The sequence below is a fragment of the Niallia sp. WK069_GA_01 genome, assembly GCF_983173855.1.
Genome location: NZ_OZ470138.1, coordinates 288,357 through 403,699 on the forward strand (window position 1 = coordinate 288,357; position 115,343 = coordinate 403,699).

General features: G+C 35.8%; 90 protein-coding genes, 6 pseudogenes, 2 riboswitches and 1 other annotated feature (2 of these 99 cut by a window edge). Of the genes and pseudogenes, 57 read left to right on the plus strand and 39 right to left on the minus strand.

Annotated features, from left to right (window positions below; translation table 11 throughout):
* Positions 1–2,728, plus strand: partial view of a CHASE3 domain-containing protein gene (locus AC5LWL_RS01440; RefSeq protein WP_493432683.1) — the 3' portion only. It extends 44 nt beyond the left edge of the window; 2,728 of the gene's 2,772 nt are visible here — the last part of the coding sequence; its start codon lies beyond the left edge, outside the window; it ends in the stop codon at positions 2,726–2,728.
* Positions 2,729–2,733: 5 nt separating this feature from the next.
* The gene (locus tag AC5LWL_RS01445; protein WP_493432684.1) at positions 2,734–3,591 is read left to right on the plus strand and encodes a CheR family methyltransferase; all 858 of its coding nucleotides are present in this window, start codon (positions 2,734–2,736) and stop codon (positions 3,589–3,591) included.
* Positions 3,592–4,305: 714 nt separating this feature from the next.
* Here the strand turns inward: AC5LWL_RS01445 and AC5LWL_RS01450 are convergent.
* Positions 4,306–5,460: a SpoIIE family protein phosphatase gene (locus AC5LWL_RS01450; RefSeq protein WP_493432685.1), complete on the minus strand. Its 1,155-nt coding sequence runs from the start codon at positions 5,458–5,460 to the stop codon at positions 4,306–4,308.
* Positions 5,461–6,031: 571 nt separating this feature from the next.
* On the opposite strand from AC5LWL_RS01450, the gene AC5LWL_RS01455 reads away from it, so the two are divergent.
* Together AC5LWL_RS01455 and ypfJ are read left to right on the plus strand one after the other, a co-directional pair.
* The gene (locus AC5LWL_RS01455; RefSeq protein WP_493432686.1) at positions 6,032–6,706 is read left to right on the plus strand and encodes a YczE/YyaS/YitT family protein; all 675 of its coding nucleotides are present in this window, start codon (positions 6,032–6,034) and stop codon (positions 6,704–6,706) included.
* Between the two features lie 271 nt (positions 6,707–6,977).
* Entirely contained in the window at positions 6,978–7,823 is an 846-nt protein-coding gene (gene ypfJ, locus AC5LWL_RS01460) for a KPN_02809 family neutral zinc metallopeptidase (RefSeq protein ID WP_493432687.1), read from the plus strand.
* Positions 7,824–8,090: 267 nt separating this feature from the next.
* Here ypfJ and AC5LWL_RS01465 read toward each other — a convergent pair whose 3' ends face one another.
* The 5 genes from AC5LWL_RS01465 to AC5LWL_RS01485 form a co-directional block, all read right to left on the minus strand.
* On the minus strand, positions 8,091–8,318 hold the full coding sequence (locus AC5LWL_RS01465; protein ID WP_493432688.1) for a ferredoxin: 228 nt from the start codon (positions 8,316–8,318) through the stop codon (positions 8,091–8,093).
* Between the two features lie 252 nt (positions 8,319–8,570).
* Positions 8,571–9,431: a PH domain-containing protein gene (locus AC5LWL_RS01470; RefSeq protein ID WP_493432689.1), complete on the minus strand. Its 861-nt coding sequence runs from the start codon at positions 9,429–9,431 to the stop codon at positions 8,571–8,573.
* A 210-nt stretch (positions 9,432–9,641) separates the two neighbouring features.
* Positions 9,642–10,625 carry a GMP reductase gene (guaC, locus tag AC5LWL_RS01475; protein ID WP_493432690.1) on the minus strand — a complete coding sequence of 328 codons (984 nt, stop codon included), beginning with the start codon at positions 10,623–10,625 and terminating at the stop codon, positions 9,642–9,644.
* A 347-nt stretch (positions 10,626–10,972) separates the two neighbouring features.
* Positions 10,973–11,635 (minus strand): class D sortase, LPxTATN-specific, encoded by a 663-nt coding sequence (gene srtD, locus AC5LWL_RS01480; RefSeq protein ID WP_493432691.1) that lies wholly within the window; start codon positions 11,633–11,635, stop codon positions 10,973–10,975.
* A gap of 3 nt (positions 11,636–11,638) precedes the next feature.
* Positions 11,639–12,811 carry a processed acidic surface protein gene (locus AC5LWL_RS01485; protein WP_493432692.1) on the minus strand — a complete coding sequence of 391 codons (1,173 nt, stop codon included), beginning with the start codon at positions 12,809–12,811 and terminating at the stop codon, positions 11,639–11,641.
* A 228-nt stretch (positions 12,812–13,039) separates the two neighbouring features.
* Positions 13,040–13,305 (plus strand) — a binding site (T-box leader).
* A gap of 79 nt (positions 13,306–13,384) precedes the next feature.
* Between AC5LWL_RS01485 and AC5LWL_RS01490 the strand changes: the two genes are divergently transcribed.
* The 4 genes and pseudogenes from AC5LWL_RS01490 (at position 13,385) to AC5LWL_RS01505 (ending at position 17,366) form a co-directional block, all read left to right on the plus strand.
* Positions 13,385–14,242, plus strand: a complete 858-nt coding sequence (locus AC5LWL_RS01490) for an SAM hydrolase/SAM-dependent halogenase family protein (protein ID WP_493432693.1) — start codon at positions 13,385–13,387, stop codon at positions 14,240–14,242.
* Positions 14,243–14,257: 15 nt separating this feature from the next.
* Positions 14,258–14,818, plus strand: coding sequence for an ECF-type riboflavin transporter substrate-binding protein (locus AC5LWL_RS01495; protein WP_493432694.1), 561 nt, complete (start codon positions 14,258–14,260; stop codon positions 14,816–14,818).
* A 15-nt stretch (positions 14,819–14,833) separates the two neighbouring features.
* Positions 14,834–16,539 (plus strand): annotated as a pseudogene (locus AC5LWL_RS01500) (ABC transporter ATP-binding protein).
* Entirely contained in the window at positions 16,536–17,366 is an 831-nt protein-coding gene (locus AC5LWL_RS01505) for an energy-coupling factor transporter transmembrane component T family protein (protein WP_493432695.1), read from the plus strand. The pseudogene AC5LWL_RS01500 and the gene AC5LWL_RS01505 overlap by 4 nt, the downstream one beginning before the upstream one ends.
* A gap of 1,124 nt (positions 17,367–18,490) precedes the next feature.
* Here AC5LWL_RS01505 and AC5LWL_RS01510 read toward each other — a convergent pair.
* The 3 genes from AC5LWL_RS01510 to AC5LWL_RS01520 form a co-directional block, all read right to left on the minus strand.
* Positions 18,491–19,156 (minus strand): SIMPL domain-containing protein, encoded by a 666-nt coding sequence (locus AC5LWL_RS01510; protein ID WP_493432696.1) that lies wholly within the window; start codon positions 19,154–19,156, stop codon positions 18,491–18,493.
* Between the two features lie 169 nt (positions 19,157–19,325).
* Positions 19,326–21,332, minus strand: coding sequence for a catalase (locus AC5LWL_RS01515; RefSeq protein ID WP_493432697.1), 2,007 nt, complete (start codon positions 21,330–21,332; stop codon positions 19,326–19,328).
* Positions 21,333–21,764: 432 nt separating this feature from the next.
* Positions 21,765–23,192 (minus strand): NAD(P)-binding domain-containing protein, encoded by a 1,428-nt coding sequence (locus tag AC5LWL_RS01520; protein ID WP_493432698.1) that lies wholly within the window; start codon positions 23,190–23,192, stop codon positions 21,765–21,767.
* Positions 23,193–24,021: 829 nt separating this feature from the next.
* Here AC5LWL_RS01520 and AC5LWL_RS01525 point away from each other — a divergent pair.
* From AC5LWL_RS01525 to AC5LWL_RS01550, 6 genes and pseudogenes are all read left to right on the plus strand, one after another.
* Positions 24,022–24,923 (plus strand): annotated as a pseudogene (locus AC5LWL_RS01525) (EamA family transporter).
* Positions 24,924–25,243: 320 nt separating this feature from the next.
* On the plus strand, positions 25,244–25,390 hold the full coding sequence (locus AC5LWL_RS01530; protein WP_493432699.1) for a hypothetical protein: 147 nt from the start codon (positions 25,244–25,246) through the stop codon (positions 25,388–25,390).
* Between the two features lie 131 nt (positions 25,391–25,521).
* Complete coding sequence (locus AC5LWL_RS01535; protein ID WP_493432700.1) at positions 25,522–25,956, plus strand: hypothetical protein; 435 nt, start codon at positions 25,522–25,524, stop codon at positions 25,954–25,956.
* Complete coding sequence (locus AC5LWL_RS01540) at positions 25,944–26,231, plus strand: YxcD family protein (protein WP_493432701.1); 288 nt, start codon at positions 25,944–25,946, stop codon at positions 26,229–26,231. Before AC5LWL_RS01535 ends, AC5LWL_RS01540 begins: the two co-directional genes overlap by 13 nt.
* 321 nt (positions 26,232–26,552) lie before the next feature.
* Positions 26,553–26,645, plus strand: a pseudogene (locus AC5LWL_RS01545) (IS200/IS605 family transposase); the annotation flags it as partial.
* 297 nt (positions 26,646–26,942) lie between these two features.
* A complete protein-coding gene (locus AC5LWL_RS01550; protein WP_493432702.1) occupies positions 26,943–28,283 on the plus strand; it encodes a transposase family protein in 1,341 nt (446 codons plus the stop codon).
* Between the two features lie 555 nt (positions 28,284–28,838).
* Here the strand turns inward: AC5LWL_RS01550 and hmpA are convergent.
* Entirely contained in the window at positions 28,839–30,059 is a 1,221-nt protein-coding gene (gene hmpA, locus AC5LWL_RS01555) for an NO-inducible flavohemoprotein (RefSeq protein ID WP_493432703.1), read from the minus strand.
* 179 nt (positions 30,060–30,238) lie between these two features.
* On the opposite strand from hmpA, the gene AC5LWL_RS01560 reads away from it, so the two are divergent.
* Positions 30,239–30,676, plus strand: a complete 438-nt coding sequence (locus AC5LWL_RS01560; RefSeq protein WP_493432704.1) for an RrF2 family transcriptional regulator — start codon at positions 30,239–30,241, stop codon at positions 30,674–30,676.
* Between the two features lie 163 nt (positions 30,677–30,839).
* On the opposite strand, the gene AC5LWL_RS01565 is transcribed toward AC5LWL_RS01560, so the two are convergent.
* Entirely contained in the window at positions 30,840–31,877 is a 1,038-nt protein-coding gene (locus AC5LWL_RS01565) for a PTS sugar transporter subunit IIC (RefSeq protein ID WP_493432705.1), read from the minus strand.
* 316 nt (positions 31,878–32,193) lie between these two features.
* Between AC5LWL_RS01565 and AC5LWL_RS01570 the strand changes: the two genes are divergently transcribed.
* Both AC5LWL_RS01570 and AC5LWL_RS01575 read left to right on the plus strand, forming a co-directional pair.
* Positions 32,194–32,598: a VOC family protein gene (locus tag AC5LWL_RS01570; protein WP_493432706.1), complete on the plus strand. Its 405-nt coding sequence runs from the start codon at positions 32,194–32,196 to the stop codon at positions 32,596–32,598.
* A 1,020-nt stretch (positions 32,599–33,618) separates the two neighbouring features.
* Positions 33,619–34,830, plus strand: coding sequence for an ATP-binding protein (locus AC5LWL_RS01575; protein ID WP_493432707.1), 1,212 nt, complete (start codon positions 33,619–33,621; stop codon positions 34,828–34,830).
* Between the two features lie 47 nt (positions 34,831–34,877).
* Here AC5LWL_RS01575 and AC5LWL_RS01580 read toward each other — a convergent pair whose 3' ends face one another.
* From AC5LWL_RS01580 to AC5LWL_RS01590, 3 genes are all read right to left on the minus strand, one after another.
* Entirely contained in the window at positions 34,878–36,341 is a 1,464-nt protein-coding gene (locus AC5LWL_RS01580) for a sugar porter family MFS transporter (RefSeq protein WP_493436511.1), read from the minus strand.
* Between the two features lie 713 nt (positions 36,342–37,054).
* Entirely contained in the window at positions 37,055–37,903 is an 849-nt protein-coding gene (locus tag AC5LWL_RS01585) for an ABC transporter ATP-binding protein (protein ID WP_493432708.1), read from the minus strand.
* 777 nt (positions 37,904–38,680) lie between these two features.
* Positions 38,681–39,523 carry a hypothetical protein gene (locus tag AC5LWL_RS01590; RefSeq protein WP_493432709.1) on the minus strand — a complete coding sequence of 281 codons (843 nt, stop codon included), beginning with the start codon at positions 39,521–39,523 and terminating at the stop codon, positions 38,681–38,683.
* Positions 39,524–40,254: 731 nt separating this feature from the next.
* Here AC5LWL_RS01590 and AC5LWL_RS01595 point away from each other — a divergent pair.
* The 5 genes from AC5LWL_RS01595 (at position 40,255) to AC5LWL_RS01615 (ending at position 44,948) form a co-directional block, all read left to right on the plus strand.
* Entirely contained in the window at positions 40,255–41,424 is a 1,170-nt protein-coding gene (locus AC5LWL_RS01595; RefSeq protein WP_493432710.1) for an ABC transporter substrate-binding protein, read from the plus strand.
* 217 nt (positions 41,425–41,641) lie between these two features.
* Positions 41,642–42,517 carry a branched-chain amino acid ABC transporter permease gene (locus AC5LWL_RS01600; protein ID WP_493432711.1) on the plus strand — a complete coding sequence of 292 codons (876 nt, stop codon included), beginning with the start codon at positions 41,642–41,644 and terminating at the stop codon, positions 42,515–42,517.
* Positions 42,518–42,529: 12 nt separating this feature from the next.
* The gene (locus tag AC5LWL_RS01605; protein ID WP_493432712.1) at positions 42,530–43,471 is read left to right on the plus strand and encodes a branched-chain amino acid ABC transporter permease; all 942 of its coding nucleotides are present in this window, start codon (positions 42,530–42,532) and stop codon (positions 43,469–43,471) included.
* Complete coding sequence (locus tag AC5LWL_RS01610; protein ID WP_493432713.1) at positions 43,458–44,240, plus strand: ABC transporter ATP-binding protein; 783 nt, start codon at positions 43,458–43,460, stop codon at positions 44,238–44,240. Before AC5LWL_RS01605 ends, AC5LWL_RS01610 begins: the two co-directional genes overlap by 14 nt.
* The gene (locus AC5LWL_RS01615) at positions 44,241–44,948 is read left to right on the plus strand and encodes an ABC transporter ATP-binding protein (RefSeq protein WP_493432714.1); all 708 of its coding nucleotides are present in this window, start codon (positions 44,241–44,243) and stop codon (positions 44,946–44,948) included.
* Between the two features lie 198 nt (positions 44,949–45,146).
* Here the strand turns inward: AC5LWL_RS01615 and AC5LWL_RS01620 are convergent, their stop codons facing one another.
* The gene (locus AC5LWL_RS01620) at positions 45,147–46,361 is read right to left on the minus strand and encodes an NAD(P)/FAD-dependent oxidoreductase (protein ID WP_493432715.1); all 1,215 of its coding nucleotides are present in this window, start codon (positions 46,359–46,361) and stop codon (positions 45,147–45,149) included.
* A 160-nt stretch (positions 46,362–46,521) separates the two neighbouring features.
* Here AC5LWL_RS01620 and AC5LWL_RS01625 point away from each other — a divergent pair, with 160 nt between their 5' ends.
* The 4 genes from AC5LWL_RS01625 to AC5LWL_RS01640 all read left to right on the plus strand — a co-directional run bounded on the left by AC5LWL_RS01625 (position 46,522) and on the right by AC5LWL_RS01640 (position 48,921).
* Entirely contained in the window at positions 46,522–46,740 is a 219-nt protein-coding gene (locus AC5LWL_RS01625) for a hypothetical protein (protein WP_493432716.1), read from the plus strand.
* A 10-nt stretch (positions 46,741–46,750) separates the two neighbouring features.
* Positions 46,751–47,065, plus strand: a complete 315-nt coding sequence (locus tag AC5LWL_RS01630) for a spore coat protein (protein WP_493432717.1) — start codon at positions 46,751–46,753, stop codon at positions 47,063–47,065.
* Positions 47,066–47,274: 209 nt separating this feature from the next.
* Positions 47,275–47,598 (plus strand): MGMT family protein, encoded by a 324-nt coding sequence (locus AC5LWL_RS01635; RefSeq protein ID WP_493432718.1) that lies wholly within the window; start codon positions 47,275–47,277, stop codon positions 47,596–47,598.
* Positions 47,599–47,634: 36 nt separating this feature from the next.
* Positions 47,635–48,921 carry a Zn-dependent hydrolase gene (locus tag AC5LWL_RS01640; RefSeq protein ID WP_493432719.1) on the plus strand — a complete coding sequence of 429 codons (1,287 nt, stop codon included), beginning with the start codon at positions 47,635–47,637 and terminating at the stop codon, positions 48,919–48,921.
* 252 nt (positions 48,922–49,173) lie between these two features.
* Here the strand turns inward: AC5LWL_RS01640 and AC5LWL_RS01645 are convergent, their stop codons facing one another.
* On the minus strand, positions 49,174–50,121 hold the full coding sequence (locus AC5LWL_RS01645; RefSeq protein WP_493432720.1) for an L-lactate dehydrogenase: 948 nt from the start codon (positions 50,119–50,121) through the stop codon (positions 49,174–49,176).
* Between the two features lie 29 nt (positions 50,122–50,150).
* Entirely contained in the window at positions 50,151–51,767 is a 1,617-nt protein-coding gene (locus tag AC5LWL_RS01650; RefSeq protein WP_493432721.1) for a lactate permease LctP family transporter, read from the minus strand.
* A gap of 364 nt (positions 51,768–52,131) precedes the next feature.
* Positions 52,132–52,229: riboswitch (TPP riboswitch) on the plus strand.
* A gap of 161 nt (positions 52,230–52,390) precedes the next feature.
* Between AC5LWL_RS01650 and tenA the strand changes: the two genes are divergently transcribed.
* From tenA to AC5LWL_RS01675, 5 genes are all read left to right on the plus strand, one after another.
* The gene (gene tenA / locus AC5LWL_RS01655) at positions 52,391–53,086 is read left to right on the plus strand and encodes a thiaminase II (RefSeq protein ID WP_493432722.1); all 696 of its coding nucleotides are present in this window, start codon (positions 52,391–52,393) and stop codon (positions 53,084–53,086) included.
* A complete protein-coding gene (locus AC5LWL_RS01660) occupies positions 53,083–53,679 on the plus strand; it encodes an ECF transporter S component (protein ID WP_493432723.1) in 597 nt (198 codons plus the stop codon). Before tenA ends, AC5LWL_RS01660 begins: the two co-directional genes overlap by 4 nt.
* Complete coding sequence (locus tag AC5LWL_RS01665) at positions 53,657–55,276, plus strand: ABC transporter ATP-binding protein (protein WP_493432724.1); 1,620 nt, start codon at positions 53,657–53,659, stop codon at positions 55,274–55,276. Before AC5LWL_RS01660 ends, AC5LWL_RS01665 begins: the two co-directional genes overlap by 23 nt.
* Positions 55,242–55,982, plus strand: a complete 741-nt coding sequence (locus AC5LWL_RS01670) for an energy-coupling factor transporter transmembrane component T family protein (RefSeq protein ID WP_493432725.1) — start codon at positions 55,242–55,244, stop codon at positions 55,980–55,982. Before AC5LWL_RS01665 ends, AC5LWL_RS01670 begins: the two co-directional genes overlap by 35 nt.
* 169 nt (positions 55,983–56,151) lie before the next feature.
* Positions 56,152–57,489, plus strand: coding sequence for an MATE family efflux transporter (locus tag AC5LWL_RS01675; protein ID WP_493432726.1), 1,338 nt, complete (start codon positions 56,152–56,154; stop codon positions 57,487–57,489).
* A gap of 127 nt (positions 57,490–57,616) precedes the next feature.
* Here the strand turns inward: AC5LWL_RS01675 and AC5LWL_RS01680 are convergent, their stop codons facing one another.
* The 8 genes and pseudogenes from AC5LWL_RS01680 to AC5LWL_RS01715 form a co-directional block, all read right to left on the minus strand.
* On the minus strand, positions 57,617–58,627 hold the full coding sequence (locus AC5LWL_RS01680) for a LacI family DNA-binding transcriptional regulator (protein ID WP_493432727.1): 1,011 nt from the start codon (positions 58,625–58,627) through the stop codon (positions 57,617–57,619).
* Positions 58,628–58,990: 363 nt separating this feature from the next.
* Positions 58,991–59,992: a FecCD family ABC transporter permease gene (locus AC5LWL_RS01685; RefSeq protein WP_493432728.1), complete on the minus strand. Its 1,002-nt coding sequence runs from the start codon at positions 59,990–59,992 to the stop codon at positions 58,991–58,993.
* The gene (locus AC5LWL_RS01690) at positions 59,992–60,996 is read right to left on the minus strand and encodes a FecCD family ABC transporter permease (RefSeq protein WP_493432729.1); all 1,005 of its coding nucleotides are present in this window, start codon (positions 60,994–60,996) and stop codon (positions 59,992–59,994) included. The genes AC5LWL_RS01685 and AC5LWL_RS01690 overlap by 1 nt, the downstream gene beginning before the upstream one ends.
* Before the next feature lie 39 nt (positions 60,997–61,035).
* Entirely contained in the window at positions 61,036–61,989 is a 954-nt protein-coding gene (locus AC5LWL_RS01695; protein ID WP_493432730.1) for an ABC transporter substrate-binding protein, read from the minus strand.
* Positions 61,990–62,567: 578 nt separating this feature from the next.
* Positions 62,568–63,158: pseudogene (locus AC5LWL_RS01700) on the minus strand (transposase); the annotation flags it as partial.
* A 208-nt stretch (positions 63,159–63,366) separates the two neighbouring features.
* Positions 63,367–64,509, minus strand: a complete 1,143-nt coding sequence (locus AC5LWL_RS01705) for an IS110 family RNA-guided transposase (protein ID WP_493432573.1) — start codon at positions 64,507–64,509, stop codon at positions 63,367–63,369.
* A 277-nt stretch (positions 64,510–64,786) separates the two neighbouring features.
* Positions 64,787–65,665, minus strand: a pseudogene (locus AC5LWL_RS01710) (transposase); the annotation flags it as partial.
* 806 nt (positions 65,666–66,471) lie between these two features.
* Positions 66,472–67,836, minus strand: coding sequence for an MATE family efflux transporter (locus AC5LWL_RS01715; RefSeq protein ID WP_493432731.1), 1,365 nt, complete (start codon positions 67,834–67,836; stop codon positions 66,472–66,474).
* A 582-nt stretch (positions 67,837–68,418) separates the two neighbouring features.
* Here AC5LWL_RS01715 and AC5LWL_RS01720 point away from each other — a divergent pair.
* Together AC5LWL_RS01720 and AC5LWL_RS01725 are read left to right on the plus strand one after the other, a co-directional pair.
* Entirely contained in the window at positions 68,419–69,618 is a 1,200-nt protein-coding gene (locus AC5LWL_RS01720; RefSeq protein WP_493432732.1) for an MFS transporter, read from the plus strand.
* A 596-nt stretch (positions 69,619–70,214) separates the two neighbouring features.
* A complete protein-coding gene (locus AC5LWL_RS01725) occupies positions 70,215–71,231 on the plus strand; it encodes a PTS sugar transporter subunit IIC (RefSeq protein ID WP_493432733.1) in 1,017 nt (338 codons plus the stop codon).
* Between the two features lie 345 nt (positions 71,232–71,576).
* Here the strand turns inward: AC5LWL_RS01725 and AC5LWL_RS01730 are convergent, their stop codons facing one another.
* Positions 71,577–72,545 (minus strand): bile acid:sodium symporter family protein, encoded by a 969-nt coding sequence (locus tag AC5LWL_RS01730; protein WP_493432734.1) that lies wholly within the window; start codon positions 72,543–72,545, stop codon positions 71,577–71,579.
* 399 nt (positions 72,546–72,944) lie between these two features.
* Between AC5LWL_RS01730 and AC5LWL_RS01735 the strand changes: the two genes are divergently transcribed.
* The 9 genes from AC5LWL_RS01735 to thiW all read left to right on the plus strand — a co-directional run bounded on the left by AC5LWL_RS01735 (position 72,945) and on the right by thiW (position 82,672).
* On the plus strand, positions 72,945–74,537 hold the full coding sequence (locus tag AC5LWL_RS01735; protein ID WP_493432735.1) for an alpha-glucoside-specific PTS transporter subunit IIBC: 1,593 nt from the start codon (positions 72,945–72,947) through the stop codon (positions 74,535–74,537).
* 481 nt (positions 74,538–75,018) lie between these two features.
* Positions 75,019–76,377, plus strand: coding sequence for a 6-phospho-alpha-glucosidase (locus AC5LWL_RS01740; RefSeq protein ID WP_493432736.1), 1,359 nt, complete (start codon positions 75,019–75,021; stop codon positions 76,375–76,377).
* A 257-nt stretch (positions 76,378–76,634) separates the two neighbouring features.
* Positions 76,635–77,396: a MurR/RpiR family transcriptional regulator gene (locus AC5LWL_RS01745; protein ID WP_493432737.1), complete on the plus strand. Its 762-nt coding sequence runs from the start codon at positions 76,635–76,637 to the stop codon at positions 77,394–77,396.
* A 14-nt stretch (positions 77,397–77,410) separates the two neighbouring features.
* Entirely contained in the window at positions 77,411–77,899 is a 489-nt protein-coding gene (locus tag AC5LWL_RS01750) for a hypothetical protein (protein WP_493432738.1), read from the plus strand.
* Positions 77,900–77,928: 29 nt separating this feature from the next.
* Positions 77,929–78,435, plus strand: coding sequence for a PTS sugar transporter subunit IIA (locus AC5LWL_RS01755; RefSeq protein ID WP_493432739.1), 507 nt, complete (start codon positions 77,929–77,931; stop codon positions 78,433–78,435).
* Between the two features lie 593 nt (positions 78,436–79,028).
* Positions 79,029–79,781, plus strand: coding sequence for an ABC transporter ATP-binding protein (locus AC5LWL_RS01760; RefSeq protein WP_493432740.1), 753 nt, complete (start codon positions 79,029–79,031; stop codon positions 79,779–79,781).
* A gap of 61 nt (positions 79,782–79,842) precedes the next feature.
* Complete coding sequence (locus AC5LWL_RS01765) at positions 79,843–80,661, plus strand: ABC transporter permease (RefSeq protein ID WP_493432741.1); 819 nt, start codon at positions 79,843–79,845, stop codon at positions 80,659–80,661.
* A 177-nt stretch (positions 80,662–80,838) separates the two neighbouring features.
* The gene (locus AC5LWL_RS01770) at positions 80,839–81,864 is read left to right on the plus strand and encodes an ABC transporter substrate-binding protein (protein ID WP_493432742.1); all 1,026 of its coding nucleotides are present in this window, start codon (positions 80,839–80,841) and stop codon (positions 81,862–81,864) included.
* Between the two features lie 62 nt (positions 81,865–81,926).
* A riboswitch (TPP riboswitch) is annotated at positions 81,927–82,035 on the plus strand.
* A gap of 145 nt (positions 82,036–82,180) precedes the next feature.
* A complete protein-coding gene (thiW, locus tag AC5LWL_RS01775) occupies positions 82,181–82,672 on the plus strand; it encodes an energy coupling factor transporter S component ThiW (protein ID WP_493432743.1) in 492 nt (163 codons plus the stop codon).
* A 58-nt stretch (positions 82,673–82,730) separates the two neighbouring features.
* Here thiW and AC5LWL_RS01780 read toward each other — a convergent pair whose 3' ends face one another.
* Positions 82,731–83,054, minus strand: a complete 324-nt coding sequence (locus tag AC5LWL_RS01780; protein WP_493432744.1) for an ABC transporter permease — start codon at positions 83,052–83,054, stop codon at positions 82,731–82,733.
* A 530-nt stretch (positions 83,055–83,584) separates the two neighbouring features.
* Here AC5LWL_RS01780 and AC5LWL_RS01785 point away from each other — a divergent pair.
* The 5 genes from AC5LWL_RS01785 to AC5LWL_RS01805 all read left to right on the plus strand — a co-directional run bounded on the left by AC5LWL_RS01785 (position 83,585) and on the right by AC5LWL_RS01805 (position 90,214).
* On the plus strand, positions 83,585–84,826 hold the full coding sequence (locus AC5LWL_RS01785; RefSeq protein WP_493432745.1) for a PucR family transcriptional regulator: 1,242 nt from the start codon (positions 83,585–83,587) through the stop codon (positions 84,824–84,826).
* Between the two features lie 133 nt (positions 84,827–84,959).
* Positions 84,960–86,096 (plus strand): alanine dehydrogenase, encoded by a 1,137-nt coding sequence (gene ald / locus AC5LWL_RS01790; protein ID WP_493432746.1) that lies wholly within the window; start codon positions 84,960–84,962, stop codon positions 86,094–86,096.
* 234 nt (positions 86,097–86,330) lie between these two features.
* The gene (locus AC5LWL_RS01795) at positions 86,331–87,272 is read left to right on the plus strand and encodes an ABC transporter ATP-binding protein (protein ID WP_493432747.1); all 942 of its coding nucleotides are present in this window, start codon (positions 86,331–86,333) and stop codon (positions 87,270–87,272) included.
* Entirely contained in the window at positions 87,269–88,207 is a 939-nt protein-coding gene (locus tag AC5LWL_RS01800; RefSeq protein ID WP_493432748.1) for an ABC transporter permease, read from the plus strand. The genes AC5LWL_RS01795 and AC5LWL_RS01800 overlap by 4 nt, the downstream gene beginning before the upstream one ends.
* 894 nt (positions 88,208–89,101) lie before the next feature.
* Positions 89,102–90,214 carry an IS110 family RNA-guided transposase gene (locus AC5LWL_RS01805; RefSeq protein WP_493432749.1) on the plus strand — a complete coding sequence of 371 codons (1,113 nt, stop codon included), beginning with the start codon at positions 89,102–89,104 and terminating at the stop codon, positions 90,212–90,214.
* A 1,152-nt stretch (positions 90,215–91,366) separates the two neighbouring features.
* On the opposite strand, the gene AC5LWL_RS01810 is transcribed toward AC5LWL_RS01805, so the two are convergent.
* Positions 91,367–91,504 carry a hypothetical protein gene (locus AC5LWL_RS01810; RefSeq protein ID WP_445506317.1) on the minus strand — a complete coding sequence of 46 codons (138 nt, stop codon included), beginning with the start codon at positions 91,502–91,504 and terminating at the stop codon, positions 91,367–91,369.
* A gap of 242 nt (positions 91,505–91,746) precedes the next feature.
* Here AC5LWL_RS01810 and AC5LWL_RS01815 point away from each other — a divergent pair, with 242 nt between their 5' ends.
* From AC5LWL_RS01815 to AC5LWL_RS01830, 4 genes are all read left to right on the plus strand, one after another.
* Complete coding sequence (locus AC5LWL_RS01815) at positions 91,747–92,073, plus strand: MerR family transcriptional regulator (protein WP_493432750.1); 327 nt, start codon at positions 91,747–91,749, stop codon at positions 92,071–92,073.
* A gap of 358 nt (positions 92,074–92,431) precedes the next feature.
* Entirely contained in the window at positions 92,432–93,196 is a 765-nt protein-coding gene (locus AC5LWL_RS01820) for a threonine/serine exporter family protein (RefSeq protein ID WP_493432751.1), read from the plus strand.
* Between the two features lie 57 nt (positions 93,197–93,253).
* Complete coding sequence (locus AC5LWL_RS01825) at positions 93,254–93,703, plus strand: threonine/serine exporter family protein (RefSeq protein WP_493436512.1); 450 nt, start codon at positions 93,254–93,256, stop codon at positions 93,701–93,703.
* 525 nt (positions 93,704–94,228) lie between these two features.
* The gene (locus AC5LWL_RS01830; protein ID WP_493432752.1) at positions 94,229–95,128 is read left to right on the plus strand and encodes an NAD(P)/FAD-dependent oxidoreductase; all 900 of its coding nucleotides are present in this window, start codon (positions 94,229–94,231) and stop codon (positions 95,126–95,128) included.
* On the opposite strand, the gene AC5LWL_RS01835 is transcribed toward AC5LWL_RS01830, so the two are convergent.
* Complete coding sequence (locus AC5LWL_RS01835) at positions 95,129–95,851, minus strand: class I SAM-dependent methyltransferase (RefSeq protein ID WP_493432753.1); 723 nt, start codon at positions 95,849–95,851, stop codon at positions 95,129–95,131.
* A gap of 205 nt (positions 95,852–96,056) precedes the next feature.
* Between AC5LWL_RS01835 and ybaK the strand changes: the two genes are divergently transcribed.
* Both ybaK and AC5LWL_RS01845 read left to right on the plus strand, forming a co-directional pair.
* Positions 96,057–96,533, plus strand: coding sequence for a Cys-tRNA(Pro) deacylase (gene ybaK, locus AC5LWL_RS01840; protein WP_493432754.1), 477 nt, complete (start codon positions 96,057–96,059; stop codon positions 96,531–96,533).
* A gap of 190 nt (positions 96,534–96,723) precedes the next feature.
* Positions 96,724–97,623: an SDR family oxidoreductase gene (locus tag AC5LWL_RS01845; RefSeq protein ID WP_493432755.1), complete on the plus strand. Its 900-nt coding sequence runs from the start codon at positions 96,724–96,726 to the stop codon at positions 97,621–97,623.
* A 218-nt stretch (positions 97,624–97,841) separates the two neighbouring features.
* Here AC5LWL_RS01845 and cydC read toward each other — a convergent pair whose 3' ends face one another.
* From cydC to AC5LWL_RS01870, 5 genes are all read right to left on the minus strand, one after another.
* Complete coding sequence (gene cydC / locus AC5LWL_RS01850; RefSeq protein ID WP_493432756.1) at positions 97,842–99,572, minus strand: thiol reductant ABC exporter subunit CydC; 1,731 nt, start codon at positions 99,570–99,572, stop codon at positions 97,842–97,844.
* 15 nt (positions 99,573–99,587) lie between these two features.
* Entirely contained in the window at positions 99,588–101,279 is a 1,692-nt protein-coding gene (cydD, locus tag AC5LWL_RS01855) for a thiol reductant ABC exporter subunit CydD (RefSeq protein ID WP_493432757.1), read from the minus strand.
* Positions 101,279–102,295, minus strand: a complete 1,017-nt coding sequence (gene cydB / locus AC5LWL_RS01860; protein WP_493432758.1) for a cytochrome d ubiquinol oxidase subunit II — start codon at positions 102,293–102,295, stop codon at positions 101,279–101,281. Before cydB ends, cydD begins: the two co-directional genes overlap by 1 nt.
* Positions 102,288–103,691 (minus strand): cytochrome ubiquinol oxidase subunit I, encoded by a 1,404-nt coding sequence (locus AC5LWL_RS01865; RefSeq protein WP_493432759.1) that lies wholly within the window; start codon positions 103,689–103,691, stop codon positions 102,288–102,290. The genes cydB and AC5LWL_RS01865 overlap by 8 nt, the downstream gene beginning before the upstream one ends.
* Positions 103,692–104,897: 1,206 nt before the next feature.
* Positions 104,898–106,040, minus strand: a complete 1,143-nt coding sequence (locus AC5LWL_RS01870; protein WP_493432573.1) for an IS110 family RNA-guided transposase — start codon at positions 106,038–106,040, stop codon at positions 104,898–104,900.
* Positions 106,041–106,672: 632 nt separating this feature from the next.
* Here AC5LWL_RS01870 and AC5LWL_RS01875 point away from each other — a divergent pair.
* Together AC5LWL_RS01875 and AC5LWL_RS01880 are read left to right on the plus strand one after the other, a co-directional pair.
* Positions 106,673–108,013: a transposase family protein gene (locus AC5LWL_RS01875; RefSeq protein WP_493432582.1), complete on the plus strand. Its 1,341-nt coding sequence runs from the start codon at positions 106,673–106,675 to the stop codon at positions 108,011–108,013.
* Between the two features lie 191 nt (positions 108,014–108,204).
* Positions 108,205–109,044: pseudogene (locus AC5LWL_RS01880) on the plus strand (HAD family hydrolase); the annotation flags it as partial.
* A 250-nt stretch (positions 109,045–109,294) separates the two neighbouring features.
* Here AC5LWL_RS01880 and AC5LWL_RS01885 read toward each other — a convergent pair.
* The 3 genes from AC5LWL_RS01885 to AC5LWL_RS01895 form a co-directional block, all read right to left on the minus strand.
* The gene (locus AC5LWL_RS01885) at positions 109,295–109,948 is read right to left on the minus strand and encodes a TetR/AcrR family transcriptional regulator (protein ID WP_493432760.1); all 654 of its coding nucleotides are present in this window, start codon (positions 109,946–109,948) and stop codon (positions 109,295–109,297) included.
* Between the two features lie 855 nt (positions 109,949–110,803).
* The gene (locus tag AC5LWL_RS01890; protein ID WP_493432761.1) at positions 110,804–111,826 is read right to left on the minus strand and encodes an ABC transporter permease; all 1,023 of its coding nucleotides are present in this window, start codon (positions 111,824–111,826) and stop codon (positions 110,804–110,806) included.
* Positions 111,816–112,550, minus strand: coding sequence for an ABC transporter ATP-binding protein (locus AC5LWL_RS01895; protein WP_493432762.1), 735 nt, complete (start codon positions 112,548–112,550; stop codon positions 111,816–111,818). Before AC5LWL_RS01895 ends, AC5LWL_RS01890 begins: the two co-directional genes overlap by 11 nt.
* 189 nt (positions 112,551–112,739) lie before the next feature.
* On the opposite strand from AC5LWL_RS01895, the gene AC5LWL_RS01900 reads away from it, so the two are divergent.
* Together AC5LWL_RS01900 and AC5LWL_RS01905 are read left to right on the plus strand one after the other, a co-directional pair.
* Complete coding sequence (locus tag AC5LWL_RS01900; RefSeq protein ID WP_493432763.1) at positions 112,740–113,183, plus strand: SRPBCC family protein; 444 nt, start codon at positions 112,740–112,742, stop codon at positions 113,181–113,183.
* Positions 113,184–113,331: 148 nt separating this feature from the next.
* Entirely contained in the window at positions 113,332–114,240 is a 909-nt protein-coding gene (locus AC5LWL_RS01905) for a MerR family transcriptional regulator (protein ID WP_493432764.1), read from the plus strand.
* A 106-nt stretch (positions 114,241–114,346) separates the two neighbouring features.
* On the opposite strand, the gene bshB2 is transcribed toward AC5LWL_RS01905, so the two are convergent.
* Both bshB2 and AC5LWL_RS01915 read right to left on the minus strand, forming a co-directional pair.
* Positions 114,347–115,021: a bacillithiol biosynthesis deacetylase BshB2 gene (gene bshB2 / locus AC5LWL_RS01910; protein ID WP_493432765.1), complete on the minus strand. Its 675-nt coding sequence runs from the start codon at positions 115,019–115,021 to the stop codon at positions 114,347–114,349.
* Positions 115,022–115,045: 24 nt separating this feature from the next.
* Positions 115,046–115,343, minus strand: the 3' portion of a protein-coding gene (locus AC5LWL_RS01915; protein ID WP_493432766.1) for a YojF family protein. It continues 50 nt past the right edge of the window; only the last 298 of its 348 coding nucleotides appear in the window; the start codon falls outside the window, past its right edge — the gene reads right to left on this strand; the stop codon is at positions 115,046–115,048.

Genomic DNA, 115,343 nt, shown 5'->3' on the forward strand with positions numbered 1-115,343 from the left:
TGGTTACATTATTATAATTATTTGCTTACTAGCGTCTGTCATCATTTTAAATAATCAAATTAAGTCTTTGCAACAGGAAAGAAATTTTATTATTAATCATGATTCTGAAATACATGACCTCACCAGTCGTATTGAAAAATATATGCTGGACATGGAAACAGGGCAGCGTGGTTTTATTATTACAGGAGACTCTAGCTACCTAGAACCATATTATAAGGCAGAGGAAAATTGGAAGTTGGCTTATGAGCAGATTTATCAGTTATTAGAGAATAAGCCAGACCAACAGAAAAATTTAAATACAATAAAAGAAACGATGGAACACTGGATAGCAACTGCTGGAGAACCAACTATTCAATATAAAAAAGACAATAAAATGGATGAAATTCAAGAATTCTTTAAAACGGATATTGGTCATAAGGATATAGAAGCAATGCGAAAACAGTTCGATTCCTTTCGTTCCATTGAGAAAGAATCCACCCGAGAAAAAGCAGAGGGGTTGGATAATAAAAATAGTTATCTAACAATTGCTTTGTTTGGAATACTTGTATTAGTAGCAATTATTTCCAGTATGATTGCCAATCAGATTTCGCGATCCATTGTTAGAACAATTACAGAGGTTACGCAGGCAATTAAAAAAATGGCTGCTTCTGAAGGGGTAATTAAAGAACGGATTCAGGTTAAAACAAATGACGAGATAAATGCTCTTGCCAATGCAACGAATGAACTGTTAGATAACATCGAAAAGCGAGAATGGATTCAATCGAATATTGCGGAAATTTTCACAAAAAATCAAGGGATTTCCTCTATTAAGAGATTGGCTGATGTATTCCTTTCAGAGATTTCTAAGATGACTCAGACGTCTTTTGGAGCTTTTTATATAAGAAAAGAAAATAATAAAAAGTTTGATTTTGTTAAAAAAGCATCTTTTGCAGATTCTGGAAATGATGTAGGAAGAGCAAGCTTTGAATTGGGACAAGGATTAATTGGACAATGTGCTGTGGAAAAACGAATAATTACGTATAAGGAAATTCCAAGTGATTATCGTGTAATTGCTACAGGGCTTGGAGAAGTGCAGCCACAGAGTATTTTAATTATCCCTGTATTATTTGAAGAAGAGGTTATTGCTGTTATTGAGCTAGCGACGATGACAGATTTCACCGAATTACAAGTAGAATTGATAAAGCAAATTACTGAAACATTTGGATTAACAATTAATAGTATTTTAGGACGTATGGAAATTGTACGTTTATTAAATGAATCAAGAGCGATGACAGAAGAATTACAGGTACAATCCGAAGAGCTTCAAACACAATCGGAAGAGTTGCAATCGCAATCGGAAGAGTTGCAAATGCAGAAAGAGGAATTGCTCACAATTAATGAACAGTTGGAAGATAGAACAAGAGAGGCTGAGGCTAAGTCGAAGGATCTTGAAAAGGCAAAAAAAGAGCTGGAAATGAATGCGGAACAACTTTTACTTCATTCTAATTATAAGTCAGAGTTTTTGGCAAATATGTCGCATGAGTTGCGGACGCCTCTTAACAGTATATTAATTTTATCAGAAATGTTGGCTGAGAGTGAAAATAATCGTTTAACGTCGGAAGAATCGGAATTTGCAAAGGTTATAAACTCATCAGGAAAGGATTTACTATCCTTAATTAATGATATTTTGGATCTATCTAAAGTAGAAGCTGGGAAGATGGACGTTCACTTCAGTGAAGTGAACATAGGAGAACTCCCTTTGCAAATGGAAAGAAACTTCGCTCCAATTGCCAAGAAAAGAAATTTAGACTTTACGATTACAAAAGCAGACAATGTGAGTGATATTTTTTATACGGATGAGAAAAGACTACAGCAAGTTCTAAGAAATTTATTATCTAATGCTTTTAAATTCACAGAAAATGGGTCTGTTTCGTTAAATATAAAACAAGTGGAAAAGGAAGAATTAACAAAAACGATGCAAAATATCAGCTCACAATGGCTGGAAGTTTCGGTAGTAGATACTGGCATCGGTATTTCAAAAGATAAGCATAAGCTTATTTTTGAAACATTTCAGCAGGCAGACGGTGCAACCGTTCGTAAATATGGAGGAACTGGTCTCGGTTTGTCTATCAGTAAAGAATTTGTAAAACTGCTTGGCGGATGGATATTCCTTCAAAGCAAGGAGGGGAAGGGAAGTGTGTTTACATTCCTTATTCCTAGTCTTCCACATGGGGTTTCGGAGAGAAATCATATTAAGCGAGCATATGAAGAAGCAGCAGTTACGGATATACAGGTGAAGAGCGAAGAAGAGGATAATGAGGAGCAACATATTGGAATAGACCATCCTTTACAAGAAAAAGATGTTTTTCAAGGGAAAAATATATTAATTGTTGATGATGACTATCGAAATATATTTGCATTAAAAACAACCCTTGATAAAAAAGGGATGAATGTGTTTGTAGCACAAAATGGACAAGAATGCTTAGATATTATGAGCATAAATAAAGATATTGATTTGATTCTAATGGATATCATGATGCCTCATATGAATGGGTATGAAACAATGAGAAGAATACGAACGCATATGATGCTTACGGATTTACCGATTGTTGCTTTAACAGCCAAAGCAATGAAAAATGATCGAGAAAAGTGTCTTGAAGCAGGGGCTTCTGATTATATTAGTAAACCATTGGATTTAGACCAATTATATTCTGTTCTGCGAGTATGGTTAGTAAAGCAGGGAGGTTAAAGGTCATGGAACACCCATCCTTCAATTTGGAGCAAGAACTAGAGGGAAATCCACATACAAACATAGAAATTGATTTATTGTTAGAGGGTATCTATCGCTTATCGGGCTTTGATTTTCGTCAATATAATAAATCTTCTATTTCTCGGCGAGTTTATTATCGAATGAAAATGGATAGCATCCCCACAATTTCTAGAATGATTGAAAAAATTATTCATGAAGAAACCTTTTTAGAACAGATTCTGAATGATTTCTCTATTAACGTAACAGAAATGTTTCGTAATCCGAGTTTCTTTAAGGCATTTAGGGAAGAGGTCATCCCACAATTACGGGATTATCAGGAAATTCGTATTTGGCATGCCGGATGTGCAACAGGTGAAGAAGTATTTTCAATGGCTATACTGTTAGAAGAAGAAGGATTAATCGATAAAACAGTGATTTATGCAACCGATATGAATGAACATGTTTTACAAAAAGCAAATCAAGGCGCATTCCCTCTAAATAAAATGCAGGCATATACTAAAAATTATATGCTTGCTGGGGGGACAAATGCTTTTTCAGAATACTATAAGACAGACGATCATTACGCTTATTTTCATTCTTCTCTTTTGAAAAATATTATTTTTGCACAGCATAATTTAGTAACAGATCAGTCATTTAATGAATTTCACGTCATTATATGTAGAAATGTACTCATTTATTTTTCTCCTGCATTGCAAAGTCAGGTCCATCAGTTATTTTACGAAAGCTTAAGTCAAAAGGGCTTTCTTGGTTTAGGGGATAAGGAAACACTTCGTTTTGTAGACGTAATGTCCCGCTATAAAGAATTAATAGGAAAAGAACGAATCTATCAGAAGGTTTATTAAATAGTAGATTGTTTTTGCTGCATTTTGTGCAAAAAACGAAGCTGGGACATAAGTATTCCAGCCGAAGATAAACCCGAACCATGATACGAAAATGTAAAAAATATTTCGTATTATTGTTTGGGTTTTTTACTCATGTAAAAAAGAAGGTTTGTGGTAATCACCCGCAGCCTGCATACACTTCGTTTTCCGTGGGGCTCGCGCTAATTCTACTGGAGTCTACGTGTATGCAGGCTGCTCCATTGTCCAATCTTTTTCCTTTTTTTCTTGGTAAAAGAATTAGGTTTTAGAAAATAGCCTTTAAAACGAAGTGAAATGGAGCGGAAGATACTCGACTCCTGCGGGAAGTGGAGGAAAGGCTGAGACCCCGCAAGTAGCAGCTCAAGCGTAGCCCAGTGGAAAGCGAGTGTCTGTAGCGCAATGGAACAACCTAGTTTTTATACTTAACTAGATTAAATAACCAGTATAGGGAAGTAACCATTTACGTGCTAAATTAGAGAATGTTCGTCTTTATCTATTATCTATTTTGTATGTCTCAGTCTCTGTTTTTCAAACGGTAAAAACGCATAAAACTTTGAAGTGTGGAGAGTGTCTAGCTTCGCCGGTCAGCGCCTAGCCTCAGTGAGTATAACCTCCTGACTCTAAAAGTAAAAAACACTTTTTGAGTCAGGAGAACATTTTTCTTCGGGAGTAAACAAGGAGCCATCGCTTTTCTTACTAAACGTTTACATTTTCTGATTGAGCTTGAATCATTAAGACACACATATCATCTGGCTGTTCCTTTTGCTGTTCCTTTGTCAAAAGAACGTCGATCAGAGAATGAGTATGATTTAGTCTTTGGGAGGCTATAGTACGGATATGTTTATCTGATTCTAAATCGCAGGGTCCCATAGCTTCTTGAACCCCGTCGGTATATAAAATTATTTGCACATCGTGATTAAATGTTTTTACCATTTTTTCTATTTTTATCTCTTCAAAAAAGCCGACTGCACAGCTTCCGTGATCTAATGGAACTAGTTCCTCCCCATCAATCAGCATATATCCAGGAGGATGACCTGCATTTACATATTCAACAGTATTATTTTTTGTATCAACCACTAAATAAATGGTAGTGAAATAATAAGGGAGATCTTCTTTTTCATTTTTTAGCAATGTCATATAGCGATTTAATTCTTGAATTACAAGCTCAGGTTCAACGAGCTGTTTAATGGCTTCGCGCAAAACGGATGAAATAAACATACAAACAAGTGAAGCAGAAATTCCATGTCCCATCATATCAAGAAGCATAATTGCATAGCGGTGATCATTAATTTTATGCCAATAATACATATCTCCTGCTAAATTAAAGGAGGGAAGGTATGAAACGTCGATTTGGATATTATTTTCTTTTAAAGGGGTGCTTAATAAGCTTCTTTGAACATGAGTAGCAAGATCCAGCTCGTATTGTATTTTCTTCTCATGCTGGGTATGCCAATCTAATTCAGCTTTTAGACGTAAAGCAACACGAATTCGGGCTAGAAGTTCCACCTTATTAAGTGGTTTTGTAATATAGTCTACCCCTCCTATATCCAATGCTTCTGCCAGTTTATTTTTATCCTCAAGTGCTGTAACAAAAATAATTTGAATATCTTTTAATCTTTTATTTTGTTTAATTCTTTTACAAGCCTCAATGCCATCTATTTCAGGCATCATGATATCTAACAGGATTAAATCAATCGATTCACCTATTGGATTCTGAGCATCTAGCTGTAAATAATCAAATAGTTCATAAGCAGATGTGAGTGAAACACAGTTATCATAACCTGCACTTTTTAATATTTTTTCCATTACGAATAGATTGACTGAATTGTCATCTACCATAAGAATAGTCATGATTATTCCCTTATTCTGTCTGAATATCAACGGTTCATAAACTAGTATCTAGTTAAAATAAAACGCTCAAGACCATTTATTGAAATATATTTCCGATTCTTTTATTATACAAAAAAAATATGAATAGTAGTATTTTATTATCTTTACAAAATCTTGCATCATGGCACATGAAAATAGGCAGTTTGATTAAGTTCGTTGATATATTGAAGCTGGGAGCAGCCAGCATACATGAAGACTCCCGCGGGAATGCGAGACCCCGCAGCGCAGCGAAGTGTATTCTACCTGAGAAACCCTCTTTTCAGAGTAGCCTAATATTTTTTACCAATTTTGCGTTTGCATAAAGGTAAAAGAGTCTATTTAATTATATAGAGGTTGTTCAAAAAGTCCGGTAAAAATGACACATCGAATTTCTTCGTTGTCTTCCTTTTCCGCTTCTCACGTATCCATACCATACGTTCTGATGCTCAAAGTTACGACGCCTCGAACTTCTCGGTCCTTTTTATCCTCCTTTTTGAACACGCACATATAGGTGTAAATAATTAAAAAAGCATCGAAAGGAGGTTAACTGTAGATGAAAATCAGTATAAGAATTATCTTGTTGATTTTTTCTATTGTTCTGAATGCTCTTGGAAATGCACTTACCATTAAAGCAGCTTTAGGCTCAGCTCCGTGGACTGCCGCAAGTTTAAATGTTTCAATGGGCCTTGGAATTTCAGTTGGAACCGCAACTATTATGATCGGCAGTATTGTACTTGTCATCGATGATTTGCTTCGACGAAAATTTAATAAAATAAAGAATCTATTTAATTTTCTTTATTTGGTTTCTTTTGGATATATTATTGATTTATGGTTATTCTCCATGAAACATGTCGAATTTAATCATTTTTCATTTCGCTTGTTCTTATGTATAGTTGGTATTTTAATGATTGGTGCGGCAGTTTCCATCTATTTAAGAGTCGACCTTGTTTTTCATCCATGTGATGATCTTTTGAATATTTTAAGACATAAATATTTAAATGGGAATGTCATCTATGCAGAGATTATAAGTCTTGGCATCCCGCTTTGCATAAGCGGTGCTTTTGGAATAGTTCAGAACAGAATTTATGGAATCAATATTGGTACAATTATTAGTTTTATGTTTCTTGGTTTCTTCATCCATTTTTTTGATCGTACGATTCAATTAAATAATCGACAAATTGTTCAATTCGAACCGTATTGGGGAAAAAAGAAACATAACGAGTCATAATATGGATAATGAATTTCAATATGGAATATAAAAGGATGATTATTTTCTATTATGAAATAAAGAGTGTCCCACTAAGTTGTATTTGGGACACTCTTCTCGTTTTGGAATCAAAGTTCATGTTTAAGATATCTTCCTTTTGAAAGTGCAATGGTACTGTTAATGGACAGAAGCATTACCTTTTTTCAAGGCTAACATCTGCCGATAAGGGGTATAAAGATTAGTATATTGCTGCATGGTACATAAATAAAAGGAATAAAAAGGAGGATTTGCGATGAAATGGAGAGGCAGGCAAGGAAGTTCAAATGTAGAAGATCGAAGAGGAATGGGAAGGGCCGGAAAAGGGATTGTTGGAGGAGGACTTGGCCTAGTAATTGTCCTAATTGTTACATTGTTTGGCGGTAATCCAAGCGAATTATTGAATAACTTGCAAATGACAGATTCAGACAGCAACACATCTTATCAAGAAACAGAACAAGAGAAAGAGCTATCTCAATTTGTATCTGTTGTTCTTGCTGACACGGAAAAAGTATGGAAGGAAGAATTTCGGAAAGACGGATTAACCTATAAAGAGCCAACCTTGGTTTTATACTCAGGAAGCGTTAATTCTGCCTGTGGAACAGCTGGATCGTCAGTTGGTCCATTTTATTGTCCTGGAGATCAAAAGCTTTACATTGATCTTAGCTTTTATCAAGAGCTTCAAGATAAGTTTCAGGCCCCTGGAGATTTTGCAATGGCATATGTGATTGCACATGAGGTTGGCCATCACGTGCAGACGCTTCTTGGTACATCGGATAAAATTATGCCACTGCGCTCGAAATTAAGTGAGGAAGAATTTAATAAATATCTTGTTCGTTTTGAACTGCAAGCAGATTATTTTGCTGGAGTGTGGGCAAATCATGCACAAGGAATGGACTTGCTTGAAGAAGGAGATTTAGAAGAGGCCTTAACAGCAGCGACAGCAGTAGGTGATGATACTCTGCAGAAGAAAGCGAGGGGATATGTAATGCCTGAAAGCTTTACGCATGGAACTTCGGAACAGAGAAAACGTTGGTTTTACAAAGGATTCCAATCAGGGAAAATAGAAGATGGTGATACTTTTAGTAGTAAAAATTTATAAAACTTGTCCATATTAGCATGCAAAACGACTAGAAAAATGCGAACAGTCCTTGTCCTTGAATACTTGATAATATGTTGTTTGACTGTTTTTCCATCTATCGATCTTTGTACGATACTCGATATATGCATAAATTCTCCTGATTAAAAGGGATTCTGGAAAAGAGAGTATGTGCTGAGAAAGAGGCTTAGCACATACTCTTTATATGCAATAGATAAGTAAGTAAAGTCCAATATTCCTTATAAATGTTTTGTTTAGAGTCAAAGAAGGTTATAAAAAAGGCTTATCTTCTATTTTGATTGATTGGGCAGGACAGCTGTCTTTTGCCTCCATTAATTCATCATGCATCTCTTTTTCTACTTTTACCGTACCTGTATTGTTATCAAGGATAACTTCAGCAAGTCCGTCCTCATCAAAATCAAAGATATCTGGAGCGATGCATCCACAGGCTGCACATGCGATACAAGTATCTTTTTCAACCATTGTAAATTTATCCATTATAACTTCTCCTTTCAAATTAAGGGGTATAGTATAATAGTAAACCTTATTTAAATGGTTTTAATTTAGTAGTTGTGACTTTTTTTTGACAATTTTAAAGAATGTTATAAAAATATAAAAAATTCTGTTTTTTGTTTGAGTAAGCATAAAATGTTAAATTTGATGAGTGTCTAGCTTTAGTCATATACTGGCTGATTAAAAAAGGAACTTTTAGTTGTATGACTGTGAGACTAGGATCTCTTGCTTTTCTTTTTATACGAACAAAAAATATTTTTTTGCACTTTGTGGATAAATTCTTTCCGTTTGATGCCATTTCCAGAACATATCATTTGTTTTTTTGCCAATTATGCCATGTAAAATCATTCCACGTTCCATTAAATGAAGTGGCAAACCTTTTAAATGATATATTTGGTTAGTATCTATTTCGGTTAGTCCAACTGTATCAAAAATAATACTAGTTACTACGAATAATCCGTCTATTGAGTGTGTAAATTTAAAAAATTCTTTATCCATTTCTATAAAATCATCTTCACAATCCCAATTTTTTTGGTGGATATTTGGGTAGTTGGTTAAAATGAGGTGATTGAGAAGGTATTCACAGCTGTTAATTTCATCGAATTCTTTGTTAAATTTGCTTATTATTTCAGCGGAATTCGTATTAGCACGATGATCGAGCCATTGAGTGAATTTTTGCAATTCGGATATGAATTTTTTTGTTTCTTTTATATTTGGAGTTATTTTTATAGACAGAGGAAAATAAAGAAGAATCAACTTTTCCCAAAAAGCTTCTTTGCATTCTTCCCAAGAGGAAGGAGTTTTTTCTTTTAAATAATCGGTCATATAACGGGAGAAAATACGTAGAAATTCATTACAGGTTGAATCTGAAAAATGATCTTGTTTATAATCAATTAAATCATCACCATAAAATTCATAAAGGGCACTGAAGCGCATGTTGAAATGAGAGCTAATTTGAATTTTTTTAAGGAGCTTTTTACGATCTTGTGGACTTTCAATCGGGCGAAGCCTTATTATCTTGGTTGGAGAGATACTTTTTTCACTGCTAATTTCTTTTGAATGTCTACTGCTGCTTAAAAAATAAGGAGAATTCTTCATAATAAATCAACCAGCTTTCTATTGAATTTTGAAAAAAGGAAGGATGGCGATAAGGAGGTTCTAGGAGTATTTATTGGTAGTATAATGGTTATATGGGATTTTGTCACTTATTAATAACAGAAAATACGGAATATTTATAAAAAAATAACATGAGCAGATGATCGATTAAGTATCTTTGCTCATGTTTAAAGAATGAATATATTAGCGATATTAATAAATTTTATCTCCGTTAAAAATGGAATTCTTCACTATAACATAATCAACGTTTCGGATAGATTCTAGCTTATTTCCTCCAGCGTAAGAAATAGAGGATTGGAGATCTTGCTCCATTTCTGTCAGTGTATCTTGAAGAGAACCCTTGTGCTCGACAAACATTTTTTTGCCTTCCACATTTTTCTTTTCCCCTTTTTGGAATTCTGAGGCGGAACCAAAATATTCTTTATAAAGCTTTCCGTCTTTATCAAAAGTTTCCCCTGGAGATTCTTCATGACCAGCAAATAGGGAGCCGATCATCACCATGGAAGCTCCGAAACGAACGGATTTAGCGATGTCACCATGTGTACGAATACCGCCGTCTGCAATAATTGGTTTACTGGCTGCTTTTGCACACCAGCGTAATGCAGCTAGCTGCCAGCCACCAGTTCCAAATCCAGTTTTTATCTTTGTAATACATACTTTTCCTGGTCCAATGCCAACCTTTGTTGCGTCCGCACCAGCGTATTCTAATTCTCTTACTGCTTCTGGTGTGCCTATATTACCAGCAATCACAAAACTAGCAGGCAAGTATTTTTTTATATGCTTAATCATTTCAATTACTGCATTGGAATGACCATGTGCAATATCAATTGTAATATAATCTGGAATAAGATTCTCTGCAGCTAATTGTTCGATAAATCCATATTCCTCGTCTTTAACGCCAACACTAATGGAGGCAATGAAACCTCTTGCTTGCATATCTCTTGTAAAGGAAATTCTTTTTTCTGGTTGAAAACGGTGCATAATATAAAAGTAACCGTTTTCTGCTAAGTACAGGGCGATTTTTTCATCTATAATGGTTTGCATATTTGCAGGTACTACAGGAAGCTTAAATGTATGTTTGCCTAATGTTACAGTTGTATCACATTCAGAACGACTATTTACGATGCATTTTGCTGGAATTAATTGAATATCTTCGTAATCAAATACATTTTCCATGGTTTACACTCCTAAACACGAATATTTAAAGATGTTTATATAAAAATGTTCGACCCTTTGGTAATGTACATCATTTTTATCAGTATGTCAAAGATTTTGTTATTTATGTAAAGAAATAACGATTGGTTCGTGAATTTGTATCTTAAAGGGATTTTTTTATCGTTATACAGATAAAAAGTATCTAAATAGAGGGGGAATCGGCACTAGTATTTCTTTTTATATATTAGGATTGAACTTGAAGATCGTTGACCATTCTATTTCTTTTAAAAATGGTTAGATACTAAAAAAGCCTTGTCCAGTTTTGTAATATGGACAAGGTTTTAAAATACTATTAAACGTATAATTCATTATTTTCTCGTTAAATCAGAAGAAACCAAATCTGCCACAAGTATGTATCGTCTTGGGGCATCTCCAATATAGTGGAATGGATAGCAGGTTGAAACAGTTAAAGTTGCTTTTGGTTTTGGTACAATAACGGTTCGATCATCCTTATCGACAATCCTCACCTTTTTTACTTTATACGTAAAGGCGCCAGCAGATGTTTTAACTGTTAAAAGATCGCCTTTCCCAATTTCTCCAAGTTTTCGAAATACGGTGTCTCGATGACCGGAAAGCACGGTATTATCCTTTTCCCCCGGTAAAACACTTCCTGCAAAATGTCCTACACCTTTTGCTAATTCCTCTTCATCAGTACCATGAAAAATAGGAAGGGTAGCTTTCAGCTTAGGAATGATCAGCTCTCCAATATTCTCCCCTGTTTTTGGAGGCTTATCATACAGGGATTGCACTTCTTCCTTTTTTGGTTTTACTTCTTCTATGTTTTTATTGAATTGTTTCGATGCATCCACTTCTTGTACCTGTTCTGTTTTAAACAAAAAGTAGCCTTTTAAATACGTATAAGCATTTGTGCCAGTAAACCATAAACCAAACAAAACAATAGAAGCAGATAAGAAAAGAAGAAGAAAACGTCTTTTCGTTTTACTTCTTCCCCTTTTTTTAGTTGCTCTCATTTGTTACATTCCTTTAACAAGAATACGTCTAAATAAAAAGAGTCCAACGGCAACAAAGGCTAGTCCAATAATCGTATTTTGTAAATAATCCGAAGCAGTATTTGGAAGTTTTCCACCTTTTACTGTCGTCATAAGCGTTTTCGCTTTTGCAGGAGTATTGGTTATTACTTGCTCTACTTCTTTTATGTCTTTTCCTGTTTCTTTAATCATTTCAGAACCAAACATATCGGCAGTTAACAAAATATCTGCTAGAAATTCGCCTTCGTTATTGTAAATTTCAATTAATAAACTTGTTCCTTTTTTTAGATCCATTGTCATTAATGCATCAGGAGTGACTGGTGTTTTTTTGCCGTCCTGTATAAGGTAATACTTTGGTGTTATTTGAAGGGTGTGGAGCATGCTATTGGAAATAGATAAAAGCTCAGCAATTTGTTCAGCAGAAAGATCATCAGCGGAATCGAATGATCCAAATGCCATCATTCGTTCACTAAGAGCCATCATTTGGTCTGCAAAAACAGGATTTTCACGATCAAGCTTTTCAAAATGAGCAAATAGTTTCTCCAGCTCTTCATCTGTTAATTGTAAGGCATTTAACAAATTGTCCATTTCCTCGTCTAATTTATCACCGCCGCTTTGATAGTAATCTACGGTAAGTTCAAGATCCTCGATATATTCATAGTTTCCAATGGAATCATCATATTCTTGTAGAAACTTTTCCAGCTCCTCTTTAGACTTGTATCCATATTTATTTAGAAGAGTTTGCAAATTAAGATCATCAATCGGCGTTCCTTCTGCTCCGTTTAAATAAAAATCGATATAATCATATAATTCTTCGCTAAAAAGAATAGAGCTGCCTTCTAACACATCTTGTCCTTTTTCAATATCTCCATTTTCTGTAAGAAGAGCATTTAATTCTTCCCGAGTTAAATCAAAATCCTGGAGTACAGGAAGTATCGTTTCTTCGGTAAGTGGAGTTCCTAGTTCATCAATAGAGTCAAAATCATCTAATTCCCAGTCTTTGCTTTTAAGATAATTAATATATTCTTGTTTATCCCAGCTAATGTTTTTTAGAAATCCATCTAAATCTTTGTCAGTAGATTCGATTGCAAAAGTTGTAATAGGTAAAAAACTAAATCCAATCATAATAGCAGAAAAAAGATATAGTAAGCGTTTCATTGTTTCCCCCTAAGCTTTATATAGTGTAGTGTATATTCCTAATTTATTATAAGTGGAAAAAATAGAATTAGAAACAAAAATATTTTCCTAAAAAAATATTTTTTTAGTAGATAATGGTAGATGAAAGAGCAAAATAATATTTTATAAGTTTGAATATTTTTAGTATTGACATAACACTTACTAACATGGCATGATTAATGCACAGATTTACCAGAATGAAACAATAATAAAATGACGAAGAAAAGAAGAGTACACTCGAAATGAAGCTTAACAGAGAGCCTGGGCAGGTGGGAGCAGGTAGTGGATAGTAGAGTTGGAAGATGGTCTTGGAGTCGAGCGGTTGAAGTAAATGGTTCTCCATTTTTTAAATTGCTACGGAAGCACCCGTTATTTGTGCAACAGTATAACGAGAGAAATCTCAAGTACTGGTAGAGGTATAGGTAGTGATATCTATACAAAAAAAGGTGGTAACGCGTTTATAATACGCCCTTTTACAAGTCTGATAGCAGGATTTGTAAGAGGGCGTTTTTTATTTATTAAAAAGCATAGTTTTTATTTTGAAGGAGTGTAAAGATGAGTAATTATTTAGTATTGCAAACAGATTTTGGACTTTCAGATGGTGCAGTAAGCGCAATGCATGGAGTTGCATATACCGTAAGCAAGGAGATTGTTGTTCAAGATTTAACCCACGATATTCCGCCATATGATATTTGGGCAGCATCTTATCGTTTGCTGCAGACAGTTTCGTATTGGCCAAAGGGAACGGTGTTTGTTTCTGTTGTTGACCCAGGGGTTGGCAGTGACCGACGCAGCATTGTCTGTAAAACGAAGTCAGGCCATTTTATTATCACACCAGACAATGGAACATTAACACATATTTCTCATTTCCAAGGGATAGAGGAAGTAAGGGTAATCAATGAAGTGGTGAGCCGTTTGCCTCATTCAGAAGAGAGTCATACTTTTCATGGACGTGACATATATGCTTATAACGGAGCTAGATTAGCCTGTGGGGAAGTAGGATTTGCTGAACTGGGGGATATTGTTTCATGTGAAACAGTGGAAAAGCTGGAAATTGAAAATGCAGAAACGAACAATGGAATTATCTCTGGTAATATTGATGTCCTAGATATAAGGTTTGGATCACTTTGGACGAATATTCCTCTTCGTTTAGTAAAAGAAAATCACATTGAACATGGAGATTTTTTACAAGTATCTATCTATCACGGCACAAAGAAGGTATATCAAAATATTGTGAAATTTTCCAAGTCTTTTGCGGATGTAAATATAGGGGAACCATTAGTTTATGTTAACTCGTTAGTAAATATCGGAGTGGCAGTTAACCAAGATTCCTTTTCACGGTTATACCATATTGGCACAGGAATCGATTGGAAAATCGAAATTAGAAAAGCTGCAAAAATTATTTTTGAATAGAAGGAGAGAAGTGAGATGAGAGAAGATCATTTTTCAGTCAAAACGGTGGTGGCAGTTGGGATTGGGGCAGCGGTATTTTTTATTCTAGCTAGGTTTGTATCCATTCCAGTTGGTTTTATTCCAAATGTAACGATTCAAACATCTTATGCATTTTTAGCATTAGCCGCTATTCTGTTTGGACCAATAGCTGGAGCGTTAATTGCTTTTATTGGCCATACATTAACGGATTTAACTGCATATGGAAATCCATGGTGGAGCTGGATTATTTGTTCGGCTATTTTAGGCTTGTTAATTGGTATCATTGGCAAAAGAATTACGTTAACAGCGAGCACATGGAATAAAAAAGGGATGCTATATTTTACTATTTTTCAACTAATAGCACAGTTCATTGTTTGGGGACTTGTCGCTCCAATATTAGATGTACTTATATATAGTGAACCGGCTTCGAAAGTGTTTACACAAGGAATTGTTTCAGCAATAAGCAATAGCGTAACAGTAGCTATATTAGGTAATCTTCTTATTAGCGCATATGCAAAAACAAGAACGGAAAAAGGTTCATTAAAAATAGACGTGTAAAAGGGATTTGTTAGAATGAAAAAACCAATTATTACATTTGAACAGTTTTCTTTTCAATACGACAGTCAGTCAGAGCCTTCCTTGAAAAATGTTCAAGTTACGATATATGAAGGAGAAAAAGTATTAATAGTAGGGCCAAGCGGTTCTGGTAAATCAACTTTTGGCAAATGCATAAATGGATTAATACCTTATGCCCATAATGGAGAAGTGACTGGTCAGCTGCTAATTGGTGATCAATCAAGTACAGCTTCCTCTATATTCAGTCGATCCCTTACGGTAGGAACTGTTTTGCAGGATACGGATGGACAGTTTGTCGGCTTATCTGTAGGAGAAGATATTGCCTTTTCTTTAGAAAATGAAGAGGTTGACCAAAAGGAAATGAAGAAGACAGTTCTGAATTGGGCTGAAAAAGTAGATGTCGATTCCCTTCTAAAGCATCGTCCACAGTTATTGTCAGGAGGGCAAAAACAGCGGGTTGCGATGGCGGGTGTGATGGTGGATCCAGTCCCAATTTTGTTATTTGACGAGCCGCTTGCAAGCTTAGATCCGCAAGCAGGAGAAGAGGCGATTCAACTAATAAAGGAAATTCAGAAGCAAACAAAAAAACTGTGTTGATGATTGAGCATCGCTTAGAGGATGTGTTGGCGCTTGATTTCGATCGACTACTTGTTTTTTCAGAGGGAGAATTAATCGCAGACGAAACGCCAGATGAATTATTAAAATCTAATGTATTAGAGAGAATCGGTATTCGCGAGCCTCTTTATATACAGGCATTAAGAAAAGCAGGCATGAAGCTAGATAGATTATCTTCTATATCCTCTATCCAAAGGTTAGAGCTGCCACATGAAATACAAGCAGCATGGCAGCAGCTTATACAAGAAGAAAAAGAAGAACTACCATTAAAAGACAAATTACCGTTGCTAACGGCTAAAAATATTACCTATCATTATCCAGGCAGTAATACAGCTGCTCTTTATCAAGTAAACTGTTCAATAAACGAAGGAGAAATGGTCAGCATTGTTGGAAAAAATGGTGCTGGTAAATCGACATTTGTTAAATTGATTTGTGGCTTTATAAAAGAGAATAGTGGAGAGTTATTGTATAAAGGAAAATCATTATCCAGGCTGTCTATTAAGAAAAGAGCAGAAAAAATTGGATTTGTGATGCAAAATCCGAATCAAATGATTTCAAAAACAATGATTCAAGATGAAATATCACTTGGTTTGCGGCTCAGAAAATTACCGGAGGAAGAGATCACGAGAAGGGTGGAGGAAGCATTGAAAATATGCGGACTATATCCTTATCGCAATTGGCCGATCTCCGCCTTAAGCTTTGGGCAGAAAAAGAGGGTAACGATTGCAGCTATTCTCGTATTACAGCCGGAAATGATTATATTAGATGAACCAACAGCTGGACAGGATTATCATCATTATAAAGAAATGATGGATTTTTTAAAGAAACTAAATGAACAAGGCATTACGATTGTAATGATTACCCATGATATGCATCTTATGCTAGAGTATACGACCCGATCTCTTGTCTTTACAGATGCTAAACTTCTTGCAGATTTAGATCCTGTAGCGCTGCTTACAGATGGAGATCTAATGAAGCAGGCTGCTTTAAAGGAAACATCACTCGTTACAATGGCAAATAAGCTTTTACTAGACAGCAAAAAATTTATTTTGGCATATATACAGGAAAAGGAAAGGGTAGAGAAATGAAGACGATTGGATATATCCATCATGACACGTTTATACATAAAGTGAATGGTGCAACAAAGCTGCTTGCGTTTATTTTTTTATCATTAGTGACGATGATTACATATGATACTCGGCTATTGTTGACGATTGGCATATGTTCTATCCTTTTGTTTCCTCTATCCAAAATCAAATGGGAGAATATTTCCTTTGTTGTTCTCTTTATTGCTTTGTTTTCTTTGTTAAATTTAATAGCTGTTTATTTATTTGCACCGGAATATGGGGTGGAATTGTATCAGTCAAGAACCGTCATTTGGGAAGGAATAGGGAGATACAGCTTAACAAAAGAGCAATTATTTTATGAATTTAATTTAGTTTTAAAATACTGCGCTTCTATTCCAATAGCCTTATTATTTCTCTTTACAACGAATCCAAGTGAATTTGCAGCAAGCCTTTACCGGATTGGAGTACCATATAAAATTGCTTATGCTGTGGCATTAGCGCTTCGCTACATTCCTGATATCCAAGAGGAATACCGCACTATTTCTTATGCACAGCAGGCTAGAGGCTTCGAAATATCTGGGAAAAATAATCTTTGGAAAAAAATAAAAGGTACAGCACTTATTTTATTTCCTCTTATCTTTTTAAGTTTAGAGCGCATTGACGTGATTACAAATGCTATGCTGCTTCGTCGGTTTGGTAAAAATAAAAAAAGAAGCTGGTACAGTGAAAAGCCGTTTACTTACAGGGATATATTGGTGTTTTTCTTTATCCTTATTTTTATCAGCTTACTTATTATTTGTTTTTACATAAATAATGGGAGATTTTATAATCCTTTTTTATCATCATGAGGGAGAACAGACATTTGAAAGGAAGCTGGGATATAAGTATTCCAGCCGAAGATAAAATCGAACCATGATACGAAGATGTAAGAATATTTCGTATCATGGTTTGATTTTTTTATTGATGTAAAAAATAAGGTTTGTGGTAATCACCCGCACCCTGAATACACTTCGCTTTCCGTGGGGCTCGGCTTTAGCCGCTTCGGCCCTTGGCCAGCAGGGTCTCAGCTGTCTCGCTAATCCCACAGGAGTCTACGTGTATTCAGTCTGCTCCATTTTCCAATCTATTTCCTTTTTTTCTTGGTAAAAGAATTAGGTTTTAGAAAATAGCCTTTAAAAGCGAGTGTCTGTAGCGCAATGGAACAACATAGTTTTTATATTTAACTCAAATTTCGCAGTTATAAATTCTTCTTCATGTATTGACTTAACTTGGTTTAGAGCAATTAGAAAAGGGTGATTGATTAATCTTTTGTGGTGTTTTTTGCAAACATTATTCCTTATAAATAGGGGCTTGCTTTCCGTAGGGCGTGCGATGAGTGTCCTCGGCGAGTGCGCCTGCTTAGGTCTCATCTAACCCGCAAATCCCATAGGAGTCTTCCACCTTCCATACCAATCAAGCCGCTTGGTCCACTAGTTGCTGTCGTTGAACTGGTGAAAACATCCACCTTATAGAATAGACTAAAAACGGCATATTTTGGTAGAACAACGTTTAATAGTAACATTAAAAAAACAACGCTACTATGGTTTAGCAATCATATCTTGTTATGAAATTCGAAGACAAAAACTTATTCTAAAACAGGTGGCTTGTAACGGAGGGTGCGAAGACTCCTGCGGGAAATGTGAGGAGGCTCAAGCATAACCCCGCGGAAAGCAACCTCCACACTAAAAAACAAGCTTCCCATTTTGTTGTTCTTAAACCGAGTAATATCAAGACTTGCAAACGAATTTGAAGGTGCAAAGTTTGAGTTAACTAGATTAAAAAACATAAATAACTAGTATAGGGAAGTAATCATTTACGTGCCAAATTAGAGAATGTTCGTCTTCACCTATTATCTATTTAGTTATGTCACAGCCTCTTTTTTTCTAAAAGGTTTTTCTTCAGAGCGGATCAAGGCGCCCCGCCCCTGCGCTTTTTATGAATAATAAAGAAACTCTACTTCTACTTTTGCTTCAATTGATATTTGTCCTGGTTCAATTGTAGTAGATACTCCGCCAACAAACTCTGATTTTGCTAGGGTGGTATAGGGAAGGGGAGTTGGTTCTGTTGTTTGTTCAATGATGTTGACTGGAATTGGGTCGAGCGTGACTGGAAATGATTTTACCATCAGCTTGGCTTTAGTGACAGCATCTTCAAGTGCGGCTTTTAGTGCTTGTTTATAATAAAAATCTTTATTTAGAACAGTGAATTGGATAGAAGAAACTCTGTTTGCTCCATTTTGCACAGCGGTATCAATTACTTCACCCGTTTGCTCCAGTTTTTCAACGGTAATGGAAAGCATATGGGTTACCTGATACCCTTTAAATTGCTGTTTGTTATCCACGTAATCATATTGCGGAAAAATAGTAAAATCAGCTGTTTGAATGTTTTCCTGGGAAATGCCAATCCCCATGATGGCCTGGATTACTTGTTGAATTATTTTTGCATTTTCTTGTTGCGCTTGCTCAAGCTCTAATGCTTCGGTGACTGTCCCTAATTGAAGCTTTGCAACAGTTGGTTCTAAGGATAGAATGCTGGCGCCGAACAAGGTCATTTTTCGCTTTAGGCGATTATTCATCTCTCTAACAGGAGGGTAATACATATTTTTTCCTCGCTTCCATAAAAAATCACTACTACTTATTTCATGATGAATCTCAAGCATTTATGTCTATTTTATAAAGAAAAGGACAGAACAGTATGCAGTAGAGAAGAAAAAGTTAGGAAAATAACGAAAAAACCTGAAATCTTCATTGAAATCAGGTTTTTTAAAATTACTGTGCTCTATCCCAGAAACGTCCTTCGGCGATGCCATCAACAAAATCTGAAATTGTTTTATCGGAGAAGTTATAAACACCAGGTTCATTTAATTTAACGCGGCTTTGATTCAAGGACTTAGGATCAGCAATAGAAACAGCCAGCGGTTTAAAGTGTTTATACGTCATTTCAATAAACTCTAATGCTGGTGTTGCAATGGAAGCTTCACTGCTGACTAATACGGCTGCATCAAACAAACTGGAATCTGCTGTATCAAATGTGTTCGTTACTTTAAGCTTATTATTTAAAGAGTGGACCTTTTTATCAACAATACTATAATTAACTTTATGCTGTGCGAGAGTTTTTATCCACTTTGTTAATTGGTCTGCATCTGCTTTTCCATTTATAAGAATCGCAACATTTTTTGTATCTGGTTTTCTAACCGTTTTTGCCATGCTGAGCGCAGGGGATTTTTTATCCGTCTTCACTTCATGGTTTTCTTTCGGCAATAACGCGCCAATATTATCAGCAACTTCTTCTGCAATTTGGCGGTCAATATGGTTTAATACGCTAATAGCATTGTTTTTTACATCAGCTGATTTACATTTGCCAAGTTCAAAGCTAAGCGCATCTTTCAGATGTTTCTGCTCATAGGAAGCAAGGCTGTTGTAAAATAATTTTGCCTGTGAATAGAAATCTAAGAAGCTTTCACTTCGACCTCGTACTTTGCGGCCATCGATTTTTTCTTGGTAGTGTTCGTATCCGCCTTTTTCTGCTGGAACGGGCTCTGGCTGATTATTATTTAAGTTATTATTATGGTAGCTTGTTTGTCCATGATGAATGGTTGTTTGGTGCATGCCATCCCGTTGATTATTGTGAAAAGGACATACTGGCTTATTAATCGGAATTTGATGGAAATTAGGACCACCTAAGCGAGAAAGCTGTGTATCTGTGTAAGAAAATAATCTTCCCTGCAGCAGAGGATCGTTGGAAAAGTCGATGCCAGGAACAACATGACCAGGATGGAATGCAACTTGTTCTGTCTCTGCAAAAAAGTTATCAACATTCCGGTTTAATGTCATCTTGCCGACAATCTTCACAGGAACCTCTTCTTCCGGCCACAGCTTTGTAGGATCTAATATATCAAAATCAAATCGGAATTCCTCTTCTTCCGGAATTACCTGTATACCGAATTCCCACTCAGGGTAATCCCCTTTTTCAATGGCCTCATATAAATCTTGACGATGGAAATCAGGATTTTTACCTGCTGTTTTTTGTGCTTCATCCCAAACTTGAGAGTGCATGCCAAGAACTGGCTTCCAATGGAATTTTACAAAATGAGCTTTGCCTTCCGCATTGATTAATCGGAACGTATGCACGCCAAATCCTTCCATCATCCGTAAGCTTCTTGGTATGGCACGGTCACTCATCGCCCACATAACCATATGGGCTGATTCAGGATTTTGCCCGACAAAGTCCCAGAAAGTATCGTGTGCACTGGCACCTTGTGGTATTTCATTATGTGGTTCTGGTTTGACAGCATGGACAAAATCAGGGAACTTAATCGCATCTTGAATGAAGAAAACAGGGATATTATTTCCTACTAAATCATAGTTCCCTTCGTCTGTATAAAACTTCGTTGCAAAGCCGCGCACATCGCGGACTGTATCACTTGATCCTCTTGATCCTTGTACGGTAGAGAACCGAACAAACACAGGCGTTATTTTTGATGTATCGTTCAGAAAGTCAGCTTTTGTATATTTTTCTAATGATTCATATAGCTGGAATTCCCCATGTGCTCCTACACCGCGGGCATGAACAATCCGCTCTGGAATGCGCTCATGATCAAAATGGGTCATTTTTTCACGAAAATGAAAGTCCTCCATTAAGGTTGGACCTCTAAGACCTGCTTTTAAAGAAAATTCATCTTCTGCCATTTTCAGTCCTTGATTAGTCGTTAAGCCAGCTTTTTCTTCATTATCGATTGTATACTTTTTCAATTGTTCTGTCTTTTTGTTTGTCATTCAAGAACCTCCCTATTTTGAAGTATGTATTAATTAATAACTATTCTTTCCTTTTGTTACCCTTTTTATTGGAAAAAAAACTATTTTTTATTAAGTTTTTGAAGAAAGTTAAGTTGAATAGAAGGAAGGAAGAAAATAGAGGTGCTACAGTGGCTATAATGGTTATCTATATTTTTAACAGAAAAAAAGACAAGGCGGATAGACTTGTCTTTTTTCAAAAGTATAAAATTTTTCAACTTAGATTAGTGTCTAGCTTCGCCGTACAGGATGTACAAGTGCCGGCGAAGACATAAGGACGTGGCGTATTTAGCCGGCCAGCGTCTAACCCCAGTGAGTATTGCCTCTTGCCTCTTAAAATAAAGAACACTTTTAGAGGCAAGAGAATATTTTTCTTCGGGGCTGAGCAAGGCGTCTGCGCTTTTCTTACTATAATCAAGATGTGACTTCTTTTTTTGGCCATTCTCCAATAAACTCGGGAACATCATATTCCAAGAAGTCTTTAAGATTTTTGTCTCGGTCATCTAAGAATAGCTCATCTGCAACAGCAGAAACGATTCGTGGGATGCCGTAGCGCATGCCCGATAAGGCAGACGCAGCTAGACCGCAGCTGATTAAAGCGGAATAGTTAAAGGCAAATAAGCCATGCAGCAGTTTTTTTCCTTCTTCCTCTCGACTAACAAAAGCAAATCCGGTACTTAAATACGGATGAGCGTCAAGAATTGGGCTTGCAATTTCCTCTGGAGCTTGATAACGATCTGACCAGCGGGAAATATGATTTTCTACAAGCTTTAGCTCTGGACGTAATCCAGGATCGGTCAGTAAACCTGTGCTAATAATAAGGAAATCAAAGGTGAATTTTCCTTGTGGAGTGGTTACAACTGCTCCATCTATAGTAGCTTCTACATCTAGCCATGGCGCACCTAAATGCAGATTAAATCCTGGCCAAGAGGTTGCCCGATTAAATGTATCGTTTGTTGGAGGCTGATTATGTTGAAAGAAATGGGAAATCACAGCATACTTATCCGCATCAGAGAGAGCTGGAAAACGTTCGATTAATCCAGAAACCTCCATTTGACGAATAGGGTTAATCCTTGGCATTTCTTTACGGCGAACAAATACATGTGCTTCTGCTACACCTTCCGATAGGGCAAAGTTAGCATTATCATACGCTGAAGCTCCACCGCCTAAAACAGCAACTTTTTTCCCTTTCAGCTTATTAAAATCGATCGTTTCAGAGGTATGCGCATAAAGACTAGCAGGCAATTTTTCAGATATCATTGGTGGAACATGCCATTCCCCACCACCTTGAATACCAGTTGCTAAAATTACCTTGCGCGCAAGTATGGTATCAGCTGGAGCACCGTTTCCTTTAATATGTAAACGATGGATTCCCTCTTCTGTCAGTTCAATTTCATGTAGTTTTACTTCATTTATGACTGGGAGCTGAAGCACCTTACGATACCAGCGCAAATAATTCATCCAATCTCCTCGAGGAATTTTGTCTACCTCTTCCCATCCTTCTGGTCCAACTTGTGCTTCCCACCATGAACGGAATGTTAAAGAAGGAACACCAAGATCAATGGAGGTTAAATGTTTAGGTGTGCGCAATGTTACCATACGTGCATAAGTTTCCCATGGTCCTTCTAAGCCTTCTATATTTTCATCTAACACAAGAATATTGGATACTCGCTCTCGTAAAAGACCAAAGGCGATGCCTAGGCCGCTTTGCCCGCCGCCAATAATAACGACATCATACACATGGCCATCTGGATGATGAAGAGGGCGCACCCAATCTGGACCTCCAAAGTTAAGATAAGCTAGATCGGTTTTTACTTTTTCATTTAATGCCTCTAAGCTCATGTTATTCCTTCCTTCCTATTAATATTATTATTAAAAAATCTTTAATAGTAAAAGTATTCTATAAAGAAAAAAAGTAAGTTAATAGACTAATGTAAGCTTTTATAACATAACTATCCTTGCACATATATTATCATGTTTAGAATATTATTGTATGTGTAATATATCTAAATTTTCACTCAATAATTAGTTATAAGGACCAGATGTAAAAATTTAATGACAAAAAATAAGATGGAAATGAAATGGTTGTATCAAGGAGATTCTTCCGATTTTCATTGGCTTTGCAAAGAAAATACTGATAAAATGAAAAGGAAGTATCAATAAATCGCAAACTCACTTTTGAAATGTAGATGAACACCAGGTAAAAGAAAATAATTCTTCTACTAAAAGTAAAGAACACTTTTGGAGTCAAGAGAACATTTTTCTTCGGGTCTTTTCAAGGTGCTTCCGCTTTTCTATTGTCTAGCTCCAGCACCTAGGCCCTGTGAAAGATAACCTCTTGCCTCTAAAAGTAAAGAACACTTTTGGAGGCAAGAGAACATTTTTCTTCGGGCCTTTCAAGGTGCTTCCGCTTTTCTATTGTCTAGCTCCAGCACCTAGGCCCTGTGAAAGATAACCTCTTGCCTCTAAAAGTAAAGAACACTTTTGGAGGCAAGAGAACATTTTTCTTCGGGCCTTTCAAGGTGCTTCCGCTTTTCTTTGTGAGTGGTGAAATTTTGTAGAGTAGTTGCTCTGTTTCGTTCACCCATTGTCCTTTTTAGGATGATGGGTTTTTTTGCGTAAAAATTTAAGGAAAGGATACTTCGATTTTGAATTAAATGGAGGCGTTAGCATGCAAAAATTTAAATATTCTCTTATCGTTTTAGCTGGAGGTATTTGTTATGGATTGCTTTCAACCGTTATAAAAATTGGTATTAACAATGGATTTTCCATTGAGGAATTAATAGGAGGACAATATATATTTGGCTGGTTAGGCTTATTCTTACTGGTTCTTGTTTTTTCTCCTTATAGGGCGTCGAAAAAAAATGGATTTCCCTTTTAATCATAGCAATACCAATGAGTATAACGACTATATCATATGGATTTGCAGTCAGAGAATTGTCAGCATCAATAGCGATTGTATTTATGTTTCAATTTACTTGGATGGGGGTTATGATCGAATCCATTATAAATAAGAAGTTTCCTAGTAAAGAAAAACTTCTGTCTATTGGGGTATTATTTGTAGGCACATTGTTTGCAGCAGGCGTTGTAGATGGAAATGCTCATCATTATTCGCTGCTTGGGATGGTACTTGGGCTAGTAGCAGCATGTTCATTTGCTTTCTTCGTATTTTTGAATAGTCGTGTCGCAATAGAGGTTCCGGTATATACGAAAAGTTTTATTATGACAACAGGTGCTATGCTTATAACATGCTTTCTATTTCCCCCAGCCTTTATTGTCAATGGGGCGATGCAAAGTGGACTTTGGATTTATGCTTTATTCCTTGGTGTATTCGGTGTTATTCTGCCAATTATTTTCTTTTCTGTCGGATCCCCAAAAATTGGTGCAGGCCTTAGTACCATTTTAAGCAGTATTGAGCTTCCAACAGTAGCAATTGCTTCTATTATCTTTGTACATGAATCGGTAACCCTATTACAGTGGTTAGGAATTATCTTCATTTTAATTGGAATACTTATACCGAACCTATTGGCAGCAAAAAAACAAGCTGGCCATATAGTGAAACAGCTGGCATAAGAACCGCAATAAAACGTATTTTTTGAAAAATAAAAAGTAGAATCATACTAAGAAAAGCGCGGGGCGCCTTGAACAGATCTGATGCTAGACAGACTTCACATTTTAAAAATTTTATGCTTTCTTATCTTTTAAAAAAGGCAGTATGCTGGATTCTTTTATAACCTAACTTTTTATATTGCAAACAGACGTAAGCAAAATGGTTTTCATAAAAATCTCCGCAACCATAGCAAGGTAAGGTAATTGTTGACGTTTTCGTGTAATTATAATAAAATAAGTTTATAAAGTTATTTAAATACTCCAAAGGGGAGTAGCTTACAGTTATGTCGTCAATACGTGATTTTTTAATCACCGGCCTAACTGGCAACAATTATGTTGTTTGCGAGACCTTTGCCAAATTAGGTGAAGGGATAAATATGTCTATTACAGACCTTTGCCAATTAATTGGTAAAGGTCTTTTGTTGTTTTAAAACAAAACAACTAAAAGAAATCAAGAAGGTGCTTGATTTGCCTAAAGGAGGAGAAAGATCATTTAATAGGCTGAGCGAACCAATAAATGAAATGTAATATAATAATAAACATACTGGAGGCTTACTTTATCATGAAAAAAATATTTGCAGCATTATTAACCGTAACACTTTTATTCTCACCTGTAGGAAATGCGTTATTTCATAATCAAACAACTACCGTTGAAGCAAAATCATATAAGTCTGGCAAGAAGAGCTTTAATTCATCTAATTCAAAATCGAATACAAACTCTTTCTTCCAAAAGAAGAAAACAAATAATACGAACTCTGCCCAAACAAACAAGAGTAAGAAAGGCTTCTTTTCTGGCGGATTAATGCGAGGTTTGATGGTTGGAGGACTGGCGGGTTTACTATTTGGTAGTTTATTTGCCAATATGGGAGTATTAGGTTCGCTGTTAGGGTTTATGATTAATATCATTGCAATTATGCTGGTAATTGGTATCATTCGCAAAATCTTCTCTTATATTAAAAACAAAAGAAAAGAGGAAGCAAATTCTTGGAGAAACTAATCATTCCTGAGCAAGATATTATTAATGCGGTATGTGTATATATTTCCCGGAAAAAGAAAGTAGAGACACAAGAAGTAGAAGTGGAATTAATGTATGATGATGATTATGGATTTTCAGCAGAGGCATATGTTCATGGGCGCAAGCAAGTACTAATTACACAGAATATAATAGAAGCTTTACGATTGTGGATGGATGAATATATTAATATTGATCCGTATATCGGAATAAAGCTTGTGTTGGATGAAGAAGAGGGCATTATTGCTGTAACGAGTTAAAATAAAAACCAGGCTGCTGGAAAAAGGTTTGCTCTCTTCGTCACTCCCTGTTTTTTTGAGGTGCTCATTCCCGATAACAAGGACCAACGACTAAAGTAAAAGCAACTAAGTATGCCAAGTCCAGTGCCAACACCGATTAACTTGCATCATGCGATCCTGAAATTTTACAAGCATACTTTTTTGGTACTCTGACAGGCTGTTCCAAACTGAATAGCCTGTTTTTGTTGAAAACCACTAACTATGAACTGCACCCCAATTGTTAGACACAATCTATCAATTGGAGGTGCAGTTTTTCTATGGCTAAATTTACGACAGAAGTTAAATAAAAAGCAAATACAAGAATATATTAAGAATCAGCTAAAAGAAGACTATAGGGGTGACCAGTTAACATTGTTCGAAGATTATGACCCTTGAAATATAAAAAGAAATAAAGAAATTCTTTAGAGTTAGTGAGTGAATGTGGTGCAAGAGGGAGACCTTATCTTATCAGCGGGCCTTTAAGACCTAGGCTGGTAAGAGAGGCTCTCAGCCGCAGAGCAAACCACCAGTTCTGGTGGTTTTAATTATAATTTGTTGTCAAGTTTATCCTATTTCTAAGCAGCTCTGAAGAGTAAAAGTTTTTCGAGATAATTCCAACCTAACACTCGCCAAATATAGGATAATTAGGATATACAAAACCCTATTATATTGATATTTGGGAGGAGTTTTTTTATGATAACTAGAAAAGACAAACGTGATAAAGAAAAAGGGATAAACTTTTTATTCGAGTTTCTAAAAACGCAGAAACACTTTTTTAAAGATTTTAGTAAGTTGCTTAAAAAAGTAAAGGATCCAAGACACCAGGGTTATACCATTTATGACCCAGAAGTCCTTTTGATGATGGTTATTTTAAAAAACACCTGTAATCTAAAAAGCATGCGTGAAAGGACGAATGAATTCAACAAGGACGAGTGCATCGAAAATATAGGAAAAATTTTAGGGATTGAACATTTGGAAGAATTACCCCACTATGATACAATCAATAATTTTCTTTCTCGGTTGAAACCAGCAGAACTTGAACATATCCGAACGTACATGATCAAAGAATTATTGAAAAAGAGGTGCTTTGATTCTTATCGGATGGAGGGGAAATATTGGGGCGTTATCATTGATGGTACAGGCATTTTCACGTTTAATGTAAAGCATTGTGACCACTGCTTGAGACGAAATTACAAGGAAAAGGATAAGGAAACGGGTGAAGAAAAAACAAAGACCATCTATATGCATCACGTCCTAGAAGCTAAATTGGTTGTTGGAGATATGGTGCTGAGTGTTGACTCAGCGTTTATTGAAAATGAATCGGAAGACGTGGAGAAACAAGATTGTGAACTAAATGCTTTTTATCGATTGGCTACAAGACTTAAAGACACATTCAAACGGCTGCCCATCTGTATCATTGCCGATAGTCTTTATGCGTGTGAAAAGGTCTTTAACCAATGCAAGAAATATAAGTGGAACTATTTATTTCGATTCAAGGAAGATCGCATCAAAAGTATTGCCAGTGAGTTTCAGGTATTAAAAAATATGGAAGACAATGTCTTGAATATAAATGAAGATAGCCAACAAGGAAGAATTACTTGGGTGAACGGAATTGTTTATAGGGAACATCAACAAAGTGTGCTGGAATACGAAATGGAAACGAAAAAGGGAAAACAAAAGTTTCTTTTCCTTACCAACATAAAAATCACAAAAAAGAATGCCAAAAGGCTCGTTAACACTGGACGAAGCCGTTGGAAAATAGAAAACGAGGGATTTAACAGACAAAAAAACCTACGCTATCACATTCAACACGCAAGCAGTAAAAATTACAATGCCATGAAAAATCATTATTTATTGGCCCAGATTACAGAAATCATAATGGTGCTTCATGAGCAAGGGTCGAAAGCATTGAAGCGCGTCAAAAAAACGGTAAAAGAAATATCCTCGCGACTGTTAGAAGCCTTTCGCGGGCAAACACTAACAAACGAGGATATAGTACAACTGGGAAAACCAATGCAAATTAGATTTACCTAGTGTCATAATTATAACAAAAGGATGTGGTGTTGGGAAAGAGAAAAGTAGTTATCCACAATTTCACAATGGAAATGACGAAATTGGCTTGTCTTTTTTGGTAAAAAGGACGAAAATGACAATGGTAAATTTTTACATGTGAATAAGTTACTTTAACATCTTTCACATTTTTTTATCAAAGTTTACTCCTCGGAGCTGTATTTCTAAGGGTATCACTGTAGTCATCGCAATGAAGGTGATTCATAAATTAATCAACAACCAGAAGGTAACTTTACATGAAGATTCCTTTATCCACTCTGCCAAGGGAAGCCATTACACCAGTCCAAGATATCAAAAGTTATTAAAAAATATGGTCTAGCCCAATCTATGTCTAGAAGAGGGGTTGTTTTTAATCTAAGCGTTGAGGTAGACTATCGATATCAGTAGAACTTAAAAAGATGACCCCTGAACAGTATAGGGATCACTTCTAGTTGATTGAATCTTTTTTTTCATGTCTCTTTGACATAGGTGCGAGTTTAAAGCAGGACAGCTTAAAAAGTAATTAGAGTTTGTATGGGTTTAATTTTCTAATTGAACAGATGGACCAAAAAACTCGTAATGAATCGCAGAGTCATCAATATCCATTTTCTTTAAATGTAAGATAACGTTTCTTAAGAAGGGTACAGGTCCACATAAATAATAATCGGCATTTTTTTCTTGAATAGTATTATGCAGCCAGTCATGATCAATCAATCCTTGTTTTTTAAAATGGATATCCAGTTTATCTTCATCGGAAGGATTGTCGTAAATAAAAGCTAAACGAAGATTCGGCATTTTTTTTGATAGCATGTTTAATTCTTCTTTAAAAGCCTGTACATTTCCACTTTTTGAAGCATGGATAAACTCCACTAGTTGTTCAGGATGTGTATCAGCAATATTAGTAAGCATGCTCATAAATGGGGTGATTCCCACACCGCCTGATAGGAATACGATTGGTCTATCTGTTTTACTGCTGTCTAAAGTAAATTCTCCAGCGGGTATGGTAACTTCCAATACATCTCCTTGTTTAACATGATCATGGAGATAATTAGACACGATTCCATTTGGTGTGTTATCTTCTGCTTCTCTTTTTACAGAGATACGGAAGTATTTTTTATTAGGAGCAGCAGACAAACTGTATTGACGGTTAAATAAATATTCTTCACCTGGGATAGCTAGGCGAATGGTGATATATTGACCAGGTTTGAAAATAGGAAGATCCGTTTCATCCTCTGCTGTGAAATAAAAGGACGTAATACATTCGCTTTCTTTTACTTTATTCGTTACTTTAAAGTTTTTATAATCAGCCCAACCCCCTTCTTGAACAGCTGCTTCTGCATACATTTCTTTTTCGATATTAATAAAGACTTCTGCGATAGCACCGTAGGTTTCTGCCCAAGCATTAATAATGTCATCTGTAGCAGCCTCTCCAAGGACTTCTTTAATGGCTTTAAGTAAAAATTCTCCAACAATTGGATAATGTTCAGCTTTTACTGCTAAACTGCGATGTTTGTGGGCTATTTGTTTTACGAGAGGTATAATAGTTTCTAGGTTATCAATATACTTTGCTGCAGCAAGGATAGTATTTGCTAATGCTGTTTGTTGTCTCCCTTGTTTTTGATTGCTGTGATTAAAGATATTTAATAATTCAGGATGTGCAGTAAACATATTTTTGTAAAAAACAGTAGTGATTTTAGTACCGTGTACTTCTAATACGGGAACGGTAGATTTAATGATTTCGATTGTTTTCTTAGATAGCATAATTAACCCCTCTTTTTAAAGTAGTATTTTTAATATATCATCATACTAGTATGGATAATGCGAAAAAGCAATATTTTAAATACATCTTTTAGGTTTTTCTATGAATGATTTAACAAAATGTTCACATTTACACTATGAAAAACATAATAACTTATTTGGATGGAATGGAGGTAGAAAAGTTGAGATTAACTAGTTATACAGATTATTCGTTGCGAGTATTAATTTACTTGGCAACTGATAATGAGAAGAGGCTAGTAAATATAAAAGAAATCGCGGAAACATATAATATTTCTAAAAACCATCTTATGAAGGTTATTTATAATTTAGGAAAAATGGAATATATTGAAACAATACGAGGGAGAAATGGGGGAATGCGTTTAGCGATGGATCCTTCTGCCATTAATATAGGGGAAGTGGTTCGCAGGACAGAAGAAGATTTTTATCTTGTGGAATGTTTTGAACACCAAGATAAATGTATTATTACACCAGTCTGCTCGTTAAAGCATTTATTCAGTGAAGCATTAGAGCAATTTTTAAAGGTTCTTGATCAATATACACTTGAAGATATCGTGCAAAATCAAATATTGCTTAAGCAATATTTTTCTGCAAAATCATAAGGCTGGCTTTCTTCCTAATAAACAAGTGACTAACTGTTCTGGATTTTTAAAGTAGAATTGTTCCATAAGAAACAAAAGAGATAAGAATGATAAAAGAATACAGACAGGCGGTCATGCCATAAGTTATTACAAATTTATGGCATGGCCGCCTTTTATATATTGATCAATCAAAATGTAATTTATAATCATCTGATTTTATGATCTTGAATTTTTTCGTAAATACATAAATAAGTACAACATTTAAGAGGAAAGGAAGAATAAAGAATGTGCTTATCATAATCAGAATATTTTCTGTTGTCCAGCCACCTTCAGCTAAATGCATATAGTTTAATGGTCCTACTAAACCGGATAAACCAAAACCAGCGCTGTATGGTGTACCTTGAATATTAAAAAGTCCTGCTAATGCTCCTAAAAATCCTGCTGTAATTAGCATAGGAATAATAATTTTTGGCTTCATAAAGAAGTTTCGCATTTGAATTTTTGGAGAACCAAGTACATGAGCTAACGCAGTCCCAAGTGCATTAGCTTTGTAGCTGGCAATAGCTAATCCAATGCCTGCTGCTACGATGCCTAAGTTAGCGGCTCCTGAACCTATTCCAGATAGTGAGATGACTGTAGCGACACCGACAGTCGAAATAGGAGAAAGGATAATGATGCAAAAAACGATTGAAATCAACATCCCCATTACTATTGGCTGTAAGGAAGTAATGTTAGCAATGCCAACACCGATTAAACCGGTAGAAGACTTTACAAATGGTAGGATTAAGTAGCCGATCATACCAGGAATCAGGATGCTTAAAGTTGGCAGGAGAAGAATCGAATATTCCTTTAAACGATCTCCAATAAATTGCACAAATACCACTGCCAATGCTGCTGTTAGTCCTGTATTGACAACAATGCCAATTCCATTTAATGCAAATAAACCTTCTGTTGTTTTCTGAATAGCACCACTTCCGACCATTGCGGCAATGCCAACACTAGCTGTTTGAATAGAGGTTAATTTAAAGGTAATGCCAACCATTACGCCAATCATAACCGGTAATAAACTCATTATAATAGTCGTCAGATCTAATATATGCTGCAATGCTGGAAAGGAGGGAATCAATAGTTTTAATAGTTCACCTAATAATGCATTTGGTATTAATGAAACTACAATTCCGATACTCATCCCAGTTAATAATTTATTAAAAAATTCCTTCACGGTAGTAATCCCCAATCGCTTTGATTTTGGAATTAATTATAGAAAATATTCAGATAAGCGTCAATAACTTTTTTTAGCACTTCAACGCGAAAACGTGAAAAAGTAAATAGGAAGATGGGAAAGTATTATATAAGAATAATACATAGGAAGAATTAATTAGTAGCTATTCTATTAAAATGAGCAGTTTTAGCTAACGATATATAGTATGATAGCAATAAATCTACTCTTTTTTGTAATCTTCATAAAGAAGAGCTGTTGCAGTTTTTGTTTTCTAATAGAATGACAATAGATTTGTATAAAAGAAGGAGGCATTATCATGACAAACTTTAAACAACGAATCACACCGTTTTTAACCTTTTGTGGAAACGCGGAGGAAGCAATGAATTATTACATTTCTGTTTTTCCAAACTCTAAATTATTATCGCTTTCGCATATTTCAAAGGAAAACAGAGGGGAAGAAGGGAAGGTTCTTAATGGATTATTTGAGTTGATGGGGCAGCAATTTATGGTAATGGATATGGAAAAGAAGTATTGTCCAGAGTTCACTTGGGCTTCGTCTCTATTAATTGATTGTAAAGATCAAACAGAATTTAATTCTCTTTTTTTAGAATTATCTAAACATGGAACCGTAATGATGGGGCCAGAACCTATACTTCACTTCCGACAAGTGGCGTGGGTAACGGATAAGTTTAATATTACATGGCAGATAGTATGGGAATAAATTTATACTTTAAAACTCAAACTTCGCATCATCAAATTCGTTTGCAAGTCCTTGATATTACTCGGTTTAGAACAATAAAATGAGAGGCTTGTTTTTTATTGTGGGGGTTGCTTTCCACTACGGGTTGCTTCGCTTTCCGCGGGGTGGAAGCTGAGCCTCCTCGGCATTGCCTTGCGGGGTCTCAGCCTTCCCACATTTCCCGCAGGAGTCTTCGCACCCTTCGTTACAAGCAACCTGTTTTAGAATAAGTTCTTGTCTTCGAATTTCATTACAAGGTAAGACTACTAAATACTAGTAGCCTTGATTTTTTATGTTATTGTTCAACGACAGCAACTAATTGATCAAACGGCTTGATTGGAGTGTAAGGTGCGAGACTCCTGTGGGATTAGCGGGTTAGATGAGACCCCGCAGGCAAAGTGCCGAGGAGGCTCATCGCACGCCCCACGGAAAGCGAGCATCCTGAAACGAGAATCTTGCCCCTATTTAATAAGGAATAATATTTGCAAAAAACACCTAAAAAGACGAATCAATCATCCTTTTCTCATTGCTCTAAACCAAGTTATGCTAATACATGAAGAGGAATTATAACTGCGAAGTTTGAGTTTATAACTATTAAAGTGCAGAAAGGTAATAAACGTACAGCATAAGATACTTTTAATAGCGTTATCATCAAAGATTTACGTACTCTAATCCTGTTTAAGGATGTAAACTCTCTCCTTCAAATGAAGTTAAAGTAAATATTATAATGAAGTAAAACCTTCCATCTGATTCCCAAAAGTTTTTTGCAAGGAATTTATTTTTACAGGCACTAGGATCGAAAGTTCATGTTCTTTCCATCATTTTGTTTATTATTGTACCGATAAATGGTTATATTTCCTCGGTAAAAGAGAAATAAACAATCAAAGAATGGTATACTAATGATAATTGGAAAAAAATATAATAAAAGAAAAAAGATACTAACTGTTTTCCGATTATTACAATGGATGGAAAATACATATTATAAAAAAAGGTGTTTTAATAATGAAGCAATATGACGATATAGATCAGAAATTCTATTACCGTTTCATGATAATAATTATTATTCTTATGGTAGCAGGAATTATGGCTAGCTTTTCCAAAGTGGAACATTTAAGTATAGGACACTTTTTACATATTGTATTAGTGGTGATTCTTTCGATATTACTACTTATTTATCCTAGAAGTGAAACTTCCATGGTAAGAAAACTGATTATGATAATTGGATCTTCTTATTTTTATGGTTTGTTTTATCTATATCCAGAGACATGGTCCAGTTTTATTTTTATTTGTTTCATACCGGCTCTTTCTATCCTGTTTTTTGATGCAGAATTATTCTATTTTTCGTTAGTTCTTAATGTTCTTTTGTACATAATTATGTACAGTTATATCCTTGTTTTGGAAAATAACTCAATATATACGTATATGGAAATAAACATTGTTGGTAATATAATAAATTTTGTTGGAAGCCAGGCTATTTTATATTTTATCTTTCAGCTAACTTTTGCAAGAGTAAAAAAACAGCAACTATATTACGAGCAATTACAGCAATCAGAGCGATTAAAAACCACCGGCCAGCTTGCAGCAGCAGTTGCCCATGAAATAAGGAATCCTTTAACGGTAGTAAAAGGGTTTTTACAATTATATGAAAAAGATGAAGCGTTGAACGAGCAGACGAAAAGGAATTTCACCTTAATGTGTGAGGAATTAGAGGTAGCAGAACAAGTTATATCTCAATTTCTTATGGTGGCAAAACCAGATAAGGATAAAAAAACAGAACAAGCAGATGTGACTGCTGCACTTAAGAGTGTCACTGATTTAATTACCTCATATGGTCTGCTAAGAGATAATAATATTAATGTCAACACAACAGAAAACTGTTTTATCATCATCAATTTAATAGAATTTAAGCAGTTGATGATTAACTTGATAAAAAATGCAATAGAGGCATCCAACGATGGACAGTCTGTTGAAATAGAGATAGAAAAACATAAAAAAACAGTTGAAATTAGAGTGATTGATCAAGGGATAGGAATGGGGGAAGAAGAGATTCGCTCATTGGGAACACCCTTTTATTCATTAAAAAGTAAAGGAACAGGTCTAGGCATGATGATCTGTTTTAATATTGTAGAAAAATACAATGGGAATATTCACTTTATAAGCAAAAAAGGAGAGGGGACAACAGTTATCATTACTTTTCCATTAGAAGTATCCTAACTTCTTAATGGACAAAAAACTCCCATTGGAGCTGGGAGTTTTTTTCTTTATTCTTTTATAGGGGCATCCCCTATTTTTGATTTGTTAACATTGCTTCTTTTCGTATTATAATTTTGGAAATATTGTTCTAATTGTTCAAGCGTTTGTCCTTTAGTTTCTGGTAAATATTTTTTAATAAATCCTATTGAGAATAAGCCTAAAACAAAAAATAAGAAGAACGTGAATGATAACCCTATTTTTTCGAGTAGTATAGGGAAAATCAACCCAACAAGAAAATTCATAATCCATAAACAAAAAACGGTGATTCCCATGCCAATTCCTCTTATTTTTAAGGGGAATATTTCAGAAAGCATTAACCATGTTACTGGAGAAACAGCACCTTGTTGAAACGACAAGAATGTTACTGTTAGTAATAGCATGATATAAGGAAGAACAGATGTACCATGTAATGTAATGGAAAGGATGCCAATCAGTAGGAGAGAGGTTGTGGTTCCGATGAGACCGGTAATTAACATAGGTCTTCTTCCTACTTTACCTAGTAATATAATACCGACAATTGTAGCGATTACAGAAATAGCTCCGTTGGCAATATTGGCAATAAGTGCGCCCTCTGTAGTAAACCCAGAAGTTTGAAGGATATGTGTTCCATAGTACATAATGGAGTTAACCCCTGTTGCTTGTTGTACAATAGCAATGCCAATGCCAATAAAAACAATCCTTCGAACCCACGGTTCTTTAAGATCCTTAAAGCTGGCTTTCTCTAATTGTGATTTTACTGTAATAGCTTTTTTAATTTGTTTTAGTTCTTCCTTTGCCCTTTTTTCTTTACGAATATATTTTAAAACCCGAAAGGCATCTTTAAATCTACCCTGTGTAGCATACCATCTTGGACTTTCAGGTACGATCAGCATTCCGAGCCATAAAGCAATTGCTGGAATCGTTGCAATGACTAACATATATCTCCAAACATGACTTGCGCCGTCCATTGTGTGGGCAATGGTTGCATTGGTAATATAAGCAAGCAGCTGTCCTGTTACAATCATTAACTCATTCTGTGTAACCATCTGTCCTCGAAGTTCTGTAGGTGACATTTCTGCCAAAAAGGTAGGTACAGCTACAGAAGCCCCTCCAACTGCTAAACCGAGCAAGAAACGGAAACCGACCATAATGGGTACATTCGGTGCAAAGCTGCATCCTAGAGTAGCGACAAGAAAAATTATTGCAAGATAAAGAATGATTTTTCTTCGACCTATTGTATCAGAAAGTCGCCCGCTAAACATGGCCCCAAAAGCTGCTCCGAATAAGAGTGAACTTGTGACAAGTCCTTCAGTAAAGGCATTAAGATTAAGTTCAGATGGTCTAGCCATAAAAGGCAAAGCTCCATTAATTACTCCAGTATCAAATCCAAAGAGAAGTCCTCCAAAGGTGGAAATTATGGCAATTTTTTTTAGGTTCCGCTTTTGATTAGGGGAGTCCCCTGGATCAATGCTGCTTTCTAACGGTTGATTCATTTTATTCATTACTCCTCCTCAAATAAAAGTGGCTCTTTTTTTACATTCCATGATCACAATCAGTAGCGTATTTTTTCAATTGGCTCCACTCAAGGAATTTTTACTAACCCAATTCAATTGAACATTTCAAAATCCTACTTCTTTTAAAAGATCGTACCTAAAAAGAAGGAAGAAGAAATTATATATATTTTGAATAATTGGCAACATGGAGTGAATATAGAACAATGGTAAATAATTTGTGAAAGCAAATGGCAACATCAATTGACTCGAATCCTGCCAGCTCCATTAGATAAACGTCTTCATTTATCCTAAAAGTTTAAGACTTACTTTATGATACTTACTCTTCGCTTTTAAAAAGCCTTCTCGTTTTAAAAGCTTTCTGAGATATTCACCTTAACTTTTGCCATTTGTTCTTTTAATTCCCTTTTTAATTGAATTAAAACCAGTTCTTTTTATGAACTTAATCAAAAAAACAAGTAATGTTCCAATTGCAGATTCAAAAACTTTATATTGAAATAATTTTTTTGTATGAATCTAGCCAAAAAAGGCAGCATTAAATGAAATTCATCAAATAATGCTGCCTTTAAACAATAGTCAGAAAGAAAAAGTGTTTGAAAGTTTGGGTTGAAATTCCAGTGTTAGAATTTTTAACGGATGGAATTTTTATATGTTTTATTGTGTTTTTAGTTTTTTATGGTTTGGTCCTTTAAGTACTAATAACTAACGCTAAGGTTAGAGTAACTGTGATTAAGAGCTTTTTCGTATTTGGGGTTTTCTTTCTTAATTAGATGGTAAGTAAGACACATTGGTTTTTTTGTTCGTGGATCTCTGCCAATCTCAGCATCAATTTGAAATACTTCCTCAAGTACCTCATGGGTAATAATCTCTTCGCAATGGCCGGCTTTTACAACTTTCCCATCTTTCAGTGCTACGATATAATCAGCAAATCGAGCTGCTTGATTAAGATCATGTAATACCATGATAATCGTTCTTTCCTGCTCAATATTCAGCTTTTGCAATAACTCCAACACTTCTAATTGGTGAGCCATGTCTAAATAAGTGGTAGGCTCATCAAGAAAAATAATATCTGTCTCTTGTGCAAGTGCCATCGCAATCCAAACTCGTTGTCTTTGACCGCCAGATAAAGCGTCAACAGGACGATATTTAAATTCTTTTGTATTTGTTACTTCTAATGCCCAGTCAATTGCTTCCACATCTTTAGGTGTTAATTTCCCAAATCCTTTTTGATGTGGGAATCTTCCATATGAAACGAGTTCTCCAACTGTTAATCCTGATACTGTTTCTGGAGTTTGAGGAAGAATAGCCATCTTCTTTGCCAAAATTTTGGTGTTAACTTTTGAGATGTTTTCTCCATCTAAAACAACGGAGCCAGATTGATGGGATATAATTCGAGTAATTGCCTTTAATAAGGTGGACTTACCACAACCATTTGAACCAATAATAGTGGTGATTTTTTTATCTGGTATCTCTACGCAGAGATCTTTTACAATCAACTGCTCTCCATAACCAATGCTAATATCTTCCGTATATAGTCGAACCATTATATCCCTCCTTCTTATTAAGGTATTTTGTTGAGAATGATAATCATTTATAGATACTTTCATGATAGTATTCTTTGATTTATCTGTCAATATCACAAAGAGGAAAAACTATAAAAAGAAGAGTAAATATTAACCTAATCATCTTAAACTTTGCAAGTATAAATTCCTCTTCATGTATTGCCGTAACTTGGTTTAGAGCAATTAGAAAAGGGTGATTAATTAGTCTTTTAAGGTGGCTTTCTACTATTATTTCTTATAAATAGTGACTTGCTTTCCGTGGGGCGTGCGAGAAGCTGCGCCTGCTTAGGTCTCATCTAACCCGCTAATTCTTTACGCACCCTCCACTTCAATCAAGCCGTTTAATCAATTAGTTGCTGTCGCTGAAAGGGTAAAAACATCCACCTTATAGAAATAGACACAAGCGGCACATTTTCGTAGAACAACGTTGAATTTTGTGAAGTGGTAGTAGTATTAATGTTTTGATAAGAAGTAGGCGATTTATTATATTGAAATATCAAAATATTAGTAGTGAAGTGTAGCAAGTAACTTTAATAAATGCAAAAAGAATAGATTCTGATAAGGTAAAAACTAAGATGATATAAATCCACAGAATGCACTAGAAATATGTATGGCTTTAATGGGACAGCCTGAATACACGAAGAAGGAAATAGGTGGTGAACCACGCATGAGCGAGGCTCACCACCTATTTCCTCTTGTTAAATAACCTATCCGATTGAAAAGGAAAAGCGCTCTTATATTCTCTTCATTTCTGATGTTCTATTCTACAGAAACAGCCATCATTAAGGCGTTGTTTGGAACTTCTTCTGTTTCTAATTGATAAACAGTTTCTCCATTCTGCCAATAGATAGAAACCTCCACTTTGTCGCCACCTTGTTTATAGTTAACTTTTACTCTTCCTTTGTCATGAGGAACAGGCAAGCTATGTTTTTCTAAATATGCTACCATTTTTTTTGCGATGCCAACTTGATCTAAATTATCTACTGAGAGTGATTCAATTTGCAAAATCCATCTTCCTTCTTGCCAAGCTAAATATTTATGGCCGGCTGCTCCTTCCGTTATACCTTTTATGCCATGTCCGAGATCAACGGCCATTTCATCTGGTATTTGATCGACATTTGTAGTGGTTGAGAAAAGATCTTTTTGTTTATCGGCGCTATCATTAGTATATTTTTTCGCTGAAAAGGAAGCGAATAAAGGAATTTCTTTATTTGTATCAAGCGAAGAATCATTTACAGCTGTTTTTTTATCTGTTTGATAAAAATTAACGCTATAGGAGTCTAGTGTATTTTCTGCTATTTTCGCTGCTAAATAACCATTTTTTGAAATAGGAAAAATGGTAGGGAGGAGTGCTCCTTCCATTTTTAGTTGGTTTTTAATAGACGCAGTCGTATCCTTTGATGATGAAGAGCTACTATTTTTAGCAGGTTGACTTGCATTGCTTGTTGTTTCATCTTCCTTAGTGGCTCCAACATGCTCCTCTTTGTTTTGGTTTGTATTATATTGACTATCTTTATTATTCTGCAAATTAGTATGGTTATTTTGACAGCTTGTTAAGACAATGGTTCCACCTATTAATGCTGCTAGTATCGTATACTTCAATGCTTTACACCCCTTTAATGATCGTATTATTATTTTTTACCCTATTTTATCCAAATAAATCTAAATAATAATATTGCAACTTCTTAATAGTTTGTTAGTATTCTTTACATATATATATAAGGTCTTTGAAAGGAAGAAAATAGATCGTCTCATAAAAAACTATAAAAACCTACATGTGTAATGCTGAAAACCTCTAACTAAAAAAGCATATATAATAGGAAGAAACTCGGTAATAATTAAAAAAATACTTTTTATATAAATAAAAATCTACAATCAATTTTTGCTAACAATATGGAAGAAAAGTTAACGTAAAATCCATTTCATTCGCTATAAAAATGCTTAATTTGAAATAAATAGAAATATATGTACTTAATATGTTAGTTCTTATAACTGAATTTTTGTTCATCTTGTTAATGGCTATTCAAACGCGTTATTATAGAGTTCACATAAAATTCATATTTGTTAAAAAACTAGGCTTTGAACAAATATGAAGTTTGTTTATTACAATGATCTCTTTAAAATAGCTAATTTTACAGCATCATTGATGTTGGAGTAAGTGGTTAGGTTTTCTTAACAATTTTCAGACTAGTTGAAAATTGTACTAGACAAATATGAAATTTTTGTTTTACAATAGCAAATGTACTTTTAGATAACTAATTACTTATTTTGAATGTTTGTTATTTTCAGAATACTTAAAAAGATAATTACAGAAGAAAAGAAGGGGAACTCATATGAAGAAACAACTAAAAGTTTTATTAATGGCTTCTACATTAGCAGCAGGTATTTTATCTGGTTGTGGTGCAGGAGGATCTAACAAGTCGTCTGAGGATGAAATTAAAATCGGAGTAAACTTAGAATTATCTGGAGCGGTTGCTTCTTATGGACAATCATTAGAAGACGGGATTGATCTTGCGATAGATGAAATTAATGCAGATGGCGGGATTGACGGGAAAAAAATCAAGCCAATTAAAGTCGATAATAAATCAGATTTAACAGAAGCAACTAACGGAGCACTGAAATTAATTACTCAAGATAAAGTATCAGCTATTATCGGTGCAGCGACAAGTGGAGATACAGTTGCCCAAGCGCAAATTGCAAGTGACAATAAAACAGTTTTATTGGCTCCAGCTGCTACAGCACCAAATGTTACGGTAAACAATGGAAAAGTAAATGATTATGTTTTCCGTACTTGTTTTATTGATCCTTTCCAAGGTATTGTTGCTTCAAACTTTGCAACAAAAGAATTAAACATTAAAAATGCGGCTATTTTTGCTGATAGCTCTAGTGATTATGCAAAAGGATTAGCGGCTTCCTTTAAAGAAACGTTTACTGCAAACGGCGGTAAGATTGTGTCAGAAGAAGCATATGTAGCAAAAGATACAGATTTTACTTCAACATTAACGCGTATTAAAGGGAAAAAGCCAGATTTTATCTTTATCCCAGGATACTATGAAGAAGTGGGACTAATTGTAAAACAAGCTCGTGATTTAGGAATTACTGCCCCATTAATGGGTGGAGATGGTTGGGCATCACCAAAACTTGTAGAGCTTGCTGGAAAAGATGCTTTAAACAATACATTTATTATCAACCATTATTCAACTGTAGATCCTGATCCGAAAATTCAGAAGTTTATCAGTTCATTTAAAGAAAAAAATAAAGATAAAGAGCCAGATGCTTTTAATGCATTAGGATATGATTCTGTTTATTTATTAAAAGATGCAATCCAACGAGCTGGAAGCACAGACTCTGTGAAAATACAAAAAGCTTTAGCTGAAACAAAAGATTTATCTTTAATCACTGGAACAATATCAATCGATAAAGATCATAATCCAGTAAAATCAGCAACTATTTTAGAATATAAAGATGGAAACCAATCCTTTAAAACAAAAGTAAATCCTTAAAAACAAAGACGGAGAGATGGGGGGGGGATTATCCTCCCTATTTTCTGTTTATATCGCGAAAAAGGGATAAAATTCCTAAATTGGATACGGTTGATGAGGGTTTTTGGCAGAGTAGCTTATATATTTGTATGAACCATCAGTGGTACTGATGGGAGTTTTTCTTTTTATATAAAGAAATAGTATCAATAATTTAGTTAATAGGGGAGTGAAAAACAAAATGGAATGGGTACAGCAACTAGTAAATGGGATATCTTTAGGTAGTATCTATGCTTTAATAGCATTAGGATACACAATGGTTTACGGAATTATAAAATTAATAAATTTTGCTCATGGCGATGTATTTATGGTTGGTGCATTTATTGGTTTTTTTGCCATAACTGGATGGGGGCTTGGATTCTTCCCTGCTTTGCTTGTAGCAATGGCGGCATCAGCAATATTTGGTGTTCTGATTGAGCGCATTGCATATAAAAGGCTACGTAATGCAACAAGAATTGCGGCACTTATTACGGCGATTGGTGTTTCTTTGCTTATCGAATATGGAGTTATTTATTTCCGCGGAGCACAGCTGGAAACATACCCAAGTGTATTGCCGACTACAAAATTTGATATTTTTGGCGCGCAAATTAGCAGTAAATCATTAATAATCTTAGGTGTATCTGTATTTTTAATGATTATTTTGCAATTTATTGTCCATAAAACCAAAACAGGAAAAGCAATGAGAGCTGTTTCTCAAGATATGGATGCAGCTAAATTAATGGGAATTAATGTGGACCGTACTATTTCAGCAACATTTGCGATTGGTTCTGCATTAGCTGGTGCAGCTGGTGTTATTTTTGGTGCATACTATACAAAAATTGAGCCATTGATGGGTGTTATACCAGGATTAAAAGCATTCGTTGCGGCAGTATTAGGCGGTATTGGAATTATTCCTGGAGCCATGGTAGGCGGGCTGTTATTAGGAGTAGTAGAAACAATTGTAAGTGCTTTAGGTTATTCTTTATGGAGAGATGCTGCTGCATTTATTATTTTAATCTTAATTCTTATATTTAGACCATCTGGCATATTTGGCAAAAATACAAAAGAGAAAGTGTAGGTGAAGAGAAAAATGAAAAAGTCTAAAAGTTTTTGGGTATTTTTATTGTTCTCTGCGCTTTTTTATGGTGTTATTCAATTTTTCATGAATACAGGAATTATTGATCCGTTATACAGCAATATGATCATTTTAATGTCTATTAATATTATGCTTGCAGTAAGTCTGCATCTAGTTATTGGAATAACGGGACAATTTTCAATTGGACATGCAGGTTTTCTTGCAGTTGGAGCGTATGTATCTGCGATCATTACCATGAAATTCGCATTGCCATTTCCAGTAGCCATTCTTGCAGGAGGAATTGTAGCAGCATTAGCTGGGCTTCTAGTAGGAATTCCAACACTGCGTTTGCGTGGAGACTATCTAGCTATTGCCACGTTAGGGTTTGCAGAAATCATTCGGATATTCTTTTTAAATATTGATTACGTAGGTGGAGCAGCAGGTATGCAGGTTTCTCGCCTGACCACTTGGACGACTACTTTTATTTGTTTATATATTACCATTCTAGTTATTGTAAACTTTACGAATTCCCGTCATGGCCGTGCAGCCATTTCAATTAGGGAAAATGAGATAGCTTCCGATGCTATGGGGATTAATACTACTTACTACAAAGTACTTGCATTTGCATTAGGGTCATTTTTTGCTGGTGTCGCAGGAGCACTGCAAGCACATAATTTTTATATTATTCAACCGACGAATTTCGGATTCTTAAAATCATTTGATATTCTTATTTATGTTGTTTTAGGTGGGTTAGGAAGTATTTCAGGGGCTGTTATTGCTGCCGTGTTTTTAACCATTATTTCTACTTTCCTACAGGACTACCCAGAAACAAGAATGATTATCTATAGTTTAGTGTTAGTAATTGTTATGCTCTATCGTCCAAAAGGATTAATGGGAACACTAGAGATTACCGATCTATTTAAACGAAAAGGAGGTAGTTCTAATGACAAAAAATAATCCATTACTTCATGTTAAAGGTGCTGGTATTCAATTCGGCGGGTTAAAGGCAGTATCCAATATAAACATGGAGCTTCATGAAGGAGAATTAATTGGATTAATTGGTCCCAATGGTGCAGGAAAAACGACTACCTTCAATCTGCTTACAGGTGTTTATCTACCAACAGAGGGAGATATTTCTTTCGGAGGGAAGCGTTTAAATGGGTTAAAGCCTTATCAGGTAACAAGAAGAGGGATAAGCAGAACATTTCAGAATATCCGTTTATTTAATGAACTGTCGGTATTAGATAATGTTAAAGTTGCTTATCATTCGCTAGCAAAACATTCTGTAATAAGCAGTATTCTTCGTCTTCCATCCCATTTTGCTGGAGAAAAAGAAATGGAAGAGAAATCATTAGAGTTTTTAAAGGTTTTTCAACTGGATAAATATAAGGATGAGAAAGCAAAAAACTTACCTTATGGGCAGCAGCGACGTTTGGAAATTGCCAGAGCATTGGCAGCCGGTCCGAAACTGCTTTTATTGGATGAGCCAGCAGCTGGTATGAACCCTCAGGAAACGCATGAACTGATGGAATTAATTGCTTTTATCCGCAAACAGTTTAACTTGACGATTCTTTTGATTGAACATGATATGCCTCTCGTAATGGGAATATGTGAACGTATATATGTATTAGATCACGGCCAGTTAATTGCGGAAGGAACGCCTGAAGTAATCCGCAATCATCCAAAGGTTATTGAGGCTTATCTAGGAGAGGAGGTTGCAGAATAAATGTTAAAAGTAGATGATATTAATGTATACTATGGCAATATCCAAGCATTAAAAGGGGTAACATTAGAAGTAAAGGAAGGCGAGATTGTTACGCTTATTGGCGCTAATGGTGCCGGAAAGAGTACGCTTCTAAAGACATTGTCGGGTTTATTAAAACCAAAGTCAGGCACTATTCACTATTTAGGAAAATCTATTGCAGGCAAGCAAGCACAAACGATTGTGAAAGCAGGGATTTCCCATGTACCAGAAGGCCGCAGAGTTTTCACGAACATGACAGTGGAAGAAAACTTGGAATTAGGAGCCTACTTAAGGAAAGACAAAACAGAGATACGCCAAGACTTGAATCGAGTATATGAAATATTTCCTAGGCTATTAGAGAGGAAAAAGCAGGCTTCTGGGACCCTTTCTGGAGGAGAACAGCAGATGTTAGCAATGGGACGAGCAATCATGGCTCGACCAAAGCTGTTGTTATTAGATGAGCCATCAATGGGCCTCGCACCGTTATTTGTGAAAACAATCTTTCAAGTAATTGAAGAAATCAATAAAAATGGCACAACTGTTTTACTGGTAGAACAAAATGCCAATATGGCTTTATCGATTGCTGATAGAGCATACGTAATTGAAACAGGTCGTGTAGTTTTATCTGGAACAGCAGAAGAATTGCAGGCAAGTGAAGAATTAAAGTTGGCTTATTTAGGCGGACATTAATAAGGAAAAGCGCAAACGCCTTGAACAGCTCTGAAGCTAGACAGACTTCACATTTTAAAAATTTTATACTTTGTTATCGTTTAAAAGGCTGTCACATTATTATTGTGACAGCTTTTTTAAACGATAGACAGTTCTTCTCTTTGGAAACAAACGTTTTATACAGAATACAATTATTGATTTCCATGTATGTTTTTTCTTTTACTGTTTTTCATTGCGTTTATTGCTATAAATAGAAAGTGCAGGATGAGAACCTTTTGTAATGACTTCACGCAGTATTTTGGCTAATGCCATGCTGTAAACAAGACCGTTATCGCCATATGCCATTAGAAAATAACAGTTTGGAAACTCCTCGTATTCACCAATCATTGGAAGTCCATCATGTGTCCCTCCATAAAATGCACCTAAATAATATTCCGGAAATATATTTAAGGAGGGGAAAAGTTTTTGACATTCTTCTATTAATTTATTTTTGCGATGGATAATTTTTGATTCGCGGTCTTCTGGATTGGTTGTATCATCATCGAGACCGCCGATAATGATCCGGTTATCAGCTGTTGTCCGCATATAAATATAAGGACGTGCTGTTTCCCAAATTAATGTTCGTTTATGCCAATGAGAAAAATCCTCTAGCTGGTTCGTAACAACTGCATAAGAACTTAATAATATACCATTTTTTTCTTTATAAAATTCAAGATTCTCATAACCTGCTGCGAAGATAACTTTTTTTGCTTTAATGGAATTGCCGTTTTCAGTATAAAAAGTAGCACTGTCCTTCGTTAATTTCCTCCCGTTTATTCTCGTATTTTCAAAAATCCTTGTTCCTTTTTTAAAGGCATGATCAAGCAGAGCATGATTGAATTTAAAAGGGTTAATTTCACCATCATTATATGTATAAAGAGCCATATATTTGCCGAATCCATACTTTTCTTTTATTTCCTTTTCATTTAAAAGTGTTGCTTGGAATTGATGTTTATTTAAGTAATAATATTCTTTTTCTAGTTTTTTTATATCTTCTTGATAGCTAGCAAAATAGAGGCTGTCTCTGCGGATAAAATCGGATGGGATATCCAGATTTTCAGCTGCTGTTTCGATATCGTTTATCGCAGCTTCACAAAGTTTGCTATGGGTAATAGCCATTTCTTCACCGAAGCTATTTACAAGCTCAAATAGCATTTTATCACCGAGATATTGAATAAGAGCTGTATTGGTTAATGTACTGCCTTGACCGACTTGACGTTTATCAACTACCACAACATCAAGGCCTGTATCGCTTAAATAATGGGCACATTGCGCACCAGAACTTCCTGCACCGATAATTAATACATCACAACTAATATCCTCTGCCAATGCTGAATAAGAGGGATGATTTGTGAATGTTGTCGGCCAATAAAACTTTCCTGTTTGTAGATCCATAACAAATCCTCCAATATACAAAATATAACACTATTTTCTTCAGCTAAAGTATGTCCTACTTCTTCTCTTCTTAGTACAGCATTCCAAATTATTACCAATACTTTTACTTGGATGGAAATTTATATTTCGAACAAACTAGAATGGAAAAGGAGGGAGTAAAATGGTGCAACCGTTAACTGGAAAAGAGCTTGAGTATATGGCAGATTGTATGTCAAATGAGGATTTATTACTTAAACAGGCAATTGTGGCTCTTACACATGTACAAAACCCTGCAGTTCAGCAATTATTTACACAAGTGACCAAGCAACACCAGCAGCATTATCAGCAGCTTTTAACGACCATGCAGCAGCATGCGTCAATCGCCCCTAAAATGCAATAAGGAGAGGATTATGATGAATATCCAAACACCAACTATTGGAGAACAAGATATTGTGTATTCCTTTTTAGCAGATTTAAAACGTTCTGCAAGGGAATATACAACAGCAGTCACAGAATCTAACTGCCCAGAAGTACGTCAAGTTTTTGAGCAGCTTCTTCAAAATACATTAAAATTACAGGCACAGACATATGAGTTAATGTCACAGCAAGGGTGGTATAATACATCATCTCCTGTACTAAGCGCGGAAATAAACAAACAAATTAATACGTATACGCAAACGCAAACACAGACAAATCAAATGCTTCAGCAAAATGTAGGCATTTAAATAATTTCAAAACAAAAAACAGCAAAACGCTCCTGATTTTATTATTATAAAATAGTAAAATTAGGGGAGGTTGCTGTTTTTTTGTTCTTTTCTTTTGGTTAATAGATTTTTACATAAAATTAAAAATAGTGGGTTGGAACTTTGACAACTCCATGGAAGAAAGTTATTTTAAAAAGAAAAGAAAATTTCAATAAGTCAGGAAACGAAAAATGAAACCATTTACTTCTAATGTAATAAAAATTCTTCGATCTATTCCAGCAGGTAAAGTAATGACATATGGACAAGTTGCAAAAATCGCAGGGAGCAGTCGTGGAGCAAGACAAGTTGTCCGTGTTTTACATTCAATGAGTGATAAATATCAACTTCCTTGGCAGCGGGTAGTCAATGCAAGCGGCAAGATTTCTATACAAAATGAAGAAGCAAAAATGCTGCAAAAGCAATTACTAGAAGAGGAAGGAATGGTTTTTGAAGAAAATGATCAAATTTCTTTAAAGAAATATATATATGACCCTGTAGAGCTTATGGAGGAATGACAAGCGCTAATGATTCTATCTTAATGGAGGAATAACATGTTTTCTAAAGAACGATTAATAAAAGAGATAGATTTCTGCAAACCGTTTGAAGGAATATGCCCAATGGAACTGGCAGATAAATTAACAGCTTTAGCGGAAATAGGGAAGACAAATCAAGGTGGAATTACACGTTTTCCTTATACGGAGGAAGAGGAAAGGGCTAAACTTCTTTTTAAAAGCTGGATGGAGGACATAGGGCTACAAGTGAGGGAAGATGCAATTGGCAATCTGTTTGGCAGATTAGAAGGGGAGGATAAGACTCTTCCCGTTGTATTAACAGGCTCTCATTTAGACAGTGTACCAAATGGAGGAGCATTTGATGGTCCACTTGGTGTTTTAAGCAGTTTATTTGCGATTAAATCAATTAAAAACAGCGGTCAAAAGATAACAAGGTCTATTGAACTTGTTGTGTTTGTGGATGAAGAGGGATCTCGTTTTAAAAATGGCTTATTTGGAAGTCGTGTGATGATGGGGGAAGTGGAAGAAGGGGATCTTGCCAGTTTTCAAGATGAGCAGGGAAAGATACTATATGATGTAATGAAAAATAATAAGTATTATCCTAACAAGATAAAAGAAGCGCATCGTGCTCCCGAAGATATTTATGCTTTTTTAGAAGTACATATTGAGCAAGGAAAAAAATTAGAAAAAGGACATAAAAATATTGGTGTCGTAAGTGGAATATCAGGTCCTGCTGTCATCTCCATTACATTTGTGGGGGAAACTAATCATGCAGGAAACACGCCAATGGAGTTCAGGAAAGATACAGTAGCTGCAGCAGCAGCTTTTATTCTAGAAGTGGAAAAAGCACCAAGGAAGTTTAGTGAAACGGCGGTTGCAACCATTGGAAAAATAAATGTTTATCCAAATGGCACTAATGTTATCGCTGGAAAAACGGAAATAGTATTGGATGCGCGCGATGTAGATGAAGAGGCAAGAGAGAAGATGCTGAAGTATTTGCGGGATACAGCAGAAGAAATTGCTAAAAGTAGGGAGATTTCTGTAGATTTTCAAGAAATGTTGAAAATAGATCCTGTAATTATTTCTGATAAAATGCAGTCGATTATTAGTTCTGCTGCAGATAGAAGCGGGTTAACATCCGTGTCTCTTCCGAGTGGAGCTGCTCACGATGCAATGACATTAGGAAGATATGTATCTTCTGGCATGATTTTTGTTCCTAGTTTAAATGGTAAAAGTCATTCTCCTGAAGAGTGGACGAGCTTGCCTGACTGTGTAAATGGAGTGCAGGTGTTGAAGGAATCGTTAATTATTTTGGCAAATGAATAGGATGCTCTGAAAAGAGGGAGGCGCTCTCAATTAGTCCGCAGTGTAGGCTGCTCAGCGCGAGCCCCACGGAAAGCGAAGTGTATTCAGGCTGCGGGGGATTACCACAAACCTTCTTTTTTACATAAATAAAAAACCCAAACCATGATACGAAATATTTTTCACATCTTCGTATCATAGTTCGGGTTTATCTTTGGCTGGAATACTTTTATGTCCCAGCTTCTTTATAACATCCTTTTAAGTGCAAGGAGTTTCTTATAGTACTGGTGCCATTGTTTCTTTTAGTACTTTTACAGAATGATCGAATTTTTCTTTTTCTTCTTTGTTTAAATCAATTTGAACTACTTCGCGAATTCCGTCACGGTTTATAACAGCTGGAACGCCGATATATACATCTTTATGTCCGTATTGTCCTTCTAGGTAAGCAGATACTGGTAAAATAGAATTTTCGTTATTTAAGATTGCTTTTGTGATACGAACAAGTGACATACCGATTCCGTAATAAGTAGCACCTTTTCTTTCGATGATATGGTATGCAGCATCACGAACATTTACAAAAATTTCATCTAAGTCTTCTTGTTTATAGTTAGGGTTTTTGCTTAATAATGTTTCAATGCTTTCTAAACCGATTGTAGAACGGCTCCATACTGGTAATTCTGTATCACCATGTTCGCCAATGATAGCAGCATGTACGTTTCTAGTATCCACATTAAAGTATTCACCAAGCATATAACGGAAACGAGCACTATCTAAAGTAGTTCCAGAACCGATTACTCTTTCTTTCGGTAAACCAGATTCTTTCCAAGTTACATAAGTAAGAATATCTACTGGGTTTGTAGCGATTAAGAAAATGCCATCAAAACCACTGTCCATAACACTTTTAATGATTTGTTTGAAGATTGCCGTGTTTTTTGCCACTAGATCTAAACGAGTTTCACCTGGTTTTTGTGGTAATCCAGCAGTAATAACTACTAAATCAGCAAGTCCGCAATCTTCGTATTTTCCATTCCATACTTTTACTGGTGATGGAGCGAATGGCATACCATGGTTAAGGTCCATTGCTTCCCCTTCTGCTCTTTTTTCATTTACGTCAATTAGAACTAATTCTTCTGCTACACCTTGGTTAATGAAAGAATAAGCAAAGCTACAACCAACTGCTCCTGTACCAATTAATACAACACGATTAATATTTTGTTTTGTCATAATAAATCTCTCCTTTTAATAATTCTATTTTAGAATAATAACCAACTTACTAATCCAACAATTACAAGTAAACAAACGCTATATTTAATAGTTACTTTAAATAGCTCACTTTCTTTTCCTGCTAAGCCAACTGCAGCTGCAGCTACAGCGATTGATTGTGGTGAAATCATTTTAGCCATTGTACCACCTATCACATTAATAGCTACCATTGTTTCAGGTGCTGCTCCAATTTGAGTAGCTGTAACAGATTGAAGTGGAGCGAATAAGGAACCACTGTTTACAACGGAACCAGTTAAGAATACGCCTAACCAACCTAGAACTGGTGAAAATAACGGGAATATAGCACCAGTTGAAGCAAATGCTAAACCAAGTGTAGATGACATGCCTGAGTAAGTACAAATATATGCAAATGCAAGTACACTACAAATAGTCAATACGGGTGTTAATAGTTCTTTTGTTGTTTCTTTAGCTGTTTCAGCCAAAAGTTTACCACTGCATCGGAATAAGATGCTTGCAACAATTACTGTAATAACAATAGCTGTGGTAGTAGATGAAAATAAATCTAATTTAAATACTGCTGCGTATGGTGTTGCTTCTGGTACTATTGGTGACAATTTGATTACATTATTATTTAAAAATGGAATTGGAAGAAGGAAAACTAATTTTTCCAATGGTCCACCTGCAATAAATAAGTTTTTGAAAAAAGATAAGTTAAATAATGTAACAATAACAGTTAAAAAGATAAATGGCATCCATGCAAAAGCAATTGATCCAAGTGAGTAAGTGTTAGTACTTTCAACTTTTTTCTCTTTATTGATACGGAATGTTTCTTTTGGCTTCCAAACTTGTAAGAAAAGGGCTAGTGCAACGATACTAACAATTGCTGCAAATATATTCGCTAACTCAGCTCCAATAAAATAAAGTACAATTGCTTGAGTGGCAGCGAAAGAGATGCCGCTTACTAAAATAGCTGGAAATGTTTGTCGAATACCTTTAAAACCATCAATAATAAAAATTAATAAAAAGGCAATAAATATACTGATAAAAGGAATAATAAGAGCGGTGTATCTACCAACAACTAATCCGTCCAATCCAGTAAGAATGGCAGGAACTGTTACAGGAATCCCCATTGCCCCATATGCTCCACCAGCAATGTTGGCGATTAAACATAAGCTTGCTGCATAAACTGGACTAAATCCAAGTCCGACTAAAATGGCTGCTGTTATTGCAACAGGTGCTCCAAATCCTGCAGCTCCCTCTAAAAATGCTCCAAATGAAAATGCTACAATAAGCACTTGTAAACGTTGATCTGGTGTTATAAAGGAAATACTATTTTCTATAATAGCAAATTTGCCTGTCTTCACTGTTATTTTATAAAGAAAAATAGCGGCAAAAACGATTGATGCTACTGGCCAGATACCAGCCAATGCTCCATAAACTGCTGACATTAAAACAAAGATAGCTGGCATTTTATAAACGAATACTGCAACAAGCCCTGCTACAATAATGCTATATAATCCTGCTAGATAACCTTTTACTTTAAATACGGTCATCATTAAAATAAAGAAAATAATTGGAATTGCTGCTACAACTGCGGAGATCCATAAATTATCTAAAGGATCATATATTTGATTCCAAACAGTCATGTTGAATTCATCTCCCTTGAAAGTATCTGTAATTACTTTGATAATGTAATTATAATACTCATATTGTGAAATGCATCACATTTTTTGTGTCTATTTTGTGAATTGATCAAATAAAACGCTTTCCCTAAACGATTTTGTTCACATTTTTGTAACAAAGATAAAAAAGTGAACTTACAATCATCGATAGTAGTATCTTCATGACTTTGCCATTTATTCTACTGTCAGTAAAAATAGGAAAATGGATGCTGTTTTTAGTAGATAATCGTAACTACTTCTTCTTTCATATATTATTTTTTTCTAATTAATGAAATAATTTGGTTGACATATAAGAAATAAATTAGTTAAAGTAAAACTAATTAAATAAAGAATCCACTAGGGGAGCCATTTGGCTGAGACAATTTTTTTGGACCCTTTGAACCTGATCTAGTTCATACTAGCGTAGGAAAGTGGAGTCGGCGTGTAATTTAAGTATCCACTTACTTATCCTTATACAAAGCCACTCCATTATTCGGGGTGGCTTTTTTTGTTGGAAAATATTTCGTCTCTTTTTTCATAAGAAACGATAGAAAATCCTTTTTCTTGCCATCCTGTTTTCCTATTCCCCAAAAAAAGGAGGAAAAACATTGAAATTTTCACAACAATTGCGTCAAGAAGCAGACAGTATTTTTAACGCGATATTTGAACATCCGTTTGTTCAAGGCATCGGTAAAGGAGAATTAAAAGCGGAGCAGCTTATTCACTATGTAAAACAAGATTTTGAATACTTAAATTCTTTTATCCGAATTTATGGAACTGCTATCTCTAAATGTGACAACAGAGAAGATATGGAACTGTTTAATGAACAAATTGCTTTTATTTTAAAAAGTGAGGTTCATCCACATAATAACTTTTGCCAAGTAGCTGGAGTTGAGTATGAAGATTTGCAAGGATTTCCGTTATCACCATCTTCTCATCATTATATTCGTCATATGCTTACGGTTGCGCAGCATGGTTCCATTGCTGAGATTCTAGCTGTTTTATTGCCATGCCCTTGGACGTATTTAGAAATTGGAAAGAAACTGCTGAAGGAAGTGGATCCAGATCCAACACATCCTTTTTATGATTGGATCCATTTTTATGGAGGCCGAAAGGATAGCATGGATACCATTACAAATAAGTTCTGTGCGCGTTTAGATGAATTGGTGGAACACGCTACGGAAAAGCAAAAAGAAAAGTTAAAAGAGTACTTTCTATTAAGCTGTCAGCTTGAATATAAATTTTGGGATATGGCTTATACATTGGAAGAGTGGCCAGTAAAAATGGGGGTTGTCAACGCATGAATTGGAAAATAAAAGAGGTTGTTTTATTAGTAGTATTATCTGTTGCCTGCGGGGTTTTATATTTAGGTTGGTCGACGTTATGGCTCCCTATCTCGGCGATTGTTGGGCCGGTCGGTGCTGAGTTTATGTTTGGAATATGGGTAATTGCCAGTCCGATTGTGGCCTATATCATTCGAAAGCCTGGTGCTGCTCTTATTGCGGAAGTAGCTGCTGCAGCGGTTGAACTTTTAACAGGCAGTCATTTTGGTTTGTCGGCATTATTAATTGGTATTTTTCAAGGAATAGGATCAGAAATCGCTTTTGCCCTTTTCCGCTATAAAAAATACAACGTACTTGTTCTGATGCTTTCTGGTGCATTTGCAGGTGCTGTCAGCATGATTTATGCAGTAATAGCATACGGATTTAACTATTATACAACAGGGATTTTAATTGCTACACTTGTCATTCGAATGATAAGCGGTATGCTGCTAGGTGGATTATTAGGAAAAGCAATTGTCGATATTTTGGCGTTGACAGGTGCATTGGACCAATATGCTATTAAACAACAGCATAGGAAAAAGGATGATAAAAATGACTTCGTTGTTAGGATGTAAACAGCTCTCTGTACGATTTTTTAATCAACAAGAGAACGTGTTAACAAACATCACTGTTTCTTTTCAAGAAGGAGAGAAAGTACTAATTCTAGGTCCAAGTGGAAGTGGAAAATCAACTTTACTCTCTGTTCTTGCCGGTATTATTCCGGAGCATATAGAGGCAGAGGTAAGCGGCGAAGTGACAAGAAAAAAAAACATCGGAGTTATGTTCCAAGATCCAGATGCACAATTTTGTATGCTCCGTGTAAATGAAGAAATTGCGTTTAGCTTAGAAAATAGAAAAATTCCAAAAGAAAAAATGGATGCTATCATTCATCATGTGCTAGAGATTGTCGGGTTAAAAATTGACCCGGAAACACTTATCTCCACTTTATCTGGCGGTATGAAGCAACGTTTGGCTTTAGCTTGTTTATTGGCGCTAGAGCCAGATGTTTTGTTTTTTGACGAGCCTACAGCACAGCTCGACCCATTAAGTCGACAGCAAATTTTTACACTTCTGAAAGAAACAGCAGAAAAAACAAAGCAAACGATGATTTTTGTCGAGCATGTACTTGACGGCTGCATCGAATGGATGGATCGTGTTATTCTGCTGAATCATAATGGACACATTATTGCGGAAGGAAGACCAGAAGAAATTCTTGCGAAATTTGAATGTCAAATGGATGAAGCCGGCATATGGAAACCGAAAATTTTTCCATATAAGTGGGAAGATATTATCCAGGATATTAAACATCCTGCAGCAAAAAAGCTCGTGGAACAATTTAAAAAAATGTACAAAAAATCAATGGAAAAAAAAGAAGAATTACCTTCTATTTTAGACATAAACAATACATCTATTTATTACGGAAAAAAACCGGTGCTTACAAATATAAATACAGCTATTCATAAAGGAGAATGGGTTTGTATTGTAGGAAAAAATGGCTGTGGAAAAAGCACTTTTATGAAGGCTGTTGCTAATCTAATAAAAAGAAAAAATGGAGAAATTAAAGTAAAAGGCAAAGATTTAAGACGTTGGTCCGATAAGGAGCTTTATAGAATGCTTGGCTTTGTTTTCCAAAATCCTGAATTGCAATTTATTAATCAGACAGTATTTGAAGAAGTTGCTTTTTCTGGAAGACAGCAAAACTGGGATGAAGAAGAAATCACTACAAAAACAATGCATCTATTAAAAGAGTTTGGCTTAGAAAATCATGGTGATTTTCACCCATTTACTTTAAGCTTCGGGCAAAAAAGGCGGTTGAGCGTTGCTACGATGCTTCTGTTAGAGCAAGATATTCTCTTATTAGATGAACCAACCTTTGGACAGGATAGAAAATCAGCCAAACAATTGCTTAATCTGCTAAAAAGAAGGCAAGAAGAAGGAACAACAATTGTGATGGTGACACATGATATGGATGTAGTTGATTCTTATTCAGATCGAGTCCTCTTATTTGAAAATGGAGGAATCTCATTTAATGGTAATCCCTATTTATTTTTCCAGAATATCCATTCTTTTAAAGATGCCAGTATACTTCCGCCTCTGCATTACAAGTTTATAGAGGAAAGAAAGGAGAAGGGACATATTGACAAGCAATCATTCTTTTCTCTCGTCCATTAATCCAACAATAAAGTTAATTACCCATTTACTCCTTATGTTTTTATTGATGGCGGTCACAAATCCACTAACTACACTAGCTGTGTGGATTTTTGTACTTATTATGGGGATTAGCATTGGTGGATGGAAATTACCCTTTTTAGTAAAAGTATTACTTCCATATTTATTCTTATTTATTTTTGTTTTTTGGATGAGGGCAGCATTTGGGATAGGGGAGCATGTCATAATGGAATGGGCATGGTTTCGTATAACAGAAGAAAGTTTACGAAACGGGTTAACCATCTCATTACGTATGCTGGGGTTTGTCACAATTGGCTTATTATATACTTCGACAACTGATTTAAATTTATTTATTATGAGTCTTATCCAGCAGTGCAAACTTTCTCCGAAGTGGGCATATGGTTTTTTAGCAGGATTTCGCTGTATTCCAATGTTTCAAGAGGAGTTGGCTCAAATCAAGGAAGCTCATCGAATTAGAGGCTATAAATATACAGGAAGCTGGAGGGCATTTAGACGGTATGCCGTTCCATTATTAACGCAGGCAATTAGAAGATCAGAACGTATGGCTATTGCAATGGAGGCTAGAGGTTTTACAGGAACTAGAGATCGAACCTATTATCGCTCCCCCATTGTTTCTAAACAAGATTACGTTTATTTAGCGGTTGTACTAATGATTGCAGTCGTTCTTTTATTTACGGTTAAAAATTAAAAGTAAATCCAAGGTATACAAAGGCAATAAATAGTGAAAATGAGCCTCTCGCCAAATTATAAAAGATGGCGGGCTTTTTTTAAAAGGAGAAATAGCAGAAATCTGCTATTATTGATATAGTTAATTGATCGAAAAAAATGATGCAAGTCGTTGAAAGCTAGGTGAAAAAGTGACACATCGTTATTATTTATCTTTAGCATTACCTCTTATTTTTGCTACTATTACCGTTCCGTTGCTAGGTGCAGTGGACACGGCAGTTGTCGGTCAGTTGCCAAACCCAGCTTATATAGGGGGAGTAGCCGTAGGAACGGTAATTTTTAATACTATGTATTGGCTATTTGGGTTTCTTCGTGTCAGTACATCAGGATTTGCTGCACAGGCGTATGGAGCAAAAGATGAACTGAAAAGTACAATGGCATTTATTCGCCCCCTTTGTTTAGCCATACTGATTGGACTGTTTTTTATCCTTGTACAAAAGCCACTGCTGCAAGTTTCCCTGCATTTTCTTGGGGTGGATGGACAAGTAAAAGATATCTGTACGATATATTATCATATTAGAATATGGGGAGCGCCATTTGCCTTAATGAATTATGTGGTGCTTGGCTGGCTGTTAGGAATGGCGCAAATAAAAGAGACTGTTATTATTCAATTAGCAATGAATATTTTTAATATCATTATGGCGCTTTTGCTTGTTTTAGTGTTTCATTTGAATGCAGCTGGAGTGGCCTTTGCAACACTTTCGGCGGAAATAATTGCATTTGGCATAGGTGTTTTTATTTTAGTTAAACATCATAAATCTCGATTCTTTTTTTCATGGAAAGAGCTATTATTCCATTTATCTGATCGGGAACCATTAAAGAAAATGTTTATTGTGAACAGGGATTTATTTATTCGGACTATTTGCCTTTTAGTTGTATTTAATATTTTTACAGCAAAAGGTGCTTCATATGGGGAATTGGTATTGGCTGCCAATGCTATTTTGATTCAAATTCATTATATGATGGCCTATTTTTATGATGGTTTGGCAAATGCTTCGAGTATATTAACTGGAAAAGCAATTGGAGAGCAAAATAAGGACCTTTATAAAGATACAGTGAAAAAATCCTTTCAATGGTCATTTCTTTTTTCTGCTGCTATAGCCCTCTTATTTGCGATGTTCAGTAATGCAATCATACCTATTTTTTCTGTAGTAGATGAAGTGATTCTGTTAGTTCATGAATATGAATGGTGGCTAGTGCTTTTCCCTCTATGTGCATGTGTAGGTCTCGTTCTTTATGGCGTCTTTACTGGGGCAACGGAAGCCGGTTTAGTAAGAAATAGCATGATTGGTTCCATTCTGATCTTTTTAGCCGTATTTTTCCCTGCTACGCAATTTTGGGGAAATCATGGTCTATGGCTTGCCTTTATTACGTTTAGTTTGTTTCGATCTATTTTATTAGCTTTATATATACCCAAGCTTTCTAATAGACTTAATTTTTTGAAGGAAAATAACCTTTCTTCTAAGTGAACGAGAGAAGATATTTTGTGAATCAAATTTAGTTTATGTACGCGATTGGCAAAAGTAAAAAGCCTTTTTGAAGAGAACATGGTCAAAAGGCTTTTTACGAAATGAATAGGATAGAAAGGCTTGTTGCCTATTCAGTAAGATCTTGAATAGAGGATGTTCGAACAACTAGTTTACATGGATAATAAATTTTTTCAACAGTAGGGCTTTCTTTGTTAATTTGCTTTAATAATAATTCCGCCGCTTTTGCTCCCATTTCAAATGCTGGCTGGGCAATAATAGTTATAGGTGGATTCGACAGATGGGCAAATGGGATATTATCAAATACAATCAGTGATACATCTTGTGGAATATGAAGTGTATGTTCTTGTAAATAAGCTAGAGTTTCTAAAAAAACAAGCTCATTTCCAGCTAAAATGGCTGTTGGTGGATTTACCTGTTGAAATAATTCATGTAGTCTTGTTTTTAATTCTGGTATATCGGCATTAATTATATAGCCAGAAGGCAGTTGAAATTGGTGGGCTTGAAGAGCATTTTTGTATCCTGCTACTCTTTCTTTTCTTGATGAAATGGTTAAAGGCTGTGTCGCAATAGCAATATGTTCGTGTCCATTTTGAATAAAATGGGAAGTTGCCTCATAACTTGCTTGTATATTATTTGCCAGCACAAAATGAGCATTTAAATGTGGAATATCTCTGTCCATAAATACAACAGGATATTTTTCCTCTACCATTCTTTTGTACAAATCAAAATTTTGCCCCGTTGGAAAAATAATTAGCCCATCTACTTGTTTTGCATGGAGCATCTCTATATATCTTTTTTCTTTTTCTGGATTGTTATCAGCATTGCATATGATAGCTTGAATATCATTTTCATAACAAAAATCTTCTATGGATCGGCTCACCTCGGTCGAAAAGCGATGAATAATATCGGCAACAATGATCCCAATCATAGAGGTTCTTTTTTGTTTTAAACTTTTGGCAATATAATTAGGATGATAGCCTAACTTTTCGATGGCTTCTTTAATTTTGATTCTTGTATCTTCGCCCATATATTCGTACCGATTATTAATATATTGGGAAACCGTGCTTTTGGATACTCCTGCAACTTTTGCGACATCTGCCATTGTAACTTTCATCATGATTATTTTCCTCTTTCATCTTCATAGGTATTTCGATAAGTATAGTAACTTCTAGTATAAGACATAAATAATCCTAATGTCTAAAAGCTTTTCTCATTTGATACATAATAGACAAAAATAAGTATTATTTTAAGCAGCCTTCTAGTTTATTTTATGACCTAGGTTTGAAGCATAGAGCAGGTGGAATACACGAAGACTCCTGTGGGAAAGGGAAGTGTATTCTGACTGCTGACTAATGGAGAGAGCAACCCTCTTTTCAGGGTATCCTATAATAAAAAATCCTTTTTCCATAAGTGTTTAATAGGAAAAAGGATTTAAGATAGACTTATTTAATTAAATTCAAAGAACAGCTAGTGATATTTATTATATTTTTTTAGAGTGACGCCACATTAAATATAAAAAGTATGGGGCACCGATCATTGATGTAATTAACCCTGCAGGTATTTCAATTGGAGGAAGCACTCCACGCCCGATTGAATCTGCAATTAATAAAATGAAAGCACCTATTAGAAAAGATGTCGGAATAGTATAAAGATGCCTAGAACCAACAAGTTGCCGTGCAATATGGGGGCCAATTAATCCGACAAATCCAACCATACCAGCAGCTGCTGTACTTGCACCTGTAAGTAGAACAGCGGAAAGAAGCAAAAGCACCTTAAGTCTTTCTATTCTTAATCCAAGTCCAACTGCAGTTTGGTCTCCAAGGAGCAGCAAATCAAGGGAACGCGATAGGAAAAATACAAATAGTCCTAAAATAATAACCCAAGGCATAATGAATAGTACTTGTTCCCATGTACGCCCAAATAAACTACCATTAAGCCATAAAAGGGAACTTTGCACATTTGATTCGATGGATAATAAACTTAACTGAACTGCTGCGCTGCAAAAAGCACTTATGGAAACGCCGACAAGGGCAAGCCTTGTTAAATCCAATCCATTTTTGTAAGAAATGATATAAACAGCAAAAGCAGCTATTGTCCCCCCAGCAAAGGCAGCTATTCCAGTATAGGCAATATTTAAATTTGGGAAAAGCAGAAAAAGGCTGACAGCTCCAATACTTGCTCCTCCAGATATTCCTAATGTATCGGGGGCAGCAAGCGGATTATGCAGCACCGATTGAGCAATTGCTCCTGCAATGGCCAAAGCACCGCCAACAAATAAAGCAAGCACAATTCTTGGCATTCGATAGTGGAAGATAATATAAGATTCATTATCATTGCCTATTCCTAAAAAGGCATGTAAAACAGATGCAGGGCTTATAGGAACAGCGCCTAATCCAATATTGACAACAGCAATCATTAAGAGCAGTATAGATAAAAAGGCAATAATAACAATAGGATGAAGGGTTTTTAATAAATTCTGCATTAGACATTTTTTCCTTTATTTTTTCTAGCTAAATAAATGAAGTAAGGTGTACCAATTAACGCCGTAACTATTCCTACAGGTGTTTCTGATGGAAAAGAAATAAATCGGGAAAGCACATCTGCTATCAAAAGAAGGTTTGCACCGAATAAAGCGCTAAGAGGCAATATTTTTCGATAATCGATGCCGACTAAAAAACGAACTAAATGTGGAACAATTAAGCCGATAAATCCAATTGGTCCGACTGTTGCCACGGTAGATCCTGCCAATAGCACAACCAGAAAAGTTACAAGTACTTTTACTAAAATAGTACGTTGCCCAAGACCTTTTGCAACATCATCTCCTAATGCTAGTATAGATAGAGAATTCGCTAATAGAAAGCTCGCAATTAAGGCAGTGACACTGATTGGAAACAGCAAGCGCACATCATCCCAAGTAGTTCCTGCAAGCATGCCTGCAAGCCAAATTAGTATTTTATTTATCGAATCTTCATTAAATAGTAATAAGGATTGGGTTGCAGATGAAAATAGTGCTTGAATGGCAATCCCCACTAAGGCAATTTTTACTTCTATGGAGCCGCCCTTAAAGACAAAGCTCATCATAAAGATTAAAGATGCCGAAATTAAACCACCTAAAAAGCCACTTCCTATCAGCAAGTACCCAGTGACAGCAGGAAATAAGACGGTCATTAATACAACAACAAAGGATGCTCCAGCATTAACACCTAACACACTGGGAGAAGCTAACGGATTTCTTGTCATTCCTTGCATCATGGCTCCAGCAACAGCTAAACTTGCTCCAACTAGTATAGTTATTAGTAACCTAGGCAGCCGAATATCATGCAAGATAATAGATAGTTCGGATTGATCTGGTGAAAATAGATAGTGAATAATCGAATGAACGGTAAAGTGATAAGCTCCTATTTTTAATGAAAAATAGGAGGCAGCTACTAAAATAATGAAACCAATAAAAGTGATAAAAATAGTATTATTTTTTACATTTTGCAATTGATACACCTCAAATAAAAAGGATGAAGCGAATATCCCTTACTCATTATGGACAAAAATTTCCTCGAATTCTTGTATTCTATCATTAATGGCACTAAGACTGCGCCTTCTTGACCAATCATTTTGATTCACTTCATACACTTTTCCAGTTTTTACGGCTTCTAGTTTATTCCATAATTTATCATTTTTTAGTGTTTCTTTAACAGAAGGTTCCTCTTCATTTATAGAAACAATTAAGATGGCAGGATTAATTTTTAATAATTGTTCAATCGTCATCTCATTAGAAGTTTCTTTTTCATCAACTAGCGCATATGGAACACCAATAGAAGTTAAAAAGCTTGGTGTGAAAAATGAACTTGATTGTACATCAAAAATATTTCCCTCGCCGTAGCCAGCAATTAGTACCTTTTGATCGGCTGACTTGAGTTCTTCTTTTAGTTTCTGAACCGTATTTTCATGTTCTTGAATGAAGGCTTGTCCTTCTTTTTCTTTTCCAAGTGCTTTTGCGATGGACTTTGTATTTTCCAACACAGTGTGATAATCGGCGGTATCATCGTTAAATGCAACAGTTGGAGCTATATCTGATAATTCTTTATAAATACTTTCATGTCTACCTTTATCTGCAATAATTAAGTCAGGATTTAGAGTTCGAATTATTTCTAAATTTGGCTGTGCTCGTGTTCCAACAGATGTATAACCTTTTATTTTTTCGTATACATTTTTGGCGATTCGTTCTGGCTTATCATCATCTGCCACTCCAACGGGAATCACATCAAAAGCAGCAACAGCTTCTGTTAATCCAAGCTCTAAGGTCACGACTCTTTTTGGATTTGCTGGAACCTCTGTTGTACCTAGTTCATGGGTAATCGTTACTGTTTCTTGCTTTTTATCTGCAGTATTATTATCATTTTCTGTTTTTCCGCATGCAGAAAGGATTAGGATGAAACATAGAAACAAACTATAAGACCATTTTTTGTTATAAGCTAAATTCATTTTCATTTCCCCACTTTATCTCTATTTGTTACTAACAATGATAATCATTTTCACCAAGACAAGTCAACAAAATTTTAGGACATTACAACTTGTTTTGCATGAATATTCAATATATTAACTAATTAGTGGAAATTAGTAGGGAAAAGAAAGTGAAAAGAGGCTGAGACATAACGAAATAGATAATAGGTAAAGACGAACATTTTCTAATTTAGCACTTAAATGGTTACTTGCCGATACTGGTTATTCATGTTTTTTCATATAGTTAACTCAAACTTCGCAGTTATAAATTCCTCTTCATGTATTGACATAACTTGGTTTAGAGCAATGAGAAAAGGGTAATTGATTAATCTTTTGGTTTTTTTGCAAACATTATTCCTTATAAATAGGGGCAAGATTCTCGTTTCAGGATGCTCGCTTTCCGTGGGGCGTGCGATGAGCCTCCTCGGCGCAAGGCCGAGGCCACTGAAAAACCTATTGTTTTTCTTTTAGTAATTTACGATAGAAAAAAAAAGAAAGCTTTTTGTCAAAAATTTGACAGAAACCTTTCTTTTTTTGCCTATTTTCTTTCGTATTCTTTTCTATTTGTTGTCTTTTTCTTGCATTAATTTGATTATTCGTTTGAGATTGGTAGCGAATATCGCTGTCGCTCCTTGAATTTGCATACCAAATAAACCCGAGGAGGAGGCTGTTTCATACCCGTGTCTGTGTTTTAGTTCACTATTTTTCGCTTCAATCTTATAGCGAGTTTTCGCTAGTTCTTTGAATTTTTCCGTACCTTGAAATTCCTCCTGATCTTTATGTTCCGTTGATTTGATGGTCACAGAATAGGACTTACTTTTCGCTCCTTCTTTATAACATCCTTCACGAAAAGGACAAACTTTACATTTTTCAATATCAAAAAGGTACTTGATTCGAGGGTTTTTATCTTGATTCTTTCGCTCATCATATTTTTTTTGAATAGCCATATGACCTGCATTGCAGACATACATTCCCGCATCTTTGTTAAAGGAAAATTCTTCTTCTTTTGTCCTAGCTCCATGGGTAATATGAGGATGTAATTTAGAAACAAGTTCCAGCTCATTTTCTTTCGTATAGCGAATATTATCTTTCTCGGAGTAAGCTGCATCCCCGATAACTGTATCTATTTTCATTCCTGTCTCTTTACTTTTTCTGTGAAAATAAAACGGGCGAGTGGCTATTCTGGGTATCTGTATAATACAGTAACGTGTTCTATTTGATAGGGCGGGTACAGGATTTTGGTGTAAAGAAAATCTTGAAGCGTGGACTTCTAGAAAAAAGACAATAGTAAAGAAAGGGTGTGACCTCAATTTTTTAAAAAAATCACAACCTTAATAGAGTATTGTAATGGAAGGTCGTCTAACCAGCTAGACGTGGTTCAGAGAAGTGTTGCTTATTAATAAATAGGGTATATATAATTCTTAAAACTTTATGTGCAATAGCCTGTAAAGCTTTTTTCTTTCCTCTTCTTGCAGATAGAGACCAAAAAACATTTGACATTGAGGTATTTTTCGACCTTGATATAGCCCAAGCAACCTCACAAAGAGCAGCTTTTATATGTGGGTTTCCTTGAACGCTTTTGGAACTTTTCTTTTTACCAGCACTTTCATTATTGCCAGGTGATACACCAGCCCAAGAAGCTAAATGTCTTGATGAAGGGAATTGGCTCATATCTGTTCCGATTTCCGCAATAATAACAGCAGCTGTGTGTTCCTTTATACCTGGGATAGATAAAAGTATTTCTTTTTCTTCTTGATAGGAATGAAGCAGGGTATCTATCCTATTTTCAAGTTCTTGAATGGAAGTTTCCAAATACATGATATGATTCCAAGAGCTTTTAATCATAAACATTTGATGTTCATTTAATGTTCCGAAAAGAGAATCGGAAATGGTATCAGCCTTCTTGCGGAGAGAATGATGGATATTGGCATCAACATCAGCCTTATCAAGGTATCCATTATCGACTAACTGTTTCAAAAGTTTACGTCCAGAAACCCCAAAGATATCAGAAATAACTGAACCAAGCTTTATGTTTGAACATTCGAGGACCTTTGAAATTCTATTTTTTTCAGCTGTTAAGTTACCAACCCATTTCTTGCGTAAACGGTTCAAATCTCTTAATTCCCGAAGATCTTGGGAAGGGACAAAGCTTTTTTCAATCAATCCATGACGAAGAAGCTTGGCAATCCATTCTGCATCTGAAACATCGGTCTTACGACCAGGAACGTTTTTAATACGTTGGGCATTGGCCACAGTAATATCGAAATATCCTTCAAGGATGTTGTATACCGGCTTCCAATAGATTCCGGTACTTTCCAGAGCAATGTGTGTAATTTGTTTTTCTTCTAACCACTTTAATAAATCAAATAAACTTTTGGTTAAAGTGGAAAAAGTCTTGGTTTCTTTTTGAATGGATTCATTATTAGTGCCAGTTAGGGCACAAACTACAATCTCTTTTTGATGAACATCCATTCCGGCACAATGGGTTAATAAAATGTCCAAATAAAACAACCTCCAAAGTAGTGTCTATGGAAAGTGGAATAAGCTTGGTCAAACAGCATTTTTCTGTACGTGATCATCCTCAAAAATTGAAGAGTCAACAAAGGGGTGTACACAAGGCAAATTCCAAACAGTTTCTTATACAGGGTCGAACCACCACAAAAGCGCACGTAAAGATTACTTCCCATAGCATTAATCAGTATGGAAAAATGGACAAAAAAGTAAAACCCCGGCTTAGAAAAAATTTTCATGCCGGGGTGTGAGTGTGAAATCATGTGTGTTTCTTTATTAACTCTTGAAGATATTTTCCATCGCTTTTTTCGCCTGTTGTCACTACTGCCGCTGTTATAATTCGCTCATCACTCATCGCGATATGTGTTTTATATCCAAAGAAAGAAGAATCCTCTGATTTATGCCCCACACGTGCATCTGGATCCGTTGAAAAATGTAGTTGTTCTGTATAATCTTCCACCACTTCTTTTAACACATTCAGTTTCTCTTTAACGGCAGGGATGGAAGCGACTTGTGGTTCGGATTCCACAACAGAAATGATGTCTTTACAGTAATCCAACTCCTCTTTTACTTCATTAGAAGTTGTTTTCTGCGGGAATTTTTCTTTGATGGATTCGTCTATTTGATAGACGGCTTTTCGGACATTTTTGGATTTTTCTTGTAAAAATTCTTTCGGTGACTTTTGATTATAACGCGCTTTTGTATGGGTAGCATCTACAATAATGGTTTTACTTTTCATGATTTCTTTCTCCAATGCAATCTCCACTGTCTTGCCGATTAGCATATCTAATAAACTCACGTCTTGAAGACGGAGTTTGCGAAATTTCGTTAACGAGCTTGGATCAATGACGGCATCTTCTGGTGCCATATCGAGAAAGAATTTAAACGACATATCGTACCGAGAACGTTCCACTACATCTACATCGGACAAATCAAAAATTGATTTTAGAAGGAGATACTTGAACATACGGATCGGCGGCTCGGCATGGCGACCATTTACCAGACAATATTTTGTCTTTAATTCTTCGAGAACGAATGAGAAATCCACTAGCTCATTTATTTGGCGAAGCATATTATCCTTTGGAACAACGAAATCATAAATAGATAAAAACGGACTAAGTGTGAAAGATTCTTGATTGGAAATCATTTTATATACCACCTACATACATTTGATCTCTTCATTATAAAACAAAAGGCAGTCAAAAGGTCATTTAGAATGAACTTTCGACTGCCTAAGTAAAAAAAAGGACTTTTTCAGTGGCCTCGCAAGGCCTGTGGGGTCTCATCTAACCCGCTAATCCCACAGGAGTCTCGCATATCCGCTCCAATCAAGCCGTTTTGATTCATTAGTTGCTGTCGTTGAACTGGTGAAAACATCCATCTTATAGAAATAGATTAAAAGTGCACATTTTGGGAGAACAACGTTGAATAATAACATAAAAAAACAACGCTACTATGGTTTAGCAATCCTACCTTGTCATGAAATTCGAAGACAAGAACTTATTCTAAAACAGGTTGCTTGTAACGGAGGGTGCGAAGACTCCTGCGGGAAATGTGGGAAGGCTGAGACCCCGCAAGGCAACGCCGAGGATGCTCAGCTCCCACCCCGCGGAAAGCGAAGCAACCCGTAGTGGAAAGGAACCCCCACAATAAAAAACAAACTTCCCATTTTATTGTTCTTAAACCGAGTAATATCAAGACTTGCAAACGAATTTGATGGTGCGAAGTTTGAGTAGTTAAGTATAAAAACTAGGTTGTTCCATTGCGCTACAGACACTCGCTTTCCGCGGGTGATTACTACAAACCTTCTTTTTTACATAAATAAAAACCCCAAACCATGATACGAAATATTTTTTATATCTTCGTATCATGGTTCGGGGTTATCTTCGGCTGGAATACTTATGTCCCAGCTTCCAGGTTGCAAAAAATGCGATTGTAATTATTAAGCTGTAATTAAATATGACCCTTAACGGTATTTTTGACACGGATTTTTTCCCATGGTTTAGATAGCCATCTTCTAAATGCGAAAGATCCTCTAAACCATTCATCAATTCCTTGTGCAATCCAAACCCCTAATAATCCAAGCCCCATTTGAATGCCTAGTGTATAGCTAAGGACAACAGCTACTCCCCACATGGAAATCATTCCAATGAATACAGGGAAACGAACATCACCAGCAGACTTTAAAGAACTCATTAACACAATATTCATTGCTCTTCCCGGCTCAGTAAATACTACTGCCCATAAGATTGGGACACCAATAGCAATGATTTGGTAATCATTTGTAAATAATTTTAAAATGGGAGAACCAATAAGAGCCATTGCCAGCGCAGCAACAGAAGAAGCAATCATAGCAATTTTTAATGTTTTTACTCCGCGTTTTAAAGCTCTTTCATATTGTTTTCCTCCAATATAACGGGCAACGAGAAGTTGAGTTCCTTCTGCAATGGCTACTGTGAATAAATAACAAACCATTGAGATGTTTGTTATATACACTCTAGCGGCTAAAGATGCATCACCTAAAGAAGCCACAATGGCGGTGATCACTAATTGGGAAAACTGATAGGATAAATTTTCACCAGCAGATGGAATTCCAATAAATAGCATTTCTCGAATATCCTGTTTATTCACTTTAATAATGTCGCTAACTTTAAAAGTAAGAGCAATTCTCTTATAAACTAAATATAAAAGCACAAATACAGCAAACGCACGAGCAATAACAATCGTCCAAGAAACACCTGTCACCCCTAGTATCGGCAATCCGAATACCCCAAAAATACTAATACTATAACCGATCACACTAAAAGCGTTCATTAACACACTAACAATCATGGATTCTTTTGTAAAACCGTGGCTGCGCAATACGGCGCTTAATGCAAGTGAAAGAGATTCTAAGAAGAGGGAAGCACCACATATGCGGATAAAAGTAAGACCGTAGTTTAATACGTCTCCTTGTATATCAAATAATCGCAATAGATGTTCACCAAACACTACAACAAGAAAGGCAACGATAACACCGAACCAAACGTTAAGTCCAACAGCTGAACGTGCAAACTGTCTTGCTTGACTAAACTCATTAGCACCTAATCTTTGACCGATAAGAATCATAGCTGCAATAGAAGTTACGTTAAAGACGAGTATAAAAATACCTAGTAATTGGTTTGCGACACCTACCCCAGCAGCAGCTCCATCGGAATAATGACTTAGCATGAGTGTAGCAATAACACCCATTCCCATGTGTAAAGCTAATTCAATAAAAAGTGGCCATGATATATGAAAAAGAGACTGATCTTGTAATTTATTTGTTGAGACGTTCAACCTTTAATATCCCCTTTACTTTTTAATATTATATTGCAAATATAAGATACATTTTATTCTTATTTATTGGAAAGTAAAGAGAAAATGAATAAATTTATTTGTAAATTTTTCTGTTGTTTTGCATAGAGTAATAAGTTTGTTCTATTTAAAGAAAAACCCTTAAAAAGCCCGATTGGTAATCGGTTACAATTATAATTTTCTAAAAAATAATTAAGGATTTTTAAACCTCCTTCAGTTACGCTTTTTTTCCAATCAAAAAGGTTGGTTTTTATTTAATAAAAAATGTAATGATGATTGTCATGACAAGTGTTAATATAATAGTTATACTTTAATAAAAGCAACATGATTAAGAGAAACTAGTAGTGCGTGTTCAAAACGGAGGATAAAAAGGGTCAAGAAGTTTGAGGGCGGCTTATCTTTGGTCATCGGTCTTCCACGGAATGTGGTGGCTTCAACGTTTTTTTAGTTGAAGATTCTCTAGTTAATACGTGATAAGTGAAAAATAAGCCAACGAAGAAATTCGACGTGTCCTTTTTACTGGATTTTTTGAACCATCTCTATTAGAAAAAGCAGGGGGATACGATGAAAAAGGATATTGGAAATCGAAAGTTGCTTGGAGTGGCGGGATTAGGATGGATGTTCGATGCTATGGATGTAGGCATGCTGTCCTTTATTATTGCAGCACTTCATGCAGATTGGGGATTATCTGTTAAACAAATGGGCTGGATTGGGAGCATCAACTCGATTGGCATGGCCGTTGGAGCCTTAATGTTTGGATTAATGGCAGATAGAGTAGGAAGAAAAAATGTTTTTATCATTACACTATTATTATTCTCGATAGGCAGCGGATTATCTGCATTTACAACAAGCTTAACGATATTTTTAATTTTACGATTTATTATTGGTATGGGTTTGGGAGGAGAGCTACCAGTTGCTTCTACCTTAGTATCAGAAAGTGTGCCAAAGGAAAAACGTGGAAGAGTAGTGGTTTTATTAGAAAGCTTTTGGGCTTTTGGATGGTTATTAGCAGCTGTTATTTCCTATTTTATTATTCCTAAGTATGGTTGGGAAATTGCTCTGTTAATTAGTGTATTGCCTGCTTTTTACGCTCTTTATTTACGATGGAATTTGCCTGATTCTCCACAATATTTAACAGTGGAGAAAAAGGAAAAACTATCAGTAATAGCTAGTATGAAAGCAGTATGGTCGAAAGAAAATGCAAAGCAAACCACGATGTTATGGATTCTTTGGTTTTGTGTCGTCTTTTCCTATTATGGTATGTTTTTATGGCTGCCAAGTGTAATGGTAATTAAAGGGTTTAGTTTAATTAAAAGTTTTGAGTATGTATTGATTATGACTATTGCACAGTTGCCAGGATATGCATTGGCGGCATATTTAATTGAAAAAGTCGGCAGGAAATTTGTATTGGTAGTATTCCTAATCGGAACAGCTATTAGCGCTTATTTGTTTGGAACAGCAGAGACAACTGCATTGCTCATGATCTCTGGTATATTACTTTCCTTTTTCAATTTAGGAGCATGGGGAGCTTTATATGCATATACTCCTGAACAATATGCAACAAATGTCAGAGGGACAGGTGCAGGGATGGCAGCTTCCTTTGGAAGAGTTGGCGGTGTGCTTGGACCGTTGTTAGTTCCGTATTTAGTCGCACAGAATATATCGATTGCATCTATTTTTACTTTATTCTGTATTGCTGTATTTATTGGTGCTGCCGCTGTTTTCTTTTTAGGAAAAGAAACGAAAAACGTAGAGTTGTCTTAATAATTGCATAGGGTGTTGAGGATGGGACTCTTCAGAAAGTAAGGTACACTGACTTTCTGAAGAGTTCCATTTTTTTATCTAAATAAAAACAATAGTGGATAATAAACCCAGTATTATCATCAGTTAGTAGAGAAAGTAGTACGCATATTTCTTGACATTAAATGTTCTACACTATGAATAAATTTTTTTCATTTTCCTACATAAAGATAGTTTAAAGAGAAGGAATGCTATCAATTTTTATTTAAATAGTTCATAATGCTTATCATATTGCTTTGTTATGAAAGCGGATTATTATTTTTGGAATAAAAAAAATATTTACATTGTCAGAATATTGATGATAATATAACTACACAATAACAGTTAAGAGGAGGAGCATAACATGAAAACTAACATAACTTTATCAGTCATTATTATCCTCATATTATGCTCTTAGGATTAAATAAAACCCGATTTTTTACAGGGAATTGTTTAGTCCAGTTTTTGTTTCTTAAAAACAAGGCACTAAACAGTAATGTTGAATGGTGCCTATCCGAAATAACGGACAGGCTTTTTTTATGGAAATTTACCATTTTAATGGATAGAGGAGAAGAGATAAGATGAATAAGAAAAACTTTATGGATGGTGTGTATAAAGCTTCAACCGGGATGTCAAATGCCGTATTAGTAACATTGGGAATGGGCTTGCTTTTAGAATCAATCGGAAAAGCTTTTGGCTGGGAGATTCTAATTCATATAGGTTCTGTTGCAAAAGTTTTGCTTGCTCCAGCATTTGGAGCAGGAATTGCCTACCAATTAGGTGGTAATACATTAGTAATATTTAGTGCGATGATTTGTAGTAGTATTGGTGGAAATGCCATTCATTTAACGGAAGCTGGTTTAACAATTGTCCCGGGACAGCCAATAAGTGCGGTATTAGCAGCGGTTGTTGCAACGTTGGTTGGTAAATATATTAATGGTAAAACAATTTTGGATATGATCGCTATTCCTGCAGGTTCGATTCTTGTTGGTGGTTTTGCCGGTGTTGGTTTAGCGCATGTAACAACGCCATTATTAACATGGATGAGTGCACAGATTACTCATTCTGTAGAAGGATCACCATTACTTGCACCAATGGTTATTTCATTAGCTTGGAGTATTTTATTGATGACGCCGGCATCTTCAGCAGCATTGGCAATTGCATTGCAAATGGATCCTGTTTCAAGTGCTGCGGCATTAATCGGATGTACCGTTCAGTTTGTTGGTTTTACCGCTATGTCTATTAGACAAAATGATTTAGGTGGATTTTTGGCACAGTCGATTATTACACCAAAGGTTCAATTTCCTAACTTGGTGAAAAATCCTTTATTAATTATCCCGCCATTTGTGGCAGCCGTTATTTGTGCCCCAATTGCAACACTAGGATTTAACTTTACGGCCACTTATGAATTGGCAGGACTTGGTTTAAATTCATTAATTGCACCTATCAGTATATTAGCTCTACAAGGTATTGATGGATTCTTAGTCTATATGGCATTCGGTGTTGTATTGCCAATTGTCATCACATTGCCTTTATATTATTTCATTTTAAGAATCGGTTGGGCAAAGACTGGCGATCTAGCTATGAAAGTTCAATAATCTAATACTAAATAATAGAATGTACAAAAAAACTTGGGAGAAATCCCAAGTTTTTTTATGCATGCAGAATAATTAAATTTCAGTCGATGACCAAGGGAGCAAACAGATTTCTCTTTGAATAGGGCATTTGCTCTTCGTTTTTGCAGTTTTCATTACTAAAAAAAAGATGATAAATGACTAATTACACACCTATGGGAAATGTGCTGATTTTTTCACTTTCTGTGGCAGCCTCGTTCTGATCAACATCCTGTTTACTGTCATAAAAAAAGTTGTTCTTTTATAGACAGAAAGTTGTCAATTATCCAGAGATAGATACAGTTTACTTTTTTGATAGGCATTATCTTATTAATGTTTTAAAGTAACTTCTATTGAAGCTGGTTTCGAATAAACTGTTTTGATTAACTGCCCATAAAATGCAGCGAGTATTTGTTGAAATAACATACCGATTACAACAGGTACTGCTACTTGGGGAGGGAAAAAGCTTACCGCTAATACAGCCCCAGCACTTATATTTCGCATTCCACCCGTATAAATCATCCCAATAACTTCTTCTTTACTTCGTTTAGTTAAGATACCAAGAATCCACGCGAAAAAATAACCAGATAAAGAAATAAAAAAGATCGTGATGGCAATCTGAATAAACTTTTTATCAATATGAAGTAAATATGGTGCAACAACAGAGCTATTAATACTAACAACGGCTGCTAATCCTAGCTTAGAAAATGGCGCTAACGTTTTATTCCATTTTTCCGCTGTGGATTTCGAATAAAATTGATTAATAGCCATGCCTGCAATGGAAGGAAGTACAATCATTCCTAATAATCCTTTCATCATTCCCCATATTTCTAAATGAACAGTCTCCCCAACAAAAAAAGACATACTTAGTGGGACAAGAAATGGTGAAAGCAATGTGTCTAATAAAATAATCGCTAATGTGAGCGGAACATTTCCTTTATACATAGAAACCCAGATAACACTTGTAATGCCGGTCGGAATAACAACAGCTAATGTTAAGCCGGTAATAGTGAAGGGATCATTCTGAAAAAATAAATGTCCAATCGCAAATGCCCAGAGAGGCGTAATAATATGAAGCACAGATAAAGTCAAAATCAATGATAAGGGATGGGTAATCGTATGTTTAACGGATTGAAAATTAGATGTAAGGCTTCCAGTAAAGGTCATTCCAGCAAAAATCCATGGAACTAAAAACGAAAAATGGTGTAAAAAACCGGCTAAGATTACCCCAATAATAACGCTTGTAGGAGTAAGAAGAGGCATCCATTTTCCGAGAAACGCATTTAATCTTTGTAACATGAACAGGACTCCAATCATTTTTAAAACAGAAAAATTTGTAGGTAGTATGGTTATGTTTATTTTATCTGAATTGTAAAAAAATAAAAAGGGTGATATAGATATAAATATAAATATTTCGTGACATGATGTTTGTAAATTAGTAACAGCAACTGCTTATAATAAAGAGCAATCAACCTAACATTCCATATGCTTTTGGGAAATTTCTTAAGGAATGAGAAAAAGCACAAACGAAGTGATTGTGAGCAATTTATTCTATTCATGTTTTCAAAAAAATTAAGATAGGATACTATTACCTTATGAAAGCGTTAGCAAAAATAGCTGGTGATTTTGAACTTATGATTTTACTGCTGTTTTAATGTAGAGAAATTTAAATTTTTTACAGATTGGGAGGTTTTAATAATGATGCAAAAAATTCAACGTTTTGGCGGTGCGCTTTATGTTCCAGTTCTGCTTTTTCCTTTCGCTGGTGTTGTCATTGGACTTACCATCCTTTTTAAAAATCCATTAATAATGGGATCTCTAGCTGATCCAGAAAGTCTTTGGTATCAATGCTGGTATATCATTGGAGAAGGGGCATGGGCAGTCTTAAGACAAATGCCTTTATTATTTGCGATAGGGATACCAATTGCTTTAGCAAAGAAAGCACATGCAAGGGCGTGTATGGAAGCGCTTATTACGTATTTGACATTTAACTATTTTGTCAGCGCTATTTTAACGATGTGGGGTCCCTCTTTTGGGGTTGATTTCACAGCTGAGGTTGGATCTGGTACTGGGTTAACGATGATAGCCGGTATTAAAACACTCGATACTAGTATTATTGGTGCCATTGTTATTTCTTCCATTGTTGTAGCAATCCATAATCGCTATTTTGATAAAAAGCTGCCAGATTGGTTAGGGATTTTTCAAGGTACATCTTATGTTGTGATTGTAAGCTTTTTTATCATGCTTCCCTTAGCCTTAATCACTTCATTCGTTTGGCCGGTTGTTCAAAGTGGAATTTCCTCCTTGCAATCATTTTTAGGAACAGCCGGTGTTTTGGGAGTATGGTTATATACTTTCTTAGAGCGGATTTTGCTTCCTACTGGATTACATCATTTTATTTGGACCCCGTTTTTACTAGGACCAGCCGCTGTTGAAGGTGGAATTAAAGTATTTTGGATTGAACATTTGACCGAGTTCGCTGCATCTAAAGAGTCATTAAAAGCATTATTTCCACAAGGAGGATTCTCTTTATATGGGAATGCGAAAATATTTGCGATGCCTGGAATTGCGTATGCTATCTATTCAACAGCAAGACCGGAAAAGAAAAAATTAGTTGCTTCTTTATTAATACCAGCAACATTAACTGCTGTAATAGCAGGTATTACGGAGCCACTTGAATTTACTTTCTTATTTATTGCACCTGCATTATTTGCTGTGCACGCACTTTTAGCAGCAACCATGGCGGCAACTATGTATGCATTTGGAGTAGTTGGTTTAATGACTGGTGGTTTAATTGAGATTGCAAGCTCTAACTGGATACCATTATTTTCATCACATGGTTCTATCTATATTATTCAGTGGGGAATTGGTTTAACTTTCACTGTTATTTATTTCCTTGTATTCCGTACTATGATAGTGAAATTTAATTTTATGACTCCAGGACGTGAAATAGATAATAATGCAGAAACAAAATTATATACAAAAAAAGACTTTAAGGAAAAACAACAAGGGAAAAATTCATCTGCAAATGCAGGAAATGGTTTTTCAGATAAAGCATCCAGCTTTTTGGAGGCATTAGGAGGTTCGGATAATATTGAAGATGTGATGAATTGCGCTACACGACTTCGAGTAAGTGTGAAAGATGAAAGCAAACTTATGCCAGATAGTGCTTTCCAAGCTGCAGGTGCACATGGAGTTGTTAGAAGTGGCAAAGCGATTCAAATTATTGTCGGTTTATCTGTACCACAAGTAAGAGAACAGTTTGAAATACTATTGAAGAAAGCTAATTAACTAGGTAGAGAGCGGAGGAAATCCTCCGCTCTTTCTGTATCTGTGGCTATCCATAGCTAATATCATGAAAAGAGATTGTACATCCTAAAATAATTTTAGAAGTATATGAACCATTCAGCTAGATAGAAAAAATAAAACTCACTTTCTGAAACGGTGTAAAGTGGGTTTTATTCGTAAACCTACCATTTGAAATTTAAACGACAAGATGCGCAAATTCAATGCAGTAAAGGGAAAGAAACAAGGAGTAGTTTGTCCAATAAAGAGCCAATCAGGACCAAAAGGGGAACAAGCATTTGTAAAGGTCGACGTGGGAGATAAATTAAAATCACCAGATCCGTTATAATTTCGTTGATGGGAAAAATCTTAACTCATGTGAAAAAGAACAATAAATGTGATAAGGGGCAAACGTTTCCAATTCTATTGAGACCCTAAAAATGCTGTGATATAAATAAGGTATAAATCAGACAGAGGAGGAAGAGTAATGAAAAAATTCTCAGTTGTTATAGCAGGTGGAGGTAGTACATTTACACCAGGAATTGTATTAATGCTCCTTGATAATTTAGATAAGTTTCCAATTAGAACATTAAAGTTTTATGACAATGATAAGGAGAGACAAAGTAAAATTGCAGGTGCTTGTGAAATTATTGTAAAAGAGAGAGCACCAGAAATAGAGTTTATTGCATCCGTTGATCCTGAAGAAGCATTTACAGACGTTGACTTTGTAATGGCGCATATTCGCGTCGGAAAATATGCGATGAGAGAGCTAGATGAAAAAATCCCGCTTAAATATGGAGTGGTCGGACAAGAAACATGTGGACCTGGCGGAATGGCTTATGGAATGCGCTCCATTGGTGGTGTATTTGAAATTATTGATCACATGGAAAAATACTCGCCGAATGCATGGATGCTAAATTATTCAAACCCGGCAGCCATTGTTGCAGAGGCATGCCGCAAGCTGCGCCCTGATTCTAAAGTATTAAATATTTGTGATATGCCAGTCAGCATTGAAAGACGTATGGCAGAAACACTTGGATTAGCATCAAGAAAAGAATTAGTTGTACGGTATTATGGTTTGAATCATTTTGGATGGTGGACAGATATCAGAGATAAACAAGGAAATGATTTAATGCCAAAAATTAAAGAACATGTAACGAAGAATGGTTATGTAGTAACAAGCGGAGATAAGCAGCATACAGAGGCAACTTGGAATGATACGTTTACTAAGGCAAGAGATGTTTTTGCTTTGGATCCTAACACTTTACCTAACACCTACTTGCAATACTACCTGTTTCCCGATTATATCGTAGGGCATTCCAATAAAGAATATACGCGTGCTAATGAAGTAATGAATGGCAGAGAAAAGTTTGTTTTTGGCGAATGCGAAAAAATTGTAGCCAATCATTCTACTGAAGGAAGTGCCCTTCATGTTGATATGCATGCTTCTTATATCGTCGACTTAGCCCGTGCTATTGCTTACAATACGCATGAAAGAATGCTATTAATTGTTGAAAATAATGGAGCAATTGAGAATTTCGATTCAACAGGTATGGTAGAAATTCCATGCATAGTAGGATCAAATGGGCCGGAGCCATTATCTATTGGGAAAATTCCTCAGTTCCAAAAAGGGTTAATGGAACAACAGGTTTCTGTTGAGAAACTAGTGGTAGAAGCATGGGAGGAAGGTTCCTACCAGAAATTATGGCAAGCGCTTACCTTATCTAAAACAGTCCCAAGTGCATCAGTAGCAAAAGAAATTCTAGACGAGCTAATAAAAGCAAATAAAGATTTTTGGCCAGAATTAAAAAGAGAACAAAACGAAAAAGAACTTATCTCCCAATAACGACAGCGTTGATGCACCCCCTCATTTTTAAATGTGAGGGGGATATATGCTACTATTAATTTTCTATTGCTTCTTTTTATCCCACTCTTAACGGGCAGTAAAACCCTCGCACCGAGGAAGACAGGCGTGGAAACTCGCCCGTAAAGATCTAATAAGTGCAACTAACCATCAGTGATGGAAGTTTACTTTATATTTTTCTCCTCCTTACACGTATAATAGAATAAAAGGGATGCGTGCCAGCATAGGAGGAGAGAAAAATGAAGCTAGAAGAATTGATTAATAGATATTATAGTCAATTACATGAAAATGATTTTCATATTTTAAAATATATTTTAAATAATAGAAGCACTTGCTATAAATTAAATATTAATGATTTAGCTAAAAAATGCAATGTCTCCAGATCTTCTGTACTTCGTCTTGCACAAAAGCTGGATTTTAGCGGGTACAGTGAATTTCGTATATTTTTAAAATGGGAAGATGAAGGGGAAGAAGAGGAAAGTACCAACTATATTGGTACATTAACTGCAGATATTGAAGCAACGCTAAAGCATTTGCAGGCAAAAAACTTTGGCGATATTTGCAAGTTAATGGATCAATCACAACGAATTTTTGTGTATGGAACGGGATCTGCACAGTTAAATGCGGCTCATGAATTACAGCGTGCGTTTATTGCTCAACATCGCTATATTACTATTATTCATGATCAAACAAAATTTGATGTGATTTTGCATGATTTAACGACAGAAGATCTAATGATTATCATTTCCTTGTCAGGAGATACACCGACCCTCATTCCTAAAGTGCAGAAGCTAGTAGCAAAGGGTATACCATTTTTATCCATTACAAATATGAAAAATAACACACTAGCACAAATGACACAACATAATTTATATGCAACTACCACATCCGTGCCAACGAGCAGCGGGATAGATTATACCTCTTTAGCTTCTTTTTTTATAGTTGGGGAAGTACTAGCCGGCCAATTTATAGAATATCTGGAAAATAAAAATAGGCAATAAAGGGTGTAGTTATTTTGAGAAGCATATTGTTAAGAAAACAGGTAGCTGGAAATAGATTATCGATTCCAAATACGCAACTATTGCGATTATCCATGTATTTGTTGTATATGATCCCCCTATTATTTGCTAGTTATGTCTATTTAGAAACTACAAGCAAAGGGCAATCTTTTTTTACTTTAATAGAACAAGATCCACTTATTACCATCTTATTTATTATCGCAATGACCCACCCCTTTTGCGGGTTAGTTCTTCATTTCCTAATAAAAGGACAAAAAAATAACAAGCATGCTGAATTTAATGGTAACGCTTTATTTATTGTAGCAGCTGCAGAACTTATTATGGGAAACATCATTGTATTTTTTATGCTCTTACTTTTTCTATTTACAAATAAACAGAAGCTAACATGGAGACAAAAAAATGGGTTAAAAGAAACGATGCTAGCATCTACTATTTTAGGATTTTCTATTATTTACTTATCTTTATTTGTGAAAATCTTGCATTAATTAACTAGACGGGAAAGGAGAAGAAAGAAATGTTAAAAAATCTATTTCGAAAAAAACCAATACAGGAAGCACAAGAAGTGTTATATGCACCCTTAAGCGGAAAGGTGATTCCTATAGAAGAAGTGCCGGACCCTGTTTTCGCTAATAAAATGATGGGAGAAGGTTTAGCGATAATCCCAACAGAAGGAAATATAGCAGCTCCAATAGATGGAGAAGTGGTTCAAATATTTCACACAAAGCATGCAATAGGCTTACAATCGAAAAAGGGACTAGAAATCTTAATCCATATAGGGTTAGAAACAGTTAATTTAAAGGGAGAAGGCTTTACTATTCATGTAAAAGAGGGAGATAAAGTTTCAAAAGGAGACCTCTTAGTAACCTTTGATATTGATTTCTTAAAGCAAAGCGGGAAAGATATTGTTACACCGATGATTATTACAAACAGCGAAGACAAATTATCCTCCTTAGAAGTAAACCTAATCGATAATCCTATCGAACAGAATGCGTCGCTTGCAATCGCTAAATTAAAAGATTAAAGAAATAAAAAAAGGCAGCCAATTAGCATATGGCTGCCTTTTTAGTTCCATAAATAGGTACATACTTCAACTGCCAACATCCATACTAATAAAGATTCACACAAAAGAAGCAGCTTTCTTAAGTTTATTTTTGTAAGCGAATAAGGAGCAGCCTGCGGACTCATTAAGAGTGCTCAGGGTAGTCTAAATCAATTTTTAGCTTATTTCCTTTGTTTAGTGATTCTGATACAACAATAAATATCATCTACAACAAGGACAAGCATATACTGGCCGAGTTGATCAAAATCGTTAATCCTATACTGCCGAAGACTTATTGCCCCAATAATTAACACTTTTTTCTCTAATTTTATTATCCCCTTTACAAAAAATCTCCATATAGTATAACAAAGGCCAATCATTTTCTAGACAGATAAAGATTAGGAAGCACACCGCTCTTCCTTCCTGTTGTTTATTCATTATTTTTTCCAAAAATAAGGGGGGATTTTGACAGTAGAATCATAAGGATGTACCATTTTCGCTAAGAATACTTATAAAACGAAAACATATAAATAAAAAAATAAACGTTTTTAAGAAGCTCGGAATGGAGGGCTGCTATGTATAAATTAGAAGTGAAAAATAATAGTAAAATTTTTAAAAAAGAAGGCAAAGAATTTTTTGCGTTAAAAGATACAAGTATGCAAATAGAAGAGGGGAAATTTATTAGTATCATTGGTCCGAGCGGCTGTGGGAAATCCACCTTATTTAATATCATTGCAGGTCTTATTACACCAACAACAGGAAGTGTACTGTTAGATGGAAAAGATATCGTCGGGAAAAACGGATATGTTGGTTATATGCTCCAAAAGGATTTGCTTTTACCATGGAGAACGATTCTTCATAATGTCTTATTAGGGCTTGAAGTAAAAGGAATTCCTAAAAAGGAAGGAATAGCTAAAGCAATGCCACTTTTGGAGAGATATGGATTAGGCGGATTTGAAAATCATTATCCAGATGAATTATCTGGAGGCATGAGACAAAGAGCAGCCCTTTTACGCACCCTATTATATGATAAAGATATTATTTTGCTTGATGAACCGTTTGGAGCATTAGATGCCCAAACAAGATTAGTAATGCAGCAATGGCTTTTACAAATATGGGGAGACTTTAAAAAAACAGTTCTTTTTATTACACATGATATAGACGAAGCTATTTTTTTATCAGATGAAATATATGTACTCACACCAAGACCAGGGAGTATTAAAGAAATAATCACAATCCCTTTAGCGCGTCCAAGAAATGAGCAGACGTTATTAAATTCAGATTTTGTGGATTTGAAGAAGTATATTTTACATTTGTTAAAAGACTAATAGAGGTTGTTCTAATAGAAATTAAAGGAATCTTAGTTTAAAAAGAGAAGGTGAGTAATCGGTGACAACGACACAAAAAAATGACCTTCCATATATTGAAGATGAAGAAGCAAAAGCAAAAAAACGAAAACGAATGACGGTTTATGGGCAGTGGATTATTGGTATTTTATTTGTCGTTTTGTGGGAACTGTTAACAAAATGGCATATAATTGATGCTTATTATTGGAGTAGTCCTACAACGATATGGAAAACTGCTTCTGTTGCTTTTACGGAGGGAACATTGCTGGATGATCTTTTATACACATCAGGTGCTACCGTTTTAGGGTTTCTATTAGGAACATTTTTTGGAGCATTAATCGGATTATCTTTTTGGTGGTCCTATTATTATTCGAGAATTTCTGAACCCTATTTAATCGCATTTAATGCGGTGCCAAAGCTCGCTTTAGCCCCTGTCCTTGTTATCCTGTTTGGTATCGGATTCAGTTCAAAAGTTGTATTGGCATTTATGATGACGGTTATTGTTACGGCACTTGCAGCATATAGTGGAGTAAAAAGCGTAGATGCAGATTTAGAGAAGCTTTTATACTCATTAGGCGCAAAAAAAATCCATGTCTTCACAAAAGTAGTGATTCCTACAAGCATGCCTTGGATTGTAAGCAGCTTAAAGATTAACATCGCTTTAGCATTAGCAGGTACAATAGTAGGCGAGTTTATTAGCTCCAGGCAAGGAATTGGAAGAATGATTTTATATGCAGGACAAATTATGAATATTAACCTTGTCTGGGTAGGCGTCGTCGTTTTGTCCATTCTTTCTATCTTCATGTATATTGCAACAGTTTGGATTGAAAAGCTGCTTCTAAAAGGAAGGCATGGAAATTAAAAACGGTTAATAAAAGAAAGGCTTGCAAAAACGATACCTGAAAAAATCTCATCCCTCATCCTAACCAAACATCGAATAAACACTACTAAAGCCGCTATTTACCTTCTATTATTCTAACTTCTTAATAAATATAACAATACCTTTCTTTTCTTATATAAAGATAAAGGGGGATTTACATTGAAAAAATGCAAGCTCTTATTTATTGCTTGTCTTGGTTTTATGCTATTGCTGGCAGGCTGCACCTCGGATAAAAAAGGTTCCGAAAATGGAAAAAGCAATGGTCTGAAAAAAATCGTCATTGCTGAACCGGTTCATTTGATTGGCTACTTGCCAATATATGTGGCGATAGAGGAAGGGTATTTTAAAGAAGAAGGATTAGATGTAGAAATGATAACCGCAACAGGAGGAGCCCACGTAACATCTGTTGTCAGCGGTGATGCCTGGGGAAATATAGGCGGACCGGAGTCGAATCAGATGGCGAATACAGGAAATTCGGATCCCATTACATCTGTTGTTAATGTAGTAAATCGAGCCAATGTATACTTAATGGGCAATACAGATGTAAAAATTGACAGCTCAAATAAAGAAGAGTTGGCAAAATACTTAAAAGGCAAAACCATTGCAGCAGGTCGTTTTGGCGGCAGCCCGAATTTACTGACAAGATGGCTGTTAATGGACTTAGGATTAAATCCAGATAAAGATGTACAATTAGAGGAACCAGCTGATGCTGGTGCCGTTGTTTCCTTAGTAGAATCCGGAAAAGCGGATATTGCCAATGGAGCAGAACCTCAAATAACAGAAGGCATCAAAAAGGGAGTATGGAAAGAGCCATTTTATAGTTTTACTAGCTTAGGAGACTATCCATATTCTGTTGTGAGCGTAAAAAAATCCACGATTGAGAAAGATCCAGAAACAGTAGAAAGCTTTGTAAAGGCAGTATTAAAAGGCTTAAAGGCAGTCGATGAAAATCCTGAACTAGCAATGAAAGTATTAAAGAAGGAATTTCCTTCGACACCAGATGATAGCTTAAAAGCATCATTGGATCGAGCTTACGCAGATAGCTTATGGAGCAAAGATGGTTTTATATCAGAAGAGTCTGTTGCAAAACCAATGGAAGTAGTCCAAAAAACGGGTGTTTATAAAGCAGGATATGATTATGATAAATTAATTGATATGAAATTTGTCGAAAAATTATCAAAATGATCGCCATATATGCTCTTTTCAGCACGTGAAATATAAGTTAAGATGAACATCATAAGCAAAGTATTGACTACTAGGGGTGCCAGTGGATGGCTGAGAGAAAAACATACCGTTTTTAAACCCTAATGACCTGATCTGGATTATGCCAGCGTAGGGAAGTAGTGGATTATTCTCTATTTCTTGTTGACTAAAAGCCAGATCGTTTTTTGATCTGGCTTTTTTGGTATTATTTTACGGTTTATACAGTCAATATTCTAAAAGTGTGCCTTCTTTTTATCGGTCACTTTTCGCTTAAATCATGGTAAGCGGAGGAGAGAAAATGAAAAAAACACATCAACTTGTTTTAATGGCTTTATTTACAGCAATTGGTACATTTGGTTCGACTATTCTTTGGTTTCCAGCAGGAATTGCAAAAGCCTATCCAGTCCAGCATGCATTAAATGTAATTGCTGCTGTATTATTAGGACCAATCCCAGCAGTTATTATTGCATTTATGACTTCTTTATTAAGAAATTTTGCTGGTACAGGATCTCTGTTGGCCTTTCCCGGGAGTATGATTGGTGCTTTGCTCGCAGGATATCTATATCAGAAAACAGCAAAATCGTATCTCGCCTCGTTAGGTGAGTTTATTGGGACAGGCATCATAGCATCGCTCGTTGCGGTGCCATATGCAAGCATCGTGATGGGAACAAAATATGGTGCCTTTTTCTTTCTTCCTTCCTTTGGAATAAGTAGTTTAGTTGGGTCTATACTTGGTTTGCTGGTAGTCAACCGATTGGTAAAAATGAAAAGTACTATATTAGTAAAATGAAAGGGAAGGACTTTTCCAAGAAATTAAATTTTGGGAAGGTCCTTTTTAAAATGATGCTTTACTGATTTACATTTCTTTTATTAAAAAAATGTTTCACTTTAAAAATAATACTGATCATCAAGTATATTATTCCATTAGTTACAATAACTAAACCCAAAAATGCAGCTGCAATTCCTCCTCCTTCACCAGTACCACCAGTACTATGGTCAATTTTCACAAAAAAATACCCTGTTATAAAAGCTAAAACTGGTCCTAGAATCGAGATGCTTAAACCGGATATCCAAAGAGGCAATTTCCTTTTCTTGTACAAATTAATAGCAATGATATTTAAAATTATCAGAATGGAAAATAAAACAATCCAAAGTAACCCATCCCCGCTCATATAAAACCTCCTATATATTATATATTTGTATAAATATATAATATATAGGAAAAATTTTCAAGTTATTAAAAATCCTTTCGATTACTTGCCTATTATTATAGAAGCTATATCCTTTATAAACAGAATAGATAAAAAGGGTGAATTTCTAAAAATGGAAGAAGAAATAAAGATTGAAAAAAACAAACTTAGCACCATGAACGATGAGAATAGGTGGTTTGATTCAGTTCGTTGTTATGTTGAATCAGGGAGCAGTCAGAATACACGAAGACTCCCGTGGGAATGTGAGAAAGACGAGGCCCCGCAGTGAAGCGAGAAGGCTCAAGCGTAGCCCACAGGAAAGCGAAGTGTATTCCACCTGCGGAACCTTTTTTTCAGGGTAGCTAAAATAAAATAACAAAGCCACTTTCCTTTTATTAATTATGTATTGTTGAACAGCAAGAAAACGAGATAAAATAGAAGAAGCAAAGATTTAAAACGCTCTGAAACCTATCAACAATGAAAACTAATATAGAAAAGGAAGGAGCCGATTAATGTCTAATGAGCCATTGAATCCGTTCCGACGGGAAATATACGATTCCCTTGAAAGCTTTGTCGATCATGTAAGTGAATTTCTTGGATGCCCTATCACGCTAGAAGATACGCATCACCGTGTTTTAGTCTACAGTAGCCATGGCGAAGAAACAGATATAGTCCGTATTTCCACCATTATCAGCCGAAGAGTTCCAGAAAAAGTGATTAATCGACTTTGGAAGGATGGCGTTATTCCCCAATTGCTAAAAAGCAAAAGACCGATTCGAATACAAGAGAAAAAAGAAATTGGGTTAGGCAACCGGGTGGCTGTTTCGATTTGGAGAGGCGATGAAGTCATTGGTTATATTTGGGCTGTTGAAATAAACAATCATTTAACAGAAGCGCAAATGAAGCAATTAGAATATGCAGCGGCTGCTGGAAAACATTTATTATCAAGATTTGGAAAAAACAAAGGACCTTCTAGTCTGGATAATCAGGAGTTTTTTTGGAGATTGCTGACAGGCCATGTAACAGAGCAAGAAGCAGAAATAAAATTAAATGAAATTGGAATGCCGTTAATTTCTCATTTTACCATCATGGTATTTCGGTTTGAAAGCATGATAAGCAAAGAAATGGAAAGACATATTCTTTATTTATTAAAGATTGCTGAAGAAGTGAAAATCCCATTGTCGACGATTGACGATAATGAATTAATTGTAATGGTGAGCCCAAAGGAAGTGCGGAAAAATTTATCTGCAACATACAAAAAATTTATTCAGAGCTTTCCGGTCCATCTAAAAGACAAGTTTGATATTTTACATGTGAGGGGCGGATTTGGTGGAATCTACAAAGACTTTGATCATGTTATAAAAAGTTACAAAGAAGCAAAAACAGTGTTAGATGTGCAAGAGAAATTCCCAGCAGAAGCTGCTGCTTTTCTTCATTATCAAGATTTAGGCATCTATCAATTTTTAGATATATTATTAGAAAAAAGAATACAAGATGGTTTTGAAAATATCGCCGTTCAAAAATTAACAGACTATGATAAAGATCATAATACGGAATTATTAATAACATTAGAGGCATATTTAGATGAAAGTGAAAGCATGCAAAAAACAGCGTCAAGACTGCATATTCACACGAATACATTAACTTATCGGCTAAAAAGAATTGCAGAAATTATGGACGTTAATTTATCCATTCCTACTCAAAAATTTATGTTGTATTTAGATTTAAAGCTTATGCATTGGCGTAAAAAATAAGTTTTGTGAAAATTCACAAAAGCCCTGTGATACTTTTATTGTTTTCAACAATGATTATTTTTTTCACTCGTCTTATGATAATAATAAGAAATCTAACATTTGACGTGATAAAACTTAACAGGAGGAATGAAAAATGATCATTGGTATCCCAACAGAAATCAAAAATAATGAAAACAGGGTTGCGATTACTCCTTCAGGCGTGTCTTTTTTGAAAAAAGGTGGACATGAGGTATTAGTAGAAAATAATGCTGGCATCGGAAGTGGGTTTACAAACGAAGAATATGCTGGGGCTGGTGCGAAAATTATTAGCACAGCAGCAGAAGTTTGGAATTCCTCTGACATGATTATTAAAGTAAAAGAGCCTTTAGCATCTGAATATGGCTTTTTCCGTAAAGGGCTTATCCTATTTACGTATTTACACTTGGCAGCAGAAAAAGAACTTGCAGCAGCTCTTACTGAAAAAGGTGTAACGGGAATTGCGTATGAAACGATCGAAGTAAATGGAAAATTACCACTTTTAACACCGATGAGTGAAGTAGCAGGGAGAATGTCAGTACAAATTGGTGCGCAATTTTTAGAACAGCCCCATGGCGGAAAAGGTATTCTTCTTGCAGGAGTTCCGGGAGTGAAAAGAGGGAATGTGACGGTAATTGGCGGCGGAATCGTTGGCACAAACGCAGCGAAAATTGCGATTGGTCTTGGTGCGAATGTCACTTTATTAGACTTAAATCCAGAAAGATTAAGAGAATTGGATAATCAATTTGGTGCAAGCCTTAATACGGTTATCTCCAACCCGGCAAATATTGAAGAAGCGGTAGTGGAATCAGATTTAGTAATCGGAGCTGTATTAATCCCAGGAGCAAAAGCACCTAAATTAGTAACAGAAGAAATGGTGAAGAAAATGTCTCCAGGTTCTGTGATAGTGGATGTGGCGATAGATCAAGGCGGTATTTTTGAAACAGTTGATCATATTACAACACATGACAATCCAACTTATGAAAAACACGGCGTGGTGCATTATGCAGTGGCAAATATGCCTGGAGCTGTGCCTAGAACATCTACGATTGCCTTAACAAATGTAACAATTCCGTATGCTTTGCAAATTGCTAATCAAGGAGCAGTTGCAGCTATTGAAAACAATTATGCGATTAAACAAGGTGTTAATACGTTTGATGGCAAGATAACGTATGCACCAGTCGCGAAAGATCTTGGTTATGAGTATGCTCCAGTCCAAGAATTAATAAACGGTTTATCTACTACTTCTGTTTAAGACATATAGTGCGTGTTCAAAAAGCTGGCTTCTTCTCCACTAATTTGGAGGGAAGTCAGCTTTTTTTGGATGCAATCATTATAACTAAAACAAAGTGATTTGAAATGAATAATCTATTATTTTCCAAATATGAAACTTTATCGAACAAAAAACGTATATAAAGTAGACAAGCAGCTAGTAGTGAATATCATAAAGAAAAAAATGGATTTTTTTAATTAAAGAAAGGAGCAGGAAATGTCTCAATATGCGTTAGAAGTAAAAGGATTAACCAAAAAAATTAGAAGTAAAACGATTGTAAATTCTGTCAGTTTTTCTGTGGAAAAGGGAGAAATATTTGGACTTTTAGGACCAAATGGAGCAGGGAAAACGACCATCATTCGTATGATCGTAAGCTTAATCAATCGAACAAATGGAGAAGTTGTTATTAATGGAAATTCATTAGACAACTCGTTTGCTAATGCAATGAGCAGCATTGGGGCTATTGTTGAAAATCCCGAATTTTACAAGTATATGAGTGGATATAAAAATTTAAAGCATTATGCAAGAATGGCGAAAACAGAAATAACAGAAGAGCGTATTCGGGAAGTAGCTCGGCTGGTAGGACTGGAGGATGCCATGCATCAGAAAGTTAAAACGTATTCGCTGGGGATGCGTCAGCGTTTAGGCGTTGCCCAAGCATTACTACATAATCCAGCCATCTTGATTTTAGATGAGCCAACAAATGGGCTGGATCCACAAGGGATTAAAGAATTCCGCAATTACCTTCATGAATTGGCGGCACAAGGTATATCTGTGCTGGTATCCTCCCATCTATTAGCTGAAATGCAGCTTATGTGTCACCGATTTGCGATTATTGAAAAGGGTGAATTAATTCATATTTCCACAATGGATGAGACGGTAAAAGAAGAAGAAAAGGATAATAGAGAGGTTGTTTTTGAGGTGGATCACCCTGAAAAAGTCCTTGATCTTTTAAAGAATAGCAAGATTAATTTCGAATTGGTAACACAGCGTAAAACGGAATTAACACTTAAATTAACGAAAGCATCTGTTCCGTCTGTTAATAAGCTGTTAGTAGAAAATGAAATTTCGGTATATGGCATCTATGTTAGAAAATTAACCCTTGAAGACAGATTTTTAGAAATAACAAGTCAAAAAGGAGCGAAAGAAACATTATGATTGGTTTGATACAAAATGAACTTATTAAAACATTTGAAAAGAAAATGAGTTGGGTATTTGCTGTTATGCTTGTTGTTGCTTTAATAGGAGGGGCGTTTCTTTATCAAAAAACAACAGAACAACAAAAAGATGGAACGGACACATGGCAGGAGTCCGTACAATTGGAAATAAAGGATCTTCAGGATCAACAAAAAACGGCTTCAGATGAGGAAAAAGGATATATAGGTGATCAAATTAACCAAAAACAGTGGTACATAAATGAAAATGTTAATCCGTACCCTACAAATTGGTCGTTTATGAATGAATTGGTTGCATTTTTAAAAGCATTGATTACTCTTTTTGTGGTAATTGTTTGTGCAGGCAATATTTCTTCTGAGTTTTCGGATGGAACGATTAAACAGTTGCTGATTAGACCACATCGCCGTTGGGCTATTTTAGTGTCTAAATATATTGCTATGCTTATTTATGCCCTGTTTTTAATTATCGTGTTAATTGTATTTGGTTATCTTATATCATTGTTGTTTTTTGGAGGCGGCAATTATTCGGATAATATTAATGTTGGAATGATGGCTGTGAGTGGAGGAGATCACTTTTTCAGAATGATGTTCTATTATCTTCCTGGTTTATTGATGATTATTACGATAGCGTTTATGCTCTCAACCTTATTTAAGAACCAAGCCATTGCAGTTGGAGTAGGTATTTTTGTATTATTTTTCTCTTCTACTATGGGAAGCTATATTTTATTTTTAGCGGAAAAGTATGCTTGGACAAAAGTATTGATTTTCCCTCACTTAGATCAAACTATATTTGTTGTGCAAGATAAGATACTAGGGAATATTACAATGCCGATGTCTTTAGGGATATTGAGTGGTTATTATATCATTTTTATGATTATTACCTTTGTGTTTTTCCAAAAACGGGATATAAGTATTTAACGAATAGAAAAGAAGCTGGAACATAAGTATTCCAGCCGAAGATAAACCCGAACCATGATACGAAGGTGAAAAAATATTTCGTATCATGGTTTGGGTTTTTTATTCGTGTAAAAAAGAAGGTTTTTGGTAATCACCCGCACCCTGCATACACTTCGCTTTCCGTAGGGCTCGGCTTTAGCCGCTTCGGCCCTTGGCCTGCCGGGTCTTAGCTGTCTCGCTAATCCCACAGGAGTCTACGTGTATTCAGGCTGCTCCATTTTCCAATCCGTTTCCTTTTTTTGGCAAAACAATTAGTTATTAGATTGCTTTCCACTATAGGTTGCTTCGCTTTCCACAGGGTGGGAGCTGAGCCTGGCGTTGCTTTGCGGGGTCTCAGCCTTGCCACATTTCCCACAGGAGTCTTCGCACCCTCCGTTACAAGCAACCTTTTTTAAAATAAGTTCTTGTCTTCGAATTTCATTACAAGGTATTATTGCTAAACAATGAAGCGATGATTTTTTTTAGAAGATAAGAAAGGATAAAATTTTTGAACGTAGATGAGTGTCTAACAAGCCATGTGAACATCTTCTTCGGGGCTTTGCAAGGCATTTGCGCTTGTCTTATTCAACGCTGTTCTACCAAAATGTGCACTTTTAGTCTATTTTTATAAGGTGGGTGTTTGTACCAGTTCAACGACAGCAACTAATGGATTAAACGGCTTGATTGAAGTGGAAGGTGCGAGACTCCTGTGGGATTAGCGGGTTAGATGAGACCCCGCAGGCGCTTGCGCCGAGTTATAATGAACGAAACTAGCCCCATACTCGTAATTTCGTAGGTTAATTTGGCAATAATGTTTATGAACTAAAAACAAAAAAACCAAATCAGTGCTACATTACGGAAGGAGCTAGTTCTATTATGAAGGATACCACAAAATTTGTAGGTTTAGACGTATCAAAAGAAAAAATTGCCGTTGCTATTGCAGAAGAAGGTAGAGAAGAACCAAGATATTATGGAATGATTGTTCATACACCTGAAGCGATTAAAAAGTTAATGAAAAAACTAGGAGAGCCAAGTACTTTAAGAGTTTGTTATGAAGCGGGTCCAACGGGATATCCATTATATCGATTACTAACTGCTTTAGGTATTCATTGTGAAGTGATTGCTCCATCTTTAATACCACAAAGACCGGGAGAACGTATTAAAACAGACCGTAGAGACTCTATTCGTCTTGCCCAGTTATATCGTGCAGGAGAATTAACTTCTGTTTATGTTCCGACTCCAGAAGATGAAGCACTTCGAGATCTAGTGCGAGCACGAGAAGATGCGAAAGAAGACGAGCTGAGAACCAAGCATCGTTTAAGTAAGTTTTTATTACGGAATAATATTTATCCACCTGTTGGAGTGAATAAATGGACAAGAAAATATCGAGATTGGCTAGATACGTTAAAGTTTTCCAATTCCAATTTACAATTAGTTTTTCAAGAATATTATCATCAATTAAAGGAGTTGGAACAGCGGGTAAAAAGATTCGAAGAGGAAATGCAAATACAGGCATTGGAAGGAGTTCATGCCCCTATTATTCAAACTTTACAAGGACTAAGAGGCGTTGCACTGGTTACAGCGACAAGTCTTGCGGCGGAAATTGGATCGTTTAAACGTTTCCCAAATCCTAAGCAAATGATGGCTTATGTAGGATTGATTCCAAGTGAATTCTCAAGTGGAGAAAGACGTCGACAAGGAGCTATTACCAAATCAGGAAATCGTCACGTTCGCCGATTGTTAATCGAGTCGGCTTGGAGTTATCTTCGTCAGCCGGCCGTAAAAGGAAATTTAAAAAAACGACTAGAACCTTTATCACCGTCTATTCAAGCAATATCCTGGAAAGCGCAAAATCGTCTGCATAAAAAATATTATCGATTAGTATCTAGAGGAAAAGAAAGTAATAAAGCAATTGTTGCCGTTGCTAGAGAATTAGCTGGCTTTATCTGGGCTATTACGCAAGAAGTAGAAGAAATTCCAAAACATTAATGTTACCAAACGAAAGAAAGTAGAGGAAGAGAAAGAAAAATAGATACATGAGAATAGGGCTCGAAGGCAAAGAGAAATACCGGAAAGGATAACCCACGTGCCTCCTCTGTGCTATATCATTCGTTGATTAACGCACGTCCCGAGTTAGTGGAAAGACCTTTATACGGAAAGATAAAATGTGAAAACCCACGAATATCAGAATGCTAACCGCAGGATGAAATTTTTGCCTTCGTGCCGTGTCCTTACTATCTATTCTAATCAATCAGAAAGGAGGAAGTATAAGTATATCACGATTTCTTCTTTAGCTTAAAAAAGTATCTCCTATCTTAGAATGGCAGTCAAGGAAAGCACTTGACAGCCATTCTAAGATAGGAAGTTCGGTTGGTAAGCTAAAAAAGGAAACTTGTAGCCACTAAGGCTCATCGATACACGAACAGTCAAGAAGCCTAAAATCGCTTCTCTTCTTAAAGTTACCCAAAAATAACCTATCTAGTAGTGGAGAGTGGGAGACTTGACAGTTTCGTTCATATCAGGAGGCTCATCGCACGCCCCACGGAAAGCGAGCATCCTGAAACGAGAATCTTGCCCCTATTTATAAGGGATAATGGTTGCAAAAAACATTATAACCAGTATGGGGAAGTAACCATTTACGTGCTAAATTAGAGAATGTTCGTCTTTACCTATTATCTATTTCGTTATGTCTCAGCCTCTTTTTTTTAGTTAATTCTTAGTCACTAAGCCTTTATTGTCATGGAGCAGTGTGGTGATTTGTATCAAAAAAATATAATTAAATGAAAGATAATTTAAAAAATTTCGTCATTTGCTTGATGTTATGAGTAGATTGCATTAAAATAACGTTAGATTTCCTAACAATCAAAGGGAAGAATTTAAAAGAAAGTTAAAGTATTGGAAATGAGAGATGTTTAAATAGAGTTAGCATATTTGTGGTTATATAAAAAAGGGGGATATTGAAATATATTAGGAGTTTTATAGTGGAAGAAAAAAAGAAAGCAGAGGAAAAAAAGTTTTATAAAACAAAAAGTCAAACCGCCACAACAGCTAATTAGATAATGTTAGCAAATTATGGGGTTAGACTATTATAAAAAAATGTTTATTTTATAGTTAGATAAATGATTAAAAAACGATAACAATTTAGCTGTTTTGAATAATTCGAAGTATATCGTGTGCATGATCCCCTGCTACAGCTGCAAAGTTTTCCCAAATTTCATCACGCAGAAGATCTAGTTCCACAATTTTTTTTGCTAAATCAATTGCTTCCTTGTTAATCATTTTAATTAATGCTCCTCTCCATTTTTAAAAAGTAAATGTATAAGTATCTAAAATTCTGTTGGCAGATATATTATGCATTTTATAAGAAAAAAAGAAAAAAAACATCTATATTGTCAGGTATTCTTACCTATTTTTTTGATATACTGTTAGATAATCTGACATAATAGGTCTTGTTTTTCGTTAATAGTATTATAATTGCAAATAATGAGATAAATAACTACTTCATGAGGTGGGAAGATAAAATGGATCAAGAACCATCCTATAAAAAAAGGAAAGTTATTACGATTGGTGTTGTCAGTGAGTTAACGGGATTAACAGAAAGACAAATAAGGTATTACGAACAGCGAAAATTAATTTTTCCGGAAAGACCGGAAAGAGGAAATCGGAAATATTCTTTTTCTGATGTGGAGCGATTAATTGAAATTGCTAACAAACGAGAAGAGGGTGTTCGTACACATGAAATTAGGCAGGAAATTATTAAAAAAAATAGAGAAGAAGAAGAGCGTAAAGTAAAAAAACAAATGCTGCGTGGTCAAATAAATGCACGATTCGGCATTCAAAAAGATTGAAAAAGATAAAAAAACTTCTTATATATTCAAGTCCTTTTAAATGAGCAAAGGGCTTTTTTTGCTGTTTCCGCTAGAAAATCATAGAACTACTGTTTATCCAAAATAATCTTCTGTTGATGGGACAAGTGAATATCCATTAAAATGAACCTTTAACAATAGACTTATCGAAGACTTGTCATATATGATGAAAAAAGTGCTGGCGTATTTTTTGAAAACATGTTAAATACTATATGGAAACTAAAAATACTCGCTTAGTGAAACTTTTTGCAAAGAGATTCTGCAGAAGGTGACTTAGTGTTCCGTGTCTACTAGACAGAAGGTTTTGGAAAACTGCATGATTTAATTGGAGAGAGTGTATATGGAGTATATATCTAAAGAAAAAACATATGAAATTATTGAGGTATGTTTGCTTGCCGGAAGAATTATGCTGAAGAATGGGGCAGAAACATATCGTGTGGAAGATACAATGACAAGGATAGCAAATGCATATGGAGTGGAATATTCTGATAGCTTTGTAACTCCAACTGGTATTATTTTTTCGTTGGAGGGATCGGAACCGACGAAAACAAAACTGGTACGCATTATCGATCGAACGACTAATTTGGAGAAAGTTGTAAAAGTAAATGATGTTTCCAGAAAAATCAGCGCTGGCGGACTTTCGATTGAGCAAGCCTATAACTTATTATCTGAAATAGAGAAAGAGAAAAAAACATACAGCGATTGGTCCCAAGTTCTTGCTGCAGCATTAGCAAGCGGTTGTTTTCTTATTATGTTTCAAGGTATTTGGAGTGATTTTCTTCCTGCCTTTATCGCTGGCGGAGCAGGCTGTTTCTGTTCTATTTATTTCCATCGGATTGTTCATATTAAGTTTTTTGCTGAATTTTTAGCAGCTTTTCTTGTAGGACTAATTGCATTTGCAGCAGTCTATCTTGGCTTTGGTAAAGAAGTGGATAAAATTATTATTGGTTCTGTTATGCCGCTAGTTCCTGGATTATTGATTACAAATGCTGTTCGAGATTTAATGGCAGGGCATTTAGTATCTGGAATCTCCAAAGGGGCAGAGGCTTTTTTAACTGCATTTGCAATTGGTTCAGGAATTGCAGTTTTATTTGTATTACTATAAGTGCGTGTCCTTTTTATTGGACTTTTGAACAACCTCTATAAGGAGTTAACCATCATGATTACTTTTTTAGAACAAGGACTTACAAGCTTTGTTGCTTCTTATGCATTTGCAATGATTTTTCATACGCCACGAAAACTGCTGCTGCAATGCGGATTTGTCGGAATGTGCGGCTGGCTGGCGTATTGGTTCACCGTTTATATCGAGATGGATATGGTTCCAGCAACTATTATTGGCGCCTTTTTAGTAGCGATAATCAGTCATTTTTTTGCTAAAAAGTATAAAACGCCTGTTATCATTTTTAGTGTTGCGGGTATTATTCCTCTTGTTCCAGGAGGTATGGCATTCGATGCTATGCGCCATTTTGTGGAGAATAACTATAGCTATGCAGTAAGTCTGGCAGCAAAGGCATTTCTAATATCTGGTTCGATTGCCATGGGATTAATGTTTTCAGAAGTTATTAACCAGTTAATTTATAAAGTAAATAATACAAAGAAAAGCAAGGGATAAGTAGAATGGTCTACAATCCTTGCTTTTTTCTTTTTTATTGAAGGTTGGCGGGGTTGGCTCTTTCAATGGGGCCGCAGTCAGCATACACTTCGCTTTCCAAGGGGCGAGCGGTGAGCCTCCTCGGAAACTCCTGCGGGGTCTCACCTGTCTCGCAATTCCCATAGGAGTCTTCGTGTATTCTGACTGCTCCCTGCTTATAATACTTAAGAGAATTGCTTCTTTTCATTTCATATGCCATGTTGTGAATTTTGTTTTCCTTTTATTGGTTATTTCTATGTATTGATGACAACTTTACAGCCTTTTAATAGAAGATGAATAGCCTTTCATCTTGGACATCTCTGTAAATAAGTTTTGTTCTATCGTCATTTTTACCGGACTTTTTGAACAACCTCTTCTAAGGTCTTTTTTCTTTTCTAAAGGAATTCGTTTTGCACTATTGTTTTCAAAAAAAGAATAAAATAGGCTTTTTCCTGAAAATCTAAACAAATGGTATCACAAATTTATGACAAAGAGGGAAGGCGTAAGATGAAGACATATGATTGTATTATAGTAGGCGGAGGTATAGCTGGTTTGCAGGCAGCTATTCAATTGGGACGGTATCAGCATAAAGTGCTGGTTATTGATTCAAATGATGGGAGGTCTACACTTTGCAGAAGCTATCATAATATATTAGGTTATCCGAACGGCATAAGCGGAGAAGAGCTGCGGGCAATAGGCAGAGAGCAGGCAAGTCGTTTAGGTGTTTCTTTTATACAAGAGAAGGTAATAAAGGTGGAGAAAACAGATGCTTTCTTTATAGTGACAATAGAGACACATAAACAATTTATGGCAGAAAAATTATTGTTGGCAACTGGCATTATGGATACAATTCCTCCTTTTCCTGCCTTGTTTCCATGCTTAGGAATAAGTGTCTATGTATGTCCTGATTGTGATGGATATGAAGTAAAGGGCAAAAGAACAGTAGTAATTGGAAATGGCGATGTTGGCGCCAATATGGCTTTAACATTGACTTATTGGACAAAAGAAATTGTTTACATTAATCATGGAGGAGACCAAGTAGACAAGGAGATAGAACAAAAGCTAAAGGAAAAACAGATTCCACATTTAAAGAAGCGAATAATAAAAGTAAATGCAGAGGAAGCCAAATTAAAAAGCTATGTTTTAGAAGAAGAGTTGGAAGTAAAGGCAGAACATAGCTTTATTGCGTTTGGTAAAAATAAGGTGAAGTCAGATTTGGCAAAACAGTTGGGTGTCGAGCTTTTAGACAATCAGCATATTGTAGTAAATAGCCGCACAAAAGAGACCAATATTAAAAATATATGGGCAGCTGGAGATGTTGCGGCACACTCTGAACAAGTGACAATTGCGATGGGAGAAGGATCACAGGCAGCTATTTGGATACATAAATCTTTGCTGGATAATTAATTAACAAAGAGCTCGGTAGACGCGATATCCAATAATATTGCCATAAACATATAGTATATGAGAATGCTCCATTAGTTTATTTTCCATATCAGCATTTCCAGGAACAGTTAGGTCTAAGCCCTCTTCTTCTACTTCGGACGAGGATAACAGATGAGAGAATACGGAGTGTGCAACTTTTACTTCAACCGATCTAAAACCAGCTTCTTTGATATGGTTTTTCCACTCTTGTTCTGTCAAAACTTTTTCAATGCCATAAACGGAGCACATATTGTGTTGTTCATGAGAAGTTAACTGTCTTTCTGAAGTCATTTCCAACGCAAGCAGAACTCCATTGGGTTTGAGGACACGCTTTAACTCTTTTAATGACTGATTCCAATTAGTAAAGATCAAAACAGATTCGACAAGAATAATATCAAAGCTAGAGTTTGGAAAAGGCAGTTTTTCTAAACTTCCTTGAAATAGATTGATGGAGAGCTTTTCTTTCTGAAAACGATTCATTGCTCTATTTACCATGGTTGGATGATAATCAATACTTGTTACATGGCAAGGATAATTTTTTTTAATATAAGCAGATGTTTGCCCTGTTCCGCACCCGGCGTCAAGAAGTTCTGTGGAGGAGGTTATCTGTTCTTGCTCCAATAATAATTTTGTTAAAGATAATCCTCCTGGGTGCGCTCCATTTACCCCGTAATAAGCAAGAGCATCTTGATAGGTTGGTTTCACACTAGTTCCTCCTTTAAAACAGCTTTTAAATACTATATGGAGGTTTTAGCCTTTGGTTCCAATTGGATGGGCTGCACATAATCCCTGGCTGCCATTATTACCATATCAGCAGGGGAAAATGGAAGAACATAGAAGCCTATTTTTTCTTTTGTTATAATAAGAAGAGATAGAAAAACAGAGTTAATGAAAGGGAGAGGGGACCAAAATGGCGCAATCAAAAACAAATGCGATGCGTATTTTAGATAGTCATCAGATACCTTATGAAGTGCATACATATAACAACAAAGATGGGAAAATAGATGGAATAACGGTTGCAAATAAAATTAATAAAGATGTACTTATGGTATACAAAACCTTAGTTGTACAAGGAAGCAGCCATGCTATCTATGTATGTGTCATTCCAGTTGCAGAAGAGCTCGATTTTAAAAAGGTGGCAAAAGTGGTAAAGGAAAAGAAAATAGAAATGGTCGCTGTAAAAGATATTCAAAAACTAACTGGTTATATTCGAGGTGGATGTTCTCCCTTAGGAATGAAAAAGAACTATCAAACTCTTATCGATGAAAGTGCAGAAAAGCTTTCTTCCATCATAGTCAGCGCTGGTAAAATTGGCATGCAAATAGAGTTAGGAGTTATGTATTTAAAAGAAACGATAGATGCGCAATTAGCAACTATTATTCATTAGCAAAGAAAGGAGAGTTCTTCCTTTCGCTGCTAATAGAGGGTGTTCAGAAAGTCCAAGATGATAATTAACATGCACTTCCATTCTACTGATCGTTATCCTCAAGAAAAATGCTTCGGAAAAATCTTTCACGTCTTCCCCTTTTGGGCATACGATAATTCAAGATAAATGCCTATATAGGAGTGATGTGAATATGTATCCTGAATATCCTTATTATGGACAAAAAAAAGAAACGAAAAATGTACCCATTGCCTTCCCGCCACAGCATCAGGACCGAATGCCTGGATTTGAATATTTAATGAATCCAAGACCTATCTCCGAAAATCCGAATTATAAAAGCGGCAATAAATTAAAGGGAAAAGTAGCGATTATTACTGGAGGAGACAGCGGCATCGGCAGGGCTGTTGCGTATGCCTATGTGAAAGAAGGCGCAAAAGTAGTGATTGTCTACTTAAACGAACACAAGGATGCAAAAGAAACAGAACAGCGGATTAAGCAATTAGGGGGAGAATGTTTGCTAATAGCGGCAGACTTAACAGTAGAAGAAAACTCCTCTTTAGTAGCTCAAAAAGCAATCCAGCAATTTGGAAAGATTGATATTTTAGTCAATAATCATGCTGTACAATATGTGCAAAAAAGTATACTTGATATTACAAAAGAACAGCTGGAGCATACATTTAAAACAAATATTTTTTCGTTCTTTTATTTAATTAAAGCCGTATTGCCCTATTTAAAAGAGGGAAGTTCAATTATTAATACAGCGTCTATTACAGCTTATAGTGGATTCAAAGAATTATTGGATTATTCATCAACAAAAGGGGCAATCGTAGCGTTAACAAGATCGTTGTCTTTGTCCTTAGTAGATAAGAAAATTAGAGTAAATGCAGTATCGCCAGGTTCCTTTTGGACACCATTAATTCCTGCTAGTTTCTCAGAGAAAAAAGTAATGAAGTTTGGAACAGATTCACCTGCAAAAAGAGCAGGGCAGCCATTTGAATTGGCCCCAGCTTATGTCTATCTAGCATCAGACGATTCCGGTTATACAACAGGAGAAGTGATTCATGTTAATGGAGGACAAATGGTTACTACTTGATAAGAAGTGGGTTAGGCTTTCAAGAAGTGTCCGATAAAGAGGCCTCGATACCTGGCAAGCCAGCGTCTATCTTTTCACATTAAAGAACCTGATCGAAAAATCAATTCGATCAGGTTCTTTGGATAAAGGTAAGAAAGTATCAGTTTTTTGAAGTCTGAGAAGTCTAACACAAGGCGCTTGTGCTTTTCTAATCAGAGCTGACTAAAGCGCCCTATCTTTTATTCTGCATCTGGATGATCCAGAAGATATAATTGTTTATAGCGAGGATAGTTTGTTAATAATTCCTCATGTGTGCCACGCATCTCAATTCTGCCTTTATCCATAAAGATAATTTCGTCCATTTCCTCTATACCAACTAAATGGTGGGTAATCCAGATAATCGACTTTCCTGTTAGACTAGAAAAAATGGTTTTTAACAGTTCTTTTTCTGTTCGCGGATCTAAGCTTGCATTTGGTTCATCCATAATGACAACAGGGGTATTTTGCAGAAGAACTCTTGCAAGTGCCACCCTTTGTCTTTCTCCGCCTGAAAAACGCTGTCCTGTTTCCTGCATAAAGGTATCCAATCCATCTGGCAGACTATCCACTAATTTTTCCAACTGTGCCATTTTAATCGCTTTTGCCAATTGTGCTGGTGAAGGTTCGTCGATTCCCAGTGTTACATTATTTCGAAGTGTTGTATCGAATAAATGTGGATTTTGATTAAGCACAGAAATAATCGACGAGCTATTTTCGTGGAAAGAAAAAGCATCTTTCTGATTAAAAGTTATTTTCCCTGATGATGGGATAAGCGCACCTTGTATTAGCTTCAGCAAAGTTGATTTGCCTGCACCGCTTCTTCCAATAATCGCAATCTTTTTCCCTTGAGGGATAGAAAGTTTCACATTAGAAACAGATGGTTCTTTTTCGTTCTTATATGAAAAACTAACACCATTTACTGCAATATCAACATTGCTGTCATGTAAAATTGCTTGCTGATTGGTTTGTAGGGCATCTCCATCTTGGGATAATTTTTTTAATCTTTCCAATGAATCTTGATAAGCAGGAATTTTTTCAAATGCATCGGAAATAATCAAAAATGCTTCCAGTACAGGGAATGCCACTAATATAATGGCGGCAATTAATGTAGGAGAAATAGTTCCTTGTGTATACTGTGCGCTTGACCATAGAGCGAGTGAAATAATAATAACGGCAGCAACACCTTGGGCAACAAGGTTTCTCCATCTTGAAAAGCTTTGCAATTTAGTGCTGATCTTTGCAACAATGGCTTCCTCTTTTTCATAATTTGCAATAAAATTTGCGGTACGACCGCTGATTACCCAATCGCTTATACCGAGGATGCTGTCAGTAAGGGTTTGATATAAGCCATTTCTGTTTTGTTTGTATGCTTTTTGTTTTTTCTGGATGAATAATAAGGAAAGCGCTGGCAATACAACTAGTAAGATGGCTAGATAACAGCCAATAAGCACAGCGAATTTACTATCAAGCATTCCAATGGAAAATACAACAACGACATACAGAAAAATTGCTGAAATAGTTGGGAAAATCGTCCGTAAATAAATATATTGCAGCTGTTCTATATCATCTGCCAATATACCAAGCATATCTCCGAGCCGAAATCGATTTTTTAAGAAAAGGGCTTGAGGCTCTAAAATACGATAAAGCTTTACGCGCATCCGCGATAGAATGCGAAGAACCGTGTCATGTCCAGCTAATCTTTCTAAATAAGTAAATACCGCTCGGCTGATGCCAAAGGTCCTGACACCAACGATCGGAATATAAACAAGTAGAATATTTTCTACTGGAATAGCCGCTTTAGAAATTAGGTACCCAGAAGTAAATGTAAGCATGGCTGCAGTAAGAACGGTGAGAAAGCTAATTACAATGATTAAGATAATCCGTGGGACATTTCCCTTTATAAAAGGAAGAATCCATTTTTCCTGTTTCATATGTCCATTCGCTCCTTACGCCTTCAGCAGCCTGTAATAGGCACCTTTTTTTTCTACTAACTCTTGATGTGTTCCAATTTCGACAATTTTTCCTTTTTCTAAAACAAACAGTAAATCCATTTGCTCCATCCAGTGCAGGCGATGAGTAGCAAGGAAGACTAATTTATTTTCAAAAAGAGGAAGCATTGTTTCTTTTAATTCAAATTCTGTTTCAATATCTAAATGGGAGGTAGGTTCATCGAGCAGCATAATAGGACGTTTGCTTAAATAGGCTCTTGCTAGTGCGATTCTTTGTTCCTGGCCACCGCTTAACGTCCTGCCTCCGTCACCTAATAGTTCATCTAAACCATTTGGAAAAGTAGTATACAGCTTATATAGCCCTGTTTCTTTTAGAGCGGTTTCCACTTCTTGATCCGTTGCTTCAGGAGAATAGAAGCGAATATTATCTCGTAAGGAAAGGCTAAATATATAGGGAGACTGTGGTATATAAGTAGTATTCTGTCTCCATCCATTATTCGATAAACGAGCATCGTTTTTATTTAAAGTAATCGTACCAGTCGTATGATCAGAAAATCCACTCAATAAATCAATTAAGGTTGATTTACCAGCACCACTTTCACCGACAATCCCAATTTTTTTTCTCCCATTTATAGAAAAAGATATATCTTGTAATGTTTCTGCCTCTCCCTCCTGATGAAAAAATCCAACAGAATGGAAAGAAAATTCATTAATAGAAGAATCGATTGTTGTTTCTTCCTCTTTATTTATCTTTTGATCAAGAATGCCTTGAATCGATTCTCCAGCCTCTTTTCCGTTTAAGGTCGCATGGTAATCAGCACCAACCATTCTAACGGGTAGGAAGTATTCAGGTGCCAGCATTAAAATAATAAGTGCTGGCAATAAGCTTAAGTTTTCATTAACTAATCGGACACCTAAGTTAACGGCAACGGAAGCTACTGATAAAGAAGTGAAAAAATCCAAAGAAAACGAGGAAAGAAAGGCGACTCGTAATGTTTTCAGTGTGGCAGAGCGATACTGCTCACTGACTTTTTCAATATTTTCACTATGCCTTCTGCTTTTTCCAAGAAACTTAAGTGTTTCCAATCCACGTAATGAATCTAAAAAATGGTTGGATAAAATCCGGTATGTAGCCCATTGGCGATTCATTTGGCCTTTTGCAGCAAGGCCGACTAAGATAAGAAAGCCAATTAAAATCGGCATCGTTATCGTTAAAATGATGCCGGAAATCCAATCCATCCAATAAACATAAAGAAGCAGCATAGGTGGAATAACCGCTGTTGCAATCATTCTTGGCAAGAAAAGCTCTAAATAGTTTTTAAATTGTGAAACTCCTTCTAGCACAAGTGTCGCTATTGTGCCACTGCCTTGTTTTTTTGTAAACTTCGGTCCGAGCTGGAATAATTTCGTTATGAGTTGCAAACGTAAATATTTGCTTGTCTTTTCCGCAAAATCAGAAGAGATTTTCTGCTGGACTAAATGCAGAAAATGCCGGGCGATAAATGCGAATAAAAACAATATGATCTGCTCATATTGTTTCTGAAACGGTTCGCCTTTATATAAGGAGACTATTACATCTGCAAGCCATTTGGCTTGCAGAATAATAGCTGCACCTTGTGTAATAGTTAATATGGTTAAAAATGCGAGAATCGGCTTGATCCCTTTAAACGTAAGAATGTTTTGTTTCATTAATATTCAAGATGAGACTTCTCAGTAACTCTTTTACGGAAAACAATGTAGCTCCAGATTTGATACCCTAATACAAAAGGCAATAGGGTTAGAGCCACGATTGTCATTACTTTTAAAGAATAATTACCAGAAGCTGCATTTGTAATCGTTAAGCTGAAAGCATCGCTGATCGAACTAATCATTACTCTAGGGAATAAGCCGATAAACACTGCTGTAAAGGAAAGGATAATCACACCGCCTGTCATGCCAAATGCCCAGCCATCTTTTTTTCTTGAAATAAAGAAGCCGGCTAGCACGAACACGATAACACCTAATCCGAATATGGCAGATAAAATTTCTCCTCGAGCATCAAAAATATCAGATTTGATATAAGTTAATACCGTAAATGCCAATAATAGTATGCCTAATAAAGGCAATAGTTTCTGTGCTGTTTTACGAGCGCGGTTTTGAAGATCACCAACCGTACGAAGGGTTGTGAACATTAGACCATGCACTAAACAAAGAATTAAAACCGTTAAACCGCCAACTAGCGTATAGTAGTTTACGATGTCAAAAAATCCAGCCTTTAACTCCATATTTTTATCAATTGGCAGACCTTGCATAAAGCAGGCAAATACAACGCCGAATAGAAGAGGTGGTAAAAGGCTTCCTAGGAAAATGCAAATATCCCATGATTTTTTCCATAAAGGACTGTCGCCTTTGGCACGGAATTCAAATCCAGTAGCACGGATAATCAATGCTAATAATACGACAACAAGCGGTGTATAAAATCCGCTGAACAGTGTAGCATACCAGTGAGGGAAAGCAGCAAATAATGCTCCGCCTGCTGTAATTAGCCAAACTTCATTCGCATCCCAGAAAGGACCGATTGAATTGATCAAAATGCGTCTTTCTTGATCATTTTTTGCAATGATTTGGGTGGACATGCCGACCCCAAAATCAAATCCTTCTAAGAAGAAAAATCCAATGAATAAAACAGCGACTAATATAAACCAAAGAACGTTTAACTCAAGCATGGAAACCCTCCTTCGCAAATGGGTCTGTGGTTACTTTACTATCTTTCTTATCTAGCATATATGGACCTTTTTTAATAACTTTTACATATAAGAAGACCATGATTGCTGCTAAAATGGCATAAACAGTAGAGAAAGTGATGACAGAGAATAATACTTGACCAGCACTTACACTTGGAGAGATACTGTCTTCTGTTCTCATTAATCCAAAAACAGTCCAAGGCTGTCTGCCGATTTCCGTCATAATCCATCCTGAAGTATTGGCGATAAATGGCAAAGATATACCTGCAACCATAAAACGGTAGAACCATTTATTCGGTTTAATCGTTAATTTTTTCTTCCAGCCTAAATACACACCATAAATGCCTAACAAAAGCATTGCAGTTCCGGCAACTACCATGATTCTAAAGCTCCAAAAAGTTGTTTTTACTGGAGGGATATAATTTCCTTCTCCATATTTTTCGGTATACTCTGCTTGCAGCTCGTTCATTCCTTTTACACTGCCGTCTAACGTATTGTAAGAAAGGATGCTTAGTAAATAAGGAATTTTTATTTCATGTGTGTTCTTTTTATTTTCTACATCGATATTTGCGAAAGTGGTCCAGGGTGCAGGATCTTCACTTGTGTTCCAAAGACCTTCACTTGCGGCCATTTTCATTGGCTGTGTTTCGACAAGATATTGTGCTTGAGCATGGCCGGCAACCATTGTCAAAAATGTTGATGTTAAAGCAACCGTAATCCCGATTTGAAAAGATTTTTTGAAAAACTCTACTTCTTGTTTTTTTAATAGTTTATAAGCGCTAATTCCAGTAACCAAAAAAGCACCGGTTGCTAGAGCACCTAATACAGTGTGCGGCATTTCTACAAGAACTTGACCGTTTGTAATAAGGGCAAAAAAGTCATTCATTTCTGCGCGGCCATTATTTATTTCAAATCCAACTGGATGCTGCATAAACGAGTTGGCAACAAGAATCCAATAAGCGGAAATCATTGTTCCAAAAGCAGTTAACCAGATACAGGCTAAATGTACTTTTTTTGATAATCGATCCCATCCGAAAATCCATAAACCGATAAAGGTAGATTCCATAAAGAAAGCAAGCAATGCCTCAATCGCAAGTGGCGCACCAAATACATCGCCGACAAAGCGGGAATAATTAGACCAGTTCATACCAAATTGGAATTCTTGGAGAATTCCTGTAACGATACCGATTACGAAATTAATGAGAAACAGCTTTCCCCAGAATTTCGCCATTTTTTTATATTCTTCATTGCCACTTTTTACATACATTGATTCCATAATTGCGATTAGAAACACTAATCCAATTGAAATTGGTACAAATATAAAGTGGAAAATGGTAGTTGAAGCAAATTGTAAACGTGATAGAAATACCATATCCATGTATTTCTTCCCCCTCTTCTTATCATTTTATATCCTCATGTATATGAGATTTTTGTGAACGGTGAATTTTTAAAAAGCGATAAATGTCATTGCGCCTGTAGTGTGCTTATGCGTGAAAATTAAGAAATAAAAGGATTAAAATAGCTTGACTTGTGATAAATTACACAAGATGAATCTTGATGAACAAGTCCAAAAGTACTGATAAATGTGGATTTTATAAAAGATTAGGTTTTGTTTTTTTCAACCGTCTCCTTTTTTCAAATGATAGCTATATCATAATGAAAAAATATGGATTTGAGTTAAAAATCACAAAAAGTTTGAAAAAAGTTCACAATTTCACATAAATTAAAAGTTTGGAAACAAAAGGGTATTGCTTTTTGGGATTTTTCGGTGAAGTGCAAGATATTTCCATAGTGTATGGTTGTGATTTTTAAGGCTACCTTGAAAAGAGGCGCTCTCGATAAGTCCGCAGCCAGAATACACTTCGCTTTCCCTAGGGCGGGCGGCGATCCTCCTCGGAGCCTCGTCTCGCCTGTCCCGCAATTCCCATAGGATTCTACGTGTATTCTAATTACTCTCTGGTTCAACATTTATTTATAAAAAATGGAATGCTTCTGCAAGAGTGTTGATTATCCAAAATTAGATAGAATTTTCCTGTGTAGATTAGAAAAGGATGAATCAGGACCAAAACAGCGGAAAAGAAGAAGAAAAAGTGCCTCATACGCTTTATGAAGGACAAAAACAGCGGAAAAGAAGAAGAAAAAGTGCTTCATACGCTTTATGAAGGACAAAAACAGCGGAAAAGAAGAAGAAAAAGTGCCTCATACGCTTTATGAAGGACAAAAACAGCGGAAAAGAAGAAGAAAAAGTGCCTCATACGCTTATATGAAGGACAAAAACAGCGGAAAAGAAGAAGAAAAAGTGCCTCATACGCTTTTACCTTATCTATTTACTAGAACATTTACCCGTTGGCGATGAGCAAAGTTTCTTGCGTTTTTTCTGTGAAAATAAAACGGGCGAGTGGCTATTCTGGGTATCTGTATAATACAGTAACGTGTTCTATTTGATAGGGCGGGTACAGGATTTTGGTGTAAAGAAAATCTTGAAGCGTGGACTTCTAGAAAAAAGACAATAGTAAAGAAAGGGTGTGACCTCAATTTTTTAAAAAAATCACAACCTTAATAGAGTATTGTAATGGAAGGTCGTCTAACCAGCTAGACGTGGTTCAGAGAAGTGTTGCTTATTAATAAATAGGGTATATATAATTCTTAAAACTTTATGTGCAATAGCCTGTAAAGCTTTTTTCTTTCCTCTTCTTGCAGATAGAGACCAAAAAACATTTGACATTGAGGTATTTTTCGACCTTGATATAGCCCAAGCAACCTCACAAAGAGCAGCTTTTATATGTGGGTTTCCTTGAACGCTTTTGGAACTTTTCTTTTTACCAGCACTTTCATTATTGCCAGGTGATACACCAGCCCAAGAAGCTAAATGTCTTGATGAAGGGAATTGGCTCATATCTGTTCCGATTTCCGCAATAATAACAGCAGCTGTGTGTTCCTTTATACCTGGGATAGATAAAAGTATTTCTTTTTCTTCTTGATAGGAATGAAGCAGGGTATCTATCCTATTTTCAAGTTCTTGAATGGAAGTTTCCAAATACATGATATGATTCCAAGAGCTTTTAATCATAAACATTTGATGTTCATTTAATGTTCCGAAAAGAGAATCGGAAATGGTATCAGCCTTCTTGCGGAGAGAATGATGGATATTGGCATCAACATCAGCCTTATCAAGGTATCCATTATCGACTAACTGTTTCAAAAGTTTACGTCCAGAAACCCCAAAGATATCAGAAATAACTGAACCAAGCTTTATGTTTGAACATTCGAGGACCTTTGAAATTCTATTTTTTTCAGCTGTTAAGTTACCAACCCATTTCTTGCGTAAACGGTTCAAATCTCTTAATTCCCGAAGATCTTGGGAAGGGACAAAGCTTTTTTCAATCAATCCATGACGAAGAAGCTTGGCAATCCATTCTGCATCTGAAACATCGGTCTTACGACCAGGAACGTTTTTAATACGTTGGGCATTGGCCACAGTAATATCGAAATATCCTTCAAGGATGTTGTATACCGGCTTCCAATAGATTCCGGTACTTTCCAGAGCAATGTGTGTAATTTGTTTTTCTTCTAACCACTTTAATAAATCAAATAAACTTTTGGTTAAAGTGGAAAAAGTCTTGGTTTCTTTTTGAATGGATTCATTATTAGTGCCAGTTAGGGCACAAACTACAATCTCTTTTTGATGAACATCCATTCCGGCACAATGGGTTAATAAAATGTCCAAATAAAACAACCTCCAAAGTAGTGTCTATGGAAAGTGGAATAAGCTTGGTCAAACAGCATTTTTCTGTACGTGATCATCCTCAAAAATTGAAGAGTCAACAAAGGGGTGTACACAAGGCAAATTCCAAACAGTTTCTTATACAGGGTCGAACCACCACAAAAGCGCACGTAAAGATTACTTCCCATAGCATTAATCAGTATGGAAAAATGGACAAAAAAGTAAAACCCCGGCTTAGAAAAAATTTTCATGCCGGGGTGTGAGTGTGAAATCATGTGTGTTTCTTATGATTACTAACTTTTTGAGAAATGGTTTTTTTCAGAAAACTACTAAATCCTTGTATACGGAAATAATAGTTTCCTTTGTTCAAGGATTTATTATGGGAATATATGCATATACTTTGATTAATAAGAAGGAAAGATGTAAGCTTTTGTAAGCGGTCCATAAAAGTTTGATGAAAAGATTAAATAAGAGTTTGAGGTGTTTATAAATATGGTTAAATGTATTGCAATTGATATGGATGCAGCTCTGAAGAGTAAAAGTTTTTCGAGATAATTCCACCTAACACTCGCCAAATATAGGATAATTAGGATATACAAAACCCTATTATATTGATATTTGGGAGGATTTTTTTTATGATAACTAGAAAAGACAAACGTGATAAAGAAAAAGGGATAAACTTTTTATTCGAGTTTCTGAAAACGCAGAAACACTTTTTTAAAGATTTTAATAAGTTGCTTAAAAAAGTAAAGGATCCAAGACACCAGGGCTATACCATTTATGACCCAGAAGTCCTTTTGATGATGGTTATTTTAAAAAACACCTGTAATCTAAAAAGCATGCGTGAAATGACGAATGAATTCAACAAGGACGAGTGCATTGAAAATATAGGAAAAATTTTAGGGATTGAACATTTGGAAGAATTACCCCACTATGACACAATCAATAATTTTCTTTCTCGGTTGAAACCAGCAGAACTTGAACATATCCGAACGTACATGATCAAAGAATTATTGAAAAAGAGGTGCTTTGATTCTTATCGGATTGAGGGGAAATATTGGGGCGTTATCATTGATGGTACAGGCATTTTCACGTTTAATGAAAAGCATTGTGACCACTGCTTGAGACGAAATTACAAGGAAAAGGATAAGGAAACGGGTGAAGAAAAAACAAAGACCATCTATATGCATCACGTCCTAGAAGCTAAATTGGTTGTTGGAGATATGGTGCTGAGTGTTGACTCAGAATTTATTGAAAATGAATCGGAAGACGTGGAGAAACAAGATTGTGAACTAAATGCTTTTTATCGATTGGCTACAAGACTTAAAGACACATTCAAACGGCTGCCCATCTGTATCATTGCCGATAGTCTTTATGCGTGTGAAAAGGTCTTTAACCAATGCAAGAAATATAAGTGGAACTATTTATTTCGATTCAAGGAAGATCGCATCAAAAGTATTGCCAGTGAGTTTCAGGTATTAAAAAATATGGAAGACAATGTCTTGAATATAAATGAAGATAGCCAACAAGGAAGAATTACTTGGGTGAACGGAATTGTTTATAGGGAACATCAACAAAGTGTGCTGGAATACGAAATGGAGACGAAAAAGGGAAAACAAAAGTTTCTTTTCCTTACCAACATAAAAATCACAAAAAAGAATGCCAAAAGGCTCGTTAACACTGGACGAAGCCGTTGGAAAATAGAAAACGAGGGATTTAACAGACAAAAAAACCTACGCTATCACATTCAACACGCAAGCAGTAAAAATTACAATGCCATGAAAAATCATTATTTATTGGCCCAGATTACAGAAATCATAATGGTGCTTCATGAGCAAGGGTCGAAAGCATTGAAGCGCGTCAAAAAAACGGTAAAAGAAATATCCTCGCGACTGTTAGAAGCCTTGCGCGGGCAAACACTAACAAACGAGGATATAGTACAACTGGGAAAACCAATGCAAATTAGATTTACCTAGTGCCATAATTATAACAAAAGGATGTGGTGTTGGGAAAGAGAAAAGTAGTTATCCACAATTTCACAATGGAAATGACGAAATTGGCTTGTCTTTTTTGGTAAAAAGGACGAAAATGACAATGGTAAATTTTTACATGTGAATAAGTTACTTTAACATCTTTCACATTTTTTTATCAAAGTTTACTCCTCGGAGCTGATATGGATGGAACATTATTGACTTCAGCACAAGAAGTAACAACAGCGAATAGGGAAGCAATTAAGCTTGCTCAGCAAAAAGGGATAGAGGTTATTATTTCGACAGGACGTGCGTATGAAGAAGCGGGTGATTTATTAAAAGATGCTGGAATTATTACACCGATGATTTGTGCCAATGGTGCTGAAATTCGTACAAATAAGCATGAAATAGTAGGAACCAACCCATTAGAGAAGAGCTTGGCAAAAGGAATAGCAGAAATACTTCATCAAAACCAAGTGTATTATGAGGTGTATACAAATAAAGGTACATATACATTGGACAAAAAAATGGCGAGATCGTTAATTATGGATATTTTTACGGTAAGTGGCCATATACATGATCTAGAGGAGATACAAAAGGCAGCAGAGGAACGCTTGGAAGTTATTCATGAAGTACAAAGCTATCTGCCTTTATTTGAAGATGACGAATTCATTATTTATAAATTACTTGTTTCTCATACTGAACCAACGAAGCTTGAAGAGGTTAGAGAACAGTTGAGTGAGGTAGAGGGTTTAGCGGTTAGTGCATCTGGTAAAGAAAACTTAGAGTTAACAGCGATAAATGCGCAAAAAGGTGTAGCTTTGGAAAAGTTTGTACAGTCTAAAGGGATTTCTTTAAAAGATACGATGGCGATTGGAGATAACTTTAATGATCTTTCGATGTTTTTAAAGGCTGGAAGAGCGGTTGCAATGGGAAATGCAGTTGATGAAATAAAAAAACAATGTCATTTTGTCACGGGGACAAATGAAGAAAGCGGTGTAGCGCAGGCCATTAATCTAGCGCTTGCGGAAGCATAGGAAAATAGTATTGTTTTGGAATAAGGCTAACCTGAAAAGAGGCTTTGGCTCTCTCGAATAGTCCGCAGGTGGATTACACTTTGCTTTCCTGTGGGCTCATCTACGAGCCTTCTCGGTCTCGACTTTCGCGTATTCTCACGGGAGTCTTCGTGTATTCCACCTGCTTCTTTTCATGTGCGATGGTGTGAATCTAATTAGTTTAGGTGATTTCTTTGCTATTAAGCCATGTTGAAAGGGGCTTTTCTGAATTTTATTCCTTTCGTGGCTGTAAACCGTAAAGTATAAACTGTATAGTTCTCTCTATTTCTTCATCATCATCCCACTCTGCTTCTGGCATAATAATGTAACGTGCTATAAAAAAACCCATAATACTAGTAATGGCTAAACGAACTGCTGAAAAGGATGGAATATCAATGATTTCTCCTTTTTTTTGGAAGGCTTCTACGAGTTCTTGCAAGCGGCTGAAAACTTTGACAGCAATTTGCTCTTTAAACGTTTCCCTTAAATCATCATGAAAAGGAATTTCTTGAAGAAGTATTTTTAGCAGGGTATAGTTTTTTTGCAAAAAGGCTAATCTGTTTTTTACAATGGCCCGAAGCAGTTCTTCAAAGCTACTATGGGAGGCATGCAGCACTTTATCAAAATCCTTGATAACTAAAGGAGCGATAAATGTACTTAAAACAGGAGTCACTAATGCTAAAAGCAAGTCTTTTTTCGTTTTATAATGCCGGAAGATTGTTCCCTCCGCAACTCCAGCCTTTTTGGCAATTTCATTTGTGGAGGTAGCAGCAAACCCTTTTTCTGAAAATGCCTCAATAGCAGCAGTTACTATTTTTTTTTGTTTATCTGTCATTTTGTTTTCTTCTTTAAGAATTAATTCCAAAATTGAATCTTGATCAGACATGATAATACTCCTTCTGAAAAATTGAATGTCTTTATTATAATGGATAGAAGAAAAAAGAAGAAGTTAGCGGACAGTGAATAGCTGTTTGCTGTCCTGTGAGCAACGTTGAAGGCACCACATCCTGTGGAATGCCGATGCTCAAAGTTAAGCCGCCTCGAACTTTTTGGTCCTTTTTATCCTCCTTTTTGAACAAGTACTTGTACTAACTCAAACTTCGCACCATCAAATTCGTTTGCAATTCCTTGATATTACTCGGTTTAAGAACAAAAAAATGGGAGGCATGTTTTTTATTGTGGAGGTTGCTTTCCACTATGGGTTGCTTCCCTTTCCGCGGGGTGGGATCTGAGCCTCCTCGGCGTTGTCTTTCGGGGTCTTTAGCCTTCCTACATTATCCAGCAAGAGTCTTGGCACCCTCCGCTACAAGCACCCTGTTTTAGAATAAGTTCTTATCTTCGAATTTCATGACAAGGTATGATGACTAAACACTAGTAGCGTTGATTTTTTATGTTATTATTCAACGTTATTCTACTAAAATGTGTCGCTTTTAGTCTATTCAATAAAGTGGGTGTTTTTACCAGTTCAACGACAGCAACTAATGGAGCAAAACGGCTTGATTGGAGTGGAAGGTGCGAGACTCCTGTGGGATTAGCGAGACAGCTGAGACCCTGCAGGCCAAGGGCCGAAGCGGCTAAAGCCGAGCCCCACGGAAAGCGAGCACCCTGAAACGAGAATCTTGCCCCTATTTATAAGGAATAATGTTTGCTAGATTAATCAATCACCCTTTTCTAATTGCTCTAAACCAAGTTATGCTAATACATTAAGAGGAATTTATAACTGCGAAGTTTGAGTACTAATTTATATTTTGCGATATTTTTTTAGAGTCAGGATGTTAATGATGATAAAAATTACAGAAAATCCCAACAGGACCATCAATGGCATAAGTATATCTGCTAAGCCTTTCCCACGGATCATGATATCTTTTAACGCATCAGCTGCATAGTACAATGGCGTAATAATAGAAAGCCAATTTATAGAAGAAGAGATTGTTTCTAAATTGAACAGTCCGGAAAAAAACACTTGTGGCACTACAACTAATGGGATGAATTGCATCATCTGTAGTTCATTTTTCGCAAAGGTAGAAAGCAAGATTCCTAATGTTAATGCGGCTAAGGAAAGAAGCAGATTTGCCAACAATACATAGAAAATAGAACCTTCATTTATCATGTTTAATACATACACAGAATAGACGACGATTATGCTAGATTGAATCATTGTAAATAGTCCAAATCCAATTACATAGGATAAAACTAGTTCCCATCTTCTAATAGGACTTGATAGTAATCTTTCTAATGTACCGGAAGTTCGTTCTCTTAAAAAGGAAACTCCTGCTATTAAAAATACAAAGAAAAAGGAAAAAAAACCAAGTAATACAGGTCCAAACGAGTCGAATTGACTGATATCTTTAGAACCATATAAAAAATCTATATCTAGATTTCCTCCAGTACTAGAAGTAGGCAGCAAAACTTCTTTTATACGAGATAAGGTAATGCCATTAACCGTTGGATCACTGCCTTCTACTAATATGGAAGGGGAGTGATTAGCAAAGGATACATAGCCGTCTATTTTTTGGTTCTCTATAGCCTTTTTTGCTTCCTTATTATCCTGGTAGACAGAATAGGAGAGATCACTCTTCTCAAATGCTGCTGTTACCATTTCTGGAGCTTGTATAAGTCCGATTTTTGGCTCGTAGTCTTCTCCGTTAAAAATTAAATGTAACAAGGTTAAAATGAAGATAGGAGCAAGGATCATCATCGCCATTGTTCGTTTATCCCGGTAAAATTGTTTCATAATACGAATCACTAATGCTTTAATTCTCATAAGAAAGACCTCCGTAATAAAGAAAAGCTTCTTCCATTGTTTGAGCATGACACTGTGCCTTCAATGCTTCGGGGGAGCCGCTTGCAATAATTCTTCCATTGCGAATCATGCCAAGCGTATCACATTTTTCTGCCTCATCCATCACATGTGTTGTAACAATAATAGAAGTGCCATTTTCTTTTAATTTTTGAAAGGTAGCCCAAATATTTTTTCGTAGAACAGGGTCAATTCCAACAGTTGGTTCATCCAAAATTAATAAGGCAGGCTTATTAAGCAGGGCAATACTAATAGATAATCTGCGTTTCATTCCACCTGAATAATTAGAAACAAGCTTTTGAAGGTGATCAGATAAGTCTACCAAGGAAGCTGCCCATTCTATTCGTTCTTTTTTCTTTTTACCTTTAAGTCCATATAAGGCTGCGAAAAAATCTAGATTTTCCATTGCTGTTAACTCGTGATATAAGGCATCAGCTTGGGCCATGTATCCAATACGTTCCATTGTTTTTAAGTTGGGCATTTTGTTATCTAAAACGAGGATATTACCTTTATCCGGTATATCTAGCCCGACTAATTCCTTTACAAGGGTTGTTTTCCCAGAACCGGAAGGACCTAATAATCCATAAATTTCACCACGTTGGAGCTTCAAACTTATGTTAGTAAGAACAGATTGTTTACCAAATGATTTATAGACTGAATCAGCAGAAATAACGAGTTTAGTTGTCATCTTTCTATCTCCCTTCTTCCAAATGAGTGATTACTCACTTTTATAATAATTCTCTTCTCTTGATTTGTAAAGTGAGTAATCACTCATTATTGTTCCTGTGTTAAAATTTTTAACGATTTAAAAAAATCAGTTATACTTGAACTATCGTCTACAGAAAAGGACATATTTTGAAAAATTCGAGGTGGAAAAATGGCTGATTTTCAGGCTAATATAATTATTGCAGAACCAGTTGAACTTGTTTTTGCCTATATGGCTAATTTAGGGAATGCTCCAGAATATATGAAAAATGTAGAAGAAACACATAAAATTACAGAAGGTACTCTCGCAATTGGAACAAAATATCAAGAAATAAGAAAAGTTCGTGGAAAAAAGGCAGTGGCAGAAATTGAATTCCTTTCCTTTGAAGAAAACATCTCTTATATTACTCGAAGTAACTCTAATGGTTTAATTGTGGATTACGAATATGAATTTTCAGAAGTGGAAGAGGGGACTCAAGTACAGTTTAAAGCAAACTTACATGTAAAAGGATTTATGATGAAATTAACAAAAAGAATGCTTGTTAATATTTTGCGAGCAGAGGATGGAGATCATTTGGAGAGAGTCAAAAAGAACTTAGAAGAGGATGTTGTCTGATCCAGCTGGAATGGCAGCTGATTATATGCAATCTAAAGGTAAAAGGAAAGCCTATCACGAAAATCTTTATGTTGATTAACTAAACTATTGACTTGCCTCTTACAGACAACATTACAATTTTTATATACTTGTTGAGGAGGTTAGAAATATGAATATTAAAGTAGTTTCGGAAAGAACGGGACTAACAAAAAAAGCGATTAAATATTATGAAGAGGTAAATCTTATAACGGTAGAGAAAAATGCAGTGAACAATTATCGAGAATATTCACAAGAAAATATTACAACTTTAAGATTAATTTCTTCCCTAAGGTTATTACATTTTTCCATTGAAGAAATCAAAGTATTTTTACAAGGTGAAAAAAATATCAAAACGCTTTTAAGCGAGCAGCTTGATTGTATCAAGATAGAGCTAGATGATATTAATCGTAGAAAACTGTTAACCGAAATGCTTATGAACAGGTTAGATCAATCAGAGGATTTTACGAGCATAGCGAAAGAACTTAATAAGACTCTTGCTTTAAGTGAGACAGAGAAAAAAGAATATTTATCTGACCAGTTAAAAAGAATTTTCCCAGGTTCATTTGGAATGTTAATTTCTCAAATATATGAACCATTTCTAAAGGTTCATCTAGAGGACGAAGCAATGAAAACTGCATGGCTAAGATTGATACAATTATTAGATGATATGGATGAGGTGCAGGAAAAGGTAGAAACAGAGTCTTGGGACAATCAAACATTGGTGGAGCATTTCAAGACACAACAACCTAATCCGAATTTTATTGAAGAGTTAATTTCTAATGATAGTCGAGCGAAGCAGCAATTAAAGGATATGTTTTGTTTGCTTATTGAAAATTTAAAAACGATGGATAATGTAACACCATGTTCTATAGAAAAAGGAAATTTACCTAACTTTAAACAAGGATCACCTTTTCATGACTCATTGATTAAAATCAGTCCTAAATATGCTGAATTTGTGAAAGTACAAAACAATATAATAGAAGAAATTAGTAAAGAGAAGGGGATAGAGGCAAAAGTGTTGCTTAATAACTTCATCTAATTTTTATAAGGAAAAGGTGGCTATTTAATTGGTTTAATAGCCACCTTTTAGTGTGAAAACTACCACAATATATTGTGGTAATGAAAGTAGAATCTTGTCTTTCCTGTTACTTGTTATCAAATTTATATGTCCACAATTTCTCCGTGTAAAGTCGCTCTAATACTTCTGGCACTTGATTCGTCAATCCTTCTTGCATAGCAGCTATAAATTCTTGTGTTTGCGAACGATGTGCACCAATGGCTGCCATTTTTGTATCGGCAAAACGCTGTACATCTATTGTAATATCTGGCTCGCCTATGTCTTCTATACAGTTGCGTGAGAAGGCAATGCAATGCAGCTTCGGACGTTTTGAAGCATCTATTTTTTCTAATGTTTTTACAACGGCTTCTGCTGTAGCGTCATGGTCAGGATGCACAGAGTAGCCAGGGTAAAAAGAGATGATTAAGGATGGATCTAACTCATTGATAAGTGCAGTGAATTCCTTGATCAGTACATCCTCCGCTAGAAATTCAATTGTTTTATCTCGGTATCCTAACATACGAAGGTCCTCAATCCCTAACACTCTCGCAGCCTCTTGTAGTTCATCTTTCCGAACTAATGGCAATGTTTCTCTTGTTGCGAAGGGAGGATTTCCTAAGTTTCGACCCATTTCTCCCAATGTTAGGCATGCATAAGTTACAGGAATGTTATCATGTGTATAATTTGCTATAGTTCCTGATATACCGAATGCTTCATCATCCGGATGGGGGAAAATCACTAAAACATGTCTTTCTTTTTCCATGTTTTTTATTCCTCCTTTCTAATTTTATTCAAAGGGTGTTTCGCTAATTTCAAGAGCAACTGCCAGCTTTCCAGTAAAATCAAGTCCGGCAAGAAGCAGACGGTCTTTATCATCTATTTCATAGTGAGTAATTCCTTCTGCATATATCCAGCCAATTTTTGTTTTTAGCCCAATTCGATACGGTCCATTACCGGTGATTTTTCCATATTCATAGGATAGTTGTGCATTGCGAATATAGGCACCAGAATTAAAGAACGTTTCGTCTTTATGGTTGGCATAGGCACCATTTGTTGTTTCTAAATGAATGTAAACATCTTTATTT

Excerpts from the sequence above, each read along its gene's own strand:
- AC5LWL_RS01635 (WP_493432718.1), top strand. The coding sequence starts at position 47,275 with ATGAAACCATTTACTTCTAATGTAATAAAAATTCTTCGATCTATTCCA.
- AC5LWL_RS01620 (WP_493432715.1), bottom strand. The coding sequence starts at position 46,361 with ATGGATCTACAAACAGGAAAGTTTTATTGGCCGACAACATTCACAAAT.
- AC5LWL_RS01830 (WP_493432752.1), top strand. The coding sequence starts at position 94,229 with ATGAAGACATATGATTGTATTATAGTAGGCGGAGGTATAGCTGGTTTG.
- AC5LWL_RS01890 (WP_493432761.1), bottom strand. The coding sequence starts at position 111,826 with ATGAGAATTAAAGCATTAGTGATTCGTATTATGAAACAATTTTACCGG.
- ypfJ (WP_493432687.1), top strand. The coding sequence starts at position 6,978 with ATGAAATGGAGAGGCAGGCAAGGAAGTTCAAATGTAGAAGATCGAAGA.
- AC5LWL_RS01865 (WP_493432759.1), bottom strand. The coding sequence starts at position 103,691 with ATGGATATGGTATTTCTATCACGTTTACAATTTGCTTCAACTACCATT.
- AC5LWL_RS01490 (WP_493432693.1), top strand. The coding sequence starts at position 13,385 with ATGAGTAATTATTTAGTATTGCAAACAGATTTTGGACTTTCAGATGGT.
- AC5LWL_RS01630 (WP_493432717.1), top strand. The coding sequence starts at position 46,751 with ATGATGAATATCCAAACACCAACTATTGGAGAACAAGATATTGTGTAT.
- AC5LWL_RS01875 (WP_493432582.1), top strand. The coding sequence starts at position 106,673 with ATGATAACTAGAAAAGACAAACGTGATAAAGAAAAAGGGATAAACTTT.
- AC5LWL_RS01615 (WP_493432714.1), top strand. The coding sequence starts at position 44,241 with ATGTTAAAAGTAGATGATATTAATGTATACTATGGCAATATCCAAGCA.
- AC5LWL_RS01815 (WP_493432750.1), top strand. The coding sequence starts at position 91,747 with ATGGATCAAGAACCATCCTATAAAAAAAGGAAAGTTATTACGATTGGT.
- AC5LWL_RS01625 (WP_493432716.1), top strand. The coding sequence starts at position 46,522 with ATGGTGCAACCGTTAACTGGAAAAGAGCTTGAGTATATGGCAGATTGT.
- AC5LWL_RS01465 (WP_493432688.1), bottom strand. The coding sequence starts at position 8,318 with ATGGATAAATTTACAATGGTTGAAAAAGATACTTGTATCGCATGTGCA.
- guaC (WP_493432690.1), bottom strand. The coding sequence starts at position 10,625 with ATGGAAAATGTATTTGATTACGAAGATATTCAATTAATTCCAGCAAAA.
- AC5LWL_RS01885 (WP_493432760.1), bottom strand. The coding sequence starts at position 109,948 with ATGTCTGATCAAGATTCAATTTTGGAATTAATTCTTAAAGAAGAAAAC.
- hmpA (WP_493432703.1), bottom strand. The coding sequence starts at position 30,059 with ATGCTATCTAAGAAAACAATCGAAATCATTAAATCTACCGTTCCCGTA.
- AC5LWL_RS01640 (WP_493432719.1), top strand. The coding sequence starts at position 47,635 with ATGTTTTCTAAAGAACGATTAATAAAAGAGATAGATTTCTGCAAACCG.
- bshB2 (WP_493432765.1), bottom strand. The coding sequence starts at position 115,021 with ATGGAAAAAGAAAGACATGTTTTAGTGATTTTCCCCCATCCGGATGAT.
- AC5LWL_RS01795 (WP_493432747.1), top strand. The coding sequence starts at position 86,331 with ATGTCTCAATATGCGTTAGAAGTAAAAGGATTAACCAAAAAAATTAGA.
- AC5LWL_RS01610 (WP_493432713.1), top strand. The coding sequence starts at position 43,458 with ATGACAAAAAATAATCCATTACTTCATGTTAAAGGTGCTGGTATTCAA.
- srtD (WP_493432691.1), bottom strand. The coding sequence starts at position 11,635 with ATGAGAGCAACTAAAAAAAGGGGAAGAAGTAAAACGAAAAGACGTTTT.
- AC5LWL_RS01520 (WP_493432698.1), bottom strand. The coding sequence starts at position 23,192 with ATGAGCTTAGAGGCATTAAATGAAAAAGTAAAAACCGATCTAGCTTAT.
- AC5LWL_RS01580 (WP_493436511.1), bottom strand. The coding sequence starts at position 36,341 with ATGAATCAACCGTTAGAAAGCAGCATTGATCCAGGGGACTCCCCTAAT.
- AC5LWL_RS01510 (WP_493432696.1), bottom strand. The coding sequence starts at position 19,156 with ATGTATTACCCTCCTGTTAGAGAGATGAATAATCGCCTAAAGCGAAAA.
- AC5LWL_RS01450 (WP_493432685.1), bottom strand. The coding sequence starts at position 5,460 with ATGACTATTCTTATGGTAGATGACAATTCAGTCAATCTATTCGTAATG.
- AC5LWL_RS01740 (WP_493432736.1), top strand. The coding sequence starts at position 75,019 with ATGAAAAAATTCTCAGTTGTTATAGCAGGTGGAGGTAGTACATTTACA.
- AC5LWL_RS01720 (WP_493432732.1), top strand. The coding sequence starts at position 68,419 with ATGAAAAAGGATATTGGAAATCGAAAGTTGCTTGGAGTGGCGGGATTA.
- AC5LWL_RS01485 (WP_493432692.1), bottom strand. The coding sequence starts at position 12,811 with ATGAAACGCTTACTATATCTTTTTTCTGCTATTATGATTGGATTTAGT.
- AC5LWL_RS01680 (WP_493432727.1), bottom strand. The coding sequence starts at position 58,627 with ATGATGAAAGTTACAATGGCAGATGTCGCAAAAGTTGCAGGAGTATCC.
- AC5LWL_RS01530 (WP_493432699.1), top strand. The coding sequence starts at position 25,244 with ATGTCGTCAATACGTGATTTTTTAATCACCGGCCTAACTGGCAACAAT.
- cydC (WP_493432756.1), bottom strand. The coding sequence starts at position 99,572 with ATGAAACAGGAAAAATGGATTCTTCCTTTTATAAAGGGAAATGTCCCA.
- AC5LWL_RS01660 (WP_493432723.1), top strand. The coding sequence starts at position 53,083 with ATGAATTGGAAAATAAAAGAGGTTGTTTTATTAGTAGTATTATCTGTT.
- AC5LWL_RS01535 (WP_493432700.1), top strand. The coding sequence starts at position 25,522 with ATGAAAAAAATATTTGCAGCATTATTAACCGTAACACTTTTATTCTCA.
- AC5LWL_RS01780 (WP_493432744.1), bottom strand. The coding sequence starts at position 83,054 with ATGAGCGGGGATGGGTTACTTTGGATTGTTTTATTTTCCATTCTGATA.
- AC5LWL_RS01585 (WP_493432708.1), bottom strand. The coding sequence starts at position 37,903 with ATGGTTCGACTATATACGGAAGATATTAGCATTGGTTATGGAGAGCAG.
- AC5LWL_RS01845 (WP_493432755.1), top strand. The coding sequence starts at position 96,724 with ATGTATCCTGAATATCCTTATTATGGACAAAAAAAAGAAACGAAAAAT.
- ald (WP_493432746.1), top strand. The coding sequence starts at position 84,960 with ATGATCATTGGTATCCCAACAGAAATCAAAAATAATGAAAACAGGGTT.
- AC5LWL_RS01595 (WP_493432710.1), top strand. The coding sequence starts at position 40,255 with ATGAAGAAACAACTAAAAGTTTTATTAATGGCTTCTACATTAGCAGCA.
- AC5LWL_RS01695 (WP_493432730.1), bottom strand. The coding sequence starts at position 61,989 with ATGAATTTAGCTTATAACAAAAAATGGTCTTATAGTTTGTTTCTATGT.
- AC5LWL_RS01810 (WP_445506317.1), bottom strand. The coding sequence starts at position 91,504 with ATGATTAACAAGGAAGCAATTGATTTAGCAAAAAAAATTGTGGAACTA.
- AC5LWL_RS01645 (WP_493432720.1), bottom strand. The coding sequence starts at position 50,121 with ATGACAAAACAAAATATTAATCGTGTTGTATTAATTGGTACAGGAGCA.
- AC5LWL_RS01445 (WP_493432684.1), top strand. The coding sequence starts at position 2,734 with ATGGAACACCCATCCTTCAATTTGGAGCAAGAACTAGAGGGAAATCCA.
- AC5LWL_RS01745 (WP_493432737.1), top strand. The coding sequence starts at position 76,635 with ATGAAGCTAGAAGAATTGATTAATAGATATTATAGTCAATTACATGAA.
- AC5LWL_RS01800 (WP_493432748.1), top strand. The coding sequence starts at position 87,269 with ATGATTGGTTTGATACAAAATGAACTTATTAAAACATTTGAAAAGAAA.
- AC5LWL_RS01575 (WP_493432707.1), top strand. The coding sequence starts at position 33,619 with ATGAAGCAATATGACGATATAGATCAGAAATTCTATTACCGTTTCATG.
- AC5LWL_RS01455 (WP_493432686.1), top strand. The coding sequence starts at position 6,032 with ATGAAAATCAGTATAAGAATTATCTTGTTGATTTTTTCTATTGTTCTG.
- AC5LWL_RS01805 (WP_493432749.1), top strand. The coding sequence starts at position 89,102 with ATGAAGGATACCACAAAATTTGTAGGTTTAGACGTATCAAAAGAAAAA.
- AC5LWL_RS01755 (WP_493432739.1), top strand. The coding sequence starts at position 77,929 with ATGTTAAAAAATCTATTTCGAAAAAAACCAATACAGGAAGCACAAGAA.
- AC5LWL_RS01550 (WP_493432702.1), top strand. The coding sequence starts at position 26,943 with ATGATAACTAGAAAAGACAAACGTGATAAAGAAAAAGGGATAAACTTT.
- AC5LWL_RS01895 (WP_493432762.1), bottom strand. The coding sequence starts at position 112,550 with ATGACAACTAAACTCGTTATTTCTGCTGATTCAGTCTATAAATCATTT.
- AC5LWL_RS01905 (WP_493432764.1), top strand. The coding sequence starts at position 113,332 with ATGAATATTAAAGTAGTTTCGGAAAGAACGGGACTAACAAAAAAAGCG.
- AC5LWL_RS01470 (WP_493432689.1), bottom strand. The coding sequence starts at position 9,431 with ATGAAGAATTCTCCTTATTTTTTAAGCAGCAGTAGACATTCAAAAGAA.
- AC5LWL_RS01735 (WP_493432735.1), top strand. The coding sequence starts at position 72,945 with ATGATGCAAAAAATTCAACGTTTTGGCGGTGCGCTTTATGTTCCAGTT.
- cydD (WP_493432757.1), bottom strand. The coding sequence starts at position 101,279 with ATGAAACAAAACATTCTTACGTTTAAAGGGATCAAGCCGATTCTCGCA.
- AC5LWL_RS01495 (WP_493432694.1), top strand. The coding sequence starts at position 14,258 with ATGAGAGAAGATCATTTTTCAGTCAAAACGGTGGTGGCAGTTGGGATT.
- AC5LWL_RS01685 (WP_493432728.1), bottom strand. The coding sequence starts at position 59,992 with ATGCAGAATTTATTAAAAACCCTTCATCCTATTGTTATTATTGCCTTT.
- AC5LWL_RS01900 (WP_493432763.1), top strand. The coding sequence starts at position 112,740 with ATGGCTGATTTTCAGGCTAATATAATTATTGCAGAACCAGTTGAACTT.
- AC5LWL_RS01515 (WP_493432697.1), bottom strand. The coding sequence starts at position 21,332 with ATGACAAACAAAAAGACAGAACAATTGAAAAAGTATACAATCGATAAT.
- AC5LWL_RS01505 (WP_493432695.1), top strand. The coding sequence starts at position 16,536 with ATGAAGACGATTGGATATATCCATCATGACACGTTTATACATAAAGTG.
- AC5LWL_RS01785 (WP_493432745.1), top strand. The coding sequence starts at position 83,585 with ATGTCTAATGAGCCATTGAATCCGTTCCGACGGGAAATATACGATTCC.
- AC5LWL_RS01650 (WP_493432721.1), bottom strand. The coding sequence starts at position 51,767 with ATGACTGTTTGGAATCAAATATATGATCCTTTAGATAATTTATGGATC.
- AC5LWL_RS01725 (WP_493432733.1), top strand. The coding sequence starts at position 70,215 with ATGAATAAGAAAAACTTTATGGATGGTGTGTATAAAGCTTCAACCGGG.
- AC5LWL_RS01605 (WP_493432712.1), top strand. The coding sequence starts at position 42,530 with ATGAAAAAGTCTAAAAGTTTTTGGGTATTTTTATTGTTCTCTGCGCTT.
- ybaK (WP_493432754.1), top strand. The coding sequence starts at position 96,057 with ATGGCGCAATCAAAAACAAATGCGATGCGTATTTTAGATAGTCATCAG.
- cydB (WP_493432758.1), bottom strand. The coding sequence starts at position 102,295 with ATGCTTGAGTTAAACGTTCTTTGGTTTATATTAGTCGCTGTTTTATTC.
- thiW (WP_493432743.1), top strand. The coding sequence starts at position 82,181 with ATGAAAAAAACACATCAACTTGTTTTAATGGCTTTATTTACAGCAATT.
- AC5LWL_RS01760 (WP_493432740.1), top strand. The coding sequence starts at position 79,029 with ATGTATAAATTAGAAGTGAAAAATAATAGTAAAATTTTTAAAAAAGAA.
- AC5LWL_RS01730 (WP_493432734.1), bottom strand. The coding sequence starts at position 72,545 with ATGTTACAAAGATTAAATGCGTTTCTCGGAAAATGGATGCCTCTTCTT.
- AC5LWL_RS01600 (WP_493432711.1), top strand. The coding sequence starts at position 41,642 with ATGGAATGGGTACAGCAACTAGTAAATGGGATATCTTTAGGTAGTATC.
- AC5LWL_RS01665 (WP_493432724.1), top strand. The coding sequence starts at position 53,657 with ATGACTTCGTTGTTAGGATGTAAACAGCTCTCTGTACGATTTTTTAAT.
- AC5LWL_RS01570 (WP_493432706.1), top strand. The coding sequence starts at position 32,194 with ATGACAAACTTTAAACAACGAATCACACCGTTTTTAACCTTTTGTGGA.
- AC5LWL_RS01820 (WP_493432751.1), top strand. The coding sequence starts at position 92,432 with ATGGAGTATATATCTAAAGAAAAAACATATGAAATTATTGAGGTATGT.